This window comes from Kitasatospora sp. NPDC057904 (assembly GCF_042887925.1).
GTDB lineage: Bacteria > Actinomycetota > Actinomycetes > Streptomycetales > Streptomycetaceae > Kitasatospora.
On sequence record NZ_JBHVOL010000002.1, the window covers coordinates 226016 to 338267 of the forward strand.

104 protein-coding genes, 1 tRNA gene and 1 pseudogene (2 of these 106 cut by a window edge) are annotated in these 112252 nt (G+C 72.2%); 53 read left to right on the top strand and 53 right to left on the bottom strand.

The annotated features are described in order from the left end of the window. On the bottom strand, window positions 1-964 hold the 5' portion of the coding sequence (locus tag ACFVSN_RS06470; protein WP_387591588.1) for an arabinofuranosidase catalytic domain-containing protein. The gene continues 518 nt to the left of window position 1, outside the view; only the first 964 of its 1482 coding nucleotides appear in the window; it begins with the start codon at window positions 962-964; the stop codon falls past the left edge of the window. Window positions 965-1526: 562 nt separating this feature from the next. Between ACFVSN_RS06470 and ACFVSN_RS06475 the strand changes: the two genes are divergently transcribed. The 7 genes from ACFVSN_RS06475 (at window position 1527) to mmsB (ending at window position 9986) form a co-directional block, all read left to right on the top strand. Continuing rightward, entirely contained in the window at window positions 1527-2282 is a 756-nt protein-coding gene (locus ACFVSN_RS06475; RefSeq protein ID WP_380500818.1) for a response regulator transcription factor, read from the top strand. A 2-nt stretch (window positions 2283-2284) separates the two neighbouring features. Continuing rightward, entirely contained in the window at window positions 2285-3052 is a 768-nt protein-coding gene (locus ACFVSN_RS06480) for a sensor histidine kinase (protein ID WP_387591585.1), read from the top strand. A gap of 284 nt (window positions 3053-3336) precedes the next feature. Next, window positions 3337-4290 carry a LysR family transcriptional regulator gene (locus ACFVSN_RS06485; protein WP_380438060.1) on the top strand — a complete coding sequence of 318 codons (954 nt, stop codon included), beginning with the start codon at window positions 3337-3339 and terminating at the stop codon, window positions 4288-4290. Between the two features lie 164 nt (window positions 4291-4454). Continuing rightward, window positions 4455-5633 (top strand): S1 family peptidase, encoded by a 1179-nt coding sequence (locus ACFVSN_RS06490; RefSeq protein ID WP_387591582.1) that lies wholly within the window; start codon window positions 4455-4457, stop codon window positions 5631-5633. A gap of 371 nt (window positions 5634-6004) precedes the next feature. Beyond that, a complete protein-coding gene (chvE, locus tag ACFVSN_RS06495) occupies window positions 6005-7099 on the top strand; it encodes a multiple monosaccharide ABC transporter substrate-binding protein (protein WP_387591579.1) in 1095 nt (364 codons plus the stop codon). Between the two features lie 100 nt (window positions 7100-7199). Further along, window positions 7200-8747: a multiple monosaccharide ABC transporter ATP-binding protein gene (gene mmsA, locus ACFVSN_RS06500; RefSeq protein ID WP_387591576.1), complete on the top strand. Its 1548-nt coding sequence runs from the start codon at window positions 7200-7202 to the stop codon at window positions 8745-8747. A gap of 3 nt (window positions 8748-8750) precedes the next feature. Next, window positions 8751-9986, top strand: coding sequence for a multiple monosaccharide ABC transporter permease (mmsB, locus tag ACFVSN_RS06505; protein ID WP_387591573.1), 1236 nt, complete (start codon window positions 8751-8753; stop codon window positions 9984-9986). 232 nt (window positions 9987-10218) lie between these two features. On the opposite strand, the gene ACFVSN_RS06510 is transcribed toward mmsB, so the two are convergent. Next, window positions 10219-10581 (bottom strand): DUF1304 domain-containing protein, encoded by a 363-nt coding sequence (locus ACFVSN_RS06510; protein ID WP_387591570.1) that lies wholly within the window; start codon window positions 10579-10581, stop codon window positions 10219-10221. 42 nt (window positions 10582-10623) lie between these two features. Then, window positions 10624-11016, bottom strand: a complete 393-nt coding sequence (locus ACFVSN_RS06515) for a winged helix-turn-helix transcriptional regulator (protein ID WP_387953804.1) — start codon at window positions 11014-11016, stop codon at window positions 10624-10626. Window positions 11017-11162: 146 nt separating this feature from the next. On the opposite strand from ACFVSN_RS06515, the gene ACFVSN_RS06520 reads away from it, so the two are divergent. The 4 genes from ACFVSN_RS06520 to ACFVSN_RS06535 all read left to right on the top strand — a co-directional run bounded on the left by ACFVSN_RS06520 (window position 11163) and on the right by ACFVSN_RS06535 (window position 17773). Beyond that, the gene (locus tag ACFVSN_RS06520; protein WP_387591567.1) at window positions 11163-12524 is read left to right on the top strand and encodes a jacalin-like lectin; all 1362 of its coding nucleotides are present in this window, start codon (window positions 11163-11165) and stop codon (window positions 12522-12524) included. A gap of 104 nt (window positions 12525-12628) precedes the next feature. After that, window positions 12629-14557, top strand: a complete 1929-nt coding sequence (locus tag ACFVSN_RS06525; RefSeq protein ID WP_387591564.1) for a phosphatase PAP2 family protein — start codon at window positions 12629-12631, stop codon at window positions 14555-14557. 96 nt (window positions 14558-14653) lie between these two features. After that, window positions 14654-15904: an FAD-binding protein gene (locus ACFVSN_RS06530; protein ID WP_387591561.1), complete on the top strand. Its 1251-nt coding sequence runs from the start codon at window positions 14654-14656 to the stop codon at window positions 15902-15904. A 195-nt stretch (window positions 15905-16099) separates the two neighbouring features. After that, on the top strand, window positions 16100-17773 hold the full coding sequence (locus ACFVSN_RS06535) for a hypothetical protein (RefSeq protein ID WP_387591558.1): 1674 nt from the start codon (window positions 16100-16102) through the stop codon (window positions 17771-17773). Between the two features lie 50 nt (window positions 17774-17823). On the opposite strand, the gene ACFVSN_RS06540 is transcribed toward ACFVSN_RS06535, so the two are convergent. Both ACFVSN_RS06540 and ACFVSN_RS06545 read right to left on the bottom strand, forming a co-directional pair. After that, window positions 17824-19248 (bottom strand): non-reducing end alpha-L-arabinofuranosidase family hydrolase, encoded by a 1425-nt coding sequence (locus ACFVSN_RS06540; protein ID WP_387591555.1) that lies wholly within the window; start codon window positions 19246-19248, stop codon window positions 17824-17826. 96 nt (window positions 19249-19344) lie between these two features. Then, window positions 19345-20820 carry an endo-1,4-beta-xylanase gene (locus tag ACFVSN_RS06545; protein WP_387591552.1) on the bottom strand — a complete coding sequence of 492 codons (1476 nt, stop codon included), beginning with the start codon at window positions 20818-20820 and terminating at the stop codon, window positions 19345-19347. A gap of 643 nt (window positions 20821-21463) precedes the next feature. Between ACFVSN_RS06545 and ACFVSN_RS06550 the strand changes: the two are divergent. Further along, window positions 21464-21886, top strand: a pseudogene (locus ACFVSN_RS06550) (FadR/GntR family transcriptional regulator); the annotation flags it as partial. Between the two features lie 64 nt (window positions 21887-21950). Here ACFVSN_RS06550 and ACFVSN_RS06555 read toward each other — a convergent pair. The 3 genes from ACFVSN_RS06555 to ACFVSN_RS06565 form a co-directional block, all read right to left on the bottom strand. Next, window positions 21951-22925 carry a glycoside hydrolase family 6 protein gene (locus tag ACFVSN_RS06555; protein ID WP_387591549.1) on the bottom strand — a complete coding sequence of 325 codons (975 nt, stop codon included), beginning with the start codon at window positions 22923-22925 and terminating at the stop codon, window positions 21951-21953. 101 nt (window positions 22926-23026) lie between these two features. Then, window positions 23027-24499: an endo-1,4-beta-xylanase gene (locus tag ACFVSN_RS06560; RefSeq protein ID WP_387591546.1), complete on the bottom strand. Its 1473-nt coding sequence runs from the start codon at window positions 24497-24499 to the stop codon at window positions 23027-23029. Between the two features lie 310 nt (window positions 24500-24809). Next, on the bottom strand, window positions 24810-27797 hold the full coding sequence (locus ACFVSN_RS06565; RefSeq protein ID WP_387591543.1) for a glycoside hydrolase family 48 protein: 2988 nt from the start codon (window positions 27795-27797) through the stop codon (window positions 24810-24812). 379 nt (window positions 27798-28176) lie between these two features. Here ACFVSN_RS06565 and ACFVSN_RS06570 point away from each other — a divergent pair, with 379 nt between their 5' ends. Beyond that, the gene (locus ACFVSN_RS06570; protein ID WP_387591540.1) at window positions 28177-30198 is read left to right on the top strand and encodes a glycoside hydrolase family 6 protein; all 2022 of its coding nucleotides are present in this window, start codon (window positions 28177-28179) and stop codon (window positions 30196-30198) included. Between the two features lie 57 nt (window positions 30199-30255). Continuing rightward, window positions 30256-31755, top strand: a complete 1500-nt coding sequence (locus ACFVSN_RS06575; protein ID WP_387591537.1) for a cellulase family glycosylhydrolase — start codon at window positions 30256-30258, stop codon at window positions 31753-31755. On the opposite strand, the gene ACFVSN_RS06580 is transcribed toward ACFVSN_RS06575, so the two are convergent. Next, on the bottom strand, window positions 31756-32790 hold the full coding sequence (locus ACFVSN_RS06580) for a LacI family DNA-binding transcriptional regulator (RefSeq protein ID WP_387591534.1): 1035 nt from the start codon (window positions 32788-32790) through the stop codon (window positions 31756-31758). A 279-nt stretch (window positions 32791-33069) separates the two neighbouring features. Here ACFVSN_RS06580 and ACFVSN_RS06585 point away from each other — a divergent pair, with 279 nt between their 5' ends. The 8 genes from ACFVSN_RS06585 (at window position 33070) to ACFVSN_RS06620 (ending at window position 41525) form a co-directional block, all read left to right on the top strand. Continuing rightward, window positions 33070-34419 carry an ABC transporter substrate-binding protein gene (locus ACFVSN_RS06585; RefSeq protein WP_387591531.1) on the top strand — a complete coding sequence of 450 codons (1350 nt, stop codon included), beginning with the start codon at window positions 33070-33072 and terminating at the stop codon, window positions 34417-34419. A 52-nt stretch (window positions 34420-34471) separates the two neighbouring features. Further along, window positions 34472-35455 carry a carbohydrate ABC transporter permease gene (locus ACFVSN_RS06590; RefSeq protein WP_387591529.1) on the top strand — a complete coding sequence of 328 codons (984 nt, stop codon included), beginning with the start codon at window positions 34472-34474 and terminating at the stop codon, window positions 35453-35455. Window positions 35456-35461: 6 nt separating this feature from the next. After that, window positions 35462-36319: a carbohydrate ABC transporter permease gene (locus ACFVSN_RS06595; RefSeq protein WP_387953806.1), complete on the top strand. Its 858-nt coding sequence runs from the start codon at window positions 35462-35464 to the stop codon at window positions 36317-36319. A 32-nt stretch (window positions 36320-36351) separates the two neighbouring features. After that, complete coding sequence (locus tag ACFVSN_RS06600) at window positions 36352-37815, top strand: glycoside hydrolase family 1 protein (protein ID WP_387591525.1); 1464 nt, start codon at window positions 36352-36354, stop codon at window positions 37813-37815. 123 nt (window positions 37816-37938) lie between these two features. Further along, complete coding sequence (locus tag ACFVSN_RS06605; protein ID WP_380438354.1) at window positions 37939-38943, top strand: LacI family DNA-binding transcriptional regulator; 1005 nt, start codon at window positions 37939-37941, stop codon at window positions 38941-38943. Window positions 38944-39046: 103 nt separating this feature from the next. After that, window positions 39047-40069 (top strand): expansin EXLX1 family cellulose-binding protein, encoded by a 1023-nt coding sequence (locus tag ACFVSN_RS06610; RefSeq protein WP_387591521.1) that lies wholly within the window; start codon window positions 39047-39049, stop codon window positions 40067-40069. Window positions 40070-40200: 131 nt separating this feature from the next. Beyond that, window positions 40201-40731: a SigE family RNA polymerase sigma factor gene (locus ACFVSN_RS06615; protein ID WP_387591518.1), complete on the top strand. Its 531-nt coding sequence runs from the start codon at window positions 40201-40203 to the stop codon at window positions 40729-40731. Beyond that, entirely contained in the window at window positions 40728-41525 is a 798-nt protein-coding gene (locus ACFVSN_RS06620) for a hypothetical protein (protein WP_387591515.1), read from the top strand. The genes ACFVSN_RS06615 and ACFVSN_RS06620 overlap by 4 nt, the downstream gene beginning before the upstream one ends. 251 nt (window positions 41526-41776) lie before the next feature. Here the strand turns inward: ACFVSN_RS06620 and aspA are convergent, their stop codons facing one another. The 5 genes from aspA to ACFVSN_RS06645 all read right to left on the bottom strand — a co-directional run bounded on the left by aspA (window position 41777) and on the right by ACFVSN_RS06645 (window position 47368). Continuing rightward, window positions 41777-43186, bottom strand: coding sequence for an aspartate ammonia-lyase (gene aspA, locus ACFVSN_RS06625; protein ID WP_387591512.1), 1410 nt, complete (start codon window positions 43184-43186; stop codon window positions 41777-41779). A 40-nt stretch (window positions 43187-43226) separates the two neighbouring features. Beyond that, window positions 43227-44243, bottom strand: a complete 1017-nt coding sequence (locus ACFVSN_RS06630) for an asparaginase (protein ID WP_380490281.1) — start codon at window positions 44241-44243, stop codon at window positions 43227-43229. Window positions 44244-44349: 106 nt separating this feature from the next. Then, window positions 44350-45789: an amino acid permease gene (locus tag ACFVSN_RS06635; RefSeq protein ID WP_387591509.1), complete on the bottom strand. Its 1440-nt coding sequence runs from the start codon at window positions 45787-45789 to the stop codon at window positions 44350-44352. Further along, the gene (locus ACFVSN_RS06640; RefSeq protein ID WP_380438452.1) at window positions 45786-46463 is read right to left on the bottom strand and encodes a FadR/GntR family transcriptional regulator; all 678 of its coding nucleotides are present in this window, start codon (window positions 46461-46463) and stop codon (window positions 45786-45788) included. The genes ACFVSN_RS06635 and ACFVSN_RS06640 overlap by 4 nt, the downstream gene beginning before the upstream one ends. An 86-nt stretch (window positions 46464-46549) precedes the next feature. Next, entirely contained in the window at window positions 46550-47368 is an 819-nt protein-coding gene (locus ACFVSN_RS06645) for a gamma-glutamyl-gamma-aminobutyrate hydrolase family protein (RefSeq protein ID WP_387591506.1), read from the bottom strand. 295 nt (window positions 47369-47663) lie between these two features. Between ACFVSN_RS06645 and ACFVSN_RS06650 the strand changes: the two genes are divergently transcribed. Further along, a complete protein-coding gene (locus ACFVSN_RS06650; RefSeq protein ID WP_387591503.1) occupies window positions 47664-48572 on the top strand; it encodes a LysR substrate-binding domain-containing protein in 909 nt (302 codons plus the stop codon). A gap of 48 nt (window positions 48573-48620) precedes the next feature. Here ACFVSN_RS06650 and ACFVSN_RS06655 read toward each other — a convergent pair whose 3' ends face one another. Beyond that, the gene (locus tag ACFVSN_RS06655) at window positions 48621-49703 is read right to left on the bottom strand and encodes a lactonase family protein (protein WP_387591500.1); all 1083 of its coding nucleotides are present in this window, start codon (window positions 49701-49703) and stop codon (window positions 48621-48623) included. Between the two features lie 412 nt (window positions 49704-50115). On the opposite strand from ACFVSN_RS06655, the gene ACFVSN_RS06660 reads away from it, so the two are divergent. Together ACFVSN_RS06660 and ACFVSN_RS06665 are read left to right on the top strand one after the other, a co-directional pair. Continuing rightward, on the top strand, window positions 50116-51087 hold the full coding sequence (locus tag ACFVSN_RS06660; protein ID WP_387591497.1) for a zinc-binding dehydrogenase: 972 nt from the start codon (window positions 50116-50118) through the stop codon (window positions 51085-51087). Window positions 51088-51487: 400 nt separating this feature from the next. Continuing rightward, window positions 51488-52498, top strand: a complete 1011-nt coding sequence (locus ACFVSN_RS06665; RefSeq protein WP_387591494.1) for a quinone oxidoreductase family protein — start codon at window positions 51488-51490, stop codon at window positions 52496-52498. Window positions 52499-52689: 191 nt separating this feature from the next. Here ACFVSN_RS06665 and ACFVSN_RS06670 read toward each other — a convergent pair whose 3' ends face one another. The 3 genes from ACFVSN_RS06670 to ACFVSN_RS06680 all read right to left on the bottom strand — a co-directional run bounded on the left by ACFVSN_RS06670 (window position 52690) and on the right by ACFVSN_RS06680 (window position 55386). Continuing rightward, the gene (locus ACFVSN_RS06670; RefSeq protein WP_380438332.1) at window positions 52690-53520 is read right to left on the bottom strand and encodes a vWA domain-containing protein; all 831 of its coding nucleotides are present in this window, start codon (window positions 53518-53520) and stop codon (window positions 52690-52692) included. 202 nt (window positions 53521-53722) lie between these two features. Then, window positions 53723-54982, bottom strand: coding sequence for an RNA polymerase sigma factor (locus tag ACFVSN_RS06675; protein WP_387591685.1), 1260 nt, complete (start codon window positions 54980-54982; stop codon window positions 53723-53725). Between the two features lie 32 nt (window positions 54983-55014). After that, window positions 55015-55386 (bottom strand): YciI family protein, encoded by a 372-nt coding sequence (locus ACFVSN_RS06680; protein WP_380438330.1) that lies wholly within the window; start codon window positions 55384-55386, stop codon window positions 55015-55017. Between the two features lie 213 nt (window positions 55387-55599). Between ACFVSN_RS06680 and ACFVSN_RS06685 the strand changes: the two genes are divergently transcribed. Next, entirely contained in the window at window positions 55600-57099 is a 1500-nt protein-coding gene (locus tag ACFVSN_RS06685) for an MFS transporter (RefSeq protein ID WP_387591490.1), read from the top strand. 80 nt (window positions 57100-57179) lie between these two features. Here the strand turns inward: ACFVSN_RS06685 and ACFVSN_RS06690 are convergent, their stop codons facing one another. From ACFVSN_RS06690 to ACFVSN_RS06705, 4 genes are all read right to left on the bottom strand, one after another. Continuing rightward, on the bottom strand, window positions 57180-59204 hold the full coding sequence (locus ACFVSN_RS06690) for a transglycosylase domain-containing protein (RefSeq protein WP_387953808.1): 2025 nt from the start codon (window positions 59202-59204) through the stop codon (window positions 57180-57182). A gap of 273 nt (window positions 59205-59477) precedes the next feature. Next, window positions 59478-60686, bottom strand: a complete 1209-nt coding sequence (locus ACFVSN_RS06695) for a serine hydrolase domain-containing protein (RefSeq protein ID WP_387591487.1) — start codon at window positions 60684-60686, stop codon at window positions 59478-59480. A 133-nt stretch (window positions 60687-60819) separates the two neighbouring features. After that, window positions 60820-61848: a glycosyltransferase family 2 protein gene (locus ACFVSN_RS06700; RefSeq protein WP_380438323.1), complete on the bottom strand. Its 1029-nt coding sequence runs from the start codon at window positions 61846-61848 to the stop codon at window positions 60820-60822. A gap of 208 nt (window positions 61849-62056) precedes the next feature. Then, window positions 62057-62806, bottom strand: coding sequence for an SDR family oxidoreductase (locus ACFVSN_RS06705; protein WP_387591484.1), 750 nt, complete (start codon window positions 62804-62806; stop codon window positions 62057-62059). 102 nt (window positions 62807-62908) lie between these two features. Between ACFVSN_RS06705 and ACFVSN_RS06710 the strand changes: the two genes are divergently transcribed. The 3 genes from ACFVSN_RS06710 to ACFVSN_RS06720 all read left to right on the top strand — a co-directional run bounded on the left by ACFVSN_RS06710 (window position 62909) and on the right by ACFVSN_RS06720 (window position 65190). Continuing rightward, on the top strand, window positions 62909-63751 hold the full coding sequence (locus ACFVSN_RS06710; protein WP_387591481.1) for a LysR family transcriptional regulator: 843 nt from the start codon (window positions 62909-62911) through the stop codon (window positions 63749-63751). Between the two features lie 137 nt (window positions 63752-63888). Continuing rightward, on the top strand, window positions 63889-64095 hold the full coding sequence (locus ACFVSN_RS06715; RefSeq protein ID WP_387953810.1) for a hypothetical protein: 207 nt from the start codon (window positions 63889-63891) through the stop codon (window positions 64093-64095). Between the two features lie 114 nt (window positions 64096-64209). Continuing rightward, on the top strand, window positions 64210-65190 hold the full coding sequence (locus ACFVSN_RS06720) for a hypothetical protein (protein ID WP_387591477.1): 981 nt from the start codon (window positions 64210-64212) through the stop codon (window positions 65188-65190). 66 nt (window positions 65191-65256) lie between these two features. On the opposite strand, the gene ACFVSN_RS06725 is transcribed toward ACFVSN_RS06720, so the two are convergent. The 7 genes from ACFVSN_RS06725 to ACFVSN_RS06755 all read right to left on the bottom strand — a co-directional run bounded on the left by ACFVSN_RS06725 (window position 65257) and on the right by ACFVSN_RS06755 (window position 71077). Next, complete coding sequence (locus tag ACFVSN_RS06725) at window positions 65257-66102, bottom strand: SAM-dependent methyltransferase (protein ID WP_387591475.1); 846 nt, start codon at window positions 66100-66102, stop codon at window positions 65257-65259. Between the two features lie 93 nt (window positions 66103-66195). After that, window positions 66196-67056: a substrate-binding periplasmic protein gene (locus ACFVSN_RS06730; protein WP_387591472.1), complete on the bottom strand. Its 861-nt coding sequence runs from the start codon at window positions 67054-67056 to the stop codon at window positions 66196-66198. Between the two features lie 35 nt (window positions 67057-67091). Beyond that, window positions 67092-68048 (bottom strand): hypothetical protein, encoded by a 957-nt coding sequence (locus ACFVSN_RS06735; RefSeq protein ID WP_387953811.1) that lies wholly within the window; start codon window positions 68046-68048, stop codon window positions 67092-67094. A gap of 10 nt (window positions 68049-68058) precedes the next feature. Beyond that, complete coding sequence (locus ACFVSN_RS06740) at window positions 68059-68922, bottom strand: trypsin-like peptidase domain-containing protein (protein ID WP_387954199.1); 864 nt, start codon at window positions 68920-68922, stop codon at window positions 68059-68061. Window positions 68923-68985: 63 nt separating this feature from the next. Further along, entirely contained in the window at window positions 68986-69387 is a 402-nt protein-coding gene (locus ACFVSN_RS06745) for a CU044_2847 family protein (protein WP_387591464.1), read from the bottom strand. A 208-nt stretch (window positions 69388-69595) separates the two neighbouring features. Then, the gene (locus tag ACFVSN_RS06750; protein ID WP_387591461.1) at window positions 69596-70327 is read right to left on the bottom strand and encodes a YoaK family protein; all 732 of its coding nucleotides are present in this window, start codon (window positions 70325-70327) and stop codon (window positions 69596-69598) included. 90 nt (window positions 70328-70417) lie between these two features. Further along, window positions 70418-71077, bottom strand: coding sequence for a sigma-70 family RNA polymerase sigma factor (locus ACFVSN_RS06755; RefSeq protein ID WP_387591458.1), 660 nt, complete (start codon window positions 71075-71077; stop codon window positions 70418-70420). Between the two features lie 151 nt (window positions 71078-71228). Between ACFVSN_RS06755 and ACFVSN_RS06760 the strand changes: the two genes are divergently transcribed. Continuing rightward, window positions 71229-71678 (top strand): hypothetical protein, encoded by a 450-nt coding sequence (locus tag ACFVSN_RS06760; protein WP_387591455.1) that lies wholly within the window; start codon window positions 71229-71231, stop codon window positions 71676-71678. 59 nt (window positions 71679-71737) lie between these two features. On the opposite strand, the gene ACFVSN_RS06765 is transcribed toward ACFVSN_RS06760, so the two are convergent. Beyond that, window positions 71738-72610, bottom strand: a complete 873-nt coding sequence (locus ACFVSN_RS06765) for an alpha/beta fold hydrolase (protein ID WP_387594444.1) — start codon at window positions 72608-72610, stop codon at window positions 71738-71740. Between the two features lie 171 nt (window positions 72611-72781). Between ACFVSN_RS06765 and ACFVSN_RS06770 the strand changes: the two genes are divergently transcribed. Next, on the top strand, window positions 72782-73378 hold the full coding sequence (locus ACFVSN_RS06770; RefSeq protein ID WP_387594442.1) for a TetR/AcrR family transcriptional regulator: 597 nt from the start codon (window positions 72782-72784) through the stop codon (window positions 73376-73378). 122 nt (window positions 73379-73500) lie between these two features. Here the strand turns inward: ACFVSN_RS06770 and ACFVSN_RS06775 are convergent, their stop codons facing one another. Continuing rightward, window positions 73501-74193 carry a hypothetical protein gene (locus ACFVSN_RS06775; RefSeq protein WP_387594440.1) on the bottom strand — a complete coding sequence of 231 codons (693 nt, stop codon included), beginning with the start codon at window positions 74191-74193 and terminating at the stop codon, window positions 73501-73503. A gap of 219 nt (window positions 74194-74412) precedes the next feature. Continuing rightward, window positions 74413-74616 carry a hypothetical protein gene (locus ACFVSN_RS06780; RefSeq protein ID WP_387594438.1) on the bottom strand — a complete coding sequence of 68 codons (204 nt, stop codon included), beginning with the start codon at window positions 74614-74616 and terminating at the stop codon, window positions 74413-74415. Between the two features lie 327 nt (window positions 74617-74943). Here ACFVSN_RS06780 and ACFVSN_RS06785 point away from each other — a divergent pair, with 327 nt between their 5' ends. Further along, complete coding sequence (locus tag ACFVSN_RS06785; RefSeq protein WP_387594436.1) at window positions 74944-75450, top strand: hypothetical protein; 507 nt, start codon at window positions 74944-74946, stop codon at window positions 75448-75450. 19 nt (window positions 75451-75469) lie between these two features. Here ACFVSN_RS06785 and ACFVSN_RS06790 read toward each other — a convergent pair whose 3' ends face one another. Then, entirely contained in the window at window positions 75470-75856 is a 387-nt protein-coding gene (locus ACFVSN_RS06790; protein WP_387594434.1) for a YybH family protein, read from the bottom strand. Between the two features lie 108 nt (window positions 75857-75964). Here ACFVSN_RS06790 and ACFVSN_RS06795 point away from each other — a divergent pair, with 108 nt between their 5' ends. Continuing rightward, window positions 75965-76846, top strand: coding sequence for a helix-turn-helix domain-containing protein (locus ACFVSN_RS06795; RefSeq protein ID WP_387594432.1), 882 nt, complete (start codon window positions 75965-75967; stop codon window positions 76844-76846). A 188-nt stretch (window positions 76847-77034) separates the two neighbouring features. After that, a complete protein-coding gene (locus ACFVSN_RS06800; protein WP_387594430.1) occupies window positions 77035-78147 on the top strand; it encodes an amidohydrolase family protein in 1113 nt (370 codons plus the stop codon). Between the two features lie 53 nt (window positions 78148-78200). Here the strand turns inward: ACFVSN_RS06800 and ACFVSN_RS06805 are convergent, their stop codons facing one another. Next, window positions 78201-78398 (bottom strand): hypothetical protein, encoded by a 198-nt coding sequence (locus tag ACFVSN_RS06805; RefSeq protein WP_387594428.1) that lies wholly within the window; start codon window positions 78396-78398, stop codon window positions 78201-78203. A 201-nt stretch (window positions 78399-78599) separates the two neighbouring features. Here ACFVSN_RS06805 and ACFVSN_RS06810 point away from each other — a divergent pair, with 201 nt between their 5' ends. The 3 genes from ACFVSN_RS06810 (at window position 78600) to ACFVSN_RS06820 (ending at window position 82147) form a co-directional block, all read left to right on the top strand. Continuing rightward, the gene (locus ACFVSN_RS06810) at window positions 78600-79445 is read left to right on the top strand and encodes a hypothetical protein (protein WP_387594426.1); all 846 of its coding nucleotides are present in this window, start codon (window positions 78600-78602) and stop codon (window positions 79443-79445) included. Then, window positions 79442-80728 (top strand): hypothetical protein, encoded by a 1287-nt coding sequence (locus tag ACFVSN_RS06815; RefSeq protein ID WP_387594424.1) that lies wholly within the window; start codon window positions 79442-79444, stop codon window positions 80726-80728. The genes ACFVSN_RS06810 and ACFVSN_RS06815 overlap by 4 nt, the downstream gene beginning before the upstream one ends. A 198-nt stretch (window positions 80729-80926) precedes the next feature. Next, window positions 80927-82147 carry a glycosyltransferase gene (locus ACFVSN_RS06820; protein WP_387594423.1) on the top strand — a complete coding sequence of 407 codons (1221 nt, stop codon included), beginning with the start codon at window positions 80927-80929 and terminating at the stop codon, window positions 82145-82147. A 13-nt stretch (window positions 82148-82160) separates the two neighbouring features. On the opposite strand, the gene ACFVSN_RS06825 is transcribed toward ACFVSN_RS06820, so the two are convergent. The 6 genes from ACFVSN_RS06825 to ACFVSN_RS06850 form a co-directional block, all read right to left on the bottom strand. After that, window positions 82161-83090, bottom strand: coding sequence for an alpha/beta fold hydrolase (locus ACFVSN_RS06825; RefSeq protein ID WP_387594421.1), 930 nt, complete (start codon window positions 83088-83090; stop codon window positions 82161-82163). Next, window positions 83087-83329, bottom strand: a complete 243-nt coding sequence (locus tag ACFVSN_RS06830; RefSeq protein ID WP_387594419.1) for an acyl carrier protein — start codon at window positions 83327-83329, stop codon at window positions 83087-83089. Before ACFVSN_RS06830 ends, ACFVSN_RS06825 begins: the two co-directional genes overlap by 4 nt. Before the next feature lie 56 nt (window positions 83330-83385). Next, a complete protein-coding gene (locus tag ACFVSN_RS06835; RefSeq protein WP_387594417.1) occupies window positions 83386-84366 on the bottom strand; it encodes a beta-ketoacyl-ACP synthase 3 in 981 nt (326 codons plus the stop codon). A 106-nt stretch (window positions 84367-84472) separates the two neighbouring features. Further along, complete coding sequence (locus ACFVSN_RS06840) at window positions 84473-85363, bottom strand: alpha/beta fold hydrolase (protein ID WP_387594415.1); 891 nt, start codon at window positions 85361-85363, stop codon at window positions 84473-84475. Window positions 85364-85372: 9 nt separating this feature from the next. After that, on the bottom strand, window positions 85373-85681 hold the full coding sequence (locus ACFVSN_RS06845; protein ID WP_387594413.1) for an acyl carrier protein: 309 nt from the start codon (window positions 85679-85681) through the stop codon (window positions 85373-85375). Further along, window positions 85678-86703 (bottom strand): beta-ketoacyl-ACP synthase 3, encoded by a 1026-nt coding sequence (locus ACFVSN_RS06850; protein WP_387594412.1) that lies wholly within the window; start codon window positions 86701-86703, stop codon window positions 85678-85680. The genes ACFVSN_RS06845 and ACFVSN_RS06850 overlap by 4 nt, the downstream gene beginning before the upstream one ends. Window positions 86704-86989: 286 nt before the next feature. On the opposite strand from ACFVSN_RS06850, the gene ACFVSN_RS06855 reads away from it, so the two are divergent. Together ACFVSN_RS06855 and ACFVSN_RS06860 are read left to right on the top strand one after the other, a co-directional pair. Then, window positions 86990-88255, top strand: a complete 1266-nt coding sequence (locus ACFVSN_RS06855) for a cytochrome P450 (RefSeq protein ID WP_387594410.1) — start codon at window positions 86990-86992, stop codon at window positions 88253-88255. 61 nt (window positions 88256-88316) lie between these two features. Continuing rightward, window positions 88317-88805, top strand: coding sequence for a MarR family winged helix-turn-helix transcriptional regulator (locus tag ACFVSN_RS06860; protein WP_387594409.1), 489 nt, complete (start codon window positions 88317-88319; stop codon window positions 88803-88805). Window positions 88806-88829: 24 nt separating this feature from the next. Here the strand turns inward: ACFVSN_RS06860 and ACFVSN_RS06865 are convergent, their stop codons facing one another. Further along, complete coding sequence (locus ACFVSN_RS06865) at window positions 88830-89237, bottom strand: MerR family transcriptional regulator (RefSeq protein WP_387594407.1); 408 nt, start codon at window positions 89235-89237, stop codon at window positions 88830-88832. An 81-nt stretch (window positions 89238-89318) separates the two neighbouring features. Between ACFVSN_RS06865 and ACFVSN_RS06870 the strand changes: the two genes are divergently transcribed. Next, complete coding sequence (locus ACFVSN_RS06870; RefSeq protein ID WP_387594406.1) at window positions 89319-90206, top strand: NAD(P)-binding domain-containing protein; 888 nt, start codon at window positions 89319-89321, stop codon at window positions 90204-90206. A 15-nt stretch (window positions 90207-90221) separates the two neighbouring features. On the opposite strand, the gene ACFVSN_RS06875 is transcribed toward ACFVSN_RS06870, so the two are convergent. Together ACFVSN_RS06875 and ACFVSN_RS06880 are read right to left on the bottom strand one after the other, a co-directional pair. Then, complete coding sequence (locus ACFVSN_RS06875) at window positions 90222-91025, bottom strand: methyltransferase domain-containing protein (RefSeq protein WP_387594404.1); 804 nt, start codon at window positions 91023-91025, stop codon at window positions 90222-90224. Between the two features lie 23 nt (window positions 91026-91048). After that, entirely contained in the window at window positions 91049-91372 is a 324-nt protein-coding gene (locus ACFVSN_RS06880) for a hypothetical protein (protein WP_387594402.1), read from the bottom strand. Between the two features lie 248 nt (window positions 91373-91620). On the opposite strand from ACFVSN_RS06880, the gene ACFVSN_RS06885 reads away from it, so the two are divergent. Together ACFVSN_RS06885 and ACFVSN_RS06890 are read left to right on the top strand one after the other, a co-directional pair. Further along, window positions 91621-92085 carry a hypothetical protein gene (locus tag ACFVSN_RS06885; protein WP_387594400.1) on the top strand — a complete coding sequence of 155 codons (465 nt, stop codon included), beginning with the start codon at window positions 91621-91623 and terminating at the stop codon, window positions 92083-92085. Next, window positions 92082-92543 (top strand): hypothetical protein, encoded by a 462-nt coding sequence (locus ACFVSN_RS06890; RefSeq protein ID WP_387594399.1) that lies wholly within the window; start codon window positions 92082-92084, stop codon window positions 92541-92543. The genes ACFVSN_RS06885 and ACFVSN_RS06890 overlap by 4 nt, the downstream gene beginning before the upstream one ends. A 78-nt stretch (window positions 92544-92621) precedes the next feature. Here ACFVSN_RS06890 and ACFVSN_RS06895 read toward each other — a convergent pair whose 3' ends face one another. From ACFVSN_RS06895 to ACFVSN_RS06905, 3 genes are all read right to left on the bottom strand, one after another. Then, complete coding sequence (locus ACFVSN_RS06895) at window positions 92622-92906, bottom strand: hypothetical protein (protein ID WP_380490358.1); 285 nt, start codon at window positions 92904-92906, stop codon at window positions 92622-92624. Further along, on the bottom strand, window positions 92903-93037 hold the full coding sequence (locus ACFVSN_RS06900) for a hypothetical protein (protein ID WP_380490360.1): 135 nt from the start codon (window positions 93035-93037) through the stop codon (window positions 92903-92905). The genes ACFVSN_RS06895 and ACFVSN_RS06900 overlap by 4 nt, the downstream gene beginning before the upstream one ends. Window positions 93038-93416: 379 nt before the next feature. Further along, the gene (locus ACFVSN_RS06905) at window positions 93417-94313 is read right to left on the bottom strand and encodes a LysR substrate-binding domain-containing protein (protein ID WP_387594397.1); all 897 of its coding nucleotides are present in this window, start codon (window positions 94311-94313) and stop codon (window positions 93417-93419) included. Between the two features lie 176 nt (window positions 94314-94489). Between ACFVSN_RS06905 and ACFVSN_RS06910 the strand changes: the two genes are divergently transcribed. The 3 genes from ACFVSN_RS06910 to ACFVSN_RS06920 are packed head-to-tail and all read left to right on the top strand — an operon-like array spanning window position 94490 to window position 96909. Continuing rightward, window positions 94490-95278 (top strand): alpha/beta fold hydrolase, encoded by a 789-nt coding sequence (locus ACFVSN_RS06910; protein ID WP_387594395.1) that lies wholly within the window; start codon window positions 94490-94492, stop codon window positions 95276-95278. 39 nt (window positions 95279-95317) lie between these two features. Further along, window positions 95318-96001, top strand: a complete 684-nt coding sequence (locus tag ACFVSN_RS06915; protein WP_387953813.1) for a helix-turn-helix domain-containing protein — start codon at window positions 95318-95320, stop codon at window positions 95999-96001. After that, window positions 95998-96909 (top strand): SDR family oxidoreductase, encoded by a 912-nt coding sequence (locus ACFVSN_RS06920; protein WP_387594391.1) that lies wholly within the window; start codon window positions 95998-96000, stop codon window positions 96907-96909. Before ACFVSN_RS06915 ends, ACFVSN_RS06920 begins: the two co-directional genes overlap by 4 nt. A 67-nt stretch (window positions 96910-96976) precedes the next feature. Here ACFVSN_RS06920 and ACFVSN_RS06925 read toward each other — a convergent pair whose 3' ends face one another. Next, window positions 96977-97420, bottom strand: coding sequence for a nuclear transport factor 2 family protein (locus tag ACFVSN_RS06925; RefSeq protein WP_387594390.1), 444 nt, complete (start codon window positions 97418-97420; stop codon window positions 96977-96979). A gap of 109 nt (window positions 97421-97529) precedes the next feature. Here ACFVSN_RS06925 and ACFVSN_RS06930 point away from each other — a divergent pair, with 109 nt between their 5' ends. Next, window positions 97530-98099: a PadR family transcriptional regulator gene (locus tag ACFVSN_RS06930; RefSeq protein ID WP_387594388.1), complete on the top strand. Its 570-nt coding sequence runs from the start codon at window positions 97530-97532 to the stop codon at window positions 98097-98099. Window positions 98100-98120: 21 nt separating this feature from the next. Here the strand turns inward: ACFVSN_RS06930 and ACFVSN_RS06935 are convergent, their stop codons facing one another. Continuing rightward, on the bottom strand, window positions 98121-99002 hold the full coding sequence (locus tag ACFVSN_RS06935; protein ID WP_387594386.1) for an alpha/beta fold hydrolase: 882 nt from the start codon (window positions 99000-99002) through the stop codon (window positions 98121-98123). Window positions 99003-99104: 102 nt separating this feature from the next. Here ACFVSN_RS06935 and ACFVSN_RS06940 point away from each other — a divergent pair, with 102 nt between their 5' ends. From ACFVSN_RS06940 to ACFVSN_RS06950, 3 genes are all read left to right on the top strand, one after another. Further along, complete coding sequence (locus tag ACFVSN_RS06940) at window positions 99105-101144, top strand: BTAD domain-containing putative transcriptional regulator (protein WP_387594385.1); 2040 nt, start codon at window positions 99105-99107, stop codon at window positions 101142-101144. Between the two features lie 176 nt (window positions 101145-101320). Further along, a complete protein-coding gene (locus ACFVSN_RS06945) occupies window positions 101321-101725 on the top strand; it encodes a nuclear transport factor 2 family protein (protein ID WP_387594383.1) in 405 nt (134 codons plus the stop codon). 143 nt (window positions 101726-101868) lie between these two features. Further along, the gene (locus ACFVSN_RS06950; protein WP_387594381.1) at window positions 101869-103341 is read left to right on the top strand and encodes an FAD-dependent monooxygenase; all 1473 of its coding nucleotides are present in this window, start codon (window positions 101869-101871) and stop codon (window positions 103339-103341) included. Between the two features lie 61 nt (window positions 103342-103402). On the opposite strand, the gene ACFVSN_RS06955 is transcribed toward ACFVSN_RS06950, so the two are convergent. Then, on the bottom strand, window positions 103403-104071 hold the full coding sequence (locus ACFVSN_RS06955) for a hypothetical protein (RefSeq protein WP_387594379.1): 669 nt from the start codon (window positions 104069-104071) through the stop codon (window positions 103403-103405). A 108-nt stretch (window positions 104072-104179) separates the two neighbouring features. Between ACFVSN_RS06955 and ACFVSN_RS06960 the strand changes: the two genes are divergently transcribed. Beyond that, complete coding sequence (locus tag ACFVSN_RS06960) at window positions 104180-104806, top strand: TetR/AcrR family transcriptional regulator (protein WP_387594377.1); 627 nt, start codon at window positions 104180-104182, stop codon at window positions 104804-104806. Between the two features lie 36 nt (window positions 104807-104842). Here ACFVSN_RS06960 and ACFVSN_RS06965 read toward each other — a convergent pair whose 3' ends face one another. Next, entirely contained in the window at window positions 104843-106537 is a 1695-nt protein-coding gene (locus ACFVSN_RS06965) for a serine/threonine-protein kinase (protein ID WP_387594375.1), read from the bottom strand. Window positions 106538-106773: 236 nt separating this feature from the next. Between ACFVSN_RS06965 and ACFVSN_RS06970 the strand changes: the two genes are divergently transcribed. Continuing rightward, a complete protein-coding gene (locus ACFVSN_RS06970) occupies window positions 106774-108306 on the top strand; it encodes a serine hydrolase domain-containing protein (RefSeq protein WP_387594373.1) in 1533 nt (510 codons plus the stop codon). A gap of 177 nt (window positions 108307-108483) precedes the next feature. Here ACFVSN_RS06970 and ACFVSN_RS06975 read toward each other — a convergent pair. Continuing rightward, window positions 108484-108555: transfer RNA gene (locus ACFVSN_RS06975), tRNA-Glu, on the bottom strand. Between the two features lie 126 nt (window positions 108556-108681). Here ACFVSN_RS06975 and ACFVSN_RS06980 point away from each other — a divergent pair. Further along, on the top strand, window positions 108682-109710 hold the full coding sequence (locus ACFVSN_RS06980) for an AraC family transcriptional regulator (RefSeq protein ID WP_387594371.1): 1029 nt from the start codon (window positions 108682-108684) through the stop codon (window positions 109708-109710). Between the two features lie 203 nt (window positions 109711-109913). On the opposite strand, the gene ACFVSN_RS06985 is transcribed toward ACFVSN_RS06980, so the two are convergent. Next, a complete protein-coding gene (locus ACFVSN_RS06985; protein WP_387953815.1) occupies window positions 109914-111008 on the bottom strand; it encodes a PQQ-binding-like beta-propeller repeat protein in 1095 nt (364 codons plus the stop codon). A 125-nt stretch (window positions 111009-111133) separates the two neighbouring features. Beyond that, window positions 111134-112012 carry an SDR family oxidoreductase gene (locus ACFVSN_RS06990; RefSeq protein WP_387953816.1) on the bottom strand — a complete coding sequence of 293 codons (879 nt, stop codon included), beginning with the start codon at window positions 112010-112012 and terminating at the stop codon, window positions 111134-111136. Window positions 112013-112177: 165 nt separating this feature from the next. Between ACFVSN_RS06990 and ACFVSN_RS06995 the strand changes: the two genes are divergently transcribed. Beyond that, a protein-coding gene (locus ACFVSN_RS06995) for a LysR family transcriptional regulator (protein ID WP_387594365.1) crosses the window boundary here: on the top strand, window positions 112178-112252 show its start. It continues 861 nt past the right edge of the window; the window shows 75 of its 936 coding nt (coding positions 1-75); the start codon lies at window positions 112178-112180; the stop codon falls past the right edge of the window.

A 112252-nucleotide genomic window follows, 5' to 3' on the forward strand; every position in this document is an offset into this window, starting at 1 on the left:
TGTCGCCGCCGATGCCGAGGATGATCGCGCCCTCCTTGTGCATCGGGTTGTAGCCCGCCACGTTCGGGCGCGGTCCGGAGTAGAAGGTCGACAGGCCGCCGGACTGGGCGTCACCGGCGCGGATCGCCCACTGGTTCGGCGCGCCCTTGACCATGGCCGTCAGGTAGCGGTGGTTCACCGTCGGGTCGTTGGCGTTGTAGCCCGCGCCCTCCCCGGAGAACAAGCCGTTCTCCAGGTCGGCCATCACCCAGGGGCCCGGACCGGTGCCGTAGCCCCAGACCTTGATGTTCCCGAAGTAGATGGCCTCCATGTGACCGTTGCCGGTGTCGTTGCTGCTCGTCTCGGCGTTGCCGTAGTCGAAGCAGCAACCGCCGTTGTAGTGCGTGCCGTCCAGGATCGCGTACATCCCCTCGGGCTGGTCGCCGGTCGCGATGCCCGAGGTGTGGTTGTTGCGGTAGCCGGTGCCCGGCGCCACGTACACGCCGTAGGCCCGGTGACCGTTCAGCGTGGTGGGCGCCAGGGTCGCGTCCGCGAGGTTGTCCGGCCCGGACGCGGCCCCGCCCCCGGGCGCCTGGGTGAGGTGGTTGCGCCGACCGCTCTGGTCGTAGATCACGGTGATCACGCAGGCGGTGCCGGCGCAGAAGGCGTCCTGCGCGGCCGCGTCGGCGTAGCCGCCGGTGCCCAGCACGCCGATGTCCCGGAGCGCCTGGTCCGATGCACGCCTGACCTGGTAGAGCGGCCCGCCGTAGCCGGAGTACAGCGCGCGGGTGGTGCTGTGCGCGGCAACGCAGGGCGTGCCGCCGGCGGCGTACAGGTCGCACGGGCCCTGTGCGGCCGCCTGCGCCACACCGCTCGTCGCGGTGGCGCCGGCCAGGGCGCCGACGAGGACGGCGAGGGCCGCCCCGGCTCGGGCGAGGCGGCGCAGTGCACCGCCTCCTCGGGTCGTCCTGTTGTTGTCATTCATGGGGTCTCCCTGCTCATCGTTGAGCGCGGCCACAGGAAAGTGAGCGCTAACAATCCTGCCCGCAGCGACACGCTTCAGCCCGGGCGGGAGGTGGAGGGTTCCTGGACCGGTGACAGTGCCCTCACCGACCGAGCCCCGTCAAGGGTTTCGACGAATTCAGACCAGCGCGATCGACACAGCCGGGGCGTGAACCGACGAATCGTCATCCGCCAGCAGCTGCACGGTGGTTGACGCTGGGCGATGTGAGCGCTCACACTCCAACACCGGTACACCTGATCGTCCGCGCGGACTCGCCGCGCCTCCCACCGGCTCTCCCACCCGCCGGCAGAGATCGAGAGGAACCATCCATGCGCGCACCCTTCCGACTGGCCATCACGGCCGACCGCCTGTGCACCGGACACGTGGCGAGGCGCTCCTGAGCCTGCCCCGGACCGCCGACCTGCCGGCGTTCCCCGCGCGTCCCGGCACGCCCCCGCCCAGGCCCGGCGGGGGCTTCGCCGTGTCCGCGGGGCGAGCGCCGAGCCCGCGTGCTGGATGTTTGCGTTAACATTCAACTAGCGTGATGCCGTCAGCGCCGGACAGCACCCTGGGGCCAGCACCTGTGTATTCCACCGTTTCCACATTCCGGCCGCGCGTCCTCGTCGCGGAGGACGACGCCGGAGCCGCGGACATGCTCACCACCGGCTTGCGGTTCCTCGGATTCGATCCGCACGCCGTGGCGTCCGGCGAGCAATGCCTGACGCTGGGCCTGGCGCGGATGCACGACATCATCCTGCTCGACGTCCTGCTGCCCGATCTGGACGGCTTCGAAGTCTGCGACCGGCTCCGGAAGTCCGACGTGCAGACCCCCGTGGTTTTCCTCAGTGCACGGACCTCGGTGGGCGAAAGGATCCACGGCCTCACGCTGGGCGGTGACGACTACGTCACCAAGCCCTTCGACCTGAACGAGGTCGCCGCGCGGCTCCACGCCTTGCTGCGCCGTTCACTCGACTACACCGCCCCGCGCCGTCTGAAGGCGGGCGGCGTCGAGATCGACCGCAAGAGCCACGACGTCTGGCTGCACGGAGTGCCCGTCCGGCTGACGGCCACGGAATTCCTGCTGCTGCGGTACCTCATGGAGCACCCCGAGGAAGTCGTGACCAAGGCGGACATCCTCACCAACGTCTGGGGCCACGGCTTCGAACGCGACACCGGCGTCGTGGAGACGTACATCTACTACCTCCGGCGGAAGCTCGGCGACACCGGCCAGACACTCATACGCACGGTGCGCGGCGTCGGTTACGCGCTCCGCGCCGACCACGCCCGGCAAGCGGAGTGACGGTGACGACGCCTTCCGAAGCGTCCGGAGACGAAGGCCGGCGGGGAAGGCGGCCCGACGAAGAGCTGCACGACCTCCTGGCCACCGTCAGCCACGAGCTGCGCGCACCGCTCACCACGATCGCCGGCTACGCCCAACTGGGCCTCCTCGGCGGGCTGGACGACCACCAGGCCCTCCGCCGGGCCATGGCGAGGGTGCAGGCGGAAGCCCATCGGATGACCGCCCTCGTCGACGAGTTGCTGCTGTTCTCCACCCTGGGAGAGCGGCGGCCCCTGGAACGCGTCGCCGTCGACCTGGCCGAACTCTGCACCGAGCTGGTGGCGGACACCCGGGTGAGCCACCCGGACCGGCCGGTCTCCTGCGTCATCGACGAGGGGCGTCACCTGGTCCAGGGAGACCCGCACCGCCTCCGGCAGGTGCTGAGCAACCTCCTCGTCAATGTGCACCATCACACACCTCCGGGCACTCGCACGACGGTGAGGCTGCGTCACGAGGCGCACTGGGCCTGCATCGACGTGGCCGACGACGGACCCGGGATTCCCCCGGCCCTCCATGACCGCGTCTTCGAGCCCTTCTTCCGCGCCCACGGCTCACCGGCCGGCCACGAGGACGGGAGCGGGCCCCACGGGGCGGCCCCCGGCAGCGGGCTCGGCCTGAGCCTGGTCGCGGCCTTGGTCGACGCCCACGGCGGCACCGTGCGGATCGAGCCGTCCGAACGCGGTGCGCGGTTCACCGTTCGATTGCCGACCCGGCCGCCGATCGAATCCTGAGGTGATTCTGATCGAACTCTGAGATTAATCCCCGCCCGCCCGTGATGTAATCGGTTCGCGGACACAACGCAGGGGCTCTTCCGGTCACGCCAGTTCCAATCCCGCATTCCCCCCGGGCTGGAAAGGCATGGCAGCCGTCTTCCCCCGGACGGCGACCGAAAGAGCCTTGCCGCGTTCCTGAAATCCCCCTCAGCGGCCCGGAATTGAGACCTCGGACCCGCCCTCCGAATCTTCACCCGGAGGATTCACGTCCCTCCATTTCACTGCCGTATAGTTCTGCGGCCATGGAGTTGGAGTTTCGTCATCTCAGGATGATCCGGGCCATCGGCGATGCCGGCAGCGTCACCAAGGCGGCGGACCGTCTCGGACTCGCCCAATCGGCGCTTTCCACCCAGCTGAAACGCATCGAGAACGCCCTCGGCGGCCGGCTCTTCGAGCGCGGCAGAGAGGGCGTGCGGCCGACCGCATTGGGCGTCCTGGTGCTGGAGCGCAGCCAGGTGCTCCTGCCCGCCATGCGCCAGCTGCAGGAAGATGCCGTCCGCTTCGCGAACACGGCGCGCGAGACGGGCGGCCTGCGCGTGGGGGCGACCCACGGGCCGCTCCTGGGCGCCCTGGTCGACCGCCTGGCGGCGGCCAGGCCCGAGATGGCGCTGAGCACCCAATCGTCCAGCTCGACATCGGACTTGGTGAGCCGGGCGGTGGAAGGGCGGCTGGACCTCGTGCTGACCGGGCTCTGCGGGCACCAGAAGGTGATGGGCGACGAACGGCTGGAGTGGCGGGAGGTCGCCGTCGACCCGGTGTTCGCCGTGCTCTCCCAGGACCATCCGCTGGCGCGGGCACGTGAACTGGACCTCGGGCAACTCGCCGGTGAGCGCTGGGCGTTGCCGCCCGGGGGCGGTTGCTTCACGGAGTGCTTCGCGGCCGCCTGCGTGCGGGCGGGCTTCCTGCCCCCGCCGGTCTACGAGGCCGATGCGGCCTCGTGCCTCCACCTCGTCCGGACGGGCCGGGCCGTGTCCCTGTGCCGGGCGACGTTCCCGCCGACCGACGGGGTGGTGACGGTTCCGCTGGATCCGCCGGAGCTGAGCTGGCGCCAGGTGATCGGCTGGGTGCCGTACTCGCCGACGTGGGGACTCGCGGACGAGGTGGTCGGCCACGCCAGGGCGGTGCACGCGGACGCCGCGGCGCTGAATCCGGCGTATGCGGCATGGCTGCGACGAAGGGCCCGCCTGGCGCCCTGACCCGACGTGGCCCCGCCTTCACCGGCCGTCAAATTCACCGGCCCGTCGAATTCACCGGTCCGCCGGGAAGGTCCATAACGCCGACGCAGGGGGTTTTTGACATGTCCCGAACGTATGCATCCGCACCTTAGAGTTCCGGCAACCCCCACTCCGAGGAGACCCCAATGCTCCGACTCCGCGCGGCCGTTGCCGCGTGCTCCCTGACGGCCGTCGCCCTGGTCGCCACCGTGGCGCCGGCGGGCGCCCACGCGAACGGGACCGCGATAGCCGCCGCCCTGGCGGCCCCTCAGGGCGGTGCGGCCCCGCCCGCCGCACCCCTGCTCCGGGCACTCCAGCGCGACCTCGGCCTCACCCCCCAGGAGGCCGGCGCCCGACTCGCCCACGAAGCCCGCGCCGCCTCGGTGCAGCAAGCGCTCCGGCAGGCACTCGGCGAACGCTGGGCGGGCGCCTGGGTCAGCGGGTCCGACGCCACCCTCACCGTCGCCACCACCGACGCCTCCGCGGCCCGCGAGATCACCGCCCACGGCGGCAGCGCCACCGTCGTCCGGCACAGCCTCGCCGCGCTCGACGGCGCGAAGGACGCACTCGACCGTGCCGCGGGCAGCACCACCCCCGAGGCCTCCCCCCTCTGGTACGTGGACGTCGCCGCGAACACCGTCGTCGTCCAGTCCACCGACACCGGCCGCACCGAGGCGTTCCTCCGCGAGGCAGGTGTCGACCGCGCCCTCGTCCGGGTGGAGCCGGCGTCCGACTCCCCCGCGCCGCTGGCGGACCTGCGCGGCGGCGACGCCTACTTCATCGACAGCGCGGCCCGTTGCTCGATCGGCTTCCCGGTCACCTCGAACGGCCAGCCCGGCTTCGTCAGCGCCGGCCACTGCGGCCAGGCCGGCTCCAGCGCCGCCGCCCCGGACGGCTCCTCCATCGGCACCTTCCAGGGCTCGACGTTCCCCGGCAACGACTACTCGTGGGTCCAGGCCGATTCGAGCTGGACGGCCCAGCCGCAGGTGAACAACTACGCGGGCGGCACGGTGACGGTCTCCGGATCCGCGGTCGCCCCCATCGGCTCCTCGGTCTGCCGGTCGGGCTCCACCACGGGCTGGCACTGCGGCACCGTGCGACAGTACAACGCCACCGTCAACTACTCCGAGGGCTCCGTCTCCGGGCTCACCCGCACCACCGTGTGCGCCGAGCCCGGCGACTCCGGCGGCTCGTTCATCTCGGGCAGCCAGGCGCAGGGCGTCACCTCCGGCGGCTCCGGCAACTGCACCTCCGGCGGCACGACCTACTTCCAGCCGGTCAACCCGATCCTCCAGGCCTACGGCCTCTCCCTGGCCACCGGCTGACCGCCCCTCCGAGCGGGTGCCCGCCTCCCGTCCGCCGGCGGGAGGCGGGCACTCTTTTGAGGCCCGCTTTGAGGCCCGCGCGAAACCAAGCATTCACCCAAAATTCATACCCCGGCCTTCCGGGCAACTCTCCCTCCAGCGGTGGGCGTTCACACGGAGCGGCCAACGGGGCACTGCGATCCAACGGTGATCCGAAGCCCCTTGACGCCACCGTTGTGAGCGTTAACACTACATTTCACGCCAGGCCGGAGCCCTGCGGATCCACTTCCCTCGGCACGAGGACCGCTCCCGGCCGGCTCCCGCTCGACCGCGCCCGGCCGCCCGGCTGCCGGGCGGCGCCGTGCCGGTCGCGGAACATCACTGGAGGAACTGTGCGGAAGCTTTCAGCGGGCCTCGTCGCCGCGGGTCTCGCCCTCTCCCTGGCAGCCTGTGGCCAGAGCGCCAACGGCGTCGGTGACGGCGCGGGCAAGGGCGACGCCAAGGGCGGTCTCGTCGGCATCGCCATGCCGACCAAGTCGTCGGAACGCTGGATCAACGACGGCGACAACATGGTCAAGGAGTTCCAGGCCAAGGGCTACAAGACCGACCTCCAGTACGGCGACAACGTGGTGGAGAACCAGGTCTCCCAGGTGGAGAACATGATCACCAAGGGCGCCAAGCTGCTCGTGATCGCCGCCATCGACGGCTCCTCGCTCACCAACGTGCTGCAGAAGGCCGCCGACGCGCACATCCCGGTCATCTCCTACGACCGGCTGATCCGCGGCACGAAGAACGTCGACTACTACGCGACCTTCGACAACTACAAGGTCGGCGTCCTCCAGGGCGGCTACATCGTCGACAAGCTCGGGCTCAAGGACGGCAAGGGCCCGTTCAACATCGAGCTGTTCGCGGGCTCGCCGGACGACAACAACGCCACGTTCTTCTTCAACGGCGCGATGAGCGTGCTCAAGCCGTACATCGACCAGAAGAAGCTGGTCGTGCAGAGCGGCCAGGCCGACTTCAACCAGGTCGCCACGCTGCGCTGGGACGGCGGTCTCGCCCAGTCCAGGATGGACAACCTCCTGAGCAAGGCCTACACCTCCGCCCACCTCGACGCCGTGCTCTCGCCGTACGACGGCATCTCGATCGGCATCCTCTCCTCGCTCAAGGGCGTCGGCTACGGCACCGCCAAGTCCCTGCCCGTCGTCACGGGCCAGGACGCCGAGCTGGCCTCGGTGAAGTCGATCATCGCGGGCGAGCAGACCCAGACCGTCTACAAGGACACCCGCCAGCTGGCCAAGGCCGCCGCCCAGATGGGCGACGCGGTGCTGACCGGAGGGAAGCCCGAGGTCAACGACACCAGCCAGTACGACAACGGCGCCAAGACCGTCCCGGCGCAGCTGCTCCAGCCGGTGAGCGTCGACAAGGACAACTACCGGCAGGTCCTGGTGGACAGCGGCCAGTACACCGCCGACCAGCTGAAGTAGTCCGGCGGGCCCGCCCGGCGGGCCCGGCTCCCGACCGGCGGTGCGGGGCCGGAGAACCCGTGGCCACCGCACCGCCCCCGAACGATACGGAAGCACAACCATGGCTGGACCCGTTCTCGAAATGCGGTCGATCAGCAAGTCGTTCCCCGGCGTCAAGGCACTCTCCGAGGTCAACCTGGCCGTCGGCGCGGGCGAGGTGCACGCCGTCTGCGGCGAGAACGGCGCCGGCAAGTCCACCCTGATGAAGGTGCTCAGCGGCGTCTACCCGCACGGCGACTACGAGGGCGAGATCCTCTTCGAGGGCGAGCCCTGCCGGTTCAAGGACATCCGGGCCAGCGAGCAGCGCGGCATCGTCATCATCCACCAGGAACTGGCCCTGGTGCCGTACCTGTCCATCGCCGAGAACGTCTTCCTGGGCAACGAGCACGCCACCCGGGGCATCATCAGCTGGCACCGGACGCTCACCCACGCCGCCGACCTGCTGCGGCAGGTCGGCCTGGACGAGAGTCCGCACACCAGGGTCGCCGACCTCGGTGTGGGCAAGCAGCAGCTGGTCGAGATCGCCAAGGCCCTGGCCAAGAAGGTCAAGCTGCTCATCCTGGACGAGCCGACCGCCGCGCTGAACGACGAGGACAGCCGCAAGCTGCTCGACCTGATCCTCGAACTCAAGGCCCAGGGCATCTCCTGCATCATCATCTCGCACAAGCTGAACGAGATCGCCCGGGTCGCGGACGCCGTGACCATCCTGCGCGACGGGCGGACCATCGAGACCATCGGGATCGGCCCCGGGGGCATCTCCGAGGACCGGATCATCCGCGGCATGGTCGGCCGCGACCTGGAGCACCGCTACCCCGAGCGGACCCCCGACATCGGAGAGGTCGCCTTCGAGGTCGAGGACTGGAGCGTCCGGCACCCGATCGACCAGCAGCGGATGGTGGTGGACGGCGCCTCGCTGACCGTGCGGCGCGGTGAGATCGTCGGCATCGCCGGCCTGATGGGCGCCGGCCGCACCGAACTGGCGATGAGCGTCTTCGGCCGCTCGTACGGGCGGTGGGCCGCCGGCCGGGTGCTGCTGCACGGCCGGGAGATCCGCACCCGGACGGTGCCCGAGGCGATCGGGCACGGCATCGCGTACGTCACCGAGGACCGCAAGCACTTCGGCCTCAACCTCATCGACGACATCAGCCGGAACATCTCGCTGAGCGCGCTCGGCAAGGTCTCCCGGAACGGCCGGGTCGACCGGCACGAGGAGGCGAAGGTCGCCGAATCCTTCCGGCGCACCATGAACATCAAGGCCCCGACGGTGTTCACCCGGACCGGCACGCTCAGCGGCGGCAACCAGCAGAAGGTCGTCCTCAGCAAGTGGATCTTCGCCGAGCCGGAGGTCCTCATCCTCGACGAGCCCACCCGGGGCATCGACATCGGTGCGAAGGCGGAGATCTACACCGTCATCGCCGAGCTGGCCGCCGAGGGCAAGGCCGTGCTCGTCATCTCGTCCGAACTCCCCGAACTCCTGGGCCTGTGCGACCGGATCTACACCATGGCCGAAGGCCGGATCACCGGTGAGGTGGCCCGGGCCGACGCCACCCAGGAATCCCTCATGCGGCTCATGACCATGAGCGCCGCATCCAGCAACGAGCAGGTGTGAGGCATGGCCCCGACCGAGATCATCCCGGATTCGTCCCCGAAGGCACCGCAGGCCGGTCCCGGCCCCTCCCTCGGCGGCGTGCTGGCCCGCGCGCTGCGCGGCAACGTGCGCCAGTACGGCATGCTGGTCGCTCTCGCGCTGATCGTGCTGCTGTTCCAGGTCTGGACGGACGGCATCCTGCTCCAGCCGCTCAACATCACCAACCTGATCCAGCAGAACGGCTACATCCTCATCCTGGCGATCGGGATGATGATCGTCATCATCGCCGGGCACATCGACCTCTCGGTCGGTTCGCTGGCCGCCTTCGTCGGGGCCGCGGCCGCGGTGATGATGGTCAAGCACCACGTGCCGTGGCCGGTGGCGATGCTGGCCGCGCTGGTGGTCGGCGCCCTCGCCGGCGCCTGGCAGGGCTTCTGGATCGCCTACCTCGGCATCCCGTCCTTCATCGTCACCCTGGCGGGCATGCTGCTGTTCCGCGGCGGCACCCAGATCCTGCTGCAGGGCCAGTCGGTCGCGCCGTTCCCCAAGGGCTTCCAGAGCATCAGCAGCGGCTTCCTCCCCGAGGTCGGCCCGCACACCAACTACCACAACCTCACCCTGCTGCTGGGCCTCGCGGTACTGGCCGTCGCCGTCCTCCAGGAGGTGCGCGGCCGCCGCCAGACCGCCTCGTACGGGCTGGAGGTGCTTCCGCTCGGGCTGTTCCTGGCCAAGCTCGCCGTGATCACGGCGGCCGTGCTCGTGTTCACCCTGCTGCTGGCCAGCTACCACGGTGTGCCGATCGTCCTGCTGATCCTCGGCGCCCTGCTGGTCGGTTTCGGCTACCTGATGCGCAACTCGATCATCGGGCGGCACACCTACGCCATCGGCGGCAACGAGGCCGCGGCCAAGCTGTCCGGGGTGAAGAGCAAGCGGGTCGTCTTCCTCGCCTTCACCAACATGGGCGTCCTCGCGGCGCTCGCCGGGCTGGTCTTCGCCGCGCGGCTCAACGCCGGCACCCCGCAGGCCGGCATCAACTTCGAGCTGGAGGCGATCGCCGCCGCCTTCATCGGCGGCGCCTCCGCCAGCGGCGGCGTGGGCACCGTGATGGGCGCGATCATCGGTGGCCTGGTGCTCGGCGTGCTGAACAACGGCATGTCGCTGGTCGGTGTCGGCACCGACTACCAGCAGGTGATCAAGGGCCTGGTGCTGCTCGCAGCGGTGGGCTTCGACGTCTACAACAAGCGCAAGGCCGGTTCCTAACCCCCCAGAGCTCGGGTGGGGAGCGACACACCGTGATGAGGGCACGGCGTCGTTCCCCGCCCGTTTGTCATCCTCCCGAAGTCCTTTCCGTGCAGACTTCCCCATGCGCGAAGTCCGACAAGGCACTTCCCGAGCCCGGTGAGAAGACAGGAACCGAAAAGCACGAGGGGTGCCTCTCGGTAGAGGCACCCCTTGGTGGACCGGTCATTCGGGCTTTCGGTGAGCAGGGATTTCAGCGGGCCAGCAGCACCAGGACCAGCACGATCAGCGCCGGCACGGTCTGCACGAACAGGATCTTCCGGGAGGAGGTCACGGCCCCGAACACCCCGGCGACGGCGACGCAGGACGTGAAGAACACCCGCGTCTGGAATCCGACCGGGTCGGCGGCGAACGCACCCCAAAGCAGCCCGGCCGCCAGGAAGCCGTTATACAGGCCCTGGTTGGCGGCCAACGCCTTGGTCCCGAGCGCGAACTCCTCGGAAGTCCCGAAGGAGGCCCGGGCCCGGGGAGTGGTCCACAGGAACATCTCCAGGACCAGGATGTAGACGTGCAGGAGGGCGAGCGCGACAACCGCGATCACGGCAACTGTGGACATACCAGGCATCCTACGCTGCCACGTCAAGCATCTGACCGGTCGTCAAGCGGACGCACCCCTGGGCGGGAGGTGACACGCGATCAGACCGCCGAGCTCCCCAAACTTCCCCGGCGCAGCGACACCTTGGCCTTCGCCGCGGTGGGCCCGCTGGTCGCACTCCACCTGGCGCGCCCGGACCACGTCCGCGTGGACGACCGTCCAGGCGCATAACTGGCCGGACGGTTCCAGCAGGGACCGCCCGAGTGGGGTGAGCGAGTATTCGACCCCGACCGGCGAGGTCGGCAGCACGCGGCGCACGATCATCCCGTTGCGCTCCACCCGGCGCAGGGTCCGGGTCAGGACCGGTGGGTCACGCCGTCGATGCGGCGCGTGATCTCGTGTTGAACCACCTGGGCTCGTCGAGCACCGCCATGAACAACTTGTTAACGCTAACATAACTTTCCCGCGAGACCTGTCATGGCCTGGTAAATACACAGGTCAGAGGCGTTTCATGAGCGTTCCGGCGGGGTTGACGCGCTCATGGTTCGCTCATACGCTCCGGGCACCGGATCCCGTCGCCGTACTCCGATCGGAGCACACCGATGTCGAAGTCCCGCCTCCGCCACACCCTCGTCCGCTCCCTCCTCGTGAGCGCGCTCGGCACGGCTGCCGCGCTCGGCGGCCTGACCGGCGCGCCGGCCGCGCACGCGGACACCGGGGGCGGGTCGTTCTCCGTGCTGACGTACAACGTCGCCGGGCTTCCGCAGCCGGTGAACAGCGCCCCGACGGAGCGGCAGAGCAGCACCACCGCCATCGGGCAGCGGCTCGGGCCGTACGACGTCGTGCACGTCGAGGAGGACTTCAACTACCACGCCGCGCTGTACGCCGCCGACACCCACCCGTACCGCACGGCCACCAGCGGCGGGGCGGGCATCGGCAGCGGCCTCAACACCCTGTCCGGACTCGCCTACGACACCGACGACTTCGAGCGCGTCAAGTGGAACGACTGCCAGCTCGACTCCGGTGACTGCCTCACCCCCAAGGGCTTCACCTTCATGCGGACCCGGCTGACCGAGGGCGTGTACGTGGACTTCTACAACCTCCACGCGAACGCGGGCACGAACCCCGGCGACGAGACCGCCCGCGCCGCCAACCTGGCGCAGCTCACCGGCTACATCAGGACCCACTCGGCCGGGAACGCCGTCGTGGTGATGGGCGACACCAACACGCGCTACACGCGCGCCGACGACACCATCGCCGCCTTCGCCGCCGACAACCGACTCACCGACGCGTGGGTACAGCTGGAGCGCGGCGGCGTGGCGCCGACCCGCGGCGCCGACCCGCTGCTGTGCGACCAGAACGCGCCCACCGACACCTGCGAGATCGTCGACAAGGTCCTGTACCGCAGCAGCGCGCTCGTCTCGCTCACCGCGACCTCGTACGCCAACAAGCACACCGACTTCCTGGACGGCTCCGGCAAGATGCTCTCCGACCACGACCCGGTCGCCGTGGGCTTCACCTGGAGCCGGAACCCCGCCTACCTCGCGAGCGAGCAGTTCGGCGGCCCGCACGGCGACTTCTACGACGACATCGACCGCGTCGCGCCCGGCGCCCGGGTCAGCACGGTCGGCCTGCGCTCCGGCGCCCGGGTCGACCAGGTCGGGCTGACCCTCGCCGACGGCACCACGCTCACGCACGGCGGCTCCGGCGGCACCGCCTCCTCGCTCACCCTGGGCAGCGGCGAGTATGTGAGCGCTGCCACCCTCTGCCAGGGCTCGCGCGACGGTCACACCCGCATCTTCTACGCCTCGTTCAGCACCAACCTGGGCAGGTCCCTGGCCGGCGGCACCACCACCGCGGACTGCGTGACCCGCACCGCGCCCGCCGGCTGGCAGATCGCCGGGTTCCACGGACGCGCCGGCGACGAGGTCGACAAGCTCGGCTTCCTGTTCACCCGTCGCTGACCACCCCGCACTTCCCCGGCCCGGGCCGCCACCCGGGCCGGGGAACCCCCGTCGTTCCCGAGCACCGTTCCGCCCGCCGGGCCCACCACCGCAGGAAGACCAACGTGAACGATCACCGCACCCTGGACCGCCGCCGCTTCCTGCGGAACTCCGCCGGCACCTCGGTCGGCATTCTCGCCGGGCCCACCGCCTTGAGCCTGCTGGCCACCCCACAGCAGGCCGCCGCCGCGCCGGCCGGCCCCGCCCAGGGCGCCGCCTTCGTCGACTCCTACGCGACCAACACCATGGCCGACCTCAGCCCGGAGGGGAATGCGGCCGTACGCATCCTCACCGGGATGAACCGGGTCTGGCACACCGGCGCTTCCTGGAACGACGGCTCACCGCTGCTCACCGACGTCCTGCGCGCCAATGTGCGCTACTGCGTGCAGGTCACCACCGAGCGGACCGACGCGGAGGCCCGCGAGGCCTTCATCTACGACCGCCAGCACCAGAGTTACGCCGTCATCGCCGGCCTCGGCCCGCTCGCCGACCTGTACCGGACGGGCGCCCGAGCCGTCACCTCGATCACCACGGCGCCCGACGCCACCCCGCCCGCGAAGGTCGACGACGCCGTCCCCGCCGACGCGCCCGCCGGCTCCGCGCTCGGCCCCGGGGCCGTCGACTCGGAGCTGGGGCAGGTGGTCGCCCTGGTCAACACGCTCCGCGGACCGTACGCCTCGGGCAACCCCGCCAAGTACGCGTACCGGTACCCGCGCCCCTGGCGCCTGAACGAGGACAGCGCGGTGGTCGACACCGGCGCCACCGACGCCCTCGGCTACCCGGTCTACGACACGGACGTCGTCGTCGCCGCGCAACTGCTGCGCCAGCGCGGCAGCTCCGCGGTCGACGACGGCGGCTTTGTGAGCGGTCACACCAACGCCTTCCACCTGGCCGCGCTGGCCCTCGCGTACGCGGTGCCCGAGCGCTTCCAGGAGCTGGTCACCCGGGCCTTCGAGCTCAGCCACACCCGGATCACCGCCGGCATGCACTCCCCGCTCGACGTCATCGGCGGCCGGACGCTCGCCACGGCGCTCGCCGCCGCCACGCTCGCCGACCCGCGCAACGCCGCCCTCAAGGCCGCCGCCCGGAGCCAGGCGGCCGCGTACTTCCGGTCGAAGACCGGCACCACGCCCGACACCCTGTACGCCTTCGCCCACGGAGGCGCTCCAGCCGAGGACCCGTACGCCGACCGCGAGGCGAACGCCGAGCAGGTCACCCCGCGGCTGACGTACGTCCTGCGCCGTAGCGGCCCGAACGTCCCGATGAGCGTGCCCAAGGGCGCCGAGGTCCTGCTGGAGACCCGCCTGCCCTACCTCGACGCCGCCCAGCGCCGCGAGGTGCTGCGCACCACCGCCCTGCCCTCCGGCTACGTCCTGCTGGACGGACCGGAGATGTGGGGCCGGCTCGACCTGTTCGCCGCGGCCGACGGTTACGGCTCGTTCGAGCGGGACGTGACCGTGGAGCTGAACGCCGCCGACGGCGGGTTCTGCGCGGCCGACTCCTGGCGCAACGACATCGGCGGGCCCGGCGGCCTCACCAAGCGCGGCACCGGGACACTGACCCTGACCGGCACCAACCGTTACACGGGCCCCACCGTGGTGGCGGCCGGAGTCCTCGCGGCCGGCTCCCGCGACGCCCTGGGACGCGGCGACGTGCAGGTCCACGGCGGCACCCTGCGGGTGGACGTCGAACAGGGACCCGTCCGGCTGCGCGGCGACTACCTGCAGGCCGCCGGCACCCGCCTGGAGCTGACGCTCCACCACTGCCACGCCCCGGCCCTGACGGTCGCGGGCCGGGTGACGCTCGGTGGTGACGCGCAGCTCGTCCTGCGGCTGCCGGACTCCCTCGAACCGGACGACGACGTGGTGCTGCCGGTGCTCAACGGGCGTACGCTGCAAGGCAGGTTCGGCAGCGTCACCGTCGACGCGGACGGGTACCGGGCGACGCCGCTCTACACCCACGACGGCCTCGCGGTGCGGTTGACCCGCTGCTGAGCCCCGTTGCCGAGCCCGCCGGTGCGCGGCTCTGTTCGCGCTCACACCGGCACGCCAACGACCTGTGCGCTCGCGAGACCCGAGGAGGCAACGCCCATGACCGTGGCCGCGACCAACTGGGCCGGGAACATCACGTTCGGCGCCGAGCGGTTCCACGAGCCGCGCTCCGTGGACGAGTTGCGGCGGATCGTCGCGGGCAGCCGGTCCGTGCGGATCCTCGGGACCGGGCACTCGTTCAACGCGATCGCCGACACCACGGGCGACTTGGTGTCCGTCGCCGGCCTGCCCCGGGTGGTCGACCTGGACGAGCGGGCCGGCACGGTCACGGTGAGCGCCGCGATGCGGTTCGGCGAGCTCGCCGGGGTACTGGACCGGGCGGGATTCGCGCTGCACAACCTCGGGTCGCTGCCGCACATCTCGGTCGCCGGCGCGTGCGCCACCGGGACGCACGGCTCGGGGGTCGCCAACGGCTGCCTCGCCACGGCGGTCCGAGCCGTCGAGCTGGTCACGGCGGACGGCGCCCTGGTGACGATCGACCGGGACGCGGCGGAGTTCCCCGGCGCGGTCGTGGCCCTGGGCGCCCTCGGCGCGGTCACCCGGCTGACCCTGGACGTGGTCCCGGCGTTCGAGGTCCGGCAGTGGGTCTACGAGGGGCTGCCGACCGCCGTGCTGCGCGAGCGGTTCGACGAGATCATGGCGGCCGCGTACAGCGTCAGCCTCTTCACGGGCTGGCGGACGGACCGCATCGATCAGGTCTGGCTCAAGCGCCGGGGCGGCCCCGACGCCCCCGGGACCTGGCTCGGCGCGGTGCTCGCCGACGGTCCGCGCCATCCCGTGCCGGGGTGTCCGCCCGAACCCTGCACGCCGCAGCTGGGCCTTCCGGGCCGGTGGCACGCCCGGCTCCCCCACTTCCGACCGGACTTCACGCCGAGCAGCGGCGACGAGCTGCAGTCCGAGTACTTCGTCGCCCGCACCGACGCCGTCGCCGCGTTCGACGCGCTGGACGCCGTCAGGGACCGGATCTCACCTGCCCTGCAGATCGGCGAGATCCGCACGGTCGCGGCGGACGCCCTGTGGCTCAGCCCCGCGTTCGAACGCGACTGCGTCGCCTACCACTTCACCTGGCACCCCGACGCGGCGGCCGTGGCGGAGGCGGTCAGGACGGTCGAGGAGGCCCTGTCCCCCTTCGCCGCCCGGCCGCACTGGGGCAAGGTCTTCACCACCACGCCCGAGGTGATCCGGGAGTCGTACCCGCGCTGGGACGACTTCCGGAGGCTGCTCGGCGAGTTCGATCCGGCGGGCACGTTCCGCAACGAGTTCATCGCCCGCCACTTCCCTGCCACGTAGCACCTGCGCTCAAGGGGGGCCTTGCGGCGACCGTGCGCGTTAACGCTAACATTTGCTTGACGGTTCAACTTCATCGGGATTGACTTGGGCACCTCACGTTTCGGTGCATCGCCGCCCAGCACAGAGGACGCCCAGTTGCCCCTGCACTTCATCCGCCATGGCGAGTCCCAGGCCAATGAGGAAGCCCGACCTCCCTTGTCGGAACCGACCGATGTCGTGGTGACCACGCTCGACGCCACCATCGTCCCGGGCGCAGTGGTCGGCCACGGCAGTGAGCGGGCGTACCGCAGGCTCGCCCCGGCGCCCGGTGAACCGCACGTCACGCGAGACGACCTGACCGGGCGCCGGACGGGGCCGCTCCTTTCCCTTCTGCGGTTCGTGCACGTCACCGACCACCAGCTCGCGGACATCGCCTCGCCCGGCCGGATCGACTTCGTCCAGCGGTACGCCGACCGGCGTGGCTGGTCCAGGATGGTACCGGCGTACCGTCCGCAGGAGATCGTCTCCACCCACGCGTTCGAGGCGATGGCCCGCACCGTGGCGAGGCTGGCGAGGGATCCGGGCACACCCGTCCGGTTCGTGCTCACCACCGGGGACAACACCGACAACGCCCAACGCAACGAGCTCCGCCAGTTCCTGACGCTGATGCACGGCGGCGGGAGCGTGGACCCGACATTCGGCGCCAGCGGGAGCGGCGACACCGCGGCGATCCCGTCGTACACCGTGTCCGGCGACTACTACAACCCGGAGCCGAAGTCGCGTGACCGGTACAAACAGAGGTACGGCTTCCCGGACCGGCCGGGCCTGCTGGCCTCGGCGGCCGCGCCGTTCCCCGCCCGGGGCTTCGGCGTCGACTGGCTGGCCTGCTTCGGCAACCACGACTGCCTCGCGCAGGGGCGCGCACCGGTCACACCGGGCTTCCAGGCCGTGCTCACCGGCGACCGACGGCCGGTCGCCGCACCCGCCGCACTGCCCCGGGCGCCGGCCGACGCCTACCTCATGGACCCGGCGGTGCTGGCCGGCGGACCGACGATGACCATCCGGCCGCGAGCGGACCGGCGGATCATCGACAAGACCGAGTACATCCGGGCGCACCTGGACAGCCCCGGCACACCCCGCGGACACGGGTTCAGCGAGTCCGACCTCGCCGAGGGCCGCACCTACTACTGCTACGACGAGGTCCCCGGAGTCCGGGTGATCGTCCTCGACACCACCAACCCCGCCGGCCACGTCACCGGAAGCATCGGAAGGCGCCAGCGCGACTGGCTGGAGCAGTGCCTGATCGAGGTGCACTCCTCCTACCGGGACGCGGCCGGCGCCGAGGTCCGCACGGGCTTCCAGGACCGGGTGGTCGTCCTGGCGTCGCACCACGGGCTGGGCGTGTTCGACAACACCACCGAACGGCCGGACGAGGCGGCGCACCCGGACGCGGACCTGCCGCGCGTACTCGGCGGCGAGGTCGAGGCGCTCCTGCACCGCTTCGGCAACGTGGCACTCTGGCTGGCGGGTCACCGGCACCTCAACTCGGTGACGCCCAGGAGGCGTTCGGGTGGCGGCGGCTTCTGGCACGTCATCACGTCCGGCCTGTGCGAGTGGCCGTCCCAGGCACGGATGCTGGAGCTCCTCGTCGGCACGGACGTCCTGGTGGTCCGCTCCACGATGATCGACCACGCCGCACCGCTCGAACCCGGCGCCGGTCTCGGCCTGTGGGACCTGGCCTCCGCCCATCGCGAGGTCTGCGCCAACGAACCGACCCGCGTCGGTGGTCCGGAGTCGGCGGGCACCGTCCGGGACCGGAACGTCGAGCTCCTCGTCCCGATCCGTCCCGCCCTCTCCGCCACGCTGCGGGCCTGCGGGGCCGGTCGCTGACCGGAAGGACCCCGGCCGGTTCGCGGCCGGGGTCCCCGGGGTCGGGCGGGTCAGCGCTGCAGGGTGAGGAGGCCCGGCCGCCACGGCAGTTGGTCGTAGGGGCCGCTCGCGGTGGGGGACTTGCCCTGGTAGAGGAACTGCAGGTTGCAGGGGTCGATGGTCATGGTCTGGTCGGGGTTGTTGCGGACCAGGTCACCGTGGCTGATGTCGTTGGTCCAGCCGGCGCCGCTGTTGGCCTTGCCCGCGAAGGGGTTGTTCTCGCTCACGGCCTGCGGGGTCCACGAACCGCTGAGGCTGGTGGCCGTGAACGAGCGGAAGTAGCGCCCGTTCGCCCCCGTCGCCTCGACGATCATGAGGTACTGGTTCTGGCCCTGGACCTTGTAGACCTGCGGCGCCTCGAAGAGGTTGCTCTGCGTGTCGCTCATGACCGTCGTGTAGGAGGATCCGAAGTTGCCCGGGAAGTTCCCGATCGGCATGCTCGCCCGGTAGATGCTGCCGTTGTCACCGGCGAAGAACAGGTACATGTTCTGGCCGTCGGCGATCAGGGTCTGGTCGATCGGACCGGTGCCGGAGTTGGGGATGCTGCCGGTGAAGAGCGGCTGGGGCGAGGACCAGCCGTTGGGGTCGGTCGGGTCGCTCGACGTGCGGTAGATGAAGGGCCACGGGCCCCACTGGTACGCCAGCACCCAGATGTTCTTCGGCGCGAAGTAGAACAGCGTGGGCGCCACCGCGGCCTGGCCCATCCCGATCTGGCCGGCGGAGGCCATGTCCGACCAGTTCGCGAAGGGACTGAACATCATCGAGCCGTACGACGAACCCGACACGTTCGACGCGTAGACCAGGTGCTTGCCCTTGTACACGACGTCGGTGAAGTCCTTCACCGACGCCCACCCGTTCGCCGGCTGCGCCAACGCGCCCGTCGACGACCAGCGGTACGTCGTCGGCAGGGCGCAGTTGCCGCCCGGCGGGGTCGACGCGGACAGGCCGGTCCAGCTCTGGTTGCCGCCGCCGTTGCAGGTCCAGATCTCCACCGCCGTGCCGTTGGCCGTACCGGCGCCCGTGACGTCCAGGCACAGCCCGGACTCCACTCCGACCACCGTGCCGTCGGAGTTCACCCGCCACTGCTGGTTCGCGGCGCCGGTGCAGGCCCAGATCTGCACCCGGGTGCCGGGCGTGGTGGCGTGGCCCGGAACGTCCAGGCACTTGTCGCCGTACACGGTCAGCCGGCTGCCGGACGTCGACGTCCACAGCTGGTTGGTCCCGTTCGAGCAGTCGTAGATCTGCAGGGACGTGCCGTCACCCCGGCCCGCGTTCTGCACATCGAGACACCGACCGGAACCCGCACCGCGCAAGGCGCCGGTGGTGGCCGCCTGGGCGGTGCCGGCGACGAGCATGGCCGCCAACGCCGCCACGGCCGCGACCACGGCGGTGAGCACCACGGACGGATGCCTGCGGCTGGACCTTCGTCTGCGCATGGGGACCTCCTTTGTCGACGGATGGAGCTGTCACACGGCTGTGCGGGCGAGGTGCAGGGGCCCGGCGGTGGCACGGGCGCGCCCCCGCGGCTCAGATCACCGGAAGTTCCAGTGCTGGTTGGCGCCGCCGTTGGCGTCCCAGATCTGGACGGCGGTGCCGTTGGCGGTTTGACCGGCGGGGATCTCCAGTGCCCGGCCGCTGGCGACGTTGGTCAGGGTGTAGGAACCGTCGCCGTTCTGGCCGGCCCTCCAGTGCTGGTTGGCGCCGCCGTTGGCGTCCCACACCTGCGGCCTCGTCCCGTTGCCCGTCTGGCCGCCCGGCTCGTCCAGGACCCGGCCGCTGGCGACGTTGGTGAAGGTGTAGGAGCCGTCGCCGTTCTGGTCGGCCCTCCACTGCTGGTTGGCGGCGCCGCCGTTGGCGTCCCAGATCTGGAGGGGGGTGCCGTTGCCGTTCTGTCCCGCGGGCTCGTCGAGCACGCGTCCGGCGGCCACGTCGGACAGGCTGTAGGCGGCTCCGGAGGTGATGCCCCCACTGGGTGTGCCGCCGCTGCCGCCGCCCAGGGCGGCGAGCACCGCACCGTAGGCGGACTTCTTGTTGCCGTTGTTGTCGAACAGCAGCGGGTTCTCGCCGGTGCGCCAGGAGTCGCCGTCGCGGATGCCCCACACGGTGATGCCCGTACAGCGGGCGACGCCGAGGCAGTCCCGGACGGTGTCGGCGTACGCGCCGGCGGGCGCCTGGGCGATGTCGAGTTCGGTGATCTGGACGTCCACGCCGAGCGCGGCGAAGTTGGACAGGGTGGTCCGGAAACTCGGCGGAGGGCCGCCGGCACCGAAGTGGCTCTGGAAGCCGACGCAGTCGATCGGCACGCCGCGGGACTTGAAGTCCCTGACCATCCTGTAGACGCCCTGGGTCTTGGAGTCGGACCAGTTCTCGATGCTGTAGTCGTTGTAGCAGAGCTTGGCCGAGGGGTCGACGTTCCGGGCGGTGCGGAAGGCCTCCTCGATGAAGCCGTCGCCCAGCACGTTCTGGAACACCGAGCCGCGGTGCCGGCCGCTGCCGTCGTCGGCGAAGGCCTCGTTGACCACGTCCCAGGCGTAGATCTTGCCCTTGTAGTGGCTCATCTCGGTGGTGATGTGGTTGTTCATCACGCTGCGCAGGGTGTTGGCGTCGTTGATGGAGCCGACCCAGCCGGGCAGTTGGGAGTGCCAGACCAGGGTGTGCCCGCGCATCTTCTGGCCGTGCGCGGCGGCGTGGCCGACGATCGAGTCGGCGGGGCCGAAGTTGAACGACCCGCGGGAGGGTTCGGTGGTGTCCCACTTCATCTCGTTCTCCGGGGTGATCGTGTTGAACTCCCGGTCGAGGATGGTGGAGTACGCCGGGTCGCCGAGCCTGCCCGCGGCCACCGCCGTGCCGAAGTAGCGGCCGCTGCCGGCCGCCGCCGCACCCAGCGTGGTCGCCCCGGCGCCCTGAGCCGCGGGACTGGCGGCGACGGCCGTGGCCGAGCCGACGACCATGCATGCGGCAGCCGTCAGGACCTTGCGGAGCCGGAGCCTCTTCTTGAGCCGTGGCATGACGGATCGTTCTCCTTGGGTGGGGGATTTCCTGCACACCGATCGGGAACCGGAGCCTCGTCCTGACCGTCGTGCGAGCGCACACGTCGGCCGAGCCGGTCCTGCCGGGCACAGCGGGCTGGTGTGTGCCCCGGCGGCCGAGCCCCTGCCCGTTAACGCTAACAATTGGCAGTGGAGACACTCGGACCGCCTGACATGTTCAGGTGAAATCTCCTTCAGTCGGTGCGAGTTGTCAATACTCCGCGCACCAGCGGACCGACGGCCACGGTTCGGTCCCACCCCGACTCCGGGAGGGGCGGCAACCCTCGTGCGCAGGCGGCAGCCCCTGGGCGGCCCGGGAGGCGGAGCACACATACGGGTCGTCGATCCCTAGCTCCGACCGCCGCCGCGCATCGCCGGCACGGGCAGGTATGCGGCGGCGGGGCCGGGGCAAGACCGGCCCCCGTGAACGAGCCGCACTCATCGGCAGACCGCAGCCTGCGCCGTGGGACTCCTCACCTCAGCAGGAACTTCGCGCGCTTCGGAGCACGTGGCATCCCGGGGTGCCGCTATGTGGTTCGTCCATGTGGTTCGTCAAGGAAATCGGGCTGCGTCCGGAGCCGTGACCAGGCGCGATGGCGGGATGCCGGATCTGCCGTGGGATTTCGAGTTCCGCAAGGTCCAGGAGACGGCCGCGAGCAGCCTGGCGGCCACCCGGGCCACACCCGCCGAGCTGCGCACCATCGAGGTCGCCATGCAGCAGTGCCGGCACGGGTTCGTCCACGGCCAGGTCGACGTGTTCAACCAGGCGGACGACGACTTCCACACGGCCGTGGCCACCGCCGCGCACAACACCTTCCTGCTCAGCGCCGTGCGCGATGCACGCCGGCTGCAGCGCCAGTCCAGCGCCATCGGCATCCACGACGTGCTCAGCGAAGGCACCAAGGCCGCGGTCGAGGAGCACGAGGCGATCTACCGGGCCATCCGCGACGGCCGGCCCGACGAGGCGGCCGCCGCCACGGCGGTGCACCTCGACCGGACGCTGGAGGACTACCGCCGGGAGATCCAGCGACGCCTGTTCGGATAACGGCGTGAGGGGAAGCCGCGGCGGGGCGGCTTCCCCTGCATCGTCGTCGTGCCGGTTCCTCGCCTCAGTAGCCGTAGACCAGGTTGTAGGCGACCTGCGGCAGGAACTGTCCGGCGGTCGATCCGGTGCCGGTGCCGCAGTTGCCGTCGGATTCGCCGGGCGCCTTGATCCACAGCAGCATCTCGGCGCCGCCGCCGGCCCGCGTGGGCGTGCCGATCCGCCGCCCCGCCGGGTTGCACCAGGTGCCGTCGGATCCGTTGCCGTTGCGGCTGGTGTCGATCACGTACGGCTTGGTGAACCCCTTCGCCGCCCCGAGGACCGCGTTGACGGCGTCGCCGTACGCCGTGTTCTGTGCGGTGGGGTAGACGTTGGACACGTTGAGGGAGAACCCGTGGGCGCCGCGCACACCGGCCGCGGCCAGGTGCTCGGCCATGGTCTCGGCGCTCAACCAGGCGGGGTTGCCGGCATCGAGGTAGACCCAGGTGTTCCGGGCCTTGGCGTTGAACTGCGCGATGGCGTTGCGCAGCAGGGCGTTGCGCTCGGAGATCTGAGTCTGCGTCATGCAGCTCTCGTCCCCCAGCGAGTCGGGTTCGAGGACGACCACCGCCGGCCGGTTGCCGATGCCGTCGGCGAACGCGGCGATCCAGCTGGCGTAGGCGGCGCCGGAGCCCGCGCCGCCGCCGGACTGCCCGGCGCAGATGTCCCGGTCGGGGATGTTGTACGCCACCAGGATCGGCAGTTTGCCGCGGGCGGCCGCGGCTCCGACGAAGGACCCGGTCGCCGTCCCGATGGTGCCGCTCCAGTTGCCGAACCAACGCGCCGTCGGCACGTCGGCGATCGACGACCGGATGGCGGGGGCGCGGCCGTCGCCGGGGTTGGCGTTGAGCCACTGCTGCGCGCTGGAGTCCGGGTCGACGTAGAAGCCGCTGGTCATGGTGGTGGGATCGGCGGCGTACGCGGTGCCGGGGTGGACCGCAACCAGCAGGCCGGCGAGTGCGGGGGCCAGGAGCAGGGACAGCTTGGGGAGCGCACGGCGCACGGTGCTTCCTTCCCTCGGTGGGGGCGGGGGGATTACTCGCGGGCGCAGTGCGGCCGGATGGTCCCGGAGCCCCGGTGCCGTCCGGCCGCACCCGTTCGGTGTCAGCCGAGCGTCCACTGCTGGTTGCTGCGGCCGCTGCAGCTCCACAGCTGAACCAGGGTGCCGTCGGCGGTGGAGGCGCCGGGCAGGTCCAGGCACAGGCCGGACTGGACACCGGTGACGGTGCCGTCCGTGTTCACGTGCCACTGCTGGTTCGCCTGGCCGTTGCACGGCCAGACGACCACCTTCGTGCCGGAGCCCGTGCCCTGTGCGGAGGCGTCCAGGCACATCCGGCCGGCGCCGCCGTAGACGCTCAGCTGGTCGGCGGAGGTGTGCGTCCAGATCTGGTTGGTGCCGCCCCAGCAGCTGTAGATCTGCACCTGGGTGCCCGCCGCGGTCGAACTGTTCGGCACGTCCAGGCACTTGCCGGCGCCCACCGCGTGCAACTCTCCCGTCGTGCCGCCACCACCGCCGGTGCTCGATCCGCCGAGGGCGGAGAGCGCCGCGGAGTAGGCCGGCTTGGGCTGGTCGTTGTCGTCGTACATGGTGGCGGCGCCGTATCCGGGGAAGGTGCCGGGGATCCACGAATGCGCGTCGTCGATGCCCCACTGGCTCACGCCCACGCAGCGGGAGACCGCCAGGCAGTCCCGCACCACGGCGGCGAAGTCGGTGCCCTGCTGCTGGAGGGCCGCTCCGGACGCCGGGAGCTGGATCCGGTCGTCCAGTTCGGTGACGGCCACGTCCAGGCCGAGGTTCGCGAACCGCTGCATGTTGGCCTGCATGTCGGCGGGGATCTGACCGAGGATGAAGTGGCTCTCCAACCCGATGCCGCCCAGCGGCACACCCTGGGCGAGCAGCGACTGGGCGAGGATGTACAGGGCGTTGCTCTTCGCGTTCTCGCCCTCGATGTTGTAGTCGTTGATGTAGAGCTTCGCCCCGGGGTCGGCGGCGTGCGCGGTACGCAGCGCGTCGGCGAGGTAGTCCGTTCCCATCGCCCGGTAGAACACGTCGGGGACGAGGGAGCCGTCGCCGTTGAACGGCTCGTTGATCACGTCCCAGGCGTAGACCTGTCCCTTGTAGTGGGTGGCCTCGGTGGTGATGTGCGCCTCCATGGCGGAGCGCACCTGGCTCAGCGGCAGGTTCGACACCCAGGAGGGAAGTTGGTCCTGCCACACCAGGTTGTGGCCGCGCACCCGCATGCCGTGTGCCCGGGCGAACTGCACGAGCTGGTCACCGGGCCCGAAATCGTACGAGCCGGCAGCCGGCTCGGTGGTGTCCCACTTCATCTCGTTGCCCGGGGTCAGCATGTCGAACTGCGCGCCGGCGACGGCGGTTTCACCGCCGACCCCGAGGTCGCCGTCCGTCAGGGCGGTGCCGAAGTACCGGCCGTCCGCCTGCGCCGCCGCCTTCAACGTGCTGCCGGCCGCCGTGGCCGGGGGCGTCGCGGCCGTCACGCCGGCCGCGAGCACCAGCGCCATGACCACCACGGCGGCCCAGGTGTGGTGAAGCCTGATCAGGATCTTTCCGAGAGGCATGGACGCCCTCCAATGTCGCTCCAGGGGGAGGCGCACACCCGCGATACCGGCGGGTCGTGGCGCACGAGCGATGACGGCGGTGGCACCGTCGGTTCGGGAACAGGAGCGCTGCGGCGGCCGTCCGGCAGAACGGCGCCCGGTGGGGATGCGCTCCCGTGGCCAGATAACTCGGTGTGTGCGGGACCCGTCAATACGTGGTTGAAAGTTTCGACGATGTTTCGGAAAACCGGCGGCCAGGCGGTCGGCACGGTCGTGCCCCGGCTCCGGCTCCGCGCACGCCCGCGGAGCCGGGGCCGGAGCCGGGGTCTGCTCAACTGCCCGGGTTCACCGTCGGGAACAGCTGGGCGAAGGTGTCGAAGGCGGTGGCGATGTCCGCCTCGGCCCAGAACCGGTGGTAGGTGAAGACCGGCGCGGCACCGCCGTCGAGGTAGGTCTGCACCTTGGACCACTGCGGGTCGCGGGTGTACCAGGGGCGGATGGACAGGAAGGTGTTGCTCGCCGAGCTGATCCGGGTGCCGTCCGGGTAGCTGCCGGTCCAGCCGGGCGGGACGTACAGGCCCTGGTGGGTGGTCGGCGAGTACGCCTGGGTGAAGCGGCTGTAGTCGGTGCGGGTCTCGGCGGCCGAGTAGCCCAGGCCGTCGGTGTACTTGGCGTGGAGGGTGTCCAGGACGTTCTGGGCGAACGTCCGGGCGCTGCTGCTGCCGGACTTGGCCGCGTAGTACGAGAGGGTCTTGGCGAGCGAACCGGCCACGCCGACATCGGTGGCGGTGCCGCTCGCGGCGACGTGCAGGCCCGCGTTGCCGCCGGGGCCGGTGGCGCTCCAGGTGTCCGGCGCGCCGGTCCAGGAGAGCTTGTCGGGGGTGGTCAGGGTGCCGGTGGCCGGGTCGGCCCGGGAGACGGACATCGCCCACGGGACCCACTTGTCGAGGATGGCCTTCGCCCGGGTGTCGCCGGTGGTGTAGTAGTACTCGGCGAACCGCTCCATCGACCAGGTCTGGAACCCGAACCACTGGTTGGAGGCCGGGTCGTGGTACTCGGGCTGCCAGTCGTAGTACAGGCCGTAGAAGGTCGGGTCGCCGGCCGGCGGTGCCGCGTCGTCGCCGTAGTTCCCGCCCCAGCTGTTGGTGGCGCCGCCGGCGATGCCGCCCTCGGTGGACTGCAGCCACTGGAAGAACTGGAGCTGCTTGTCCAGGCTGCCGGCCCAGTCGGTGGCGCCGCTCGGCGAGAGCGGCTTCAGGCCGGGGTCGTTGGCGAGCACCCAGGCGGCCATCGGGTTCTGGTAGCCCTGGTGGGCCGCGGAGCCGGAGATCCGCCACGACCAGCTGCCGTCGGCCGCCCCGCCCCAGGCGAAGTACCAGGTGAGCAGGCCGAGCTGCTCGTTCGCCTTGGAGGTGCCGCCCGGGCAGGTGGTGGAGCCGAGGCAGTTGCCCGCCTGCTTGAAGTACTTGTCGTAGAGCGAGTAGCGCAGGTAGTCGCCGAGCTTGGCGGCCTTGGCGAGGGTCGCGGTGATGGCCGCGCTCTTGCCCTGCGTCTTGGCGAACTGCTCCGCCCAGTAGGCGGCCTGGACCAGCCGGGCGTCGGCGTCGGGCGCGTCGGTGTACTTGTACTGCTTGCTGTAGTTGCCGCCGCCGTCGTTGAACAGGCTGAGGAAGCCGGAGCTGCTGTTGCCGTACTTGAAGAGGTCGCAGTCGGGCTGCGGCACGGTCTCCCAGACCGACTCCTCCGGGCCGCGCTGGAAGGTGTTGATCAGGCTGGGCTTGCTGGTGCCGTCCTCGCACTGGCCGAAGCCGTACTTGTTGTCGGCGTCCAGCAGCCAGGCCGGGGCGTACACGTCCGCGCTGCCGTAGGCGCTGCTCAGCTCGGCGGAGAGCGGGTCGGTGCCGACCGGCACGCTGCCGTTCAGTTTGGCCGGGTACTGGTCCGGCTGCGCCTTCTCGGGACCGTACTCGCCGGGCTTGGCCGGGTTGTAGGTGCTCTGGCCGGGCTGCTGGGCGTGGCTGGGGATCAGATGGGTCTCCAGACTCGTCCAGGCGTTGTTGAAGCCCGTCCAGTCACCGGTGACCCGGCCGTAGTCGGCCTCCAGCCACAGCCAGTAGCTGTAGGTCTCGGAGGTGGTCTCGTGACCGTAGTCGGGTGCCTCCACGATCAGGGTCTCCACCGCGTGGTACGGGATGCCCTGCGGGCTGAAGTACCCGTTCGCCGGATTCTTGATCTTGCTGTAGAGGTCCAGGAAGTACTGGTCGTAGCCCGAGGTCTTCGCCGCCTCGGTCACCGTGACGGCACCGGAGCCGAAGCCGGTCGCGGAGGCGGTGAAGGTGGCGGTGCCGCCGACCTGGCCGGCGTCGGTGCCGGCCGCGACGGTGACGGTCTGCGGGACGTTCCAGTTGCCGGGGGTGAAGGTCAGAGCGGCACCGGACGTGACACCGAGGTCCGTGTCGCTGCCCGAACGGGCCACCGTCACCGTGGTGGTGGCGGTCGGCGCCTGGGAGAGCGCGACCGTGAAGGTGCCGGTGCTCCCCTGCTGGACGGCGAGCGAGGCCGGGCTGACCAGGACGCTCGGCCCGGCCACCTTGATCGCGACCGGCGTGGAGGTCGTGGTGGCGCCGGCGTCGTCGGTGGCCACGGCGGTGACGGAGTAGTCGCCCGCCGCCACGTTCGCCCAGTCGATGCTGTACGGCGCGGTGGTGGCCGTGCCGATCAGGGTGTTGGAGCCGGCCGAGGTCGAGGCGTAGAAGTCGACCTTCGCCACGGTGCCGTCGGCGTCGGCCGCAGTGGCGGACACCGTCACGGTGGAGCCCGGGGTGAAGGTCTGCCCGGCGGTGGGAGAGGTGAGCGAGACGGTCGGTGGCTGGTTGGCACCGCGGCAGGGGGTGCCGTTGACGGTGAAGGTGGTGGGGGCGGTGTTGGTGCCGCTGTAGGAGAAGTTGGCGCTGGTGGTGTAGGCGCCGCCGGGGTTGATGGTGGTGGCGTAGGCGGGGTTGGTGGCGGTGACGGTCTGTCCGGTCTGGGTCCAGTTGCCGTTCCAGCCGTTCTGGAGGGTCTGGTTGCCGGAGTAGGAGTAGCCGAGGGTCCAGCCGTTGATGGCGGTGGTGCCGGTGTCGGTGATGGTGACGTTGGCGGTGAAGCCGCTGCCCCAGTCGTTGCCGACGGCGTAACTCACGTTGCAGGAAAGGCCGGTGGCCGCCGCTGCGGTGGGTACGGTGAGGGAGCCGCCCGCCGCGGCGATCAGGGCGAGTGCGGTGGCCGTCGCGGTGATGGTGAGCCGGTTGCCCCTGAAGCGCAGGGCTTTGCGTCGCATGTACGTCCTCCAGATGGGTGGGGTACCGCCGCGCGGGTGGGGGCTGCGCGGCGGACGGAGGTGTGGCGTCATCGTGGGGTGGTGTGCTCGGCTTGGGAAGCGCCCGCCGGGCTCGGCGGCACGGACCGGCGGGCCCGGCGGGGCGGGAGCAGGGCGGCGACCAGCGCGGAACGCGGGCCGGGGGCAGCGGGCCGCCCGGCCCGACGGCATGTAAGTTACAGCGGCTTATGGGAGCGCTCCCGCGCCTATTGACGCCGTTTCTCGGTCCCTGGCTTGATGTTGAGGGGATCGCCGCGGCCCCAAGTGGGCGCATTCCCACCCGAATTCCGGCGATCCCGTCAGCCCGTCAGGAATCCCCATCCTCCGAAAGGACCCGGACGTGCCCCACCCCGTCCTGCGTCGCCTGCGCACGGCAGCGGCCGCCACGCTGCTCGGCGCCACCGGCCTGTTGCCGAGCGTCGGAGCCGCCGCCTCGGCACACGCCGCCCCCGCAACCCCCGCACGAGCCGCCGCCGACCACGTCGCCAACCCGTTCGCCGGTGCCACCGGTTACCTCAACCCCGACTACGCGGCCGAGGTCAAGGCCCAGGCCGCCTCCGACGGCGGCTCCCTGGGCGCTCTGGAATCCCAGGTCGCCGCCAACCCCACCGCCGTCTGGATGGACCACATCGGCGCGATCACCGGCGACGCCACCCACCTCGGCCTCCAGGCCCACCTGGACCACGCACTGGCCCAGCAGCAGGGCGGCACCACGCCGGTCGTCTTCCAGGTCGTCGTCTACGACCTGCCGGGACGGGACTGCGCCGCCATCGCCTCCAACGGCGAACTCCCCGCCACCGCAGCCGGGTTGACCACGTACGAGACGCAGTACGTCGACCCGATCGCGGCCGTCCTGGCCAACCCGAAGTACGCCGGCCTCCGGATCGCGGCCGTCATCGAGCCGGACTCTCTGCCCAACGCCGTGACCAACCAGTCCAAGCCGGCCTGCGCCACGGCCACCCCGTTCTACGAATCGGGCGTCGAGTACACGCTCAACAAGCTGCACGCGATCCCCAACGTGTACAACTACCTGGACATCGGCCACGCGGGCTGGCTCGGCTGGTCCAACAACATGGTGCCGGCGGGCAAGGAGTACGCGAAGGTCGCCCAGGCCACCACCGCCGGGTTCGCGAGCGTCGACGGCTTCATCAGCGACACCGCCAACACCACGCCGCTGGCCGAGCCGTTCCTGACCAACCCCGACCTCACCGTCGGCGGGCAGCCGCTCAAGTCGGCCAACTTCTACCAGTACAACCCCGCGTTCGACGAGTACCACTACGACACCGCGATGTACTCCACCCTGGTGTCCAACGGGTTCCCGAGCAGCATCGGCATGCTGGTCGACACCTCGCGCAACGGCTGGGGCGGCTCCGCCCGGCCCACGGCGCTCAACTCCAGCCCCACCACGGTGGACGCGTACGTCGCGGCCAACAAGGTCGACCAGAAGCCCTTCCGCGGCGACTGGTGCAACATCAACGGCGCGGGCATCGGCGCCCGTCCGCAGTCCGTGCCGTACGGCGCGGGCAACCCGATCATCGCGTTCCTCTGGGTCAAGCCGCCGGGCGAGTCGGACGGCGACTACCCGGACGCCGCCCACCCCCACGGCGACCCGCACTGCGACCCGAACGGCACCCAGAGCGACGGGAACGGCAACACCTACCCCACCGACGCCATCCCCGGTTCCAACATCCCGGCCGGGCAGTGGTTCCCCGTCCAGTTCCGGCAGCTCGTGCAGAACGCCTACCCGGCGTTCGGCAGCACCGGCGGCAACACCGGCCCGACCGCGCCGAGCGGGCTGACCGTCACCGGCACCACCAGCAGCAGCGTGTCGCTCAGCTGGACGGCCTCCACCGACCCGGCCGGCGTGACGGGCTACGCGGTGTACCGCAACGGCACCAAGGTCGCCACCGTGACGACCACCAGCTACACCGACACCGGACTCTCCGCCGCCACCGCCTACCAGTACACCGTCACCGCGCAGGACGCCGCCGGGAACGTCTCCCCCGCCTCCGCCGCGGTGACCGCCACCACGGCGACGTCGGGCGGTGGCGGCGGCAGCAGCGGCTGCTCCGCGACCTACTCGGTCGGCAACGACTGGGGCAGCGGCTTCACTGCGAATGTGAGCGTTGCCAACACGGGCGCCACGGCGACCAAGTCCTGGACCGTCACATGGAGCTGGGGCGGCACTCAGCAGGTCACCAACAGTTGGAACGCCACCACCGCCCAGAGCGGCACGGCGGTGACGGCCACCAGCCAGGCCTACAACGGCGCACTGGCACCGAACGCCACCACCAGCTTCGGCTTCCAGGCGACCTACTCGGGCGGCAACGCCGCCCCGTCCCTGACCTGCACCGCGAGCTGACCTCCGCCGGCCGGGGCCGCACCGGCGGCCCCGGCCCCCACCCCCGAGGAGCTCGGCATGCCCCGGACCGTCCCGCCCCGCACCGCCGCCCTCGCGGCCGCCACCGCCGCGTGCGCCGCCCTGGCCGTACTCCCCCTCGCCGCGACGGCCGCCCCCACCGCCGTCCTTTCCTGCGGTGTGAGTTACGCCGTCAACGACTGGGGCAGCGGGTTCACCGCCAACCTCACCATCACCGACACCGGCACCACCCCCGTCAACGGCTGGACCCTCGCCTACGCCTACACCGGCAACCAGACCCTCCAGAACGGCTGGAACGGCACCTGGACCCAGACCGGACAGACCGTCACCGCCACCAACCCCGCCTACGCCACCACCATCAACCCCGGCGCCACCTACACCACCAGCGCCAACTTCTCCTACAACGGCCCCAACACCGCCCCCACCACCTTCACCCTCAACGGCACCCCCTGCGGGCCGCAGTCGAGCCCGTCACCGGGCCCCACTCCCACACCGACTCCCACACCGACCACCACGCCACCGCCGAGCGGGCCGGCACCGGCCGTGCACGTCTCGGGCAGCACGCTGGCGAAGGCCGACGGCACCCCGATCGCCCTGCACGGGGTCAACCGCTCCGGGGCCGAGTTCATGTGCGTCCAGGGCCACGGCATCTTCGACGGCCCGGCCGACCAGGCGTCCGTCACCGCGATGAAGTCGTGGCGCGTCAACGCCGTCCGCGTGCCGCTCAACGAGGACTGCTGGCTGGGCCGTCCCAACGTCGACCCCGCCTACGCCGGCCCGGCCTACATCGGCGCGGTGCGGAGCTACGTCGACCTCCTGCACCGGAACGGCCTGGTGGCGATCCTGGACCTGCACTGGACCGACGGAGCGTACACCGGACCGTCCGCCGGCTGCCCCGACGCCAACGCCACCTGCCAGAAGCCGATGCCGGACGCCGCCGGTGCGCTCCCGTTCTGGACCTCGGTGGCGCAGACCTTCAAGGGCGACGACGCGACCGTCTTCGACCTGTTCAACGAGCCCTACCCGTCCCGCGCCACCGGGAGCGAGGCCAGTGGCTGGGCCTGCTGGCGGGACGGCGGCAGCTGCCCCGGGATCGGCTTCCAGGTCGCCGGCATGCAGGCGATGGTCGACTCGGTGCGCTCGACCGGCGCGGACAACGTCCTGATGCTGGGCGGCCAGGAGTACGCCAACGACCTCACCCAGTGGGCCGCCCACCAGCCGACCGATCCCCTGCACAACCTGGCCGCGTCCTGGCACTCGTACAACTTCAACGCCTGCGGCAGCAGCTCCTGCTGGGACACGCAGATCGGCCCGCTGGCGGCCCGCGTACCCGTCGTGACCGGAGAACTGGGCGAGAGCGACTGCGCGCACGGCTACCTGGACACCCTGCTGCCGTGGCTGGACCAGCACGGCGTCTCCTACCTCGCGTGGGCCTGGAACACCTGGGACTGCAGCAGCGGACCGGCGCTGATCAGCGCCTACGACGGCACTCCGACGGCCTTCGGCGCCGGCTACCGCACCCACCTGGCCGGCCCGTAGTCAGGCCGACTCCCGCACCACCAGTTCCGTCGGCAGGACCGTCTGCCGGCGGAACCGGCCCGGCTCGGCGATCTCCTTGAGCAACAGCCGAACCATCAACCGGCCCATTTCCTCGGTCGGTTGGCGAACGCTGGTGAGCGGCGGCTCGGTGTGCCGGGCCACCACGGAGTCGTCGAAACCGACCACGGCGACGTCCTGCGGCACCCGCCGGCCCGCCTCGCGCAGCACCTGCAGGGCACCCGCCGCCATCAGGTCCGAAGCGCAGAACACCGCGTCCAGGCCGGGCCGACGGGCGAGCAGCTCCCGCATGCCCTCGCGTCCGCCGCGCTCGGTGAAGTCCCCGTGGGCGACGAGCCCCTCGTCGGCCGGCACGCCGGCCTCGGCGAGCGCCTGCCGGTAGCCGGCCAGGCGCGCCGCCGCGCCCTCCATGTCGAGCGGCCCCGTGACGGTCCCGATCGCCGTCCTGCCTCGGGAGAGCAGGTGCCGGACGGCCGCTCGGGCGCCACCCGCGTTGTCGGCGTGCACGTAGCTCAGCGACTCCTCGGCCGAACGGCGGCCGTTGAGCACGGCGGGCAGCTCCAGCCGCTCCAGCAGCTCGGGGAGCGGATCGTCCTCGTGCACCGAGACCAGCAGGACGCCGTCCACCCGGCGGGCGGTGAGGTAGCGGGTCAGCCGTTCCCGCTCGTGCTCGTCGCGGACCAGCACCAGGAGCAACTGCAGGTCGGACTCCCCGAGTTCGGCGGAGACTCCGGTGATGATGTCGGAGAAGTAGGGCTCGGAGCTCAGCTTCGCGACGCTCTCGGGGATGACCAGCGCGACCGCGTCGGTCCGGGAGGTGACCAGCGAGCGCGCCGCCTGGTTGGGGACGTAGCCGAGTTCCGCGATGGCCTGCTCGACCGCCGCGCGGGCCTTGGCGCTCACCTTGGGCGAGCCGTTGACGACCCGGGACACCGTGCCCCGGCCCACGCCGGCCCGCGCTGCCACCGCCTCCAGGGTGGGGCGGGCAGCGGGTTGCTGCTGCGCGGCTCGGCTCATGATCGCTCTCCCGGCGGACGACGGACGACGGCGACCGCGGCGAGGACGGTCGGACGACACGGTCCGGTAACGGAGCCGATGCACGCCCTTGACACGCCTCGCGCGGCGAAGCAATCTTCCCACATCGCGGTGGGAGCGCTCCCACCCTGTGCGGACCATCGCGCACACCACCGCTCGCACCACCGTTCCCACCCAGCGTTCGCACTCAGCTCCGAGCACCTCCGGCCGCCACACGTGCGCGGCGCAGCCATGGACCAGCCTGGACAAGGAGATTCGGCCATGCGGAACCCCGGCACCACTCGCGGCGGCAGAGCAGCCGCCATCGTCCCCGTACGCAAGCCGCTGCCGATCGCCGTGGCCGTGGCCCTGAGCGCCGTACTGGTCGCCGGCTGCGACAGCGCGGGTTCCGGCTCGACCGGCACCGGGGCCTCCGGCGCCGAGATCACCCTGACCGTCGGCGACTACGGCACGTTCGGCTACAAGCAGGCCGGCCTGTTCGACGCCTACATGCGGGAGCATCCCGGCATCACCATCGTGGAGCACACCGTCGAGCAGGAGACCGACTACTACCCCGCCCTGCAGACCCACCTCGCCTCCGGCAGCGGCCTGGACGACATCCAGGCGATCGAGGTCGGCCGGATCGCCCAGGTGGTGAAGAAGCAGGCGGACCGGTTCGTCGACCTCGGCAAGGCGGACGGGGTCGACAAGAACGCCTTCCTGCCCTGGAAGTCGCAGCAGGCCACCACGGCGGACGGCCGCACGATCGGCCTGGGCACCGACATCGGTCCGATGGCGATCTGCTACCGCAAGGACCTGTTCCAGCAGGCCGGGCTGCCCACCGACCGCGAAGAGGTGGCCAGGCTCTGGCAGGGCGACTGGGCCAAGTTCGTCGAGACCGGCAAGCAGTACCAGGCCAAGGCGCCCGCCGGCACCTTCTTCACCGACTCCGCCGGCGGCCTGTTCAACGCCGTGGTGTCCTCCAGCACCACGCAGTACGACGACGGAGGCGGCCGCCTGGACTACAAGAACAGTCCCAGCGTCAAGAGCGCCTGGGCCCTGGCCACCGGTGCGGTCCAGGCCGGGATCAGCGCCGGGCTCAAGCAGTTCGACACACCGTGGTACCAGGCGTTCGCCAACTCCGGGTTCGCCACGGTCGCCTGCCCGTCCTGGATGACGGCCATCGTCGCCGACAAGTCCGGGAGCGCCAACAAGGGCAAGTGGGACATCGCCGGCGCCCCGGCCCCCGGCAACTGGGGCGGCTCCTTCCTCACCGTGCCGAAGGCCGGGAAGCACCGGAAGGAGGCCGAGGCGCTCGCCGCCTGGCTCACCGCACCCGCGCAGCAGGCCAGGGTCTTCACGACGGTCGGCAACCTGCCCTCCACCTCCGGGGCGCTGAGCCGGCCGGAGGTGCAGAACGCCAGGCTCGACTTCTTCGGCGACACGCCCACCGGGCAGATCTACGCCGCCACCGCGCAGTCCATCCGGCCGACCGTGATCGGCGAGTGGGACGGCCTGGTCAAGGACACCCTCACCAACGGCGCCCTGCTCAGCATCGAGCAGCACCAGAGCGACCCCGCCAAGGCGTGGAGCAACGCGGTCAAGGAGATCGACGACAAGGTCGGCGACTGACGGCCGGCTTCCCGCCCTTCGCCCGGTCCGCTCCCCCAGAGAGGTCACCACCATGCTCGACGAGGCCGCCCCGGCCACCTCCCGGGGCACGCCACGCCCCGCTCCCCCACGGCCCAGCCCCTGGCGCGCCCGGCTCTACCGGTGGGACCTGAAGGCCTCGCCCTACCTGTACGTCGCGCCGTTCTTCGTCTGCTTCGTGGCGTTCGGCCTGTTCCCGCTGGTCTACACGGGCTGGGTGTCGCTGCACGGCGTCGACCTCCAGACGCCCGACCGGATGCAGTGGCGCGGCTTCGGCAACTACACCCGGCTGCTCCACGACGACCTGTTCCGGAACGCCCTGCGCAACACCGTCACCATCGGCGTGCTGTCCACCGTTCCGCAGCTGCTGATGGCCCTCGGCCTGGCGCACCTCCTCAACTACCGCCTGCGCGGCCGGGGCTTCTTCCGGATCGCGATGCTCGCGCCCTACGCGACCTCGATCGCGGCGGCCACCCTGGTGTTCACGCTGCTGTTCGGGCGGGACTACGGGATGATCAACTGGCTGCTGGGCCACCTGGGCCTGGGGCGCGTCGACTGGGAGGGCGGCACCTGGAGCTCCCAGATCGCCGTCTCCACGATCGTCACCTGGCGCTGGACCGGCTACAACGCCCTGATCTACCTCGCCGCCATGCAGGCCGTCCCGCACGACCTGTACGAGGCGGCCGCGCTCGACGGCGCCGGCCGGTGGCAGCAGTTCCGGCACGTCACGGTGCCGTCCATCCGGCCCACCATCCTGTTCACCGTCGTGGTCTCCGGTATCGGGGCCACCCAGCTCTTCGGCGAGCCGCTGCTGTTCGGCGGCGGAGCGACCGGCCACAGCGGCGGTTCGGCCCACCAGTACCAGACCCTCGGGCTGTACCTGTACGACCAGGGCTGGTACGCCTTCCACCTCGGCCGGGCCGCCGCCGTGGCCTGGACGATGCTGCTGATCCTGCTGGCCATCGGCGCGCTCAACCTCGCCCTGGTCCGCATCCGCCGCGCCCGGAACGGGGGTTGAGCGCCGATGGCCGTCAACCAGCGGCGGCGTGCGGGAGCACGCGGCCTGACCGGAGCCGGACCGCTCACGTACGCGGTGCTGATCGTCGTCGCCGTCCTCTCCCTCTTCCCGCTGTACTGGACCCTGGTCGGCGCCTCGACCTCCGGCGCCCGGATCGCGCAGACCCCGCCGCCGCTGCTGCCAGGCGGGAGCCTGTGGCACAACCTCGACATCGCGTGGAACCAGGTCCACATGGGCCGGGCGCTGCTCAACTCGGTCGTGGTCGCGGGCTGCGTGACCGCGAGCACGGTGCTGTTCGCGACGCTGGCCGGCTTCGCCTTCGCCAGGCTGCCGTTCCGGGGCCGCAACGCCCTGCTGAGCCTGGTGGTGGCGACGATGACCGTGCCCGCCCAGCTGAGCGTCATCCCGCTGTACCAGATCATGGCGCGGCTGCACTGGACCGACCGCCTGCAGTCGGTGATCCTGCCGAATCTGGTGGCCGCGTTCGGCGTGTTCTTCATGCGGCAGTTCCTGTCGGAGGCCTTGCCGGTCGAACTGGTCGAGGCGGCCCGGGTGGACGGCGCGAGCAGCCTGCGGATCCTGTGGAGCGTGGTGCTGCCCATCGCCCGGCCCGGGATGGCCGTGCTCGGCATGCTGGTCTTCGTCCAGTCCTGGAACGACTTCTTCTGGCCGCTGATCGCGCTGAGCCAGAGCAATCCCACCGTCCAGGTCGCGCTGGCCGGCCTCGGCGGCGGATCGTACGACTCCGACCAGGCCGTCATCCTCACCGGCTCGCTGCTCGGGACCGCACCGCTCCTGCTGGTGTTCGCCGTCCTGGGCAGGCAGGTCGTCGGCGGCATCACCACGGGCGCGGTCAAGAACTGACGCCCACTCCCACCGAAACGGAGAACACAGTCATGACTGCCGCACGGCCCGAGTCAGCTCCGGCCGATACCTCCGTCCGCGCCTTCCCCGCCGGCTTCCTCTGGGGAGCGGCAACGGCCGCGTACCAGATCGAGGGGGCCGTCGACGTGGACGGGCGGACACCCTCGATCTGGGACACCTTCAGCCGGACCCCGGGGCGGACGGCCGGCGGTGACACCGGCGACCGCGCCACCGAGCACTACCACCGCTACCGGCAGGACGTCCGGCTGATGAGCGAACTGGGCCTGGGCGCCTACCGGTTCTCGGTGTCCTGGCCCCGGGTGCAGCCGACCGGACGCGGGCCGGCCGTCGAACGGGGCCTGGACTTCTACCGGCGCCTGGTGGACGAGCTGCTGGAACACGGCATCGAGCCGGCCGTCACGCTCTACCACTGGGACCTGCCACAGGAGTTGGAGGACGCCGGGGGCTGGCCCGCCCGCGCCACCGCGGAGCGCTTCGCGGACTACGCCGCGCTGGTGGCGGACGCGCTCGGAGACCGGGTGAACCTCTGGACCACCCTCAACGAACCCTGGTGCTCGGCCTTCCTCGGCTACGGCTCAGGGGTGCACGCCCCGGGCCGCGCCGACTGGTCGGCCGCCCTGCGCGCGGCCCACCACCTCAACCTCGGCCACGGCCTCGCGGTCGAGGCGCTGCGCACGGCACTGCCCCGGGAGGCGCGGATCGCCGTGTCGCTCAACCTGCACGAGGTGCGGCCACTCACGGAGTCCGCCGCGGACCGCGAGGCCGCCCGGCGGGTCGACGCGGTGGGCAACCGCGTCTTCACCGGACCGATGCTGAAGGGCGGCTACCCCGAGGACCTGCTCGCCGACACGGGACACCTGGTCGACTGGCCGGCGCTGGTCCACGACGGCGACCTGGCCACGATCGCCCGGCCGATCGACCTGCTGGGCGTCAACTACTACACCCCCGCGGTGGCTTCGGCCCTGCCCGACGGGAAGGCCCCGGACTCCGCAGCCGCGAGCGACGCCGGCCACGGCGACGGCGCCCAGTCCCCCTTCGCCGGCTGTGCCGACGTGCTCTTCCACCACGCGCCCGGCCGGCGCACCGCCATGGGCTGGCCGATCGACCCGACCGGCCTGTCCGACCTGCTGCTGCGCCTCCACCGCGAACACCCCGGGCTGCCGTTGATGGTGACCGAGAACGGTGCGGCCTTCGACGACCGGCCGACACCGGAGGGCGCGGTGCACGACCCGCAGCGCATCGACTACCTGCGCGGCCACCTCGACGCCGTCCGGCGGGCGATCGCCGCCGGCGCGGACGTGCGGGGCTACTTCCTCTGGTCGCTGATGGACAACTTCGAGTGGGCGTACGGCTACGGCAAACGGTTCGGCCTGTACTACGTGGACTACGCCACGCAGGCCCGGACCGCCAAGGACAGTGCCCGGTGGTACGCGGAGGTGATCCGCCGGGGCGCGCTGCCCGACCCCTGCGCGTGACGGTGTCGGATCCCTTGACGCTGGTCGTTCAACCGACCAAGCTGGCAGGGGCGGTGGCCCGGAGTGGGCGGCAGGTCCGGGGGTGCAGTTCCCGTGTCGAGGACCGATCCAGGACGGCCCCCCATGCCCGAGCCCATTCACGATGACGATCCCGCTCCGACGCTGGCCGAGGTCGCCCGTCGCGCCGGCGTCTCCACCGCCACCGCCTCCCGGGTGCTGAACCGTTCCGCCCGGGTCTCCTCGGAGGTGGCGGCCCGGGTGGAACGCGCAGCGCGCGAGTTGGCGTACGTCCGCCGGCGGGCGGCCAGGACCCGGGAGACCGGTGTCGTCGCCATCGTGGTGTTCGCGGATCCGTTGCAGTACCACGCGGACGCCTTCCCCGTACGTCTGCTGGCCGGGCTGCGGCGCTCCCTCCCGGGCGCCGAGCGGGAGCTGGCCGTTTTCACGGTGCCCAGGCGCTCCCGGCGGCCGCCGCTGGTGCGCTACCTGTGCGGCGGCCATGTCGACGGCGTGCTGCTGGTCGGGCCCTGGGGGGACACCGCGCTCACCCGGCTGCTGCACGCGGCCAGGGTGCCCGTGGTGTCGCTGGGCAGGCCGCCGGAGCCGGGCGCGGTGGCGTTCGTCGACGCGGACAACCTCGTCGGCGCGAGGGACGCGGTGCGGCGACTGTGCGCGTCCGGTCGCCGCTCGGTGGCCACCATCGCCGGGCCACCGGACACCGCCGCCGGAGCGGACCGGCTGACCGGCTACCACCAGGCGATGGCCGCGATGGCCGCGATGCGGCCCGCCGTGGCGTACGGCGACTTCAGCAGCGCCTCCGGCGAGCACGCGATGCAGCGGCTGCTGGACCAGCGCCCCGAATTGAACGCGGTGTTCGCCGCCTCCGACCAGATGGCCGCGGGGGCCCTCAGGACCTTGCGGCGGCACGGCCTGCGGGTGCCCGAGGACGTGGCGCTGATCGGCTTCGACGACGCCCCCCTCGCGGCGCGGTGCCGGCCGGGGCTGACCACGGTCCGCCAGCCGGTGGAGGAACTCGGTTCCCGTGCCATGGAGTTGCTGCTGCGGCACCCGGAACGCGGCGAGTCGGTCGTACTCCCCACCCGGCTGGTCGTCCGGGCGTCGGGCTGAGCGTGCCCCGCGCCGAAAAATAATTGCTCCCGCACGGCAACCTTTCCGTCCCCGGTGCCCACTGGTGGGTGCGACGCCGAGTCGATCTACCGAATGGACGGGAATGAAAGCAACGAAGCACGCCGCCCCGCTGTCGATCCGCAGCCGTCGGCTGGCCCTGGGCATACCGTTGGCAGTGATCGCGGTCGGTGCACTGGTGTGCCTGACCCTCGCACTCCTGCCGGACGGCGGGGGCGTCGTCGTCGACGCCGGGATACCCGCCGGCGCGTCCGTCGCGGCCACCGAGCCGAGCACCCCGGCCGACACCCCGCCGGGCGCCGCCGTCCCGGCCACCACCACGCCCTCGACGGCGGTGCCGACGGTCACCAGCCCCGCACCCTCGCCCTCGGCCACCGGCACCCCTTCGCCGTCGGCCACTGCCTCGCCGCGGCCGTCCGTCACCACGACCTCCCCCTCGCCGTCGGCCGCCGGCAGTCCCCGCACCGCAACGGCGGCCGCCGCATCCCTGGCCGGACGGGTCAAGCCCGGGGCGAGCTACCAGGGCGTCGCGACGTCCTACGACGCCGCCGACGGCAACGGCGCCTGCTCGTTCGGCCCGTCCGGCGACCTCATGATCGCGGCGATAAACCACACCGACTACGAGACGTCCGGCGCGTGCGGGGCGTACGTGCTCGTGCGCGCGGCCAACGGGACGAGCATCACGGTGCGGATCGTCAATGACTGCCCCCTGCCCTGCGCACCCGGGCAGCTCGACCTGAGCCACGAGGCCTTCGCCAAGCTCGCGGACCTGTCGGTGGGCCGCCTCCCGATCACCTGGACGCTGCTGAGCCCCGGCACGGCACCCGCCACGATGTCGATCCGGTACAAGACCGGATCAAGCCAGTGGTGGTGCGGGATCCAGGTGATCGGCCACCGGAACCCGGTGGCGGCCCTGGAGGTCAGGACCGGCGGCGGCTGGCGGCAGCTGTCCCGCACCGACTACAACTACTTCCTCTCCCCGGACGGCAGCGGGTGCGGCGGCGCTCTCAGGATCACCGACATCTACGGGGAGCAGCTCACCGTCGACGGGATCGCTGTGAGGCCGGACGTCGCCCAGCCGACCCAAGTCCAGTTCGCCCGGCATTGACCGCACTGCTCGCCCGTCAGCCGTCGGGGACGCCCCTCCGGGGCGACCACCGCCGCGTCCGGGAAACGGGCACTGCTACGCTCATGCCGATTGTTAACGCTCACATTGCAGGGAGAGGGCGACCGGGGGACATGCTCCTCGATGACGCGTCCGCGGAGTTCCACGACTTCTTCGAACGCCACTACGCCGAACTCGCCCGTCTCGCCCACCTCCTGACCGGTGAGACGGACGCCGCCGACGACCTCGCCGCGGACGCCTTGATCGCCCTGTGGCAACGCTGGGACCGGCTCCGCGCCGCCGACCACCCGCTCGCGTACGCCCGCGGGGTGGTCGCCAACATGGCGCGCGCACGGATCCGCAGCGCGGTCCGCGAGCGGCGCCGGGTCCTGCTGTTCTGGACCCGCAGCCCGGAGAAGGCCGACGGACCGGACGTGGCAGCCGTGCTGGACGTCCGCGCGGCGCTCGCCCGGCTGCCGTTCCGCAAGCGGGCCTGCGTGGTGCTGCGCCACGCCTTCGACCTCTCGGAGAAGGACACCGCGGCGGCGCTCGGCATATCGGTCGGTACGGTGAAGAGTCAGAGCTCGAAGGGAATGGCCGAGCTGCAACAGCTGCTCGGCGCGCGAGCGGTCGGCGAACTGGCGACAGGAAGGAGGAACCGGTGAACGAGCACATCGCCCGGCAGCTGCGCGAGGCCGCCGAGGCCCACCAGCCCGACCGCGCGCGGATGCTGGCCCGGGTGCAGCGCGGCGCGGCCGGCCCCGCCGCCCGTCACCGCGCGCGGTCGGGCCTGCGGTCATGGCCCAAGGCCGCGCTCGCCGGCCTCGCCACCGCCGGCATCCTGGCCACCGGCGGTTTCGCCGTGGCGAGCATCGTCCGGACCCAACCCCCGTCGGACACCACGACGACCGCGCCCTCGGCCCCCTCGCCGGCGGTCACGCCGTCGCCGACGCCGTCGGCCCCACCTGCCGCCACGGCTCCGGCTCAAGCACCGGCACCGGCACCGGCACCGGCCACCAGCGCCCCGGCCAGTCCGCGCCCGACCCCGTCCGCGAGCAGCCGCGCCCAGAACGGGCCGCTGTGGTCGGAGGGATCGATCGACGCGCACAGCACCGTCTACTGGGGCCAGGACAACCTGACCCTCAGGACCGCCCAACCGCTCACCTCGCTCACCGTCGAGCTGCGCATCGCGCAGACCGGCGACGTGCGCGACACCGGCAACTGGCGGACCCTGCCGAGCGACGACTTCACCGTCACCGCCCAGGAGTCCGGCGGCGCACTGGTCTACCGCTGGGTCCTCAAACCCGGCCGTACCGTGCCCGCCGGCCAGCACGAGTTCGCGGGCCAGTACAACCACGCCACCGGCGTCCGCAGTTCCGCGAACGACAGCTACCGGGTGGACGCCCAGTCGGCGGGCGGTTCCGCGTCCGTCGGGGGAGGCTTCGCCCCGGCACGGTGAGGGCCGGCCCTCGGCGGACACGGAACCGCCCTCGGAGGACACGACCCGCCCTCGCAGCGATCCGCCGACGCGCGTGCGGGTCCACGCTCCTCCCGGGCCCCGGGCCGAAGGAGCATCCGGAGGCCGCGCTCCGACCCTCACCGTGCGCAGGCACGACCACGGCGCCCGCTCGAACGATGGGCGCACGATGCGCCGCCGCACCGGAACCCCGGTGCGGCGGCGCGTCGTTCGGCCACCTGCCGCGTCCGCCGTCAGGCCACGGGCAGGCCGCTGCCCGCGATCACCTCGGGCCGCAGCAGCGCGCTGAGCCTCTCGGCCGGGAGCAGTCCCTTCTCCAGGACGAGCTCGGCCACGCCCCGGCCGCTGGCGAGGGCCTCCTTGGCGATGTCGGTCGCCGCCGTGTACCCGATGTGCGGGTTGAGAGCGGTCACCAGGCCGATGGAGTTCTCGACGGTCGCGCGCAGCACCTCGGTGTTGGCGGTGATGCCGACGACGCAGCGCTCGGCGAGGGTGAGGCAGGCCGCCCGCAGGTGGGTGATCGACTCGGACAGCGAGTGCAGGATGATCGGTTCGAAGGCGTTGAGCTGGAGCTGCCCGCCCTCGGCGGCCATCGTGATGGCGACGTCGTTGCCGATCACCTCGAAGGCGACCTGGTTGACGACCTCGGGGATGACCGGGTTCACCTTGCCGGGCATGATGCTCGAACCGGCCTGCACCGGCGGCAGGTTGATCTCGCCGAGGCCCGCGCGCGGCCCCGAGGACAGCAGTCGCAGGTCGTTGCAGGTCTTCGACAGCTTGACGGCGATGCGCTTGAGCACGCCGGACATCTGGACGAACGCGCCGCAGTCCTGCGTGGCCTCGACCAGGTTGGCCGCGGTGACGAGGGGCAGCCCGGTGAGGTCGGCGAGGTGGCGGCGGGCGGACTCGGCGTATCCGGCGGGCGCGTTGAGGCCCGTGCCGATCGCGGTGGCGCCGAGGTTGATCTCGTGGATCAGCTCGACGGCCTCCGCGAGCCGGCTGCGGTCCTCGTCGAGCATGACCGCGAACGTCGAGAACTCCTGCCCGAGCGTCATCGGCACGGCGTCCTGCAGCTGCGTGCGGCCCATCTTCAGGACGTCGCGGAACTCGACGGCCTTGCGGGCGAAGGCGTCCTGGAGGACGGCCATCGCGTCGAGCAGGCCGCGCACGGCGAACACGGTCGCGATCCGGACGGCGGTCGGGTAGACGTCGTTGGTGGACTGGCCGAGGTTGACGTGCTCGTTGGGGTGCAGGTGGCGGTACTCGCCCTTGGCGTGCCCCAGCAGCTCCAGCGCCCGGTTGGCCACGACCTCGTTGGCGTTCATGTTGGTCGAGGTGCCGGCGCCGCCCTGGATGACGTCGACGACGAACTGGTCATGCAGCTCGCCAGCCCGGATCTCGCGGCAGGCGGCGACGATCGCCCCGGCCTTCGCGGGCTCCAGGAGGCCAAGTTCCTCGTTGGCGAGGGCGGCGGCCTCCTTGACGGCGGCGAGGGCGTCGATCAGGTGCGGGTAAGCGGAGATGGGCGTGCCCGTGATGGGGAAGTTCTCGGTGGCGCGCAGCGTGTGGACGCCCCAGTAGGCGTCGGCGGGGACGTCGCGGTCTCCGAGCAGGTCGTGTTCACTGCGGGTGGCGGCGGTCATGGGTGTGCGGGTCCTCTTCTTCAGGGAATGGCGGGTCGGGTCACGCGGGGGCGAGCAGGGCCGACGGGTCCAGCGCGGCCACCGGCCGGACACCGCCGACGGGCCGGCCCCCGCCGGTCGCCGGCTCCCCGGCGAACCCGGTGAGCAACCGCGGGTCGACTCCCGCCAGGGCCAGCGCGGCCGCTGCCACCGGGACGCGTGCCCGGTTCGCGCCGTCGGCGATCTTCACGGCGACGGCCCGACCGTCCGGCAGCGCGGCGACCTGGACGCCCTCGAAGCCGTCCTTGGCCAGCAGTCCGGGCACCGCGCGCATCAGCGCGGCCACGTCCCGTCCGGCGCCGGAGGCCATCTCCGGGTGCGCGCGCAGCGCGCCCGCCACCCGGGACTCGGGCGTGCCGCGCGTGCCGGTGGCGATGCGGGCGGCGGCGCGCGCGAGGCCGTGCAGGGAGACCGCGAACAGCGGGGTGCCGCAGCCGTCCACGGTGACGTGCGCGATGCGTTGACCGGTGAGCTCTTCGACGGTCGCGGCGATCACCCGTTGGAGCGGGTGGGTGGGATCGTCGTAGTCCTCCGGCGGCCAGCCGTTGAGCTTGCAGAGGTAGAGCATCGCGGCGTGCTTGCCCGAGCAGTTCTGGGCGAGCCGGGAGGGCGGGCGGCCCTCCCGGAGCCAGGTGTCGCGCACGGCCGGGTCGTACGGCAGGTCCGGCACGTTGCGCAGGTCGTCCTCGGAGAGGCCGGCGAGGTCCAGGATCCGCCGGGCTCCGGCGAGGTGGCGCTCCTCGCCGGAGTGGCTGCCCATGGCGAGGGCGAGCAGTTCGCCGTCGAGCGGCAGCCCCGCCCGGACCATGGCGACGGCCTGGACCGGCTTGAGGGCCGAGCGCGGGTAGCAGGCGGCCTCGATGTCGCCGAGCCGGAACCGGACCCCGCCGTCGCCGCCGAGGACGACGACGGAGCCGTGGTGGGTGCCCTCGACCACTGCGCCCCGGGTGACGTGGGCGACGGGCACGTGGCGGGGCTCGCGGATCGCGGGCGCGTCCGCGAGGGGACTGCTGAACATGACGTCCTCGTTCGGTGGTGGAGGTGCTGCTGAGCGGTGTGCCGACGGGTGGCGGCCCGCGACGATGGCATGACGGGCCGTCAGATTCCTTGCCTGGATGCCTGGTTCAGCTGTCGGAGTCGGCGGCAGCGCGCGCGATCCGTCCGCGGATCGCGTACCAGCCGGCGACCAGCGCTCCGGCGATCAGCGGCAGGCACAGCACGGTGGTGCGCCCGGCGCCGCCGTCGGCGTACATGAGGACCAGGACGGAGACGAGGAAGGCCAGCGTCACGAGCTCGGTCCACGGCGAGCCGGGCAGGCGGTAGCCGGGCCGGGTCAGTTCGCCCTGGCGGGTCTTGCGCCAGAAGAGGTAGTGGCAGACCATGATCATGCCCCAGGTGGCGAGGATGCCGATCGCCGCGAAGTTCAGCACGATCTCGAACGCGTCGGCGGGGACCACGAAGTTGAGGCCGACGCCGAGGACGCACATGCCGCTGGTCAGCAGGATGCCGCCGTACGGCACCTGGGTGCGGCTCATGCGGGCGGTGAACCTGGGGGCCGAGCCGCTCACGGCCATGGAGCGCAGGATGCGACCGGTGGAGTAGAGGCCGGAGTTGAGCGAGGACATGGCCGCGGTGAGGACCACCAGGTTCATCACGCCGCCGGCCGCCGGGACGCCGATGTGGGAGAGCACGGTCACGAACGGGCTCTGGCCCGAGCTGTACCTGTTCCAGGGCAGCAGCATCGACAGGAGGAGCACCGAACCGACGTAGAACAGGCCGACGCGCCACATGATCGAGTTGATCGCCTTCGGCATGATCTTCTCGGGGTTCTCGGTCTCCCCGGCCGTCACGCCGACGAGTTCCACCGAGGCGTAGGCGAAGACGACGCCCTGGATGATCAGCAGCATCGGCATCAGGCCGTTGGGGAAGATCCCGCCGTTGCCGGTGATCAGGGACGGCCCGGGGACGGCGCCGTCGACCGGGTGCCGGGTGACCAGCAGGTAGATCGCGATGCCCATGAACACCAGCAGCGCGCCGACCTTGACGATGGCGAACCAGAACTCCAGTTCGCCGAAGATCCGCACCGAGATGAGGTTCACGGTCAGCACCACGGCCAGGGCTATGAGCGCGATCACCCACTGCGGGACGCTGGAGAAGAGGTGCCAGTAGTGGGTGTACGTGGCGACGGCGGTGATGTCGGCGATGCCGGTGGTCGCCCAGTTGAGGAAGTACATCCAGCCCGCGGTGTACGCGCCCTTCTCCCCCAGGAACTCCCGGGCGTACGACACGAAGGCCCCGGAGGACGGGCGGTACAGGACGAGCTCGCCGAGCGCGCGCACGACGAGGAAGGCGAAGACGCCGCAGACGGCGTACGCGACGAACAGGGAGGGCCCGGCGTCGGCGAGCCGTCCGCCCGCGCCGAGGAACAGGCCGGTGCCGATGGCACCGCCGATGGCGATCATGTTGACGTGCCGGGGCTTCAGGGACTTGCTGTAGCCGGTGTCACCGGCGTCGACGTGACGGGTCGTGGGGCGCTTCTCGTCCTTGAGGAACTGCTCGCTCACGCCTCGGATCTGCCTTCCGTGGGAGTGTCCGCGCGCCCGGGGCGCACGATGTCGGTGAGGGTCGCCTCGACGCGGTGGAGGTGGTGGGACATCGCCGCGACCGCGTCGGGCTCGGAACCGTCGACCAGTGCCTCGACGATCGCCCGGTGTTCGCAGTTCGACTGCTCGCGCCGGCCGCCGAGTTCGTTGAGGAAGGTGGACTGACGCGCCAGTGCGTCACGGATCTCCTCGATCACCCGGCGGAAGACCGGGTTGCGGGAGGCCTCGGCCACCGCCAGGTGGAAGACCGTGTCCAGCGCGACCCACGCGGTGGTGTCTGTCTCCCGCTCCATCCGGTCGAGCAGGTGCGCCAGGTGGTCCAGGTCCTCCGGGGTGCGGCGCAGCGCCGCGTAGCCGGCGACCGGGATCTCGACGTGCCGGCGCACCTCCAGGAGGTCGCTGGCCGCGTAGTCGCCGAACGTGGGGTCCTCGACCGTGTTCGCCACGACGAAGGTGCCCTTGCCGGTCTTGGAGACGGTCAGGCCCATGGTCTGGAGGGCGCGGAGGGCCTCCCGCAGCACGGGCCGGCTGACCTCCAGGGTGCGGCACAGCTCCGCTTCGGAGGGGAGCTTGTCCCCGACGGCGTACTCGCCGCGCTCGATGGCGCCGCGCAGGTGGCCGAACACCGCTTCCATCGCGCTCACGCGGCGGGGGGCCGATCCTGCTGTCTGGCTGTCTGACAGGTTCACGGGCCGATCCTGAGGGTTGTGGCCGAGCGGTGTCAAGGGGTCGGCGCCGGACCGACGGCAAGCGCCGTCGCCCGCGCGGCGCGTGCCCCCCGATTGCCCGCTCCCCGATCGCCCGCCGGCCGATCTTCTGCCCGGCTCGGACGAGCGTCCGCGCTGGACCGCGCCGCGGCCACCAGGGCGTACACCACCGCCGAATCGAAGGCCATCTCCGGGTGCCACTGCACGCCGACGGCGAAGCGGTGCCGGGTGCTCTCCACCGCCTCCACCGTTCCGTCCGCGGCGTGGGCCGCCACCGCCAGACCGGCCCCGAGCCGCTCCACCGCCTGGTGGTGGTGCGTGGCGACCTGGATCGTTCCCGGCAGGAGCGCCCCGACGCGGGTGCGCGGGACGGTGGTGACGGCGTGCGAGCCGAAGTGGCCCGGGTGCACGTTGTGGCCGTCGTGCCCCACCTTGTCGGGCAGGTGCTGGACCAATGTCCCGCCCGCGTGCACGTTCATCAACTGCATCCCCCGGCAGACCCCGAGCACCGGGATGTCCCGCGCGAGACCGGCGGCCAGGACGGCCAGTTCCCACCGGTCGCGTTCACGGACCGGCGCACCCGAGCGCGGGTGCGGTTCCGCTCCGTAGAGGGCGGGATCGAGGTCCTCACCGCCGGCGAGGACGAGCGCGTCCAGTCGCGCGACGACGTCGGCCGCGGCCTCGGGAGCATCCGGCGGCAGCAGGACCGCGCGGCCGCCCGCGGCCTGCACGGCGCTGGCGTACGCCGCGGGCAGGAGCACGGCGGGCAACTCCCACTCTCCCCACTGGGCGTCGGTGAGGTAGGTGGTGAGTCCGACAAGTGGCTTGGGCATACCACTTCCTTTCAGGGCCTGGGAATCGATCGTCGACGGCCGCCTCCTCCGCCGCCCGCCTGCCCGACGCGGGTACGGGCGGACGGCGGAGAACGGGATGCACGGCGCTGCGGGCGCACGGACGCGCCCGACGACGGGAGAAGGGTTCGCTGCGGACCCGGACGCGGACACGTGTGCATACGGCGCCTGCGCGTCCGGCACTTGCGCATCCGGGCCGCGAGCAAGAATCCTGCTGCCATTCACCCTTAAGCACAAGAAAAGACGTCTTCGCGACAGATAAGTGAGCCTTAACCCCGTGCAGAGCCTCGACCCCCGCCTGCTCGCCACCCTCGAAGCCGTCGTCCGCCACGGCTCCTTCAACGCCGCCGCACGCGAGCTCGGCTACAGCGCGCCCGCCGTCTCCCAACAGGTCGCCGAACTCGAACGCCGCACGGGCCTCAGAGTGCTGGAACGCCGACCCGTGCGCGCCACCCCGGCCGGCGAGGTCCTCCTCGACGCCGAACAGCGCGTCCGGAGCGCGCTGGCAGCGGCGTCCGTGGAACTCGACGCCATGCGCGCGGGCACGGCCGGACGGATCCGGCTCGGCGCGTTCGCCTCCGCCGCCACCGGCATCGTCCCGCAAGCGCTCGCACAGCTCCACACGACGTACCCCGATGTGCAGGTCAGCCTCTCCCAACTGGAGCCCGACGCGAGCTACAACCGGCTCAAGCGCGGGGACATGGACCTGGCCCTCAGCTACGACTACGACTTCATCCCCCTGCCGGCGCCACGGACACTGCGCCGGACGCTGATCGCGCGGGACCCGGTCGTGGCGGTGGTCCCGGCCGACCACCACCTCGCCGACCGGGACGTCATCGACCTGGCGACCCTCGCCTCCGAGACGTGGATAGCCGCTCCGGAGGCGGCGCTGCGCCTGGAACTGCTCGCCCAGATGGCCAAGACACCGGGCTTCCAGGCCCGCCTGGAGTACGAGGGCGACGACTTCAACACCGTGCTCGGCTTCGTGGCCGCGGGCCTGTGCGTCGCCGTCATGCCGCAGCTGGCCCTCCCCCGCGGCAGCACCCGGGTCGTGGCGCGCCCCCTCGCCGACCCGGAGCTGACCCGCTTCATCTACGCCGTCCGCATCGACACCCGGCACACCCCGCGCGCCCTGTTGGCCCTGGAGCAGATGCTCGCCGCGCAGGCGCTGGCCGCCCTGTCCTGAGGAGCACCCCGCGTCCCACCCGCACCAGGCACCTCCCGCGTCCTCCGCTCAGCCGCCGATCGGCAGGACGGACGTGGGCTCGGTGATCACCAGGGACTCCCCCGCCGGGCTCAGGCGGCCGCTGGACGGGTCGCGATGGAAGGCCGTGACCGTACCGGAGCGCTGATTGGCGCAGAAGAGGAGAAGGCCGTCAGGGGTGAGTGCGATGTCACGCGGCCAAGTGCCGCCACAGGGAACGGCGGTGAGCAGTTCCACGGACGCGCCGTCGTCGTGGACGGCGTGGATCGCGATCGCGTCGTCGCCTCGGTTGGTCGTGTAGAGGAAGCGGCCGTCCCCGGACAGCCGGACCGCGGCGGCGGAGTTGGCGTTCGGCGCGCCCGGATCCTGTCGGGTCTCGACCTCGGCAACCGGTTCGAGGCGGCCGGAGAGCCCGTCCCAGGTGCAGACGGTGAGGGTCGAGGAGAGTTCGTTCAGAACGTAGGCGTACCGGCCCGACGGATGGAACACGAGGTGCCGGGGGCCTCTGCCCGCCGGCATTTGCACCGTCCGGTGGGCGCTGAGCAGGCCGCTGTCCGGATCGAAGGCGTAGACGTAGACCCGGTCGGTACCGAGATCGGTGCAAAGCAGGAACCGCCCGTCCGGCGAGGGAGCCGCCATGTGGGCGTGCGGGGCCGTGAGCAAATCCCCGGACGCCTCCCGGCCCGGATGCCGGAGGATCTGCACCGGCCCGGCAGCAGCGACCATGCCGTCGGCGCCGATGGGAACGACCGAGAGGGCGCCATCGCCGTAGTGGGCCGCGAAGACGTGCGAACCACTGGGGTGGACCGCGACGTGGCAGGGGCCCGCGCCACCACTGGCGGCGACGAAAGGCGGCCCCTGGAACCCGGTGTCGGGATCTACCCGGAGGGACACGACCCCTCCAACCGCCCGTTCCAGGACGGCGTGGACGACCCCGTGCATCGGATCGACAGCCGCATAGGAGGGGTGGTCCAGCGGCAATATCCGGACGAGGCTCATGGCGCCGGTGCCGTCGTAACGGACGGCACACAAACCCGCTCCAGGAGCGTCGACAGCGGCGGCGCTGCCGACGACCAGCAGTCCGCCGGACAAAGCGGTCTGAGGGTGATTCACGAATGCCTACTCTCTGCTCGCCTTGCGGCACGCGATTCGCGGCGTGGCCGCGCGGGATCGCGCCGAGGTACTGAAGTGGCCGCCAACGGACGGACGGACTCTCGACCCTCTTCGTGCGTGCCACGGGGGCCGGGGATTTCGAAGTCTATCCGGAGGCCGAACACACGGCCGCAGGCGCCGAACGGGTGGCACGACGCAGCAACAACACTTCCCAGTCGGCTATTTGAGAGCCATGAAGGGAGGTGGACACCCGCGTGGGTCGCGGATTTCGTCCCGCACTCCGGCGCTTGACCTAAAGTCGGCTTGAGCTTCTACCTTGGGGCCATGAACTTCACCGGGGCCGAACCTCGGTCGTGGTCGAGGAAATCCGCGTTGTCGGAGTCGTAGTCATCCGGACAGGAGAGTGATCAGCATGCGAGCGGTGCAGGCGGTGCGTTTCGGGGGCCCGGAGGTTCTGGTTCCGGGCGAGGCACCGGAGCCGGTCGTCGGACCGGGCCAGGTGATGGTCGAGGTGTCCGTCGTGGGCATCACGTTCGTCGAGACGCAGATCCGCCGCGGCGTCGACCGGTGGCACGCCAGACCCGACCTGCCGTACGTACCGGGCGGCATGGTGGCCGGCCGGGTGAGCGCGACCGGGGAAGGAACGGATCCGAGCTGGATCGGCCGCCTCGTTCTGGCCGACGCCGGGGCGACGGGTGCCTTCGCCGAGCGGGTGGCGGCCGATGCGGAGAGCCTGATCCCGGTACCCGAAGGGCTGGGCCCGCGCGAGGCCGCAGCCTTGCACACGGACGGCAGCACCGCGACGGGCCTCGTCGAGGGGGCGCGGATCGCTGCCGGGGAGTGGGTGCTGGTCGAGGCGGCGGCCGGCGGCGTCGGCAGCCTGCTGGTCCAGTTGGCTCGGGCAGCCGGGGCCAGGGTCATCGGGATCGCCCGCGGGGCACGGAAGCTCGACCTGATCCGCAGCCTGGGGGCCGAGGCCGCGGTCGACTACTCCGCACCGGACTGGACCGAGCAGGTCCTCCGGGCGACCGGCGGCGCGGGAGCCGACGTCGTGTTCGACGGCGTGGGCGGGGAGATCGGCCGGGCCGCGTTCGAGGTGACGGCCCGCCACGGCCGGTTCTCCGTGCACGGCGCCTCCAGCGGTCAGGTGACGGTGATCGAGCCCGCGGAAGCGCAGAGGCGCGGAGTCGAGGTGATCGGAATCGAGCAGCTCTACGGGTTCCGGCCGCGGATGCACCGGTGGGCCGAACAGGTGATGGCAGAAGCGGTCGCGGGCCGGGTCCGGCCGGTCATCGGACAGACCTTCCCGCTGGAGCACGCCGCGGACGCGCACGCCGCGATCGAAAGCCGAACCGCCCTGGGCAAGACCCTGCTCCTGATCTGACCACCCCCGCGGCGGAGCCGGCCGCCGCCACCGCCGTCAGGCGGACCGACCCATCCATGCCGCGCCCCGCTTCAGATGCGGATCACGATCTCTCCGCGCGTGCGTCCACGCTCGGCGCGCAGGCCCCGAAGTCCTAGCGTTCATCAAACGTCTTCAGACGGCGGTCTGAGCGCTGGCAGTTGATGAACGGGAATACCTCCTTCGACAGGCCCACCGAGCCTCCTGAGCCGGCACGCTGAACGATGCTCGGCCGCAGCCTCGGGCTCCAGGGCAGATGCCGCGGCACGGCCGGCTTCATGTCGCTGACCTGAACGTGACGGCTACGACACCTCACCGCGAGTGGAAATAGGATCGCCACGAGTGGAGTTGGTGAGGGAAGTTTCCCGTTTCAGGAGGGGTCATGCGAGCGATTCAGATGTCCGAAGTGGGCGGTCCCGAGGTGCTGCGACTGGTCGATATTGATCAACCGACGCCGGGCCCGGGCCAAGCGGTCGTGGAGGTCGCCGCATCCGGGGTCAACTTCCTCGACGTCTACCACCGCGAAGGCCGGTACAGCGTCCCGCTGCCCTTCACCCCGGGCGCCGAGGGCGCCGGCACGGTCGTCGAAGTCGGACCCGGCGTCACTGACGTCGCGGTCGGGGACCGGGTCGGTTGGGTGGAGATTCCCGGCACGTATGCCGAGCGGGCCGTCGTGGACTCCTCCCGGCTGGTGCCGCTGCCCGACGACATCGGCTTCGAGACAGCCGCCGCCGTGCTCCTCCAAGGCATGACCGCGCACTATCTCGTCAAGGACGCCTACCCGGTTCAGGGGGGCGACACGGTGCTCGTGCATGCGGCTGCCGGCGGCATGGGGCTGCTTTTGACCCAGCTCATCACCCAACTCGGCGGCAGGGTGATCGGCACGACGTCGACCACGGCGAAGGCCGAGCTGGCGAAGCGTGCCGGGGCCGCCGAGGTGATCCTTTCCTCCGCAGTCGACGATCTCGCAGCCGAGGTGAGGCGGCTCAACGGCGGTCAGGGACTGCCGGTCGTCTTCGACGGCGTCGGCGCGCACACCTTCGATGCGAGCCTCGCCAGCCTGCGAACCCGCGGCCATCTCGTGCTCTTCGGCGCGGCAAGTGGTGCCGTGCCGCCGTTCGATCCGATTCGGCTCGCCCACGGCGGTTCGCTGACCCTGATCCGGCCCAGCCTCGGGCACTACATCGCCGATCGGTCCGAACTGCTCCGACGGGCCGCCGATGTGTTCGAGTGGGTGCGCTCCAAGGCGCTTGAGGTCACCGTAACGGGCCGCTACGCATTGTCCGAGGCCGCCCAGGCCCACCGCGATCTGGAGGCTCGGCGTACCACCGGCAAGCTGCTCGTCGTACCCGATGCGGCCGCTGTCGGACGCCGCGAGGAGACGCAGAGCTGATCGCGGGTGACGAGGTCGGGGATCTTGGAGACTGAGAGGTCGAGGGCATGGCCGACCGTCATCGCCAAGATCCCCGACAGCAATTACCGGCGAGTTACTTGCTCCGCGGTGTCTGCGCCAGGACTTCGGGACCGTGCAGGTGGGCGTGGGCGATCCGCAAACCCGGGCTCACGCCGCCGGCCGGTGCGGCGTCACCTTCCCAGCCACTTGGTCAGACCTGCCCAGAGGCCCTGGCGCTCCCGGCTTTCGGGCAGGGTCCCCGGGCGCTCGGCGCGTGGAGCAGCCGTTGCCTGCGGCTCCGGACCCTCCGGCGCAATGCCCTGGGCCCGGGCGGCCGCGAGCCAGCTGGGGAACTCGGCGAGCATCAGGTCGTACAGCTTCGCGTCGGAGATCCCCTGTGGATCACGCCCCAGATGGAAGAAACCGGCGTTGTCGATGGGCCGCTTCTCCGGGACCGCCAACTCGTCAAGCTTCCGCAGGAAGTCGAACTGCCTGCTGTCCGGGTCGCCGAAGCCGATGAACTGCCAGAAGATCGGCAGCTTCGCCGCCTCGCACAGGCGTGCTTCCGCCGCGCCCTTGTTGATCGGCCCGCCGTCCGTCTGGAACAGGACGAGGGCCGGGGCCGTGGCACCGCTCTCGCGGTAGTGCCGGACCACCGCGTCCATCGCCACGTGGTAACTGGTCTTGCCCATGTGGCCAAGGCCGGCCACGATCCGGTCGATCCGGCCCTCGTGGTCCTCCAAGGTGATCTCGGTCTGGGCGTCGACCTCGGTGGAGAAGAAGAGGACCGGCACGCTCCCGTCGTCGTCCAGATTGGCCGACAGTCCCAGGACCCGGTCGGCGAGCGCCTGGACACTGCCGTCCTTGTAAAAGGGCCTCATCGAACCGGAGTAGTCGATCACCAGGTACACCGCGACGCGCTGACCGCTGAGCCCGCGCCGCTCCACCGAGGCGTCGGCCGTCTTGTAGAGGCTCACCAGCGCAGGTGCACTCCGCTCGACCTTGTCGAGACTGACGGCCATGTGTCACTCCCCCAAAAACACGCAGGTCAAGCGCCCCTGAAGCCCAGCCGGCACCACCACCGGAACCGGCACCCACAGTACCGCGAAACCAATCCCAAGCCGCGGCGCGAGCGGCACGCCGGATCGAGGTACAACCAACCGCCCGCGAAGCCCGGATTGCACTCAAACGGGCGATGCCGCCCGCAGAGCTACAGCCGCAGAGCTACGGCCGCAGCCGCGCCGCCCGCGACTCCAGGTAGCGCTGTTCGGCGGTGCTCGCCGTGGCCCTGGCCGCGCGGCGGTAGTGGTCGTGGGCGGCGGTCCGGTCGCCGGTGCGTTCCAGGAGGTGGGCGCGGACGGAGAGGAGGCGGTGGTGGGTGGCCATCCTCGGGTCGGCGTCGAGGGTGGCGAGGAGGGCCAGGCCGGCCTCGGGGCCCTCGGTTTCGGCGAGGGCGATCGCGCGGTTGAGGGTGACCATCGGGTTGGGGGCGATGCGTTCGAGGATCAGGTAAAGCGCGTGCACCTGGTGCCAGTCGGTCTCCTCGGCCGTCGCCGCCGCCGCGTGCGTCGCGGCGATCGCGGACTGGAGCTGGTACGGGCCGAGGGCGGGACCGGCCAGGGACGCCTTGGCGAGGGCGAGGCCCTCGTCGAGCAGGGTGCGGTCCCAGGCCGTCCGGTCCTGGTCGGCGAGGGGGACCAGGTCGCCGGCGGAGGTCGTACGGGCCTCGCGGCGGGCGTGGGTGAGGAGCATCAGGGCGAGCAGACCGGCGACCTCGGGGTCGTCGGGCAGCTGGGCGTGCACCGTGCGGGTGAGGCGGATCGCCTCGCGGGCGAGGTCGGGGCGGTCGAGGTCGGTGCCCGAGGAGGCGGTGTAGCCCTCGTTGAAGATCAGGTAGAGGACGTGCAGGACCACCCGCAGCCGCTCCTCGCGCTCCTCGCCCTCGGGGAGCGCGAAGGAGCTGCCGGCGGCCTTGATGCGCTGCTTGGCCCGGCTGATCCTGGCCGCGAGCGTGGCCTCCGGGACCAGGAACGCGCGGGCGATCTCGGCCGTGGTCAGGCCGCCGACCGCCCGCAGGGTCAGGGCGGTCTGGGAGGCCGCGGTCAGGGTCGGGTGGCAGCACAGGAACAGCAGGACGAGCGTGTCGTCGCTGTCCGGCACGTCCTCGGGCCGCACCTCGAACGCCGTCGCCGCCTCGCGTTCGCGGCGCGCGTGGTCGCTGCGCATCCGGTCGACGAGGCGGCGGGAGGCGACGGTCACCAGCCAGCCGCGCGGGTTGTCCGGCACGCCCTCGTCCGGCCACTGCACGGCGGCGGCGAGGACGGCCTCCTGCACGGCGTCCTCGCAGCCCTCGAACTGCCCGTGCCGCCGCACCAGCGTGCCGAGGACCTGCGGCGCGAGCTCACGCAGCAGGTCCTCGAACTCGTGCACCGCCGTGCCGTGCGGACGGCCGGGGGTCGTTCCGGGGGTCGTGCCGTGCGTCATGCCCTGCGAACTGCCGGGGGTCGTGCCGTGCGTCATGCCTCCAAGTGTCCGTCGGAGAACATGACCTGGCGCACCTCGACCCCCAGTCCCGGGATCGCGGCGTCGGGGATCTGCGCCGCGAGTTCGATCGCGCGCTCCTTGTCCTCGCAGTCGACGAGGTAGAAGCCGCCGAGGAACTCCTTGGCCTCCAGGAACGGGCCGTCGGTCACCACCGGCTGCCCGTCCCGGACGGTCACCACGGCCGCCTGGGACGGGTCGACCAGCGCCTGGGTGAGGATCAGCTCGCCGGACTCCTTCAGCGCCTCGATGAACCGGCCGTGGCCGGCACCGATCGCCGCCTTCTCCTCGTCGGTCAGCGCGTCCAGCACGGCCGGGTTGATGTGCAGGCCGATCACGAACTTCATCGCGTGCTCCTCGTGGTGCGCGGGCCCCGGCGGGGCCCTCTCGACCGGTTGGTCGGAGCCGCCGGCGCCGTCTTGACATCGCTCGGGACGTTTCCCGGAGAAATTTCCCACGACTTTCCCGTCGCACGGCCTTCGCGCGTCCGGCGGATGTCAAGAACGCTCCCCCGGCTCCGACCAGCCCGCGCAACGTACGGAGATCCGGAGGTTACGAAGATGCGAGTCGAACGGCCCTGGGCGGCCCTGGCCGTCCTGATGCTGCCCACCCTGCTGGTCGCGATGGACGTGACGGCGCTGCTGCTCGCGCTCCCGCGGCTGAGCGCGGACCTGGGCGCCACCAACGTCCAGCAGCTGTGGATCAGCGACGGCTACGGGCTCACGGTGGCCGCGCTGGTCATCACGATGGGCACCCTCGGTGACCGGGTCGGCCGCCGGCGGCTGCTGCTCACCGGCGCCGCGGCGTTCGCGGTGCTGTCGGTCGTGGCGGCCTACGCCACCGACCCGCTGGTGCTGATCGCCGTCCGGGCGCTGCTCGGCGTCGCCGGGGCGACGCTGGCGCCGTCCACGCTCGCGCTGATCACCGACCTGTTCCGGGACGGGCGGCAGCGCGGGCGGGCCATCGCGGTGTGGGCGACCTGCCAGTTCGCCGGGGGCGCGCTCGGGCCGGTGCTCGCCGGGTTCCTGCTCCAGCACTTCTGGTGGGGGTCGGTGTTCCTGGCCGCCGTGCCGACGATGGCGGTGCTGCTGCTGACCGGGCCGTTCCTGCTGCCGGAGTTCCGCGGCGACCGGTCGGGGCGGCTGGACCTCGCCGGCGTGGGGCTGTCGCTGGTGGCGGTGCTCCTGGTGGTCTACGGGCTCAAGCAGCTGGCGGTCGGGAGCGCGCCCGCCGTGCCTTCTGCGGCCCTGGCCGTGGGCGCGGTGGTCGGCGCGCTTTTCGTCCGGCGCCAACTGCGCCTGGAAGCACCCCTGTTGGACCTCCGCCTGCTGCGCAGCCGCCCGTTCACGGCCGTCCTCGTCGCGCTGGTGTTCGCCGGCGTGGCGATGGCCGGGACGGGCCTGCTGGTGACGCAGTACCTGCAGAGCGTCCTCGGCCACTCGCCGCTCGCGTCCGCCGTGCTGTTCGCGCCGATGGGCCTGGCCGTGGCGGTGGGCACGATGGCCTCGCCGCTCCTGGCCCGGCGGGTGAGCCGGTCGACCGCGATCGCCGGCGGGCTGGCGCTCTCCGCGCTCGGCGGCCTGCTGCTGACGGTCGTGGACGGTCCCGGCAGCCTGCCGCTGGTCATCACCGGCGTCGCCGTCCTGGCGCTCGGCACCGGCCCGCTGTTCGCGCTCGGCACCGGGCTCGTCATGGGTTCCGTCCCGCCGGAGCGCGCCGGATCGGCCGCGGCGATGTCGGAGACCGGCAACTACTTCGGCGGCTCGCTGGGCTTCGCGCTCCTCGGCGCGCTGGCCGCGGCGGTCTACCGCGCCCGCACGCACGGCACGTCCGACTCCCTCGCGGGCGCGGTCGCCGCCGCCGAGCACCTCCCGGCCGGGCGGGCCGCGGACCTCCTGCACACCGCGCGAGAGGCGTTCACCTCCGCGCTGCACGTCACCGGTGCCGTCGCGGCAGGGATCTTCGCTGCCTTGGCCGTCCTGACGTACGCGTTGCGCCCGAAGGTGCCGGAAGCCCCGGCCGCCGCAGCAGCTCCCGACTACGAGGCCACCCACGCGTAAGAGACGGAACGGCCCCGCCGCTCCCCCGGTACGGGCGAGCGGCGGGGCCGTGGCGATCCAACAGCTAAAACACTCCGCCGCTACGGCAGCGGCACCGTCGTCAGCGTGCCCGCCGGCACACCGCTCAGCGCGCCGTCCATGGCACCGCTCCAGATCGGCCCGGCCAGCGTGCCGCCGAAGGCCTGGTCGACGACGTGGCCGCCGATCCGCTGCCCGTCCAGCGGCTTCTGGACGGCCGTGTCACTGACGACCGTCGCGCCCGCCATCTCGGGGGTGTAGCCGACGAACCACACCTGGCGGCTGCCGTTGGTGGTGCCGGTCTTGCCCGCGCTGTCGCGGCCGGAGAGACCGGCCGGCTTGCCGGTGCCGTCCTCGACCACGCCCTTGAGCATCGTGGTGACGGTGTCGGCCGTGTCCGAGGACATCACGGAGGTGCAGTTCGCGTCCGGCACCGCCAGCTGCTTGCCGTCCGGGCCGGTCACCGCGGTGATCGCGGTCGGCTTGCAGTAGGTGCCGTGCGCGGCGAACGTCGCGTAGACGTTCGCCATCTCCAGCGGGGTCAGGGAGTTGCTGCCCAGCGTCATCGACGGCACCACCTGGAGCTTCTCGCCGCCGGCCTGCGCGGTGATGCCCAGCTTGTTGGTCATCTGGGCGACGGAGCACAGCCCGGCGTCCGCCTCCAGCTTCGCGAAGTAGGTGTTGACCGACTGCGCCATCGCCGTCTTCATGTCGAACTGGCCCTTGAGGTTCGGGCTGTCGTTGTGCAGCGACTCGGTCGACGGGAACTTGCCGCCGTTGCAGTCCTTCATCGCCGGCCACGGGATGCTGTAGTCGGTGGTGTAGCTCTGGTTCGGCGCGATGCCGGCCTCCAGGGCCGCCGCCGCGACGATCGGCTTGAACGTCGACCCGGTCTGGAAGCCGGACCCGCCGCCCATCGACTTCTCGACGTTGTAGTTGATCTGGGTCTCGTGCTTGGAGTCGTCGACGCCGTACGGGCGGCTCTGGCCCATCGCGAGGATCTTGCCGGTGCCCGGCTGGACGATGCTCATCGCCGTCGCCGCCAGGTCGCCCGGGTTCACGCCCTTGGTCACCGAGTCGTTGAGCGCCGCCTGCGCCTTGGGGTCGAGCGTGGTGCGGATCTGCAGGCCGCCGCGGTTCCACAGCGCCTTCCGCTCGGCCGCGTTCTTCCCGAACGCCGGGTCGGTCAGCACCACCTGGCGCGCGTAGTCGCAGAAGAAGCCCTCGCCCTGCTTGGCCGTGATGCAACCCTGCGGCGACGACTGGATGTTCAGCCCCAGCGGGCTCGCGATCGCCTGCTGCTCCTGGTCCTTGGTGATGTGCCCGAACTCGGCCATCTTCTTCAGCACGGTGTCGCGCCGGGTCTTGGCGTCGTCCGGGTGGGCCACCGGGTCGTAGCCGCTCGGGGACTGCTCCAGGCCCGCCAGCAGCGCGGCCTGCGGCAGGGTGAGGTCCTTCGCGTGGACGCCGAAGTAGCGGTGGGCCGCCGCCTCGATGCCGTAGGCGTGCTGCCCGAAGTACGTGATGTTCAGGTAGTTGGTGAGGATCTGGTCCTTGCTGAGGGTCTCCTCGACCTTGATCGCGTACTTCAGCTCCTGGATCTTGCGGCCGACCGTCTGCCGCTGCGCCTCCTGGACCTTCGCCGGGTCGTCGCCCGCCTCCTCGACGAAGACGTTCTTCACGTACTGCTGCGTGAGCGTGGAGGCGCCCTGGCTGCTGCCCGTGGCGGCGTTCTTGTTCAGGGCCCGGAGGACGCCCTTGAGGTCGATCGCGCCGTGCTCGAAGTAGCGGTTGTCCTCGATGTCCACGAGGGCCGTCTTCACCAGCGGGGAGATCTGGTCCCCCGGGACGATCGTGCGGTCGCGGTCGTAGACGGTGGCGATCACGCCGCCCTGCGCGTCGTAGATCGTCGAGGCCTGGGAAAGCGGCGGGGTCTTGAAGTCGTCCGGGAGGTTCTGGAAGTCGTCCGCGGCCGATTGCGCCCCGAGGCCGACGGCCCCCACGGCCGGCAGGGCTATGCCCGCCACGACCACCCCGGCTATGCCGCTCACACCGAGCAGCCGCACACCGGCCCCGAGCTTGTTCACACCTGTTCCCCGCCGCTTCTCTCGCATGTGGCGACCATACGTGCACGACATGAGAGAACCGAACAGAAGTCCGCGCAGCCCTGTCACTCCTTTGTCACAGCCTTGCTACGAGGCGGAATACGGGCCTCAGCAGGGGCGGAACCCGGCCGGGACGGCGGAGCCTTGTGAAGGAGTCGTGCGTACATTCCGGCGTGGTGGCGCACACCCGGGCCGCTCGCTTCGGTCGACTCCGGAGGAGCGGCCACGGGGGCGCCGACGGCTGGGAAGGGTGCCTCAGGGTGCCAGCGGGTGGTCCGGGGCCAGGAGCTCCGAGATCCGGGCGGCGATGGTCTGCGCCGGCTGGCCGTCCGTCGTCGCGGGGCCCTGGGTGGTGGCGACGGCGATCGCGAGGCGGCAGTCCGGCAGGTAGGCCTGGACGGCGGCGTACCCGGGCAGGAACGGGTTCTGCAGCACCCAGCCGTTCCGCACGAACACCCCGAGGCCGAAGTGCTCGGCCTCCGTGTTGGTCCTGCAGATGTCCGCCGGGCAGATCTTGGTCGCGTGCCCGAGGCCGACCGTCCCCGGGTTCAGCTGCGTCCGGTAGCTGCTGGGCGAGAGCAGTTCACCGGCGCCGATGGCCTGCGCGGAGCGGGCCAGGTCGCAGATGTCGCTGGAGAGGACCGCTCCGCGCGCGGCGGTCCAGGACGGGTTCCAGAAGGTGACCTCCTCGTAGCGGCCGCGCGCCGCGGTGAAGCCGTGCAGCACGGGGGTCGGCAGGTCGGGGGTGAAGCCGTTGCGGGTCTGACGCAGGTCGAGGCGGTCCATCACCCGTCGGCGCAGCAGTCCGTCCAGCGGTTCGCCGGTGATCTTCGCGAGCGCCTCGCCGAGCAGCATGAAGTTGGCGTGCGAGTAGCTCCAGTTGGTGCCGGGCGCGTACCAGAGGTCGTGGGCGGTGGAGACGCCGACGAGCTCGGCCTCGGTCCACTCCCGGAACGGGTCGGCGAGGTAGGCGTTCTGGAAGACGGGGTCGGGGACGTAGTCGTGCAGCCCTGAGGTGGTGGAGCCGAGCATCCGCAGGGTGATCTCCTCGGCGTGCGGAAGGTCGGGCAGCCAGCGCGACACCGGGTCGTCCAGGCTCACCTTCCCCTCCTCGACGAGTTGCAGGAGCACCACACCCATGTAGGAGAACGCCACCGACCCGACGCGGAAGTGCATGTCGGCGGTGGCCGGCACCCCGGTCATGGACTCCCCCACCGCCCCGGTGACCACCTCCCGCCCGTCCACCGTCACCTTCAGCAGGACGGAGTTGAGGTCGAGTTCCTCCTTCGCCCGGCGGACGGCGTCGAGCACCTTCCCGGCCTGCCCGCTCCCCGGGTCGGGCGAGGCGGCGCACCCGTGCTGCGGGTGCGCGGGCCCGACGGCCGTCGCGGGCCCGGCCGACAGGTGGAGGGTGGAGGCGAGCAGGGTCGCGGTGCAGAGGGCGGCGATGCGCATGCGGGTCATGACCGCACTATGTGCACCGGCGCCCGGCCGTCCGGCCTCCGACACTCGGTGCTACGCCGTACGGGCGGGACGGGCCCGCGGCCGGAGCACGCACGCCACGCCCGGCCCCGGCCCCCGGCCTCCAGCCCCCGGCTCAGCGGCGCGCGGCCTGGCGGGTGCGGCGGACGATGCGGTGCAGGCGCTGGAGGGCCACGAAGCGCCGCATCCGGTCGGCCAGCGTCAGGCTGTACTTGAGCCGCAGCTGGGCGTTCAGCCCGGCCAGCTGCTCGGAGCCGATGGCCAGGAGCAGCCGGCTCACGTGCCGCTGGTAGACCTCCCAGTAGGGGCGGTCGCCGTCCGGGAGGGACCAGAAGAACATCGGGATCTCCTCGACCAGGCAGTTCCGGTCGTAGGCGCGCAGGTGCTCGGCGAACTGCGGCTCGGGGCGGGCCGTCAGCCATTCCCGGACCAGTTCCATCGAGCGGACCCGGTCGATCAGGCCGCGCGGGTCGGTCTTGCGCTGGGTGATGGACAGCGCGCCGTCCTCGCGCACCCGCCAGTGGTAGATCGGCTCGGAGATGACGTCGACGCGCTCGGCGAGGAAGTGGTGCGGCACGCTGACCGGGGCGTCCTCGTACAGGAGGCCCTCGGGGTAGAGGATGCCCGCGCCGTCGAAGAACGAGCGCCGGTAGACCTTGTTCCAGGCGGTGCGGTCGGTGACGAGCGCGGGCAGTTCGCTGACGTGGGTGCGCAGCCGGGTCTCGCGGAACGGGCGGCGGTGGCCGTGCGAGGGGGTGAGTCCGCTGGTGCGCAGGCGCATGGCGTTGCCGGTGGCGAAGTCGGATCCGGTGTCGTCCAGCGTGCGGATCATGAGCTGGTAGGCGTGCGGCGGCAGGGTGTCATCGCTGTCGACGAACGTCAGGTACTCGGTGCCGGGGGTGAGGTGGCGCCAGCCGGTGTTGCGGGCGGCGCCGAGGCCCTTGTTCGTCTGCTGGACCAGCCGGAAGCGGGGGTCCTGCTCGGCGTACGCCTTGGCGAGGAGGGCGCTGTCGTCGGTCGAGCCGTCGTCGACCATGACGCACTCGAAATCCTCGAAGGACTGGCCCGCGATCGAGTCGAGGCACTCTTCGAGGTAGCGCTCGACGTTGTAGATCGGGACGACGACGGACAGACGCGGGGCCATCGGACGGCCTTTCGCTCAGAGGCGGACGGGCCGGGCAGGGCCGGCGATTCCATCACCTACAGTGATCTGCGGTAGCCCCAGTGTAGAGAACACGCGCGACCGTCGGACCAACAGCGGACGGATTCCAGTTTGCGTTCCGGTGCTGCCGTTGTGTCCGTGGCCGAACGTGGTCGACCGGGGTCGAGCCGCGGGGCCACTCCGCCGACGGTCACCAGGGCACGGCCTGCCCCTGGTGGTCGACGAAGTGCAGACCGGGCTTGCCCCGGTGCTGCTCGATCGTCCCGGCCACGCCGGGAACGCTCTCCTCCACGCTGAGATCGGCTTCGGGGCCGCCGAGTTCGGTCCGCACCCAGCCCGGGTCCATGAGGATCAGGGTCCGGCCGTCGGCGGTGTGGCGGGCAGCATAGCAGCGCATGAGCTGGTTCAGCGCGGACTTGCTGGCCCGGTACAGGTCCTGGCCGCCGTCGGTGTTGAGGCTGAGGCTGCCCTGGTCGGAGGACATGACGCCGATGGTCCCGGCCGGTGCGACCAGCGGGCCGAGCACCTCCACGACGCGCATCGGGGCGAGCGCGTTGGTCACCATGACCTCGGTGAACATGTCCGTCGGGACGTCCCCGATCGGGAGGTCGCCGCGGGTGATCGCGGCGTTGACGAAGAGCAGGTCGAGGGTGCGCCCGACCGTGGTCAGTCGGTCACGAAGCGCCGCGATCTGGTCGGGATCGGTCATTTCCAGGGACTCGACGGCCAGCCGGCCTCCGGAGGCGTCGGCCAGGTCGTGGAGGCCGGTGCGGCGCTCGCCGCGGACGGTGCCGATGACGTCCCAGCCGCGGCGGAGGAGTTCGGCGGCGAGCCCGAGGCCGAGGGTGCGGGAGGCGCCGATGACGAGGGCGGTGGTGCGGATGTCGGTGCGGATTTCGGTGCAGGTGTCGGTGTGGGTGTCGGTGCGGATTTCGGTCATGATCCGAGTCTCCGGAGCGTCCCGGCAGCCGTCCAATGCCCTTCCGTCCGCATTGATGCCGCGCGGGCATCGGTGCAGGGAGTGCATTGATAGCGTGCGGAGATGGACCTGGATCTGCGCAAACTCCGCTACTTCACCGCGGTCGCCGAGCACGGGCAGTTCGGCCGGGCGGCCCGGGAGCTGTTCATCACCCAGCCGGTCCTCAGCCGGCAGATCCGGGCTTTCGAGCAGGAGTTGGGCTGCGAACTGTTCACCCGGACCACGCGCAGCGTCGAGCTGACGGCGGCCGGGCGGCAGCTGTACGAGGAGGCGCGGCGGATCACGACGGCGGTGGACACCGCCGTCCGGCGCGTCCAGGAGGCCGCGCGGGGCGAACGGCGGCTCGTCGTCGCCTTCTCCCCCGGCCTGCACGTGTCCGAGGCGATACGGGAGTTCAGCGCGCGCCACCCGGACGTGACGGTCGACGTCCTCCCGCTGCGCTGGTGGGAACAGGACGCGCCGCTGCGCGACGGCCGCGCGCACGTCGGCTACCTGCGCCACCCCTTCGACGCCACCGGTCTGCGGACCGTCCCGATCGGCCGCGAGACCAAGGTCGCCTGCCTGCCCGCGACCCACCCGCTCGCCGACCGCACCAGCCTCACCACCGCCGACCTCGCCGGCGAACCGGTCCTCGACGCCCGGACGCGGCGGAGCTCCTCCCTGGACGAGAAGTTCGAACTCATCGCCTCCGGCCAGGGCATCGCCCTCGTCCCCCTGAGCATCACCGGCTCCTACTCCCGGCCCGACCTGCGCTACCTGCCCGTCACCGACTCCTCGCCGGTGGAAACCTGCCTGGCGGTCCCGGAGGGCGCGCAGGCGGACCCCGTACCGGAGTTCCTGTCCATCGCCACGACGGCGCTGCGCCGCGCTGCCGCCGTGGCGGCGGCGGGCCGGGAATCCGCCTGAACCGCTCGAACGCGGAATCATCCGATCGAGGGATCAACGGACCGGAATACCCGAGGTCCCAGGGGCGGGCAGTACGGTTTGTGCTCCACCGAAGCCGAGTCGAGGTGGCCCGACCGGTGCGACCCGCAGGAGGGGTATTGAGATTTCCCTGGCAACGGGGCGTCTCCGCCGCGTCCATCACGTTCGCGGCCCTGGGCGCGGCCGGTGTCATGACGACCCCGGGCTCCGCCGACGGGGCCTCCGAGCATGCGGGGCCGAGCAGCGTCCACGGACATCAGAGCGACGACGAGGTCGCCCCGCCCTGCGACGTCGTCAACTACCCTCCCGCGCCGCCCGCTTCCTGACAGGCGAGGAAAGCTCCTTCCCGGCTTTCCCATCAGTCACGGCTGCTACTTTGAGCATCATCGTATGAGTCTGGTGGCCTGACACATGGTCACCGCACGTCTCAGGGGGATGCTTTGAAGAAGTTGACGACAAGGGCGGCCACTCTCGCCCTGGCCGCCGGAGCCTTCGCGACGTTCGCGGCCGCGCCCGCCTCCGCGGCGGCGACGGACTGCGGCTCGCCCGACGTCGTGGCCTGCTTCACCTACGGCGACCAGCTGAAGCAGACGCCGGAGAACATCGTCCAGGAGCCCGACGGCTCCTTCGACGTGACGCTCTCGCTCGCCCAGCAGGTGGCCCGGGTCGGCACCGACGGCCGGGTGCGGATCCTGGTGCAGATGCCCGTGCCGGACGGCACCGGGGGCGGCACGCCGCTCGTGGGCCACCCGGTCACCATGGGCCTGGTCCGGGCCCAGGACGGCACCCTGTTCTTCCTGTACGCGAACGGCGACACGGACCAGACCGGCGTCTGGCGGCTGCGACCGCACACGACGACCCCCGAGCAGGTCGCCCAGCTCCCCAACAACAGTCTGCCCAACAGCATCGCGCTGGACGGGCGCAGCGGCCTGCTCTACATCAGCGACAGCGCCCTCGGCCGGGTCTGGACGGTGCCCACCACCGGCGGGACCCCGACCGTCTTCTCGGACGACGCCCTGCTCGCGGCCAAGGGCTTCGGCGCCAACGGCCTGAAGCTCCACCACCACGCGGTCTGGGTCTCGAACTCCGTCAATGGCACGATCGTGCGGATCCCGATCCTGCGGGACGGCCGGTCCGGGCGGCCCGAGGTCCGGGCGGACAACCTGTCCACCGTCGACGACTTCGCCTTCACCGGCCACGGCGACGAGCTCCTGGCCGCGCTCAACGGCAGCAACGAGGTGGTCCGCGTCCACCCCGGGATCCACCCCGACCACACCTACACCGTCGTCCGCAAGGACGACGGCCTGCAGAACCCCACCTCCCTGGTGATCCACGACGGCACCGCCTACGTGGCCAACGGCGCCTACTTCACGAAGACGACCCCGAACATCCTGGCCATCCACCTCGACGACGAGCACTGACACGTCGCCGAGGCCCCGACGCCCACGGCCGGTCCCCGCACCGGGGCCGGCCGCGGGCCCGGGCGGTCAGTCGCGGCCGGCGTGGAAGATGCCCCAGCTCAGGCGGCCCGCTCGGCAGGCGGCCACCCACAGGGGGAGGTTCTCCAGCAGGCCCTCCAGGTACACCGGGCCGACGAGGTCGCGCAGGGCGTCGGCCTGGCGGCGGGTCTCCTCCTCCAGCCGGACGTAGTGCGTGAGGAGCTGCTCGCTGCGGTCGTCGAAGTCCACGCCGCTCAGGCCGACTTCGGGCAGCCGCTTCTCGTAGTAGCCCGGGGTGGCGAGGCTCTCCACCTGGAGGCGCGCCACCACCTCGTACAGCGACTCGGGCGCGACGCCGTCCGCCGCCATGACGTCGGTGAACACGAGGTCGCCGTCCGGCCGCAGGACGCGGGCCGCCTCGCTCAGCAGGCGGTCGCGGTCGGGGCTGTGGCAGAACGCCTCCTGCGACCACACGACGTCGAAGTGCCCGTCGGGGAACGGGATGTCCTGGAACGAGCCGGTCACGACCTCGATCAGTCCGTCGAGCCCGCGCTCCGCGTTCGTGCGGCGGTGGCGCTCGTTCTGCGGCTCGCTGATGTTGAGCGCCGTCACCCGGCAGCCGAACGTCCCGGCCAGGAAACGGGTCGGCCCGCCGTACCCGGAGCCGAGGTCCAGCACCGTGACCCCCGGGGTCCGCAGCCGGTGCGCGACCTTCGCCGCCGCCCGTTCGCACGTCCGCCGGGACGCCGTCCCGACCGGCTCGTGGGCGTCGAGGTAGATGCCGGTGTGGATGTTCTCCCCGCCCCACACGGCGGAGTAGAACCCGTCGACCTCGCTGCTCCCGTAGTACCGCCGCACCGTCTCCACCGCGTCCGCGATGCTCTCCTCGGCCATGCCGCCGCACCCTCCTCGCACCGTTCCGCCACCTCCCCGTCACTGTACGTGAGTTGGAAGATCACTCGTGGACGAACCGGCGGACCGTCCCGGTCATTTCGCGCAGAGGTTGTCCGAGGCGCTGATCAGCGGCTGGAAGTCCTGGCGCAGGTTGTCGTCCGACACGTCGGGGCCGAAGGCGAAGTTGCTGCGCAGCTCCGTCGCCCACGCCTGGCTCTTGACGTACGCGTCGAGCCGCCCCCGCAGCCACTGGCAGGCCGAGGTGTGCCCCGGGGGCAGCGCGGCGACCAGCGTCTGCACCTTGCCGAACCGGCCGTCCGCCATCGCGTACGGGGCCTGGCCGTTCACCTTGACGTTGACGGCCATGCCGCGAAGGACGAGGTAGTCGGAGACGAAGACGTCCGCGGTGCCGTCGTTCAGCGCCTTCAGGCAGTCGTCGGGGAAGAGGGCGTCGACCGACACCTTGGGCTTGACCTCGTTGTCGATCAGCGCGCGGGCGGTGGTCTTCGCGATCGTGCAGACCCGCAGCGGGGTCAGGTCCTCCTGACGCTGCACCGCGACCGGGTGCGCGGCCAGGGTGAGGGCGCCGAGCGGCGTCTTCAGGTACGGGCCGGCGAGGTCGAAGTTCTGCTCGCGCTCGGCGGTGTCGGAGATGTCCGCCACGACGACGTCGGCGCCGTTGTGGTTGGTGTTGCCGTCCAGCAGGGCGTCCTGCCACGTCTGCGCGGAGAGCGGGACGGAGGAGTAGGGCACGCCCGCGTCGCCCAGCACCTTGGCCACCAGCCTCGGTTCGAAGCCCTGGAAGATGCCGTTGGGGTCCTGGACGGACATGCCGGGGGCCGCCGTCTTGAACCCGACCCGGACCGTCCGATCGAACGGCGCCGGCCGTTCCGGTCCGGAGGAGCAGGCGGCGAGCGCGAGCGGCAGGACTGCGGCGGCGGTCACGGCGAGCATGCGCAAACGGTGTCCGGCGATCACGGCGAAGCCCTTCAGTCCTTGAAGTCGACGGTGTGGATGTTGACCAACAACGTGCAGCCCGTCGGGCTCAGAGTCAGTTCCAGGTCCACGCTCGACTGGTTCGCGGGCACATTCGCCCGCACCACCGAGCCCGGCTTCCGGGGGCCCGACTTCCAGCCGCCGATCGTCATCTCCACGGTCGTCTCATGACACTCGCCGCTGTCCGGGTTCTTGTCGCTCAGGTTCAGCGGGATCTCCACGCGCGTGCGGCCGGCGGGAACATTTACCTTGGTGGAGAGGGTGGACGTGCCATCAACGCTCCATGAGAGCTCCTCACCGTTCCAGCGCACCGACACCGGCACCGCCGGCCGGTCGCCGCCCGCCGAGACGATCGCCCAGACCACCACCGCGAGAACGACCGCGCCGACGCCGCCGGCCGACCACCACCTGCGGCGGCTCCGCGCTTTCGGCTCCCGGGGCTCCGGTTCGTCGCCGTGGGGCGTCGGAATGGCGATCGTGACGGAGCTCGGAAGGCCGGGAATGGAACCGCAGAATTCCCGGACCTGCGCCTCCGACCCGCCGACCACCAGCCACGTGAACTCGCTCAGCGGGTCGGGTACCCCGGGCGCCGTGCTGCTCCCCCAGCCCTGCGCCAGCAGCAGACCGCCGTTGTCCAGCAGCCATTCCTTGAAGCCGTCCGGGTGCCGCGAATCGAGCACGGCGTTGAAGAACCGCAGCCAGGAGACCGCTCGTTGGCCGCCGGCGAGACGCCGTGCCTCCTCGTAGAGCGCCTGCCGGGCGGCGGGCGCGTTGCTGTGCCGGATGCACGACCGGGTGATCCGGGTGAGGTGCGTGTGCGTCGCATTGTCGAACGTGACCTCGAACTCCACGACCCCGGGTGCCTCCCGGATGCTGTGCACCAGATCGGCGCGCCGGTCCCCGTTCTCCAGCAGCGGGATCTCCTTCAAGGCCGCCGCCAGGACGTGCACCGCGCGCTCGTCAAGCTGCCGCATGTGTGCCCCCTCCGCAGCTCGTCGCGAGCAGGAGCTCCAGGTCGCCCACCGCCCGGTGCCCGCCGGCCAGCCGTCGGACCGCCCCGACCAGGGCGCGGAGCGCGTCGCAGGGGGCGAGGTTGTCCAGGCAGGCGCCGGCGATCAGTTCCAGGTGGGGCAGGGCTAGCGAGTCGCCGCGTGGGCGGATGCCCTGCTCGGCGGGGAGTGTGTCGTTGATCCGGCGGACGAGGTCGTGGCGCACCCGCTCGTCGTCCAGCGCCGGTATTCGGAACAGCGCGTCGGCCCACTCCTGGCGGCCCGCCATGCGGTTCGCGGCAGCCGGGCACGCAGCAGCCGTCGGCAGGTCCAGCAGGGCGCGCAGCTGCCCGACCGGGGTCATCCACCCACCCACCGGGTCGCCGTCGTCCTCGGTCCCCTTGACCACACCGACCACCTGCCCGCTGCCCGGAGCGACCACCATGCTCCCGCTGAGCCCCTTCCGGATCCACCCGTTCACGAGCCGGACGAAGCCGCCCGACAGCCCGGCCACCGTCAGCCGAGCGGTGTCCGGCTGCACGCCGTCCGCCGGGGTGGCCGTGGTGAAGCCGTGCGCGGAGAGCTCCGTTCCGGCCGGTGCCTCCATCGCGGCGAGGACGGCGACCGGCCGCCCCTCGCGGACGGGTGTGCGCAGCACGGCGAGGTCGGGCGCGGGGTAGTAGGCGCTGCCGGCGGGCCGGTCGGGCGGCCACAGGTCGACGGAGAGGACTTCCTCCGCGCCGAGCGCGCCGTGCACCGTGACCGGCCGGCGTCCGTGGACGACGTGGGCGCAGGTCACGACGAGTCCGGGGGCGACGAAGAAGCCGCTGCCCAGGAAGGTCGTGGCGCCGTGGCGGGGTCGTGCGGGCCGCCGGCTCTCAGGACCACGCGGGCCGCCCTACGCGGCGGTGGGGGTGCCGGAGCCGGCGCGGTCCCAGGTGAGCCGGACGTTCAGACTCGCCTCGCCGCCCGCCTCGGCCAGCACGCCGATCAGCCGCCCGGCCTGGACGGAGAGCGTCACCCCGAACTCCACCTCGAACGAGGACGGGTCGCCGCACTTCACCGCGGTGTCCTTGGCCCACTGGCCGACGGCCTGGACGGTCTCGCGCACCTGGTCGAAGGTGTGCCGCACGGCGGTGGAGACGGCGCCGGCGTCACCGGAGTCGCTTCCCGTCCGGTCGTCGCGTCCCGTCCGGGGGTCGCGGACGGCGGCGTAGACGGTCGTGCCGTCGCCGAGGTGGACCTCGATCGTCTCGGGGGTGGAACCGGTGGAGCCCGCGGAGCCGGTGGGGTCAGCCATGCACGTCACGTCCCTAGGAGGTCGAATTGCGGTGCACATGCGCCTGGTCCGGTCGCGTCCGATCAGACATGTGACTGATGAGGCGTCAGGTCCGGTGGCGGCTAGTCAGATTAGCGCATCCAACTATCCTCGCCTGCACGCACCGTGCACACCCGTCACCGGATCGTTACCGCGGACGAACGGAGCGGCCCGGGCAGGGCAGGAGTCCTCAGCCCGTCGCCGTCGGAACGTCACCGTCGGCGGGCCGGAGGCGGGGAGCACGCGAGTACAGCGCCACGACCGCCGCCTCGAAGCCGGCCACGGCGAGCAGCCCGGGACCGGCCCCGAGCCGCAGCAGCAGCGTCCCGCCGACGCCGCCGAGCAGGATGCCCGCCACCGTCGCCACCCGGCGCATCCGGGTCAGCCGGGGCACCGCCCGTACGGCCGGGCGGAACGCGAGGGTGTCCACGATCGCCTTCACCAGGGCCGTCTGCAGGACCGTCGTCGGCATGTCCGGGATCCGCGCCTGGTCCATGATCCGGCTGTGCCAGCCCATCGCGACCGCCAGGACCGGGACGAGGAGGCCCACCCCGTGCGTGGGCAGCCGCTCGGCGCCGTCGGCGGCGATGGTGCAGGCCCCGGCGGCGGCGATGAGCGCGGCCTCGGCGCCCAGCATGGACACGAACCAGCGCCGGCCCTCGCGGAGCCGGCCCACGATCACGCGATCGGCCAGCAGCACCCCGGCCGTGAACGCCCCCAGCGCCGCCGCCGGCGCGGCGAGCGGCGTCCCCGCCGTACCCGCCACCCCGAAGCCGAGCAGCAGCACGTTCCCGGTGGCGAGCGCGGCGAAGACGTGCCCGAGCCCGAGGTAGGTGATCGCGTCCACCGCGCCGGCCACCATGGTCAGGGCGAACATGACGCCGGCGATGAGCGCCTCACCGCGCCCCGGAGCGACCCTCATGCGGCCAGCCTGCCCCGGCCGTCGCGGGTGCGCCGTCCGTGCGGCTCCTTCGGGGGACGCCCGGGACTGGCGGTCCGGTCCCGCCCGGCGTCAGTCGAGGAGCCGTCGGAGCTCCGTTTGGGCCCGGGTGACGAGCGCCCTCGCGGTGTGGCCGGAGACGCCCAGGGCCCGGCCGACCTCGCGGAACGAGCGCTCCGGCTCGCCGTCCAGGCCGTAGCGCAGGACGAGCGCGTCGGCCTCGCGCCGGTCGAGGCGTGCCAGGGCCTTGCGGGCGACGGTCGCGAAGTCCCGTTCCACGGCCGAGCGTTCGGGATCGGTGAGGCCGAGGCCGGGTGCCGGCGGTTCCTCGTCCTCCTCCGGCGCGACCGTGCGCAGCTGCCGGTGGAGCGCGGCCACCGTGCCCGGCGAGATGCCGAGTGCCGCCGCCGCCAGGCCGAGGTCGTCGGCGTTGTCCCGGAGGGCGCCGCGCAGTGCCACCGTCCGGCCGACCAGGTCGGCGGGGACGACGGCCGGGAACTCCTGCTGCGCGATCGCCCGCTGGATCTCCTTCCGCACCCACGTGTGCGCGTACGCCCCGAAGGGTGCGCCGCGGTCCGGGTCGAAGCGGTGGGCGGCGATCAGCAGGCCGAGGATGCCGGACTGGCGGAGGTCCGCGCGGTCGAGGTGCCAGGTGCGGTAGCGGGCGACCTCCCGCTCGACCAGGTGACCGTGCGCGGTGACGAGCCGCTCCCGCACCTCGTGGTTGCTCATCGTGCTCCGTCTCCCCGGGTCGGGCCCACGTCCTGCTGTCACCGGGTTACCGATACCGGGCGGCACGCCGAATGCGAGGTTCGCAGCGCCGCGGTTTCCCGGTATCACCTCCGGCGACGCGAGAACCGCACCGACCCGAGAGGCCCGCACCATGTCCGACACCACTGCTTGGAAGCCCCTGGCCATCGTCCCGTACGGCGCCGTCCTGCACGTCCCGGCCGGCTGGGAGGCGATGCCGCCCGTCCCGGCGAACGGTCCGGAGATCCTGCGGGCCACCGGCGGGCCCGGCCGGAACCTGATCGTCTTCAAAGTCCCGGCCCGGGGCATGACCGCCGAAAAGGTCGCGGACGTCGCCCAGGAGAAACTGGAGGCCCACGGCTACGGCGACTTCACGCGCACCGAGGCCCGGTTCGGCGGACGCCAAGGCGTCGCGCTGGACTTCCTCACCCGGCACGGCAGCGGCGCCGTCATCTACCGCACCCGGGAGTACTTCGCCGTGCGCGGCAACGCCGCCTTCATCCTCGGCATGGGCAGCGCGACCTGGGACGAGCACCTGCCGCTCATCGAGGAGATCGCCGCGCGGTTCGAGCTCACGGACTGACGCGCCGCGGCGGCCCGCGGAGGACCCCCGTGCCTCCGCGGGCCGCCGCCGGCCACCGGCTACCGGCTACCGGCCGTCAGCCGGTCAAGCTCGTCGGCGATGTCCGTCCACCGCTCCTCCGGCAGGTTGTGCCCCATCCCCGGGTAGCCGACGAACCGGGCGCCCGGGATCCGCGCCGCCACCGCCCGTCCTCCGGCCGGACGGACCAACGGGTCGTCCTCCCCGTGGATCACCAGGGTGGGCGCGGCGATCCCGGCCAGGCCCGGGGCCGGGAAGCGGACGGCACGCGAGGCGGCGAGCTGGCGGCGGCGGGCCGTCGGATCGTGCGGGTGACGGGCGTGGCACTCGGCGGCCACCGCGCGGGCCTGTTCCTCGGGGAAGCGGGCCCCGTCCGGGTAGGTCAGCCGCAGCACGTCCACGGTCCGGCGGATCTGGCTCGCCCGGTCGTCCCCGTACCGGCGGAACGCCAGCTTGAACGGGCGCAGCAGGTGGATGTACGCGAGGGCGCTCGCCGGCCGGTCGACCGGGATCGACAGCATGGAGGTCAGCGTGCGCACCCGTTCGGGCGCGGTCGCCGCGAGGTACTGGCCGAGCCCGGCGCCCATGGACGCGCCGCAGAGGTGGGCGTCGCGCCAGCCGAGCGCGTCCAGGACGGCGAGCGCGTCCCCGGCCATGTCGACGGCGGTGTACGCGGTGCCGCGGTGCCCGGTGAAGTGCGTGGACAGGCCGCTGTCGCGGTGGTCGTAGCGCACCACCCGGTAGCCCCGCCCGGCGAGCAGGCGGCAGAAGTCCGTCCACCACCACAGCATCTGGCCGTCCAGGCCGGCGATCAGCAGCAGCGGCCGCCCGTCCGGTTCGCCGAACGCCTCGTAGGCGATCTCCACCTCGCCGTTCCTCGCCACCGCGCGCTCGTACGGGACTGACACGACCATCGGGGCCCCCTCGCCTCGCCGATTTTCACCATGCACTCGCATGGTAAAAGCCGCCGCGTATGCTTGGCAATGCACCCGCATTGCCAAACTGCGCCACTGCGCCACTGCCGGACTGCCGGACCGCCGCAGTACCCGACCACCAGACGGATCGTCACGGGAGAGCCGCCGCCCATGCCCAAGCAGGTCGACCGCGAGGAACGCCGCCGCCACATCGCCGCCGCCCTGCTGCGGATCATCACCACCCGCGGCCTGGAGGGCGTCAGCCTGCGCGACGTCGCCGCCGAGGCCGGCGTCTCGATGGGCGCGGTGCAGCACTACTTCGCCACCAAGGACGAGATGCTGCGCTTCGCCATCGAGTACAACCACGAGCTGCTCACCGCGCGCTTCGCCCGCCTCTTCGCCGGCGACCGGATGCCCACCACCGTGCGGGAACTGCTCCGCCGGCTGCTGGTCGAGCTGCTCCCGCTGGACGAGCAGAGCCGCGACGGCGCCCGGATGGGCGCGGCCATCCTCGCGCGCGGCGCCGTCGACCCGTCCGTGCGCGACGTCGTGACGATGGTGTACGAGGGCGCCACCGGCTTCCTCGCCCAGCAGCTGAGGCTCGGCCAGGAGCGCGGCGAGCTCCCCGCCGACCTCGACCCCGACCACGCCGCCCGCGCCCTCCACACCGTCGTCGAGGGCCTGCGCTGGCCCGTCCTCTTCGGCGTCTACCGCGAGGCCGACGCGCTCGCCGTCCTGGACGAGCACCTGGACCGGCTCTTCGGCTAGGGCGTTTCAACCGGCGTGGTGAACCCTGCGCCCGCCCGGAGCAGGTTTCCCAGCGGGCGGTTCGCCGAGAAACCTGCTCCGACCTGCGTGCGGTGCGGGCGGGCACCGGGAGATGACGCGGGCTACTTGCGCTGGAGGTTGACCGCGTCGTCGCGGACCCAGTCGTAGTGGCCGCCCTGGCCCTGCGGGGTCTCGTAGAAGATGTGGCCGTCCCACTTGGTCGCGCTGCCGGTGAGCTTGACGCACTGGTCCTTGCGCCACCGGCTGCCCAGGTTGGTGAAGCCGCCGACCTCGTTCCAGGTCCGGATCCAGTCGGTCCGCTGGCGGTTCGGCTCGCCGTAGACGCGGATGTCCGCCCGCCAGGCGTCCGCGAGGTCCTTGGTGACCCTCGCGTCGCAGTTCACGTTCTCCGCGACGTCGCGCAGCTGGTCCAGGTCCACGAGGTAGGACTCCACGTAGCCGCCCTCGCCCCTCCTGACCACCGCCTTGGCGAACTGCTTGTACACCGCGCCCTTGTCGTTCTCCTTGGCGATGCTCCAGTAACCGTCCCATCCGGTGTACCAGCCGGGGGCGTACTTGTTCTCGTCCAGCTCGATGAGACAGGTGTCCTTCGCGACGCTCCGGACCGTGCCCTGGGCCCGGCGGTAGCTGCCGTCGGCGTGGCTCAGGTAGGAGACCGCCTCCACCTTCGTCCACCCCGCGCAGGCCGCCGCGCCCGTCCCGGCCTGGGGCCGGGCGACGGCCTGCGTGCCGCCGCCCAGCACGAGCGCGGCGGCGACGGCCACCACGGCGGCGATCGGGACCTTGGTATTCACCACAGGAACTCCTTGCATCTGATGAAGTGTCAAACACGCAGCGCAGCAAGCAGCACCGAGATCGAAGAACCGCGGCGCCCTGCGGGGCCGGCCGCGGACAGCGATCTGGGCCGCCCTTGCCGTGAAGGGCGGCCCAGTGACCGCACGGTGCGCCCGGCTTCCCCGCGTAGTCGCGTGCCGGTCAGCCGCCAGGCGCCGGGGCGGTCACGCCTCGGCCTGTCACTCCGGCAGGGGCTTGACGATCGTGTGGGTGATGACCTGTCCCTGGATGTGCTTGACCTCGAGCTTCTGATGGCCGACCGGCTGGGCGGCCTTGACGGCTGTCGGCTTGGCGGCGGTCTCGGCGGCGGCGGTCTCGCCGGCTTCGGGCTCGCCGGCTTCGGGCTCGTCGGCGGTGGTCTCGGTGGGCTGGTCGTCGGCCATGGACGGGCTCCTTCTGTCATGCGCGGATCGGACTTGGTCGATCTTCCCCGGCGGCGACGCGGAGTAACCGGTCGAATACCGGCCAGGCGGGCGCGGTAGTGGCCTGGACGGTTCGTCGAACGGGCACGAGCGGCCGCCGTCCGGGGCACGGTGTTTCCACAGGACCCGCCGGGCCGGGTCACCCGTGCGACGGGTCCCGCAGGACAGCGGGAGGCCCGCCGACCGAGCATGGGGGCGTGCGGCGAGCGCGTCCGGTCCCGCACACCCGACTGCGGGCCCGCCGCGTCCCACCGGCGGCCGCCCCGGCCAGACCCCCAGGAGTCCCCGATGACCCCGCTGCCCACCGTCGCCGACGGCATGAGCGCGCCGGAAACCATCACCGCGCTGCGCACGCTCCTCGACGAGCACGCCGCGACCATCGCCCACCACCCCGCGACCGTCGACCGCATCCGGGTGCTCGTCGCGGAGATCGCCGCCTTCCCGTCCCGCGACGGGTCCAGGGGTCGCGCAGGCATCAGCACCGACACCGGCACCGGCCACCGGAGCGCTCCCGGCGGGCCCTCGCAGATCGACGCCGTGCTCGACCGGCTGATGGCCCGGACCGGCCCGCTCAGCCGCGACGCCGAGGTGACGGAACGGGTCCGCCGCCTCCACCGCGCCGTCACCGACGCCGCCAACGCGGCCCCCGGCACCGACACCCTCTCCCAGCGCGAACGTGCCTCGGCCCTCGCGCTCCTGGACCTCCTGATCGCGCGGGCCCCGGAGATCGGCGCCGACCCCGGGGCCACCGAACGCGTGCACACCCTCAACGAGGCTGTCAGCCTGGAGAACTGACCACGGAAGCGCCGACGGCTCAGGCGGTGCCGAGCGGGTTGAGGAGCGCGAAGCGCCAGGTGCCGTCGTACGGGTCCTGGCGGGCGATGTTGGCGGTGATGCCGGTCCGGGCGGTCCGCCCGCCGCCGGGGGTGTCGACCTCCAGGGTCCAGTCGTTGACCAGCAGGGCACTGCCCGCGCCGACGAGCGTGTGCCGCCGGACGTTCGTCAGCTTGCCGTGGACGGCCACGGTGCCGCCGAACTCCGCACGCAGCGCGTCGGTGCCCGCGATGAACTCGCCGGCCACCGTGCGCATGGCCGCGTCCGGGGCGAAGAGGGTCAGGACGGTGTCGACGTCGCCGGCGTTCAGGGCGTGCTCGAACGCGATCGGCAGTTGCGCGGGGTCGGTGATGACGGGGACGGACATGGTGAAAATCCTCACGTGTCGTAGTGGTGACGCTGACGGCCCTCGGCCGCCGTGCCTCCACGATCCCGCCGGGGCCGCCTCCCCGGCGAGGTAGAGTCGGGACTCGCCATGGTCGAAAACGGACACCGCGACGTCATCGAGATCGCCTACGACAACCCCGACCCCGCACACCCGGGGGTCGAGGTCCTGGCCTTCGAGGCGCTGAAGCAGCGCCTGAAGAGCTCCGTCGCCCGCCGGCCGAGCCGGCTCGACTTCCACCAGCTGGTGCTCGTGCGCGGCGGCGAGGGCACCGCGATGGTCGATTTCGTCCCGCACCCGTGCACGCGCGGCACGCTCCTGCACCTGCGCCCCGGCCAGGTGCAGCGCCTGCCGTCCGGCGCCGACGGCCGCCCGGCGGCACTCGACGCCGTCCTGCTCCTCTTCACCGCCGACTTCCCACCGCCGCTGCCCGCGACGCACGCCGCGCTCGACGGCTTCGGCCCGGTCGCGTGGCAGCTGCCGCCCGGTGAGTTCGGCGCCTTCGAGCGGGCGGCGGCGGAGCTGGAAGCCGAGTACGCGGCACTCCGGACCGGCGCGGCCCCCGCCGGCCTTTCGAGCGCGCTGCTGCGCCAGCTCCTCGGCGCGTTCCTCATCCGCATCGCCCGCCTCCCGGGCCCCACCGGCGAACCCTCCCCCGACCTCTACCTCGCCTTCCGGCGCGAACTGGAACGGTCCTTCGCCACCACCCGCTCCGTCGAGGAGTACGCCGCCCGCCTCGGCTACTCCCCCCGCACCCTCACCCGCGCCTGCCTGGCCGCCACCGGCCGCACCGCCAAACAACTCGCCGACGCCCGCGTCGCGTTGCAGGCCCAGCGCCTCCTCGCCCACACCGACCTCCCCGTCGCGACCATCGGCCGCACCCTCGGCTTCGGCGAGCCCACCAACTTCGGCAAGTTCTTCACCCGCGAGACCGGCCGCACCCCGGGCACCTTCCGGCGCGCCCAGCGCTGATCCGGCGACAGGTCAGGCTGCTTCGCATCCGCTCCAACGGCCCCATCCCCGCACCCGTTCGAGCGGCCAGCCGCGCCGACACCTCTCCGGGCGCCACCGACCGACGAACCGTCGGGCGAACCTGGCCCCCCAGAGATGCTCTCCGAGTCGGCGCCCCGCGCCGACCGCTCGCCACGGGAGGCGCCCCCTTGAAGAACACCCTCCGGACCAACAGACCCCTGGCCGCCATCGCCGTCTCGGCCGCCGCGATGGCGGTCGTCGTCTCCCCGGCCGGGGCCGGCCAGGCCCTCGCGGCCCGCGCCTGCTTCGACCGCGCCAAGCAGCCCTACACCTCGGTGGTGGACAGCCACCTCCACTTCCGCCCCTTCGGCGGGCGGGCGATCCCCTTCGAGGAGATGACCGACTACCTGCGCAAGAGCGGCGTCCGCTACGCCAACATGTTCGGCATCGGACAGGTCCTGCCCGCCGACTCCGGCTGCGTGTACTACCTCGACTGCCCCGGCACGCCGGTGCGGCCCAGCATCCGCAACGACATCGCCAACGCCGAGAACTTCCGCGAGCAGCACCCGGACGACCCGCACCTCACGCTGTCGATGACCTTCATGGACCTGCACCACCCGGAGACCGTCCCCACCGGAATCGCGCTCTACGACCGCGAGTACCCGAAGATGTTCAAGTGGGCCGGCGAGGTCAACGTCGTCAAGCAGGCGCTGTTCGCCAACCAGGCCGAGTCGGCCGACAGCGACGACATCGCCAACTGGGGCCCGTTCATGCAGGTGTACCGGGAGCGCGGCATCCCGGTCACGTTCCACTCCGACCTCGGCAACGACGCGGAGCCGACCAAGTACCTGCACCTGATGGAGGAGATCCTCGACCGGTACCCGGGCAACAAGATCGTGTGGGCCCACATGGGACTCTCGAAGGAGCTCGCCACCCTCGACCCCGACGAGCACATCCGCATCCTCGACCGGCTCCTCGACGCCCACCCGAACCTGACGCTCGACCTCAGCTGGCGCGTCCTGGAGGACCTCTACTTCAGCCGCCCGGGCGTCCGCGAGAAGTACGCGGCCTTCCTCGACCGCCACCCCACCCGGGCGATCACCGGGACGGACTTCGTGGCCGCCCGGACCAAGGACTACGCGGTCTACGAGCAGGAACTGGAGGTCACGAGCCGGATCAACCGCGCGCTCGGCAACGAGGCCTTCCGGGACATCGCCCTCGGCCAGAACTACTTCGCCCTCCTGGGACTCAAGGACGAGGCCCCGCGCATCTGCCGCACCCGCCCGCGTTCCGACGCCTGACGGTCAGAGCCCCCACAGGCCCTTGTGCATCAGGTCCGTGGGGGCCACCGGGCTCAGCGCGCCGCGAGCAGGTACCCGAGGGCGGCGGCGGTCCCGGACGTGATCAGGCCGGACGCCAGGAGGTGGAGGCGGGCCGGCACCTCCAGCGTCAAGCGGATCCCTCCGACGCGGACGTCCAGGACCGGGCCGACGGGGTCGGGCCGGGTGACGGACTCCGACGAGGCCTGAGCTGGGATCTGGTCGTGCGACATGGTCGCGCTCCTGGCGGTGCGGTCGGGTCCGGCGGACCCGGTTCGTTTCGGGCATAGGTCGGGCGAACCGTCCGGACCCACGTGAGCGGCCCAAAAATCTTTTCCCGAAAGAATTGTGACGATGCGTGGGATCGTGCTCGTCCGCCGGCCTACAACGCCGACAGGAGCAGCGTGGTGCTGGGCCGCAACGCGGGAGGGTCGATGGTGCAGGTCGAGAGGAGCGGCGCTTCGCCGTACCCGGCACCGGCCAGAGAGCCCGCCCGCGCCCCGGCCGACTCGCTCGCGCGCCGGAAGGCGGACCAGGACCTCGTCGACCGGCTCGCCGCCGGCGGCTGGACCGGGCCCGACTACGTGCTGTTCGAAGCCGCGATGATAGCCACGGGCACGAAGGTGCTGCGGCACTGGATCGTCACAGAGCAGATCCACCACCGCTGTTTCGTCGCCGGCCGGCCCCTGGACACGGATGCCGGGACGCGGCGGGTCCTCCGCGAGCGGGTGGACGAGCGGGAGTCGCTGATCGGCGAGACGGTCGCCCTCGCCTGGACGCGGTTCCGGGAGAAGGCCTTGATCGAGGGCGGCTGGAGCTGCGCCGGCGGTGCCACGCTCGCCTCCTACTTCGTGGGCGCGGTCCTGCTGGCCTTCCCCGGCGCCCACCGACGCTGGTGCCGGGAGTTCGGGGCGGGTGCCGCCGTCGAAGTCCCGCTCGGCGACGCGCTGCCCGACATCGTGGACGGCGGGGAAGTGCAGCAGGACCGCGCCCACGACGACATCGTGCCCGACCTGGCGGCGTCCGAGACGGTGATCGCCGACCTCGGGCCGGACCTCACCCCCGATCAGTGCCGGATCCTCGCGGAGATCTTCCGCTGGCGCGCCCTGGGACTCACGGACAAGGAGATCGGGGCCCGCCTCGGACTCTCCGAGGGCGCGGTCTCCATGCGGGTCAAACGGCTTCGCGACCACCTCGGCCGCGGCCGGCAGCGCGGGCCCCGACAACCCGGCGAGCAGCAGGACCCCACCAACGAGGAACGGAGGAGGACGCACCCATGACCAATCCCATGCCCGAGGCCGTCACCGGCGACCTGATCCGTTGGGCCCTCACGATTCTCCGCACCGCGGGCACGAGCGACGCGGGCGTCTGGACGCGGGAGTTGGAGCGTGTCCGCCTGCCGTCGCGCGGAGGCGCGGAAGTGGACGTCGGCAGACTGAGCCCATCGCTGCGGGGCTTCCTGAGGACCCTGCGGGGATCCTCGATCGCGCCCGAACTCGATCCGGAGTCCATTGAGCCGGTGCTGGACCGGAACGTCTACGACTGGGATGACGCCGAGGAGGAGAGCCCGGTGGAGGAGCCCGTCCGCCGCGTCGTCGTGGTCGTGGACTGCGAGCGGTCCGGCATCCGCAACCACCGTGACCAGGAGTTCCGGGACGCGCGGTTCCGCGCGGTGACGGAGGCCTGCTCGCGGGTCGTCGGCTGGCAGGACTGCAGGGTCGAGCAGGGCGACGGGGTGATGGCCGTGCTGCCGAACGACGCGGACGGGGAGTCGATCGCCCGCTGGTTCCGCCTCGTGGCGGCCGGGCTGTCCCGGGAACACCGGCCGCGCTACCTGGCCGGCGTCCTGGGGACCCGGTCATCGGATCGACGCGTGCTCTGGGATCTGGGCCGGAAACTCGCTCTCCTCAGGTCGGTCCGGGACGAATTCGTGCACCGGAACGATCCCGGGCCGATCCTGGTGCTGCCCGAGTCCGTATGGGAAGCCCTGGCCGAACCGGACGGACGGGTGATGGGCGTCCGTCGGTGGCAGCAGGTCACGCCGTCCGGTACCACCGACCGGGCATGGGCCGCGCCCTGGTGGCCGACACCGGCCGGCAGGCCACCGGACGACGCCCTTCGGCGCGCAGCCCGTACCGCGCGGCAACTGGCCGGCGAGCTGACCCGGTCGCGGATCGGACACAAGACGAGGGCCGACCCGGCGTGGGAGCTGGACGAACTCGGGATGGCTGCCAAGCAGTTGTCGGCGGACCTGGCCAATCTGGCGCGCGCCGTGAGCGAGCCGGGCCAGAGGTCGCTCATGCGGGAGATCTTCCACCAGGCCTCCCATGCTGCGACGAAGTTGACCATGATGGCCGCGTTCGGCCGACGCAACCACGTGGGGAGCGCCGAGCGTCAGTTGTACATGGTGATGGTGCGCCTCTACGAGATCGTCGGGGACGACGACGAGGCGGAGCCGGTGCACGAACGCCCGTCCGGCCGGCCCGATCGGAGCCTGTTGCACCTCCGACAACCGGACCTGCGGGTGTCGGCGGCCGGCCGGAGTGTCCACGAGGGCCGCTGACCCACACGCCGCGTGGTCCCCCGCCCGAGCGCGCCGCGCGGCTGCTCGGCCTTCCCAGCGACGGCTCGCGGCGGCGCTCGTAACGCCAGTGGCGCGGCGCGCGTTGTGAGTGCGGACGTCTTGGCATGGTGACCACTGGTTCCGGGTTCCCGTTGCCGCCTGCCGTCCCCTTTCCCGACCCACGGAGGGCTGCCGGCCATGGATCGCAACCCCGCAATCGTCCTCAGCGCCCCGCGGCGCGTCGTGCTGGCCACCTGGGGCACGGCCGGCGACATCGCGCCCTACGCAGGACTGGCCGCGGGCCTGAAGAAGGCCGGGCACGATGTCGTGGTGGTGACGTCCGGCCGGCACGCGGCGACCTTCCACGGCCTGGCCCTCAAGGTCCGCGCCATGCCCCTCGATCGGCAGGAAGCGGAGATCGGGCAGCCGAGGGCGCGGCGCGCGCGCAGGGACAACGCCCGGGACATGGCCCTCATCGCGGCGGAACACCTGTTGGCGGCAGCGGGCGCGGGCGCCGACGTCCTTCTCGCGCATCCGCTACTGCACCCGCAGGCCGCCCTCGTCGGCCGCGGGCTGGACATTCCCTGCATCGGCGTCTACACCGTCTCCCACGCGATGATGCTCCCGCGGCTCGTGACCGGCGGTTCGCACGGGCGCTACCGTGCGACGGACGCGCTGGTCAGACTTGTCCTGAGTCCGATCTACCGGTCTGCCAACGGCTATCTGCGACGGGAGCTCAACCTCCCGCGCGGCAGGATGGAGGACCTACGGCTGCCGCTCTCCACCTGTGCCGTGCGGTACGGGTTCAGCGCGGCACTGATGCCGCGCGGGGTGCGGATTCCCGCCCCGCACCGGGTGGTGGGTGCCTGGCACCCGCAGCGGGCCGCGGGCTGGCGGCCCGACGCCCGGCTGGTGGACTTCCTCGACTCGGGACCTGCCCCCGTCTACTTCGGGTTCGGAAGCATGACCGGCATCGATGTCGAGCAGCTCGCCGACACCGTCACCACGGTTGTCCGGCGGCTCGGGGTGCGTGCCGTGGTCCAGGGCGGGTGGGCCGGTCTGGAGGCCCGGGGCGACGACGTCCTCAACATCGGGCCGTGCCCGCACGACTGGCTCCTGCCTCGGATGCGGGCGGCCGTGCACCATGCCGGGCCCGGCACCGTGCACGCCTGCCTGCGGGCCATGACTCCCGCGCTTCCGGTCCCCGTCGGATTGGACCAACCGTTCTGGTCGTCTCGGCTGCGGGCGCTGGGCCTCACCCCGGCGGTGATTCCGCAGCGGCGACTGAACGCCGACAATCTCGGCTGGGCCTTGGACCGGCTGCTGGAGGGACACGAGTACCGGGTCCGGACTCAGGAAATCGGTCGGCTGGTGGGGCGGCAAGACGGTACGGCGGCGCTCCTGGAGGAGCTCGGCTGACGCCGCTCGCGGGTCAGCGCAGGCGCTCGACGGTGCTGTGGGGCAGCGTGCCCAGGGACTCGCCGTGCAGGAAGAGGGTGATGGCGGCCGCGAAGTCGGCGTCACGTTCCAGGTGGAGGAGGTGGTCGGCGTGCTGCATCACGAGGAAGGTGCAGTCGGCGATGGTGACGGCCACGGCGCGGTTGTCCTCGACGGTGGTGGCCGTGTCGTTCTCGCCGACACCGACGAGGGCGGGGATGCCGGCGAGTCCGCCGGGGGGCAGCGGGTCGCTCAGGAGGAGGGAGCCGCGATCGACGACGTAGCGGATCAGGGGGTCTTGGGGGGAAGCGGCGAGCTGGTCGAGCATGACGCGTGCGGCGGCCTTGACGAGCAGGTGGTCTTCGGCTGCCCGGGTGTTGGTCAGGACGTCCACGAGCCGGGCTGCGGTGCGGCGTTGGCTACCGGTCGTGGCGGGAGGCGGTGCCGTGGCCTCGCGGCGCAGTCCTTCCCTGATGAGCGCGGCGAGCCGGGGGCCGGGTCGAGGGGCGGCGCCGAAGAGCATGAGTCGCGTGACACGGTCGGGGTGCTGCTGGGCGAGCCGGTAGCCGACGGGGTAGCCGGATGAGACGGCGAGGACGGCGAACCGTCCGATGCGGAGCTGGTCGGCGGCTGCCAGGGCGGCCTGGGTGAGGTCGTCCCAGGTGAGGTTCGTCCGGGCCTGGTCGGGTGAGCGCGCGGGGGGCAGGTCGGGGATGAGGACCCGGTGGCGGGGGCAGAGGCGGCGTTCCAGTCGGGCCCAGGAATGGCGGCTCTGGAGGCCTCCGCCGAGTACCAGCAGTGGCTCGCACGACGTGGGAGCCCGGGGTGTGAGGACGCGGCAGGGGTAGGGGGCCGGCGGCCAGGCGATGTGGTGGTCGTGGACGTGGGTTTCGGTCGGGTGCGGTGCGAGGGCCTGCCCGGTCATGCGGTGGCCGCCTGGTGGCGGTCGATGAAGGCCGCGAGTTCGGCGACCGTGGAGTTGGCCGACAGGTCGGTCTCGGTGATCACGATGCCGTGGTCGTCCTCCAGGATCATGGCGAGGACGGCGATGGCCATGGAGTCCACGCCTGCTTCGGCCAACGTGGCCGTGGGCGTGATGGCGACCGCGGGGAGTCCGGCCTTCTGTGTCAGGGTGTCGATGACGATCCGCAGCATGTCGCTCATGGATTCTCCGTGGATGGTCGGGCGCCGGTCGGCTGGACGGTGTGGTGGCCCGGGGATCAGAGGCCGGGCACGAGTCCCGGGGGCCAGACGGCGGTGGTCGCGGCCCAGGACAGTCCGCTGCCGAAGGCCACCAGCAGGACGCGGTGGCCTTCCTTCAGCGTGCCGTCGCCGGCCGTCTGGGCGAGCAGGATCGGCAGCGACGCGGCGGCGGTGTTGCCGACCGTCTCGATGTTGGAGGGCATGGCGGCACGGGGGAGGTCGAGTGCCGCGGCCAGAGCGGTGGTGATCGCGGCGTTGGCCTGGTGGGCGAGGAACACGTCCACGTCCGCCGGGCGCCAGCCGGCGGCCTCGGCGGCACCGGTGGCGGCGGCCTTCATGCGGCGCACCGCGTTGCGCAGTACTTCGGTGCCCCGCATCTGAAGGTAGAGGTCGGCTCCGGCAGGGTGGCGGGAGGCACGTTGGCGGGCTCCGCCCGCCGGAATGGCGATGGCGTCCGCGAGGGTGCCGTCGCTGCCCCAGACGGTCGGGCCGAGCGTGGGTTCCTGGCCGGGGCGGGCACGCCGCAGCACGACGGCACCGGATCCGTCGCCGAAGATGGGGGCGGTGGCAGCGTCCGTGGGGTTGACCATCGTCGAGGTGCTCTCGGCTGCGATCACCAGGACGGTGTCGGCCGTCTCGGCGGCGATGAGGCCCTTGGCCAGTTCGCAGGCGTAGAGGAAGCCGGAGCAGCCTGCGTTGATGTCGAAGGCGGGTGTGCCGGTCATGCCGAGGGCGCTGGCTACTTCAGGGGCTCCGGCGGGGCAGAGCCGGTCGGGGGTGGTGGTGGCCAGGATGACTGCGTCGGCGGTGTGGATGCCGGCGGAGGCGAGGGCACGGGTCCCTGCTTCCGTTGCGAGGTGGGCGGTGGCGTGGCCGTCGGTGATGCGGTGCCGCCGGGCGATGCCGATTCGACGCCGGACGAACGCGTCCATGCCGGGTGCCATCAGGTCCGTGTTGTGGACGATGGTCGGCGGCAGCCAGCATCCCAGTCCTGCCACGACGGTGTGTGTCACATTGCCCCGATCGGTGTTCTGGTTCCGAGTCGTCCGGTGGCCGGCGCCGGCCGTGCCCGTCGGCCGCTCTCGTCGGCGGTGCGGGCAGGACTCAGCGGCCTGCCCGCGGCCTCGCGGTGATGGCCGGTTCGACGAGGTAGTCGCAGTCGTCGAGGGGGCTGCCGGTGAAGAAACGCATGACGAGGTCGCTGGCCTCCTCGCGGCGCTGCATGAACACCCAGTGGTCGGCCTCGGCGATAGCGGCGAAGGTGCAGTCCTCGATGGTCGCCGCGAACTCGCGCTGCTCCTCCAGGGAACTGATGGTGTCGTGTTCACCGCAGAAGACGAGGGTGGGTACCCCGGTCAGTCCGCCGTCGGGGTCGAGGTTTTCCAGGACGGAGCGTTCCATCGTCTCGAATCCGTGGGCGCTGGCGGTGACCCCGCGCAAGGTCATGCGCTTGACGAGCTGCCGTACGACGTCACGGTTCCTGATGGTGGCCTCGGCGTCGGAGCACAGGAACATCTCGGCGAGCACATCGACGAACCCGTTGGCATCGCCGCCGAGCATCCGCTGGGCTCCGCGCATCCACAGGTCGGTGAGTTTGTCGCTGATGCGGACGGGGACGCCGCCGAGGACCAGCTTGGCGATCCGATCCGGTCGGCGTTGTGCGCAGCGGAAGGCGATGGCGGAGCCGAAGGAGTAGCCGAGGAAGTTGACCCGGTCGTGTCCCAGGTCGTCGATGATGGCCTCGGTGGCCCGGCACATGGTCTCCATGCTCTGCTCGGGACGCAGGGGGGTGGACTCGCCCGCGCCGGGCAGGTCCACGGAGATGAGGCTGGCGTGGGGCAGGACATGGCGCTCCATGATGGACCAGCCGTGCATGCCCTGGAGCACTCCCCCGATGACGAAGACCGGGTCGGTGGACGGGTTTTCGGCATGGACGACCTGGTAGGAGAACGAGAGTCCGTCCATGCACAGGGTTCGGGTGATCGCTTCGGTCACGGCTCTCCCTCACGCGGTGGTCAGGGGCGGGACGGTCGGGCCGAGGGTGTCCGTGCTCTGCCGCGGGCCACCGATGCCTTCCAGCGCGGCGGTGACGAGGCCGGCCGTCTGCTGGAGGGTCATCCCCCCGTGTGCCCACGAGTCGTCCAGGTGGATGCCGTAGTGGTCGGAGAGCGTCACGAACATCTCGACCTGGGCGATGGAGTCCAGCTCGAGGCTTTCGAACGTCCGCTCAGCGGTGAGTTCGTCGACCGACAGGTCGAAGGCCCTCGCCAGGTAGGTGCGGATGTGGTCAAGGGGGTGCTGCGAGGTGCTCATCGGTGTCCTTCGGTGGAGGATTTGATGTCGGGCCAGGTCAGGGCGACCGCTCCCCACACGGCTCCGCCGCCGAAGGCGGTCAGCAGGGTCCTGGCTCCGCACGGGACGGCCCCGCCGGCGACGAGGTCGTGCATGACCAGCGGGATCGAGGCGGAGGAGGTGTTGCCGACCTCGCGGATGTTGGCGAAGCGGCTCGCCGCGGGTACACCGACCAGGTCTGCGACCTTGTCGAGGATGCGCTGGTTGGCCTGGTGCCCGATGAACGCTCCGAGCGAATCGACCGGCCAGTTCAGTCTGTCCAGCAGCTGCCTGGACACTTCGGTCATGCGGCGCACCGCGTGGGCGAACATGTCCGGGCCGAGCATCCGCAGACAGCGGTCGGCGGGGTCGGCCAGGCCTTCGCGGTCGGGCCTGCGGGAGCCGCCCGCGTTGACGACCGCGAGGTCGTGGCGCGTGCCGTCGCTCCCCAGGAGCACGCCCTGGATCGCGCCGGGCTCGTCCATTCGGCCGGCGCGGAGGACTGCGGCTGCGGCGCCGTCCGCGAAGACGACTGCCGTGCCGCGGTCCGAGGGATCGGTGATCGTCGACAGGGTCTCCGCCGCCACGACCAGGACGCACTGCGCGGCCTTCGATGTGATCCAGGCGTCCGCGGCGGCCAGGCCGTAGGTGAATCCCGAGCACGCGGCGGCGACGTCGAAGGCCGCCACGGTGCCCAGCCCGAGCTGAGCGGCGACCCAGGGCGCGGTCGCCGGGGAGTGGTGGTCGGGGGTGGTCGTCGTGAGGACCACGAGGTCGACCGCGGGATCGCCGGCGCTGCGCAGCGCGGCCCGTCCGGCCCGCACGGCCAGATCCCCGGTGCTCGTCCCGGGCTCCACCCACCGCCTGCGCTCGATACCCGTCCGACTGCGGATCCATTCCGCGGAGGTGTCCAACCCGGACAGCGGAGGGTCGTCGTTGCCGATGATGCGCGGTGGCAAAAAGGACCCGACTCCGGACACCACGGATGCCAGATGGGACGCCATACAGCTCCTCACAACGGCAGCGGCTCACTCGTCCTTGTCCGCGCGTCGACGTTTCCGCGCACAGAATAACCGAGGGGCAGTGCATTCACGCCGAAGACGCATGTCAAATATTCTTGAAGTCGCCGGCCCGGCACCACCATTCGCATTTTCGATAATTATTAGTTTCCGTCAGGATTATTATCCAGCGGCGCGCAAGGAATGTTGATGCAGGATCCCTCCCGCTGCCCCGACCGGCGGTACCCTCGCTCAGTCGCACCTCAGTCGGGTACCGCGCTCTGAAGGAACCGTGCACACCGAATTGGACGAAGAGCAGACACTCGACGGGCCACAACACGAAGCCGACCCCCACGCGTTCTACGAGCGGATGCGGGAGGAGACACCGGTCCGCCGCGTGGTCTTTCCCGGCGGGCTCAAGGTCTGGCTCGTCACACGCTACGACGACGCCCGGGCCGTACTGTCCGACCCGCGATTCTCCAAGGACGTCGAGAACGCCCGGAAGGCCATCAAGAACAGCACAACCTCGAATGCGGGAATCGCCGCACTCGCCATGGAACTCGTCTCCCACATGCTGAATTCCGATCCCCCGGACCACACCAGGCTGCGCGGACTCGTCAACAAGGTGTTCACCGCCCGGGCCGTCGATCGCCTCAAGCCCGGCATCGAAACCCTCGCCCACCAGTTGCTGGACACCATGGCCGACCGGCCCCGGGCCGACCTCATGCGCGACTACGCCTACCCGCTGCCGATGGGCGTCCTCTGCGAGCTACTGGGTGTTCCCCTGCCCGACCGCGAACAAGTCCACCACTGGGCCGCGGCAGGCAACTCCAACGATCCCGCCCGTGTCATGCAGGCCCTGCCCTCCCTCCTCGCATACCTGCGGGAACTCATCGACGAGAAGCGGCGCGCGCCGGGCGAGGACCTGCTCACCGATCTCGTCCGGACCAGTGACGACTCGGGCGGACTCACCCCGCAGGAACTGGTCTCGACAACCTTCCTGCTCATGGTCGCCGGCCACGAGACCACCGTGAACCTCATCGGCAACGGCACCCTCGCCCTGCTCCGTCACCCCCTGCAGCTCGAGGCCCTGCGCGCCGACCGCTCCCTGATGCCCGCAGCGATCGAAGAGCTCCTTCGGTACGAAGGCCCCGTCAACACGGCCTCGTTGCGGTACACCACCGAACCCGTCGAGATCGGCGATGTCCTCATCCCGGCCCACCACACCGTCGCCGTCGCCCTCACCTCGGCCAACCGCGACGCCCGCCAGTTCCCCGACCCGACCCGTCTCGACATCACCCGGTCCACCGTCGGACACGTCGCCTTCGGACACGGTATCCACTACTGCGTCGGTGCCCGCCTGGCACGCGTGGAAGCAGAGATCGCCTTCACCGCACTCCTCGACCGCTTCCCCCACCTCCGCCCGGCCTGCGACCCCGATCACCTGCCGTGGCACGGAACCATGTTCCACGGCCTTCGGTCCCTCCCGGTCCACCTCACCAGCGCCCGCTTCAGCGAGGACTCAGGCCCCCACAGCCCATCTCGGCCGCACCTATAGGGCCTGACAGCACGCCGCGAATCGTAACAGTGCTTATATAAGTGCTGTTACGATCTGCGTCATGACCGACGACCCCACCCTCCAGAGCCTCTGGCGCCCCCTCCGGCTCCTCCAGGCGTCGATGGACGCGGACATCGGCCGGGTCTACGCCGACGCGCGGATCGACGGGCTCAAGCCGACCTTCGTCATGGAGCTCCTGCGGCTGCACACCCACGGGCCGATGACCATCACCGAGCTGGCCGAGTCGGTCGGGCGGACGCACTCCGCGCTCAGTCAGAAGGTCGCCGCGATGCGCGCGGCGGGCTGGGTGCGGACCGTCCCGGGCGATGACGCGCGCAGCAAGAAGGTGACGCTCACCGACGAGGCCCGCGCGATCACCGGTCGGCTGGCGGCGGAGCGGCGGGCCACCGAGGCGGCGCTGGCCGAGATCGAGGCCGAGATCCCGTACCCGCTGAGCCGGGTGGTCGCCGACGTCGAGCGGGCGCTGGAGCGCCGGAGCTTCCACGACCGGATCGCCGAGAAGCTCGCGGAGGGCCCGGCATGGGACTGAGCGGCGCCTGGTGAGCGTGGTTACTCAGGCGCGCGACGGAGAAGCGTTCGACGCTCCGCGCCGGCGGATCGCCTCGCTCGGCGCGTCCGCACCCATGATCTCGTCCAGCAGGGCGCGGGCAGCGGCGAGCGCGTCCATCTGCCGGGTGATCCGGGCGCGTTCGCGGGCCAGGCCCGCCAGCAGTTCCGGGCAGGTCGGGCCGGGGCGGCGGCGGCCCGGGAGCGGCAGGCCCGGCAGGATCTCGGCGATCGCGGCGCTGTTGAGTCCGGCGGCGAGGAGGGTTCGGATGCCGTGGACGGCGTCCACGTCCCGCTCGCCGTACTCGCGGTAGCCGCTGGGGCGGCGCTCGGGGGTGAGCAGCCCCTGCTCCTCGTAGTAGCGCAGGGCGCGCGGCGTGACGCCGGTCCGCCGGGCGAGCTCTCCGATCCGCATCGCGGGCACCTCCTGAGGACGGGACGGGCGCCGCGTCCCGGCTTGACTCTGACGTCGGCGTGAAGGTCTAGCGTAACCGGCATGCCGAACGAACGATCTTCCTCAACCACCCCTGCCCGCACCGCCGTTGCCGTACTGGGCCTGGGCCCGATGGGCCGGGCCCTCGCCGGGGCGCTGCTGGCCGCCGGGCACCCGACCACCGTGTGGAACCGCACGCCGGGCCGGGACGCCGACCTGCTCGCCCGCGGTGCGCGGTCGGCCGCGAGCGCCGCCGAGGCGGTGGCCGGCTCCCCCCTCGTCCTGCTCTGCGTCCGCGACCAGCCGGCCGGCCGGGCCGTCCTGGACACCACCGCGGCGGCGCTGCGCGGCCGGACCCTCGTCAACGCCACCTCGATCGCGCCCGACGACGCCCGCGCCAACGCCACCGACGCCCGTGACTACCGTCTGCTCGACGCCGCGATCCTCACGCCCACCCCGACGATCGGCAGCCCCCGGGGCACGATCCTGCTCAGCGGCGACCCCGAGGCCTTCGCCCAGCACCGGGAGACGCTCCGGGCCCTCGGCACCGTGCGCCACGTCGGCACGGACCCCGGACGGGCGGCGGCCTTCGACGCGGCCCTGCTGGACCTGTTCTGGACCACCGTGCACGGGTACGTCCACGCCCTCGCGCTCGCCCGCGCCGAGGGCATCAGCGGCGCCGAACTCGCGCCGTACGCCCAGGGCTTGCCACTCCTGCTCCCCCCGCTGATCGATGACTTCGCCCGGCGCGCCGATGACCGCCGGCACCCGGGCGACCGCAGCAGCGTGGCCTCCGCCGCGGCCGGTCTGGCGCACGTCGCCCACACGGCCCGCGCCCGGGGCCTGGACACCGCCGTCCTGGACGCCGCGCTCGCCCTCACCCGCCGGGCGGCGGAGGCGGGCCACGGGCCGGACGGGGTGTCCGCGCTGGTCGACCTGCTCGCCGCCTGAGAACCGGACGGAACGTCAGACGCGGCGGCCCCAGGCCGAGATCAGCGGGGCGGTGGCCAGGTCGAGCTTCCCGCTCTCGACCGCCGCGAGGTGCCGGTCGATCTCCTCGTCCGTCGCGAGGCCCTTCTCGACCAGGAGGCCCCGGACGTGCCGCACCGTCGAGGCCTCCAGCACGGCGCACGCGGGCGAGGTGATCGGGAAGTACGCGTCCGCCTGCACGTCGGCGAGCCCGGCCTCGCGCAGCACGCGCGGCAGGGTGCGCCCGTAGGCGAGGTCGGCGCCGCGCGAGGCCATCAGCTCGCGGAAGCCGTTGCGCAGCCGGTTGGCGAGCCGCTGCTCGGGGCCGGACTCGTCGGGGCAGATCAGCGGCATGAGCGCGGGGTCGGCGTCCTCCAGGAGGAGCCGGCCGCCGGGGCGCAGCGCCCCGACCATGCGGCGCAGCGCCTCGGCGCGGTCGGGGACGTGGACGAGGACGAGCCGGGCGTGCACGAGGTCGAACTCGCCGGGCGGCGGCGGGTCGGCGACGACGTCGTGGGTGAGCACCTCGATCGTGCCGTCGGCGATGCCGCTCGTCCACGAGGCGTCGATGTCGGTGGCGACCACCATCCCGGTCGGCCCGACGCGCTCCGCCAGCCCGAGCGGAACGGACGGGCCGCCGGCGCCGACCTCCCAGACCCGCATGCCCGGGCCGAGGCCGATCCGGTCGACGTGCCCGAACGTCACCGGGTTGAAGATCTCGGCGAGGGCGTCGAAGCGGACGCCGGCCTCCGCCCGCCGGTTGTCGAGGAGGTAGCCGCGGTCTTCGTCGTGATCAGCCATGCGCCGATTCTCGCAGAGGACGGTCACAGGCCGCGGATGGCCTCCCCCAGGTCGGGGCCGTAGGAGGACCAGCAGGAGATCGAGCCGTCGGAGTCCAGGTCCCCCATGTACCAGTCGTCGCCGGCCTTCACGAGGCAGAGGCCGTGGAAGGAGATGATGATGCTCGGCCGGAGGGTCTCGTGGTCGGCGCGGCCGTGCACCTCGACGACGACGAGCCGGGCGAGGGAGAGCAGTTCGGCGTCAGAGTCCCCCGAGGCGGTGCGGATGCGCTCGATCGTCCAGCCCTCGGGCAGTCCTTCGTCGGAGCCGTCGTTCGCCGACGCGCGGTCGTACCGGGGTCTGCTCACGGCCGGCCGCCCGCCGCGACCCGGGCCCGGCCCTCGGCCAGCACCTCGCGCGACACCCCTCCGAAGGCCACCACCGCGATGTCCGTGCTCATCTCCGCCATCCTCCTGCCACTCGGTGGACCCCGCCCAACAGCACCCCCTACGCTGCGCGCCCGCCACTCCCACCACAAGAGGCCAACGGCCCCATCGCGGCGGGTAGGCCGATTTCCGTTGCACGACGGCGCCATCCGTCCCCATACTCGGGCGCGATGAAGGGGACGACGGACATCGAAGGGCTGCGGGCCGCGGCCGCGCGCCTCGCCGGCGGCGTGGTGGAGCAGGTGCGGGTGCCGCTCGACGGGGGCGGCCGGTTCGGGCTGCAGGTCCGGCTGACGCGGCTGCTGGACGACGGGAGGAGACAGGTCCGGCGCCGGTGGCTGGCGGTCCACGCACCGGCCTGGCGGCTGGACCGGCCGGACGGCGTCGTGGCCGCGTCGGGGGACCGTGAGCGGCGGCTGGCCGAGGACCTCGCCGTGCTGACCGGCCGCGCGATCACCGGCGTGCACGTCCTGGCACCCGGGTGGGACACGCTCTTCCGTTTCGGGGAGCTGGAGTTGACGGTCTTCCCGCTGCGCCACCACACGCCCTCGGCGGCCCCGGACTGGACGTTCCGCAGGCCGTCCGGCGGTCGGCTCGTCGTCGGCCCGGGGGCGCGCTGGGAGATGACGGCGTGAAGGCGGTCGTCGGCGTCGCCGAGGCCCACCGGCGAATCGGCCCGCTGCTCGGGCGGCCCGCGTGGGACGTGCGGCGGGGCATGGGCAGCTTCGTCACCATGGAGTTCGGCCGGCCACAGCCGCCCGACCGGTTCGGCCGCGTCTACGGGGAGTACCACCTGTGGATCCAGATGGCCGCGTGGCGGCTGGAGACGGACGACCGGGTTGTCGTCGGCTCCGAGGACCCCGGGCTCGGCGAAGCGCTGGCCGGGCTGGAGGGCCGGGCACTCACGGAGGTCGTGATCCGGCCGCCCGCGCTGGCGACCCGGTTCGACTTCGGCGGACTGCGGCTGGAGACGTTCCCGATGTACCGCAGCGACCCCGAGGACGGGGAGTTCGACCACTGGTCGCTGTGGCTGAACCCCGGCGAAGTGCTGGTGGCCGGCTCGGAGTTGACGGTCGAGCCGGCCGGGGGATGAGCCGTCCCGGCCGGGGGCTGAGCGGTCCCGGCCGGACCGGTCCGGCCGGGACCTCGGCTCCGACGGTGAATCCGTCGATCAGCCGCACGCCTCCAGCAGGATGACGCCGGTGACCAGCACCCAGAAGACCAGCAGCCCCCACACCGCCGGGCTCGGGCGGGTGGAGCGCAGGAGTGAGAGGGCGACGCCCACGGCGATCGTGAGCAGGCCGGCGGCCCCGATCGTCCAGGCCACCGGCACGAGTTCGGGCCGCTGGGCGTCCCGGGCGGCGAGGCGGACGGCCAGCGCGGGGACGGCCAGTATGGCGCCGACGTGGGCGACGAGGTCGGGGAGGGCGAGGAGGGGGCGCTCGGGTTCGGTCACGGCGGGTCCGTTCGGGGCGGGGCGCTGTCGCGCAGCAGGACGAGTCCGGCCGGGCCTGGCGCGTCGGGCAGGTGGACGGCACCGCGCAGCACGTGGGCGGTGCCCTCGTCGGTGAAGGGCTGGTCGAGCAAACCGGCGTCGCCCGTGGCCCGGTCCAGCCAGTGCGGCCGGCCGAGCCGGTGGACGTCGCGGGCGGGAGAGGCCGGCCGCCGTCCGCAAGAGGGTGAGGGGGTATGCCATGGGGTGGTTCCAGCCTTGGATTTCAGGGCGGATGCCGGGTGGGGACCCTGGGAATCGGCACCGAATCCTAGAAAACGCACTCGGCGTTCTCCAGGCGACGAAGCACCCCGGGAGGCACGCTCCGGGCTCTTGACCGGGGCCGCCGGAGGCCCGTGCGCAGCCGGGCGATCGCTACCCGGGGTCCGTACCGCGCCGGGTGCGCCCGCGACTACCCCGTTTCGCCGCGCTCGTGCCAAGGGGAACTCCACTCCCCCGCTACTCCGCTCCCCGCTACCCCGCTACGTCGCGGCACGCGTCGAGGAGCGGTGTGACCGTGCGGGCCGGCGCGTCGGGCCGGACGGCGAGGTAGGTCGGCATGGCCGGGGCGTCCGGGCCGGCGAGGGGGCGGAAGACGGTACGGATCGTCGGGAGCACCTCGGCCTGGGTCGCGTAGAAGACCGTCCAGTGGCCGCCGCCCGCGCCGATCGCGGCCAGGGTGTCCTGGTCGGTGGTGAACGCCGGGCCGAGCACCGGCTCGAACCCGGCGGCGCGGCACGCGTAGAGGACCAGGTCGACGAGGTGTGGGTTGGCCTCGCGCGGGGCGATCCGCAGCGGCATCCCGGCCAGGTCGGCGAGGCGGACGGTCTCGCGCGCGGCGAGCGCGTGCCCGGCCGGCAGCGCCACGACGAACCGTTCCCGCCAGACCGGCACCAGCTCCAGCCCGGGACTGCGGGTCACCCCGCGGACGAACGCCGCGTCGAGCCCGCCGTCGCGCACGCGCTGGAGGCGGTCCGCCGGTGCGGCGCTGACGAGTTCGACGGCGAGGTCCGGCGCCCGGCGCTCCAGCGCCGCCAGCAGCCGTTCGAGCCGGGCGCCGAGGCCGACGTTGGTGCCGATGCGCAGCGCGGCGGCCCCGCCCGCGTTCTCGGCCCGGTGCGCCGCGATCGCGTCCAGCGCGGCCTGTTCGGCGGCGACGACGGCCCTGGCCCGGTCGACGAGGACGCTGCCGGCCGGGGTCAGCGTCACGCTCCGCGTCGTGCGGTCGAACAGGTCGACGCCCAACTCCCGCTCCAGGCGCCGGATCTGCTGGCTCACCGCGGACTGCACGATGTGCATGCGCTCGGCGGCGCGGCCGAAGTGCAGCTCCTCGGCGACCGCGAGGAAGTACCGGATCTGACGCAGTTCCACCCGAGAGCCCCCACCTCGACGATCACCCCGACGATCGCCCCGACGATTCATCACGGCGATTCATCACGATCACCGATGAGTGTAGGCGCGGAACGCTCCTTGGTCGCGGCCGGCCCGGTTGGTGTGATGGTCCTGCGCCATCGCACCGGCGGTGGACCGGACTTGAGGAGCACGTCATGCCGTTCGCGCGGATCAACGGGATCGAACTGCACTACGAGGACCACGGCACCGGCCGCCCGCTGCTGTTCCTGCACGGCTGGGGCTCCAGCGGCCGCGTCTGGGGCGCCCAGGTCGCCGGCCTGGCCGCGGACCACCGCACGGTGACCGTCGACTGGCGGGGCTGCGGCCGCTCGGACCACCCGGCCGAGGGCAACCACGTCGCCGGGAACGTCGCCGACGTGCTCGCGCTCGTCGACCACCTCGGCCTCGACCGGCCCGTGCTGGTGGGCAGTTCGATCGGCGCCACCTTCGCCCTGGAGGCCGCGCTGGCCGCGCCCGGGCTCATCGGGGGCGTCGTCTCGGTGGACGGCCCCGCCCACTGGCCCAGCCAGGGCATGGCCCCGCAGCTCAACGCCCTGCTGGCCGGCCTCGCCGAGGACCGCGCCGGCACCGTCGCCGCCTGGGTCCCCAACTGGTTCGGCCCGGCGAGCGGTCCGGCCGTCGCCGACTGGACGGTGCGCCAGCTCCTCGACTCGGGCGTCTTCATCGACGCCCTCTTCACCGAGGCCCTGACCTACGACCCGCGCCCGGCCCTCCGCGGCCTCGCCGTGCCCGCCGCGTTCGTCCACGGGCGCCTCGACACCGAGATCCCGGTCGAGGTGTCGCGGACGCTCGCCGACCTCGCCCCGCACGGCGAGCTCCACGTCATCGAGGACGCCGCCCACATGCCGCACCAGGAACGCCCGGGCGCCTTCAACGCGCTTCTGCGCAGCATCGTCGCCCGGATGGCGCCCGTCCCGGCGTGACGGGGACGGTCGGCCGCGCGACGGCCCCGCAGGCAACGGTTGCCCCGCACCCGTCGGCGCGCTTTAATAAATGAACGAGCATTTATTAAAGGCGAGGAGTGCGCGATGGCCGGCCGCCCCCGGGGAGTCGACGACGCCGTGATCCTGCGGGCCGCCGCCGAGGTGATGGGGCGGGTGGGGCCCCCGGGGCTGACGCTGGCCGCCGTGGCGAGCGAGGTGGGCCTGGTGCCCGGCACCCTCGTCCAGCGGTTCGGCTCCAAACGGGGGCTCCTGGTGGCGCTCGCGCGGCAGTCGGCGAACGACGTCGCCGAACTGCCCGCCCGGGTGCGGGAGCGGCACGACTCGGCGCTCGCCGCGCTGACCGCCCTGCTGGTGGAGTCGACGGCGCCGATGGCCACGCCCGAGACCTTCGCCAACCACCTGGCGTTCCTGTGCCTGGACCTCACCGACCCGGAGCTCCACGAGCACGCCCTCGCCGTGCACCTGGCGCAGCGCCGGGCCATCGAGGCCCTGCTGGCGGAGGCGGCCGGAGCCGGCGAACTCACCCCCGGGACGGACGTGTCCGCCCTCGCCGGATCGGTGCAGGCGAGCGCCGTCGGCACGGGCCTGAACTGGGCACTCGACCGCGAGGGGACGCTCCCCGAGCGGCTGCGGCAGGAAGTCGACGCCCTCCTGCTCCCGTACACGACAGCCCGCCGCACCCGAGTCACGGAGGAATCATGACGATCGACAGCCGGCCGCTGGCCGGACGCGTGGCCCTGGTCGCCGGCGGCACCCGGGGCGGGGGCCGGGGCATCGCCGTCGAGCTCGGCGCCGCCGGGGCGACGGTGTACGTCACCGGCCGCAGCACGACCGGCACCCGCTCGGACCTGGACCGCCCGGAGACCATCGAGGAGACCGCCGAACGCGTCACCGCGGCGGGCGGCCTGGGCGTCCCCGTCCGCACCGACCACAGCCGCCCGGACGAAGTCGCGGCCCTGGTCGAGCGGATCGCCGCCGAGCAGGACGGCCGGCTCGACGTCCTGGTCAACTCCGTCTGGGGCGGCGATCCGCTCGTCGACTGGGAACACCCGCTCTGGGAGCAGGACGTGGAGACGGGCCTGCGGCTGCTGCGCCAGGCGGTGGAGACCCACGTGATCACCAGCCGGTTCGCGCTCCCGCTGATGGTCGCGCGCAAGCGCGGCCTCGTCGTGGAGGTCACCGACGGCAACACCGCCCGCTACCGGGGCTCGTTCTTCTACGACCTCGCCAAGTCCGCGGTGATCCGGCTCGCCGTCGCCCAGGCCGCCGAGCTCAAGCCGCACGGCGTCGCGGCCGTGGCCCTCACCCCCGGGTTCCTGCGCTCGGAGGCCGTGCTGGACCACTTCGGCGTCACCGAGGCGACCTGGCGCGACGGCGTGGCGGCGGACCCGCACTTCGCCCGCTCCGAGACCCCGGCGTACCTCGGCCGGGCGGTGGCGGCCCTGGCCACGGACCCGGACGTCATGGCCAAGTCCGGCCGGGCGCTGGCGACGTGGGGCCTGTACCGGGAGTACGGGTTCACCGACGCCGACGGCACGCAGCCGGACTGGGCGGCACACTGGGCCGCGAACCTGGAGGCCGAGCACGGGCCGCTCGGCGAGCCGCTCTGACAGCGGGCAACGGCCGCCGTCACTGCGCGGGCGCCGTCACTGCACGGCTGCCACTGCACGGCTGCCGTTACTGCGCGGCCGCCGGGACGAGGCCGTCGGCGACGAGGCCCGCGAAGACCGCCTGCCCGAGCGCCTGAGCGGCCGACAGCGGACGGACCATCACCGTGAACTCCTTGATCCGGCCGTCCTCGGCGAAGTGCAGCAGGTCGATGCCGTGGATCTGCTTGCCGCCGACCGTGGCCCGGAACAGCAGGACGGACGTGTCCGCCTCGGTGCCGTCGGCGCTGGTCTCCGCGGTGCCGGTGTGGTCGCCGACGTAGCGGAAGTCCTCGAGGGTGCGCAGCAGGACCCCGAACAGGCCCAGCACCATCGGCTTCCCCTCGAAGGGAACGAACTTGACCGGGCTGTAGAAGCGGATGTCGTCGGTGAACAGGTCGTCCAGAGCGGCGGCGTCGCGGTTCTCGACGGCGGCGCGGAAGCGGTCGGCGGTGGTGGCTGCAGTGGCGGTCACGGTGCACTCTCCCGAGGACTGGCGGTACTCATGAATGTGAGTAGTCACTTTCATGAGTACCATGGGCGGCGGGTCCGGCAACAGGGGCGATCCGAAGGGAACCCGACCGATGGCACTACGGCACGCCGTCCTGGCCGCGCTGCTCGACGGCGAGGCCAGCGGCTACGAACTGGCCAAGACCTTCGACCTCGGCGTGGCGAACTTCTGGTACGCCCAGCCCCAGCAGCTCTACGCCGAGCTGACCCGCCTGGAGAAGGACGGCCTGATCAGCGGCCGCGAGATCGTCCAGGACAATCGGCCCAACAAGCGGGTCTTCCGCGTCACCGACACGGGCCTCGCCGAACTCGACGACTTCGCCGCCGCCTCCGCCAAGCCCTCCTTCGTCCGCGACGACCTCATGGTCAAGGTCCGCACCGTCGACCACGTCGACCCCGCGACCCTCATCGCCCGGCTGGCGGAGCGCGCGGCCTTCGCCCAGGCCAAGGTCGACCTGTTCGAACGCATGCTGCGCACCATGCGCGGCGACCTCCCGGAGGACGACTTCCTGCGCGACGGCGAGCGCATCGGCCCCTACCTCACCTGCCTGCGCGGCCTCGCCTTCGAACGGGGCAACCGCGACTGGTGCCACACCACGATCGCCACCCTGCGCGCCCGCGAGGCCACCCGCGCCCGCCGCTGACGGCCTCACCACGTCCGGCGCTCAGCGCCGCAGGAGGTCCCGTACGGCGGCGGTGACCCGGGCCGGGTCCTCCTCGGCCATGAAGTGGCCGCAGTCGACCGTGGTGTGGACGAGATCGGGGGCCCACGCGCGCCACAGGGCGGCGGCGTCGAAGCCGAGCGCCGCGCCCCAGTCCTGCTGCAGGACGCTCACGGGCATGCGCAGCCGGCTGCCCGCCGCCCGGTCGGCGGTGTCGTGGGCGACGTCGATCCCGGCCGAGGCGCGGTAGTCCGCCACGATCGACGGGACGGCCTCCCGGCAGGCCGCCAGGTACGCGGCCCGGACCTCCTCGGGAATGGCGGCGGGATCGCGCGACCACGCGTCGAGGAAGTGCCCGAAGAACGCATCGGCCGACGCGGCGATCATCCGCTCCGGCAGGCCCGGCTGCTGGGCCATCAGGTAGAGGTGGAAGCCGACGGCGGCGGAGGTGCCGCGCATGACGTCCCACGTGTCGAGCAGCGGCAGGACGTCCAGCGAGGCGAGGTGGGTGACGCGGTCCGGGTGGTCGAGGGCGGCGCGGAAGGCGACGAGCGCGCCGCGGTCGTGGCCGACGAGCGCGAACCGCTCGTGCCCGAGGGCCCGGGCGAGGGCCACCACGTCCGCGGCCATCGTGCGCTTGGCATAGGCGCTGCCGTCGGCTGTCTCGGCGGGCTTGTCGCTGGCGCCGTAGCCGCGCAGGTCGGGGCAGATCACGGTGTGGCCTGCGGCCAGGTCCGCGGCCACGTGCCGCCACATGAGGTGGGTCTGCGGGAAGCCGTGCAGCAGCACGACGGGCGTGCCGGAACCGCCGACGGCCGCGAACAGGCGGACGTCCTCGGCGACCTCGACGCGGTGGTGCTCGAAGCCGGGAATGGTCTGCGTCATGAGAACTCGTCCTCTCGTGCGGTGACTGGGTACGGGACGAGCCTCCCGCGCCCGAATCAGCGGACGATCAGCACGCACCGGGCGGGTACCGTGGACCCCGGGATGGAAGACGTGACGCAGGTGCGGTTCGGCGTCCTCGGGCCGCTGACGGCGCAGGACGCCGACGGTGCGTCGCTCGACCTCAAGGGCCCCCGCCACCGGGCCGTCCTCGCCCGGCTCATCGTCGCCCGGCGGCGCGTCGTGCCCGTCGCCCGGCTCGTCGACGACCTGTGGGACGAACCGCCCGCGGGCGCCGTCGGCGCCGTCCAGACCTTCGTCGGCGCGCTGCGCCGCGCCCTCGAACCCGGCCGGCCCCCGCGCGCGCCCGCCCGCCTCCTGGTGACCGACGGCCCCGGGTACGCGCTGCGGGCCGCGCCCGACGCGGTCGACGCGTGGCGCTTCGAGGCGACCGTGGAGAGGGCCCCGGCGCTGCCGCCGGCCGAGGCCGTGGCACAGCTGGAGCAGGCGCTGGCGCTGTGGCGCGGCCCCGCGTACGCGGAGGCGGGCGGGGCGCGGGCGGGCGGGGCGCAGGCGGGCGGGGCCGAGTGGGCCCGCGCCGACCGGGCCCGGCTCGCCGAGCTGCGGCTCCAGGCCGTCGAGCGGCGGGCCGGGGCGCTGCTCGCGCTCGGGCGGGCGGCGCGGGCCGTCCCCGACCTGCGGGCGCACCTCACCGACCACCCGTGGCGCGAGGAGGCCTGGCGGCTCCTCGCGCTCGCCCAGTACCGGGCGGGCAGCCAGGGGGAGGCACTGGAGGTGCTGCGGGAGGCGCGGTCGGTGCTGGCCGGGCGCCTCGGGCTGGACCCGGGGGCGGGACTGCGGCGGCTGGAGGCGGACATCCTGGCGCAGGCGCCGGAGCTGGACGGGGGTGGCGAGCGCGGCAGAGCTGGCACGACCAGCACGCCCGGGACCGCCACCCCCGTCGAAGCCGCCGCCCACGTCTGGGCGCGCGCCGCCGAGGCGTACGACCGTACGCTCGCCGCCACCGCGCGGGCGCGGCTGGAGGGCACCGTCGGGCTGATGCGCAACCTGGCCGTCACCGGCGGGGAGGGGCTGCGGACGGCGGCACGGCACCGCGTGGAGGCGATCGCGGCGGCCGAGGAGTTCGGCGATCCGGAGCTGACGGCCCGCGTGATCGGCGCCTACGACGTGCCGGCCGTCTGGACCCGCAGTGACGAACCGCCGCTGGCCGCCCGGGTCGTCGCCGCGGCCGAACGCGCCCTGGCCGCCCTGCCCGCCGGCGCCGAGGCGGCGCGCTGCCGCCTGCTCGCCACGATCGCCCTGGAGATGCGCGGCACGCGCGAGGAGCGCGGGCCGGAGGCGGCCCGCGAGGCCGAGGACCTCGCCCGGCGCCTCGGCGATCCGACGCTCCTCGCGTTCGCGCTCAACGGCCGCTTCATGCAGTCCTGCCACAGTGCCGGGCAGGCGCCTGAGCGCGACGCGATCGGCGCCGAGCTGGTGGGCCTGGCCACCCGCCACGGGCTGGTGACCTTCGAGGTGCTCGGCCACCTCGTCCGCCTGCAATCCGCCTGCGCGCCGGCCGACTTCACCGCCGCCGACGCCCATGCCGCCGCAGCCGACCGGCTCGCCGAGCGCCATGAGCTCCCGCTCGTCGGCGTGTTCACCGAGTGGTACGCCGCCCTGCGGCTCGCCGCCCACGGCCACACCCGCGAGGCCGAATCCGCCTACCGCGCCGCCGCCGAACGCCTCGACGGCGCGGGCATGCCCGGCCTCCGGCAGGGCCTCCTCCCCCTCGCCCTCCTCTGCCTGCGCCTCTCCGAAGGCGTCGCCGTCCCGCCCGTCGACCTTGCCGAGGACTGGGGCCCGTACCGCCCGTGGGCCGAGCCCTTCGCCCACCTCGCCACCGGCCACCGGGGCCGCGCCCGCGCCGCCCTCCGCGCCCTCCCCGAGCCGCCGGCCGACCTCCTCTACGAGGCGCTCTGCTGCCTGGAAGCCGCCCTCGCCCAGGAGTTGGACGACCAGCCGGTCCTCTCCCGCGCACGCTCACGCCTCCGATCCGCCGCCGGGGAACTCGCCGGAGCGGGCAGTGGACTACTCACGCTCGGTCCGGTCGCCCGCTATCTCGACACGCCGACAGACCGGTAGAGGCACCGGCACCGACGACATCACGTCGTCGCGCTCCGTGGCATTGCATCGCGTTCCGTCAGGTTTCTCCACCCGCCCAGATTTACGTGCGCGGCGCACGCAGTCTGTAGTACGGTGCACATGCGTGCTCAGCGCACGCACTTTTCCAGCGAATCGCGCACCCCGAGGGGACCGTCATGACCACCGCCAGCACCCGCACCGACGCACGCTCCGCCCTCACCGACCTGCTCCTCACCCCGGGACTCGACCTCGACGAGGCCGCCGACCGGCACTTCGCCCCCGACTACCGCCAGCGCACCGACGGAGCGTGGGCGGACCGCACCGAGTTCCTCGCCCACATCGCCCACCTGCGCACGGTCGTGGCCGGCGGCTCGGTCGACGTCCACGACGAGCTCATCTCCGGCGACCGCTACGCCGACCGCCACACCATGACCATCACCAAGACCGACGGTTCCACCGTCCGCATCGAGGTCTACCTCTTCGCCGAGTTCGCCCCCGACGGCCGCTTCCGCCGCATCGAGGAGACCACCCTCATGCTCGAAGGCGCCGACGCCGACCGGAACCTCGGCAGCGCCCGCTGAGCCGCAGCGCCCGCCCGACGCCACGACGCCGCCGCCGTCCCCGCCGCCGTCCTCACCGCCGCGGATCGGCCGCTGATCGGCGCGCGGCCGTCATGGCGCACCGTCCCGAAGCATCATGCCGATTGTGAGAGGAAGTACTTGTCATGCTCGACGTGCTCATCGCCGGGGCCGGCCCGGTCGGGCTCTGGCTCGCCGCGGAGTTGCGCCTGCACGGGGTGGAGGTGGTCGTCGTGGAACGCCGGGCGGCACCGGACGGACGGTCGCGCGCGGTCGGCATGCAGGCCGGCACGCTGGACACCTTCGCCACCCGCGGCCTCGCGCAGCGGTTCATCGAACGCGGCACACCGGTGCCGACCGGCCACTTCGGCGCGGCGACCACCCGGCTGGACTTCTCCACGGTCGGGGCGGTGCACCCCTTCATGCTGGCGCTCGGTCAGTCCGTCACCGAGCGGCTCCTGGAGGAGCACGCGGTCGCCGTGGGCGCCCGCGTGCTGCGCGGACAGGAGGTCGTCTCGCTCACCCAGGGGCCGGACGCCGTCGAGGCGGTGATCCGGGCCGACGGCACCCACCGGACCGTGCGGGCCCGCTGGGTGGTGGGCTGCGACGGCACCCGCAGCGCGGTGCGCCGGGCGGCCGCCGTCGAATTCCCCGGTCAGGACACCACCATGACCGGGTGGCTCGCCGACGTCGAACTCGACGACCCGCCCGCCGCGCCGCTCGGCGCCACCGGGCCGGCCGGTTCGTTCCTGGCGGCCCCGATCGGCGACGGCGTCCACCGACTGGCAGGACTGTCCACGGCCACCATGCACCTCGGCGCCGGCGAACCGCTGACCCTGGAGGAGGTGCGCGAGCAGACCCGCGTCCTGCTGGGGCGGGACCTCGGCATCCGCAACCCGCGGTGGCTCTCTCGCTACGGCAACGCCACCCGCCAGGCCACGCGGTACCGGGCCGGACGGGTGCTGGTGGCCGGGGACGCGGCGCACATGTTCTTCCCGGCCGGCGGGCAGGGCATGAACCTCGGCATCCAGGACGCCACCAACCTGGGCTGGAAGCTGGCCGCCACCCTCCAGGGCCGGGCACCCGACGGACTGCTCGACAGCTACGACACGGAGCGCCGGCCGGCCGCCCGCGCCGTCATCGACAACACCCGCGCGCAGCTCGCCCTGTTCGCGGCGGCGAGCCCGGAACAGATCGCGCTGCGCGAGGTCTGGTCCGCCGCGCTCGCCGAACCCCGGACCAACCACCAGTGGGCCCGACGGATCGCCGGCTTCGACGACCCGATCCCCGCCGGCACCGTGCCCGGCGCGCACCCGCTGACCGGCACCCGGCTGGCCGGCCTCGCCCTGGCGGCGGCCGACGCACCCACCGCCCACCCGCTGATGCACCACGGCCGACCGCTCCTGCTGGACCTCGACGGGACGCGGACACCATGTCCCGCGGACGGCCTGGAGCAGCGGGCCGCCACCGTCGACACCGAGGCGGCGCACCCGATCTGGCGGGACGTGAGCGCCGTCCTCATCCGTCCGGACGCCCGGATCGCCTGGGCCGGAACCGACGCCGACCCGCAGCGCCGGGCCGCGGAGTGCGTCACCGCCCTGCGCACCCTGTGCCGCTGAACGCCGCAAGACGGCAGCGGGCGCTGTGCACCCGCTGCCGCTTCGTACCGCTCGTCCGGGGTCAGGCCGTCCGCTCGGCCGCCGGGCGGACCAGCCGGCTCCGGACGGCCCACGCCACCGCGCCGAGGGCGAACCCGTAGACGGACACCAGTCCGTGGCCGTTCTCCTGGGCGAGCCACATCGCCATGCCCAGCGCCGGAACGCCGGCCGCCAGGGCGATCTCCTTCGGCACGCGGGTGCGGGCGAGGAAGGCGATCGCCAGGGTGGCGCCGAGGAAGTAGGTGGCGCCGGAGCTGCCGGCGAAGTTGCGGGGGTCGGTGCTGGGGCCGCCGCCGAAGCCGAGCAGGTCGTCGATCCGGCCGGGCAGCAGGATGCCGGCGAGGAAGAAGCCGAGGGTGAGCGTGCCGCCCCAGTACCAGTGGGCGAGCGCGGCGACGGCGGCGAGGGTGACGAGGTTCCACAGGCCGCCGAACAGGCCGCCGTTCTGCATGAACACCGAGGTGAACTCGCGCCACCAGCCCGACTTGGCGGGGTCCGCGTCGAGCGCGTCCATGGCGCCCGACCAGACCAGCTGGAGCACGACGCCGCCGACGGCGAGCGCGGTCAGGACGATCGCCGCCCACGGCAGCGGCCGCCCCCGCAGGGTGTCCCGGCCGACCACCCCGAGCCCGCAGTTGACCATCATGACCATCAGCGCGGCCGTGGTCACGTTGAACAGGATCGCCCCCATGCCCGCCCTCCCCCCGGTTCGGCGTTTTCCAACGCCGTTCGAAAACGTGATGGCGCAAAGTTAGCACAGTTTTCGAACAGTGTTGGAAAACGCGGTACCGTGGACCGCATGAAGCTCACCAAGGAGCGCATCGTCGACGCCGGCATGGCCGTCTTCGCCGAGGTCGGCTACCAGAACCTGTCCATGCGCCAGGTCGCCGACCGCCTCGACGCCCACGCCGGCAGCCTCTACTACCACGTGCGCGGCAAGGACGAGCTGCTCGCCCTGATGGCCGACCGGATCTGCCGAGCGGCCTACGACGCCGGCACCGAAGCCCTGGCCGCCCTCCCCGCCGACGCCACCTGGCAGGACCGCGTCGAGGCCCAGGCCGCCACGCTGCGCCGGAGCATCAAACAGCACCCCGGCGGCGCCCAACTGCTCGCCGAGAGCCCCGGCATGCTCAGCCCCGGCGCCCTCTCCCTGATGGAACGCCTGCTGCGCACCCTCCTCGACGCCGGCCTCCCCGCCGACCACTGCCCCACCGCCGCCGACACCCTCCTCAGCCACGCCACCGGCTTCGTCCTCCAGGAACAGAACCAGCCGGCGACGCCCCCGCCCGTCACCGCCGAGCTCTACGCCGACCTGTGCGAGCGCTTCCCCCTGGTCATGGGCCCGCTGATCCCGCGCATCAGCCAGGACGAGAAGTACACCCGGAGCATCCGGCTCCTGTGCACGGGCTTCGCGGCGCTGGCGTAGCCGTCAGACTCCTCCCGCGCGCGTCGGCGTCCCGGCTCAGGGGAGCTTGGCGAGTGCCGCGTTCATCATGTCCGACAGCCTGGGCTCGTCGGGGAAAGGGTCGTCGTTCTCCGTGAAGAACTCCACCAGGAAACCGTTGCGAGTGACGGTGACCTTGTCCGACCAGGCCGTCGCGTAGGTGGTCCGGGAATCGTGGCAGTTGTACGTCTCCCGGCGTGCCACCACGTTGCCACCCGCGTAACTGACGGCCGGGGCCGGCCGCGGCGTGATGCTGACCGTGCAGGTGTGGGGGCCCGAGGAACCCGGCAGCCAGGTGAAGGCGAAGGCAGAGCACTGCTGCAGTTCCTCACGAACCGCGGCCAGGTGCTGGGCGGCCACTTGTTCGCCGACCTCCATGACGACATAGCCGAGGCTCCACTTGTTGGAGCCATTGCCGTCCGGCGAGAACGCCACGGCGTTGGCCGATGTCCTCCGCTCCCATGGCACTTCCCGGTTCCGGGGCGCGCACGACCATGGGCCGGTGGCCGGCGTGGCGTACGGCAGATCGGCGAACCCGCTCGTGGTCGTCACGGTGAACGCGGGCATGTCGGTCCGGTCGAGCAGGTAGGGCTGGAGGTTGAACCGGCGAGAGGCCGAGGCGGCGGGGGTGGGGGTCGGGGACGAGGCGGGCGGGGAGGTGGCCGTGCTCGCAGTCGCGCTGCGGCCCGCGTCCGACGAGCCGTCCGGCGGCAGCGAGGCGGCGACCACCATCCCGCCGACAGCGAGGCCCACGGCCAGCGTCGTCGCCGTCAAGGCCGGCCAGCGGCGGGTGGTCCGGGTCCGGCCGGCCGCCACCGGGCCCGGCCGCGCCGGAAGCGGGGGCCCGTCGTCCGGACCGTCCGCCGCCGAGGGCACCGGGTGGGGACCACCGAGCATCCGGGTGGCCTCGTCGATCGTCGGACGACGAGCCGGGTCCTTGGCCATCAGACCGACGATCAGGGACGTGAGGGCTCCGGCGGCTCCCGACACGGGGGCGTCCTCGCTGACGACCGCCAGCAACGTCGAAGCGGCGCTGGCCCGCCGGAAGGGCGACACCCCCTCCACGGCCTGGTACAGGGTGACGCCGAGGGAGAAGAGGTCCCCCTCCGGCGCGTCCGGGCCGCCCTGCAGCCGTTCCGGTGCCATGTACTCGGCGGAACCGATGAACGCGCCGGTGGCGGTCAGTGCCGTGTCCTGGCTGTCGACCGCGATGCCGAAGTCCGTGAGGAGCACCTGACCGTCGTCGGTCAGCATGATGTTCGCCGGCTTGACGTCCCGGTGCACGATCTGCCAGGCGTGCGCGGCGCCGAGTGCGGAGAGGACACCCGCGGCCACCCGCGCTGCCTCTTGCACGGACAGCGGTCCCTCGGCGTCCAGACGATCCGCCAACGACCGGCCGGACACCAGCTGCATGACCATCCACGGCGTTCCGCCGTCCACGACGACGTCGTGCACGGCGACGACGTGCGGGTGGTCGCGCAGCCGCGCCGCACTGCGGGCCTCCCGCTCCGCCCGCTTGATCCGCTCGCCCTGCTCCGCGCCGCTCATCGAGGGCGCGAGCCAGACCTCCTTGATCGCCACGTCGACGCGCAGCACGAGGTCGTGCGCCTGCCAGACCCGGCCGAAGCCGCCCGCGCCGAGCCGCTTCGCCAGCCGGTACCGGCCGGCGACGATTGCGCCCGGCCCGACCGAACGACCCTCTTCCGACGTCACCCAAGCCCCCCAGGTGTCATGTATCCGCCTCGTCAGGGCGTCGCATCATGCTAGCGACGAGCCGACCCGTACACACACCGATCCCCCGACACCGCCCCGGCCGCGGAGACGGCCGGTTTCGAACGGTGTTGGAAATTTTCCCGGCGGACGGGAACCGGGCCGGTGTCGCGACCGTTTCAAACGGTGTTCGAATGGGTGGGGCGACCACGCACCACCCGTCATCTGGGAGGGGAAACGTGTCGAAGGACATGTACAAGGAGTTCTCGGAGAACGTCGACCGCGAGGTCACCAAGCTCGTGGACCGCACGCACCAGGAGGCCGCGCGGGTCGTCGACCGGGCGCTGGGCAGGACCGGGACGGGCGGGGCGTTCGACACCGACCACTGGCAGCGCCGGCTCGACGAGCTGCTCGCCGTCCACCGCATTCCGGGCGCCGTGCTGGCCGTCCTCACGGGCGGGGAGATCCACGAGGTGGCCGGCGGGATCCTGCACACCGGCACGGGGGTGGAGACCACCACGGACTCGGTGTTCCAGATCGGTTCGGTCAGCAAGGGCTACACCGCCGCCCTCGTCCTGAGCCTCGCCGACGCCGGCAAGCTCGACCTGGACCGGCCGGTCGCGGAGATCCTGCCCGACTTCGCCCTAGCCGACGCCGAAGCGGCCCGCACCGTCACGCCGCGCCAGCTCCTCAACCACACCAGCGGGATCGAGGGCGACCACGTCAACGACACGGGCCGCGGCGACGACTGCCTGGCCCGCTACGTCGACAGCACGCGCGACGTCGGGCTCACCAACCCGCCCGGCGCCACCATGTCGTACTCCAGCACCGGCTACAACGTCCTCGGCCGGATCGTCGAGGTGATCACCGGCCTGACCTGGGACGAGGCGCTCAAGCAGCTCATCTGCGAGCCGCTCGGGCTCGAACACACCATGACGCTGCCCGAGGAGGTGCTGCGCTTCCGCGCCGCGATGGGGCACATGGGCGAGCCCGGCGAGGACCCGGTGCCCACCCCGCTGTGGAACATGCTGCCGCGCTCCGCCGGACCGTACGGCGGCATCAGCGCCACCGCGGCCGACGTGGTCCGCTTCGCCCGGATGTTCGTCGACGGCGGCACCGCGCCGGACGGCACCCGGGTGCTCTCCGCCGCGGCCGTGGAAGCGATGCTCACGCGTGAGGTCGAGATGCCCGACCAGTGGTTCCTCGGCGCCCACTGGGGCCTCGGCTGGGGCCTGTTCGAGTGGGACGGCGCCCGCGGCTTCGGCCACGACGGCAGCACCTTCGGCCAGCTCGCCTACCTGCGGGCCATCCCCGAGAAGGGCCTCGCCATCGCCCTGCTCACCAACGGCGGGGGCGCCGCGCCGAAGGTCCACGAGGCCCTGTGCCGCGAGCTGAGCGCGGAGTTCGCCGGGGTCGCCATGCCCGCGTTCGGCCCGGCCGACAACCCTCCGACCGTCGACACCGAGCCGTTCACGGGCCACTACTTGCGCGAGGGCTTCCTGATGACCATCACCGCCCGCGAGGGCGACGGCGAGGGCGAGGGCGAGGGCGAGGGTGTGCTGGACCTGCGCTACGAAGGCCGGGGAGGCCTCGCCGGCACCTTCGACCCGCTCGTCTGGCACCTCACGCCCGTGTCCGACTCTCCCGCCAAGACGGTCTTCGCGGGCCGCCGCAACGACAAGGACGCGTGGATCCCCGTCGTCTTCTACGCCCTCGCCGACGGCACCCGCTACGTCCACTTCGGCGTCCGCGCCACGGCCAAGTCCGCCTGACCGCAAACCTGCTGAGCGGCCGTTCGCCTCCGCCCGTTTTTACCCGAAGCGGCTGCGGGCGGGCGGCCGCTCTGGGACGTCCTGCCGCGCGTGCCCGCTCCTCGCGACGGCCGCGGCAACTGACCCGCGGAAACGCCGCGGGGGCGGGAGCCGAAACCGGCTCCCGCCCCCGCGAGTTGGAGCGCCGGGCCCGAATCGAACGAACCCTTCCCGCTGAAAGCGGGCGTGCTACCACTGCACCACCGACGCCTGACCGACCTGGCCCCGCTCGCTTCCGCGATCTGGTCCCGTCGACGGATAAGAAGTTACCAGTTCATGATCGGAAGAGGAAAATCGAGAGCCGACGGGGACAGGAGCCGAGGGAAGGAGCCAGGATTGACCGGGAGTGCGGGGACCGTGTTCCGGGGCGACGAACTGCCTGCGGAGGACCGTTTCGACTGCTGGCGGGAGCTCATCGGGCGGACCCGGGACAGCGAGATGACCAGTGCGCACGCCGACCACTTCGAGGCGGAGATGCGGCACCTGGAGCTGGGGCCGGTGACGCTCCTCAAGTCGTCGTTCCCGCCGGCCAGGTTCCGGCGGTCCGCACGGCGGGTGCGGCAGTCCGACCGGGAGGTGTGCCACCTGACGCTGGTGCTCGACGGGGCCCTGTCGCTGACCCGCGACCCCCGGGCCGGCACGACGGTGTTCCGGCCCGGCGAGCTGACCGTGCTCGACAGCTCGCACCCGTACGACGTGCGGGCGTTCGCCGGCCGCGCCACCGGGACCGCCGGACCGCAGGCACCCCGGACCGATGCCCTGGGCATCGACTTCCCCATGGCGATGCTGCCCCTGCCCCCGGACCGGGTGCGCGACCTGATGGGCCGGGGGTTCTCGGGGCGCCAGGGTACGAGTGCGCTGCTCTCCGACTTCCTGGTCGGGCTGGACCGCCAGGCCGCCCTCCTCGGCCCGGCCGAGGCGCCCCGGCTGGGGACGGTCGTGATCGACCTCGTCGCCGCCTGGCTGGCCCGGGAGCTGGACGCCGAGGCCGTGCTGCCGGACGACGCCCGGCAGCGGGCCCTGGTGGAGAACGTCCGGACGTTCATCGGCCGGAACCTGCACGATCCCGAGCTCTCGCCGCCCGTGATCGCCGCCGCGCACCACATCTCCGTCAGCTACCTGCACCGCGTCTTCACGCAGCAGTCGGAGGGTGAGACGGTCGCCGCGTGGATCCGCCGCCAACGGCTGGAGAAGGCCCGCCAGGACCTGGCCGATCCCGCGCTGCGCGCCCTGCCCGTCCAGGCCGTCGCCGTCCGCCGGGGCCTCCCCCGCGCCTCCGACTTCAGCCGGGCGTTCCGGGCCGCGTACGGGATCTCCCCGAGCGAGCACCGGCGCACCGCGTCCTCAGGGGGCGCGGGCGAGTAGACGCAGTGCGCAGGAACTGTCGACTCGGTGACAACACGGCAGGTCCGCGACCTGGCAGCCTCGTTCCCCGAGGAGGAGCGGCGCCCCACCGCCGTCCACTCCGGCGCCGGACCCAATCCACCCGGCGCAGCAGGACGGGCCGGCGGCCCGGCACGCCACAGGGGAGCGTGCCGGGCCGCCGTGCTGCGTCATGTGCCGGGACGTCAGGCCGACGGCACCGCGCCGAGCGCGTGGACGCCCCGGCGGCCGCCCTGGTAGACGGCGGTGCCGGTGGCGGCCAGGTAGATGCCGGTGCGTTCGTTGCCGGTGCGCTTCGGTTCGTCCTGCCAGCGGAGGTGGCCCGTCGCGAGGTCGTGGGCGTAGACGCGGTCGTCGTTCGTCCCGACGTAGACGGTGTCGGCGGTGGCCGTGACGGCGTTGCCCCCGAGGCCGAGGCCGCTGGGGACGGCAGCGGTCCAGCGGGTCCGACCGGTGTCCGCGTCCAGGGCGGTCAGTCGCGGCCCGCCGAGCAGGAGGACCGTGCCGTCGGACACCGCGAGCGGGCAGCCCGGGACGTCCTGCTCGGCCTGCTGCCAGCGGACCCGGCCCGTGGCGGCGTCCAGGGCGTAGACGGTCGAGGACTTCGTCGCCTCGTCGAAGTCCGCGGTGTACAGGACGCCGGAGCGGACGACGGGACCGGTGAACTGCCGGCCGACGGCGTTCTGCTCCCAGCGCTGCTCGCCGCTGTTCGCGTCGTGGGCGCGCACGCCCGCCGACTTCCCGGCCGTGTACACGGTGTCCCCGGCGACGGCCGGAACGCCCGAGGTGTCCGGCGGGCCGCTCCAGCGCAGTTCGCCGGTGGCCGCGTCGTAGGAGCGCAGGGCTCCCCCGTACGCCGCGAACACCCGGCCGCCGGCGACGGCCGGACCGTCGCCCCACTCGGCCGTCATACTGTCGGGTTCCTCCGCCTGCCAGCGCACGGCGCCCGTCGCCGCGTCGAGGACCTGGAGGCGGGTCAGGCTGGTGGCGCACACCAGTCCGTCCGCGACGGCCATCGGGCAGCCGTCCAGTGTGTCGGCGTGGCCGGGGGTGGTGACCTCGCTGCTCCAGCGGACGGTGCCGGTGTGCGGGTCGAGGGCGCTCACCCTACCGTCGTAGCCGGAGACGTACAGGCCGTTCTGCGCGCCGGTGTTCAGGGCGACCCGGCCGCCGGCGGCCGTCGTGCTCCAGATCCGCGGGCCGCGGGCGTCGTCCCGACGGGCCCACCAGCCGACGCTCGCCGCGACCGCGAGGGCGCCGGCGCCTCCCGCGGCGCTCACCAGCAGCCTCCTGCGGCCGGGGCGGGGCCGGGGCGGATCGTTCTGCGTTTCGTTCGAATTCACACCAGACTCGACTTCGTACACCGAGTTTTGGTTCCCGCCCCGGCATGTCGATTGACGGCGGATCAGGCGAAGTAGTGCCCCTGGTCGAGGTCCTCGACGAGGCCGGGCTCCACCGGCCGCCAGCCGAGCAGGTCGCGGGTCAGGGCGGCGGACGCCGACTGGTCGACGCCGAGGAGGGCGCCCAGGAAGCCGAACTCCTCGGGCGGGAGCGGGCCGGTGGGCAGGCCCAGCCGGCGGCCGATCAGCGTGGCGATCTCGCGGATCGGCACGCCCTCGTCGCCGATCGCGTGCAGGACCGATCCGGCCGGGGCCTCCTCCAGGGCGAGGCGGTAGAGCCGGGCGGCGTCCCGGACGTGAACGGCGGGCCAGCGGGTGGAGCCCTCCCCGACGTACCCGGAGACGCCCTTCTCGCGGGCGAGCCGGATCAGGGTCGGGACGAAGGCCTGGTCGCCCTCGCCGTGCACGCTGCGCGGCAGCCGGACGACGGACGGGCGGACGCCCCGGGCCGCGAGGTCCAGCGCCGCGCGGGCGTTCGCGTCCCGGCCGGCCGCCGGGGTGCCGGGGGTGGCGCGGTCGCGCTCGGTCGCGGCGCGGCCGGGTGCCGCGGGCGTTCCGGAGCTGACGACGAAGGGCCTTCCGGTGCCCTCCAGCGCGGCGCCCAGCACGGCGATGGCGCGCCCGTCGACGCGGACCGACTCCTCGAAGCGGCTGAAGTCGTGGATGAAGGCCAGGTGGACGACCCCGTCGGCCGCCGCCGCGCCGGCGCTCAGGCTCCCGGGGTCGTCGAGCGCGCCGCGGTGCACTCCGGCCCCGGCCGCCTCCAGCGCCGCCGCGGACCGGTCGGAGCGGGCGAGCCCGACGACCTCGTGGTCGGCGGCCTGCAGCTCGCGGACGACGGCACTGCCGATGAAGCCGGTGGCTCCGGTGACGAACACGCGCATGATGCGTTCACTCCTCGTGGGTACGGCTCGGTGCCTCCAGCGTCGGCGGGTGGGGCGGCCGCCGTCCAAGTCCTGTTCCGGATCGCGCAATACGGATCAGGCATCACCACTGGTCGGAGTGCTGTCCGAAGGTGATCCCCAGGGAACGGGGCTTACGCTGGGGACATGGCCGACCCATCCCCGCCGGACCTCGACCTCCGCCTCGTGCGCTACTTCACCGTGGTCGCCGACCACCGCAAC

Bases quoted from the DNA above. Each gene is read 5' to 3' on its own strand.
- ACFVSN_RS06790 (WP_387594434.1), bottom strand. From the start codon at position 75,856: ATGTCCGTCCCCGTCATCACCGACCCCGCGCAACTGCCGATCGCGTTC.
- ACFVSN_RS06910 (WP_387594395.1), top strand. From the start codon at position 94,490: ATGCCGTTCGCGCGGATCAACGGGATCGAACTGCACTACGAGGACCAC.
- mmsA (WP_387591576.1), top strand. From the start codon at position 7,200: ATGGCTGGACCCGTTCTCGAAATGCGGTCGATCAGCAAGTCGTTCCCC.
- ACFVSN_RS06825 (WP_387594421.1), bottom strand. From the start codon at position 83,090: ATGACCGGGCAGGCCCTCGCACCGCACCCGACCGAAACCCACGTCCAC.
- ACFVSN_RS06870 (WP_387594406.1), top strand. From the start codon at position 89,319: ATGCCGAACGAACGATCTTCCTCAACCACCCCTGCCCGCACCGCCGTT.
- ACFVSN_RS06575 (WP_387591537.1), top strand. From the start codon at position 30,256: ATGCCCCGGACCGTCCCGCCCCGCACCGCCGCCCTCGCGGCCGCCACC.
- ACFVSN_RS06935 (WP_387594386.1), bottom strand. From the start codon at position 99,002: ATGACGCAGACCATTCCCGGCTTCGAGCACCACCGCGTCGAGGTCGCC.
- mmsB (WP_387591573.1), top strand. From the start codon at position 8,751: ATGGCCCCGACCGAGATCATCCCGGATTCGTCCCCGAAGGCACCGCAG.
- ACFVSN_RS06670 (WP_380438332.1), bottom strand. From the start codon at position 53,520: ATGGCCGTCAGTCTCGACAAGGTCGAGCGGAGTGCACCTGCGCTGGTG.
- ACFVSN_RS06830 (WP_387594419.1), bottom strand. From the start codon at position 83,329: ATGAGCGACATGCTGCGGATCGTCATCGACACCCTGACACAGAAGGCC.
- ACFVSN_RS06645 (WP_387591506.1), bottom strand. From the start codon at position 47,368: ATGCCCAAGCCACTTGTCGGACTCACCACCTACCTCACCGACGCCCAG.
- ACFVSN_RS06730 (WP_387591472.1), bottom strand. From the start codon at position 67,056: ATGCTCGCCGTGACCGCCGCCGCAGTCCTGCCGCTCGCGCTCGCCGCC.
- ACFVSN_RS06990 (WP_387953816.1), bottom strand. From the start codon at position 112,012: ATGCGCGTGTTCGTCACCGGAGCCACCGGCTTCATCGGCAGTGCCGTC.
- ACFVSN_RS06630 (WP_380490281.1), bottom strand. From the start codon at position 44,243: ATGTTCAGCAGTCCCCTCGCGGACGCGCCCGCGATCCGCGAGCCCCGC.
- ACFVSN_RS06760 (WP_387591455.1), top strand. From the start codon at position 71,229: ATGTCCGACACCACTGCTTGGAAGCCCCTGGCCATCGTCCCGTACGGC.
- ACFVSN_RS06485 (WP_380438060.1), top strand. From the start codon at position 3,337: ATGGAGTTGGAGTTTCGTCATCTCAGGATGATCCGGGCCATCGGCGAT.
- ACFVSN_RS06560 (WP_387591546.1), bottom strand. From the start codon at position 24,499: ATGCCTCTCGGAAAGATCCTGATCAGGCTTCACCACACCTGGGCCGCC.
- ACFVSN_RS06750 (WP_387591461.1), bottom strand. From the start codon at position 70,327: ATGAGGGTCGCTCCGGGGCGCGGTGAGGCGCTCATCGCCGGCGTCATG.
- ACFVSN_RS06805 (WP_387594428.1), bottom strand. From the start codon at position 78,398: ATGTCGCACGACCAGATCCCAGCTCAGGCCTCGTCGGAGTCCGTCACC.
- ACFVSN_RS06765 (WP_387594444.1), bottom strand. From the start codon at position 72,610: ATGGTCGTGTCAGTCCCGTACGAGCGCGCGGTGGCGAGGAACGGCGAG.
- aspA (WP_387591512.1), bottom strand. From the start codon at position 43,186: ATGACCGCCGCCACCCGCAGTGAACACGACCTGCTCGGAGACCGCGAC.
- ACFVSN_RS06755 (WP_387591458.1), bottom strand. From the start codon at position 71,077: ATGAGCAACCACGAGGTGCGGGAGCGGCTCGTCACCGCGCACGGTCAC.
- ACFVSN_RS06820 (WP_387594423.1), top strand. From the start codon at position 80,927: ATGGATCGCAACCCCGCAATCGTCCTCAGCGCCCCGCGGCGCGTCGTG.
- ACFVSN_RS06770 (WP_387594442.1), top strand. From the start codon at position 72,782: ATGCCCAAGCAGGTCGACCGCGAGGAACGCCGCCGCCACATCGCCGCC.
- ACFVSN_RS06520 (WP_387591567.1), top strand. From the start codon at position 11,163: ATGTCGAAGTCCCGCCTCCGCCACACCCTCGTCCGCTCCCTCCTCGTG.
- ACFVSN_RS06680 (WP_380438330.1), bottom strand. From the start codon at position 55,386: ATGAAGTTCGTGATCGGCCTGCACATCAACCCGGCCGTGCTGGACGCG.
- ACFVSN_RS06845 (WP_387594413.1), bottom strand. From the start codon at position 85,681: ATGAGCACCTCGCAGCACCCCCTTGACCACATCCGCACCTACCTGGCG.
- ACFVSN_RS06490 (WP_387591582.1), top strand. From the start codon at position 4,455: ATGCTCCGACTCCGCGCGGCCGTTGCCGCGTGCTCCCTGACGGCCGTC.
- ACFVSN_RS06795 (WP_387594432.1), top strand. From the start codon at position 75,965: ATGGTCGAAAACGGACACCGCGACGTCATCGAGATCGCCTACGACAAC.
- ACFVSN_RS06605 (WP_380438354.1), top strand. From the start codon at position 37,939: ATGCCCGAGCCCATTCACGATGACGATCCCGCTCCGACGCTGGCCGAG.
- ACFVSN_RS06545 (WP_387591552.1), bottom strand. From the start codon at position 20,820: ATGCCACGGCTCAAGAAGAGGCTCCGGCTCCGCAAGGTCCTGACGGCT.
- ACFVSN_RS06860 (WP_387594409.1), top strand. From the start codon at position 88,317: ATGACCGACGACCCCACCCTCCAGAGCCTCTGGCGCCCCCTCCGGCTC.
- ACFVSN_RS06950 (WP_387594381.1), top strand. From the start codon at position 101,869: ATGCTCGACGTGCTCATCGCCGGGGCCGGCCCGGTCGGGCTCTGGCTC.
- ACFVSN_RS06815 (WP_387594424.1), top strand. From the start codon at position 79,442: ATGACCAATCCCATGCCCGAGGCCGTCACCGGCGACCTGATCCGTTGG.
- ACFVSN_RS06850 (WP_387594412.1), bottom strand. From the start codon at position 86,703: ATGGCGTCCCATCTGGCATCCGTGGTGTCCGGAGTCGGGTCCTTTTTG.
- ACFVSN_RS06705 (WP_387591484.1), bottom strand. From the start codon at position 62,806: ATGACCGAAATCCGCACCGACACCCACACCGACACCTGCACCGAAATC.
- ACFVSN_RS06710 (WP_387591481.1), top strand. From the start codon at position 62,909: ATGGACCTGGATCTGCGCAAACTCCGCTACTTCACCGCGGTCGCCGAG.
- ACFVSN_RS06515 (WP_387953804.1), bottom strand. From the start codon at position 11,016: ATGTTAGCGTTAACAAGTTGTTCATGGCGGTGCTCGACGAGCCCAGGT.
- ACFVSN_RS06590 (WP_387591529.1), top strand. From the start codon at position 34,472: ATGCTCGACGAGGCCGCCCCGGCCACCTCCCGGGGCACGCCACGCCCC.
- ACFVSN_RS06955 (WP_387594379.1), bottom strand. From the start codon at position 104,071: ATGGGGGCGATCCTGTTCAACGTGACCACGGCCGCGCTGATGGTCATG.
- ACFVSN_RS06660 (WP_387591497.1), top strand. From the start codon at position 50,116: ATGCGAGCGGTGCAGGCGGTGCGTTTCGGGGGCCCGGAGGTTCTGGTT.
- ACFVSN_RS06940 (WP_387594385.1), top strand. From the start codon at position 99,105: ATGGAAGACGTGACGCAGGTGCGGTTCGGCGTCCTCGGGCCGCTGACG.
- ACFVSN_RS06585 (WP_387591531.1), top strand. From the start codon at position 33,070: ATGCGGAACCCCGGCACCACTCGCGGCGGCAGAGCAGCCGCCATCGTC.
- ACFVSN_RS06875 (WP_387594404.1), bottom strand. From the start codon at position 91,025: ATGGCTGATCACGACGAAGACCGCGGCTACCTCCTCGACAACCGGCGG.
- ACFVSN_RS06665 (WP_387591494.1), top strand. From the start codon at position 51,488: ATGCGAGCGATTCAGATGTCCGAAGTGGGCGGTCCCGAGGTGCTGCGA.
- ACFVSN_RS06960 (WP_387594377.1), top strand. From the start codon at position 104,180: ATGAAGCTCACCAAGGAGCGCATCGTCGACGCCGGCATGGCCGTCTTC.
- ACFVSN_RS06530 (WP_387591561.1), top strand. From the start codon at position 14,654: ATGACCGTGGCCGCGACCAACTGGGCCGGGAACATCACGTTCGGCGCC.
- ACFVSN_RS06885 (WP_387594400.1), top strand. From the start codon at position 91,621: ATGAAGGGGACGACGGACATCGAAGGGCTGCGGGCCGCGGCCGCGCGC.
- ACFVSN_RS06685 (WP_387591490.1), top strand. From the start codon at position 55,600: ATGCGAGTCGAACGGCCCTGGGCGGCCCTGGCCGTCCTGATGCTGCCC.
- ACFVSN_RS06540 (WP_387591555.1), bottom strand. From the start codon at position 19,248: ATGCGCAGACGAAGGTCCAGCCGCAGGCATCCGTCCGTGGTGCTCACC.
- ACFVSN_RS06945 (WP_387594383.1), top strand. From the start codon at position 101,321: ATGACCACCGCCAGCACCCGCACCGACGCACGCTCCGCCCTCACCGAC.
- ACFVSN_RS06695 (WP_387591487.1), bottom strand. From the start codon at position 60,686: ATGACCCGCATGCGCATCGCCGCCCTCTGCACCGCGACCCTGCTCGCC.
- ACFVSN_RS06780 (WP_387594438.1), bottom strand. From the start codon at position 74,616: ATGGCCGACGACCAGCCCACCGAGACCACCGCCGACGAGCCCGAAGCC.
- ACFVSN_RS06595 (WP_387953806.1), top strand. From the start codon at position 35,462: ATGGCCGTCAACCAGCGGCGGCGTGCGGGAGCACGCGGCCTGACCGGA.
- ACFVSN_RS06640 (WP_380438452.1), bottom strand. From the start codon at position 46,463: ATGGAAGCGGTGTTCGGCCACCTGCGCGGCGCCATCGAGCGCGGCGAG.
- ACFVSN_RS06700 (WP_380438323.1), bottom strand. From the start codon at position 61,848: ATGGCCCCGCGTCTGTCCGTCGTCGTCCCGATCTACAACGTCGAGCGC.
- ACFVSN_RS06475 (WP_380500818.1), top strand. From the start codon at position 1,527: ATGCCGTCAGCGCCGGACAGCACCCTGGGGCCAGCACCTGTGTATTCC.
- ACFVSN_RS06565 (WP_387591543.1), bottom strand. From the start codon at position 27,797: ATGCGACGCAAAGCCCTGCGCTTCAGGGGCAACCGGCTCACCATCACC.
- ACFVSN_RS06920 (WP_387594391.1), top strand. From the start codon at position 95,998: ATGACGATCGACAGCCGGCCGCTGGCCGGACGCGTGGCCCTGGTCGCC.
- ACFVSN_RS06675 (WP_387591685.1), bottom strand. From the start codon at position 54,982: ATGACGCACGGCACGACCCCCGGAACGACCCCCGGCCGTCCGCACGGC.
- ACFVSN_RS06865 (WP_387594407.1), bottom strand. From the start codon at position 89,237: ATGCGGATCGGAGAGCTCGCCCGGCGGACCGGCGTCACGCCGCGCGCC.
- ACFVSN_RS06615 (WP_387591518.1), top strand. From the start codon at position 40,201: ATGCTCCTCGATGACGCGTCCGCGGAGTTCCACGACTTCTTCGAACGC.
- ACFVSN_RS06610 (WP_387591521.1), top strand. From the start codon at position 39,047: ATGAAAGCAACGAAGCACGCCGCCCCGCTGTCGATCCGCAGCCGTCGG.
- ACFVSN_RS06930 (WP_387594388.1), top strand. From the start codon at position 97,530: ATGGCACTACGGCACGCCGTCCTGGCCGCGCTGCTCGACGGCGAGGCC.
- ACFVSN_RS06745 (WP_387591464.1), bottom strand. From the start codon at position 69,387: ATGGCTGACCCCACCGGCTCCGCGGGCTCCACCGGTTCCACCCCCGAG.
- ACFVSN_RS06725 (WP_387591475.1), bottom strand. From the start codon at position 66,102: ATGGCCGAGGAGAGCATCGCGGACGCGGTGGAGACGGTGCGGCGGTAC.
- ACFVSN_RS06580 (WP_387591534.1), bottom strand. From the start codon at position 32,790: ATGAGCCGAGCCGCGCAGCAGCAACCCGCTGCCCGCCCCACCCTGGAG.
- ACFVSN_RS06600 (WP_387591525.1), top strand. From the start codon at position 36,352: ATGACTGCCGCACGGCCCGAGTCAGCTCCGGCCGATACCTCCGTCCGC.
- ACFVSN_RS06810 (WP_387594426.1), top strand. From the start codon at position 78,600: ATGGTGCAGGTCGAGAGGAGCGGCGCTTCGCCGTACCCGGCACCGGCC.
- ACFVSN_RS06510 (WP_387591570.1), bottom strand. From the start codon at position 10,581: ATGTCCACAGTTGCCGTGATCGCGGTTGTCGCGCTCGCCCTCCTGCAC.
- ACFVSN_RS06785 (WP_387594436.1), top strand. From the start codon at position 74,944: ATGACCCCGCTGCCCACCGTCGCCGACGGCATGAGCGCGCCGGAAACC.